Here is a 110406-nt window from a genome sequence, read left to right as displayed (position 1 = left end):
CCGGTGGAGCGCGATCCGGTCCTTCCTCAGCAGGCTGTCATACGCCGCCTCCCGGACGAGGGCGTGGTGGAACGCGAAGCGATCGGGCGCGGACAGGGGCTTGATGAGCCCCGAGGTCTGGAGGAGCGAGATCGCGCGGCGCAGCGCCTGCGGGGGGGCGGCCACGAGGCGCTGCAGCGTTTCGAGGTCGAACTCGTTGCCGATGACCGAGGCGATCTGCGCGATCTTCTTGGCCGAGGCCGTCTGGTCGAGACCGATCAGCACCAGTTCCTGGACGCTTCGCGGCATGCGCGTGAGAACCTGCGCGGGGTCGGCGCAACGCCCCTTGCCGTTCGCCTGCGTCCCGCTCTCCTGATTCACCGCGAGGGCCACCTGCTCGATGAAGAGCGGCAGGCCGCTCGCCCTGGCGCAGATCTCGCGGGTCAGGCTCGGGACGTTCTGGTGTTGGGTGAGCAGGAAGCCCAGCATCCGGGTGGCGTCGTCGTCGCTGAGGCGGTTCAGCGCAAGAACCGTCTCGCGCACGGCCCGGCCCTCCTGCCGCGCCGGATGCCGGCTGGTGATCAGAAGCAGGGTGCGGCTGTCCTGGAGCGAGCCGCCGAGATCGTTCAGGAATTCGCGGGAGCTCGGATCGATCCAGTGCGCGTCCTCCAGCACGATCAGGGTGGGTCCGCGCGCCGCGATGCCGGTCGCGAAGGCAGTCAGCTGATCGAGGATGGCTCGCCGGATCGCCGCAGGATCGTCGGTTTGGGCTCCGGCCAAGGCTGGGCTGCCCCTTGTCGAGGCGGAAGGCAGAGCCGCGCCGTCCTCCCCGGAGATCAGGGCGAGCAGGGCCTGAACGCGTTCGGGCGCATCGGGATGGGCCTCGCGGTCCCGGCGCGGGAGCGCGCGCAGGAACTCCGTGAACGGGTGGAAGGCCGTGCTGGCGTGACGCGGGTCGCAGCGGAGATTGATGATCCGCGGCGCGGGGCTCAGCGCATCGCAGAATTGCCGCACGAGGCGGGACTTGCCGATCCCGGGCTCTCCGGAGACGACGACCCTCTGGCCTTTGCCTTCCAGGCATTGCCGCCAGCATTCCGCGAGGACGCGAAGCTCCGGCTCGCGGCCGATCAGGGCGGTCTGGCCGCGGGCGATCGGCTTGGGCTTGAGGGAATCCTGCACGGGCCGCACGGCACGCCAGATCGGCCGCTTGTCGGACACGCCCTTGATGAATCGTTCGCCGCGATGCTGGGTCTCGATGGCCTCGCCCGCGAGCGCGCGCGTTGGCTCGGAGATCAGGATCTCGCCCGGCCCGGCCATCTTCTGCAGGCGGGCCGCGAGGTTGACGGGTTCCCCGACGAACCGGGGGGTGCCATCCTCCAGGAAGACCGCCGTGACGCCGGTCGCGATGCCGGAATGGACCTTGACGATGCCGGCCTGCGGGAAGCGCTGCGTCTCGAAGCCCTCGTGGATCGCCAGGGCGGCCATGACCGCGCGCGCGGCCTCGTCGCCCCGGATGGCCGGATACCCGAAGAAGGCCAGCACGCAATCGCCGTGAAAGCCTTCGAGATGGCCGTCGAAGCGCCGGAGCGCGCGCCGGCAGAGCTGCTCGAAGGCCCCGATGACCTCGTTCAGATCCTCCGGATCGAGCGACGCCGACAATTTCGTGAAACCCACGAGATCGCTGAAGAGGATCGTCAGTTCCCGGCGTTCGCCCCGAAGCGAGATGCCCGACTCGATCATTCGGCGGCTTTGTCGTTCCAAGACCTTGCCCCCTCGGTCGTCCTGACGCCACACACCGCCGAATCGGCCATCGCGTGGCCGGAAGCGTGCGCAACCTGAGCGCATCCGCCCAAGTGACCCCCAATGTCCGGCGGCAACATAGCGCTGAGCGCCGGTATTAAGAAGCTCATATGTCGGGCGTTGAACAGGCGTGACGCGCCGAATGCATGGACTGCTCTTAGAGGGACTTGGTACGGTCCCGGACAGTCTAGTCATCGCCTGATCTGGAGGGGTTCTTCCGGCGACGAGCCGGCCGGATCGCCGCCGGCGGTTTCGCCCGAGTGTGATCTACCTCACAGAACCCGATGCTGCCCTCTGTGAAGGATGCCGATCCTCCCGATTCGGACGAGGCCGGCATGAGCCTGGCACAGATGCGCCGTCCCGACCTCGCCGAGGTCGACCGTTGTTACGACGAAGCCACGCGATTGCTCCGCGACGCCGAGGCGCGCCTTCTCCAGCTCCACCGGGACGAGCCCTGCGACAGCGTGCGGCAAACCTCGGCCGACCTGATCGCCGCGATGAAGCGGATCCACCGGATGATCGCGGCGTATCGCGATGCGCTGGTCCGGAACGCCGTCGCGCTCCCCTGCGCGAGCCGGGCGCCGGTGAGGCGTCGCGAGTGGTCGTTCCTGCTGTGGCTGCGCGCCCGCAGACGGGCCAAGGCCCGGCGGAGATCCGGACTGCCCGGATAGGGGCGGCGTTCGGGGTTGGTCCGGCGCTTCGGCCGGTGCAGGCCGCGCATCGGAAAGCCGGCCCGGCCGGCCGAGGAGGAGCGGGATGCCAGCCGGACCGGTGTCGGCCTTCGGAGATCGACGACGTCGCGTACCCTCCCGGGATCGGCCCGACTGTGATCAACATCACAGAAGGATTCCGGGAGACCCGCTACCCGCGTCTCCGGGCTGCGCCTGCGCAAGGAAATGCGTCGGATCGTTCGCCGACGGCGCGATCTCGGCAGGGGAAATCGGTGGTCTGGCCGGTGGAGGCGTGCCGAGCCCGGTCCGGTGCTTCGCATGATCCGATCTCGGCGTCATCGGAGCTTTGACGGAGGACGCTGATCGTGAAAGGTGCGGTCGAATCCCTCGATCTTGGCGGTCCGCTTCCGCAATCGGACCCGCCGCCCTCGGAGCCGCGTGACATCGGTTCCGCTTCGGCCGGGCGCGCCCGCCCGAGCGCGCCCGCTCCGCAGCCGGTTCGGATCCCGGCCACCGAGCGGCTCGTCGGCTGGCTGACCCTGCGCGCCAGCCGGATCCAGGCCTGGCACCGCTGGCCGTTCCTGATCGCGGTCCCGATGGTCGTCGGTCATCGCACCCTGATGCGGGTCCGCAATCTCACCGACACCCAGACCGTGCCGCCGCCCGCGCCCGACCCCGCCGGGCTCGATGTTCGCGCGGCGCGGACGGCTGATGGGAGCTTCAACGACCTCGCGAAACCCTGGATGGGCATGGCGGGCGCCCGCTTCGGCCGCAACATGCCGCTCGATCAGACCTTCGGGGAAGCGCCTCCGACGCTGTTCGAGCCGAGCCCGCGCCTGATCAGCAACCGGCTGCTCGCGCGCGGCGCGTTCCAGGAAGTCCCGTACCTGAATGTCCTCGCCGCGGCCTGGATCCAGTTCATGGTGCACGATTGGCTGAGCCACGAATCGGGCGACAAGACCGCCGCGCCGCACGAGATCCCGCTGCCGCCCGGCGATGATTGGCCCGAGGGGCGGATGACCGTTCTGCCGACCAAGCCGGACCGCCGATCCGCCGCGGACCGGGGCCGGCCCGAGGCCTACGCCAATGTCGAGACCAGCTGGTGGGACGGCTCGCAGATCTACGGCTCCTCGCTCGAACGGCAGCGCGCCGTCCGCACCGACCCGGAGACCGGCCGATTTCTGACGGACGGAACCCTCGGCCTCACCCGCGAGGGCTTGTTGCCGCTCGCGCACCGGACCGCCCGGGGCAAGCCGGACGAGAACCTCGAACTCGCCGGCGTCAACGGCAATTGGTGGATTGGCCTGTCCGTGCTGCACACGCTGTTCGCGCGCGAGCACAATGCCATCGTGGATCACCTGCGGGCCGCCTATCCGGACGGCTCCGGGGAGTGGCTGTTCCAGAAGGCGCGGCTCGTGAATGCCGCGCTCACGGCGAAGATCCACACCGTGGAGTGGACGCCGGCGCTGATGAACTCGCCGGAGGGCCGCATGGTGATGCGCGGCAACTTCTGGGGCCTTCTCGGCGAGCAGTACCGCCGCGCCTTCGGGCGGGTCGGGACGGGCGAGATCCTCTCAGGCATCCCGGGCTCTCCGGCCGAGCACCACGCCGCCCCCTACGCGATGACGGAGGAATTCGCCGCCGTCTACCGGATGCACTCGCTGATGCCGGACGCGTTCTCGTTCCGGCGCCACGCCGACGACGTGGAGCTCCTGCGGCGCGATCTCGCCAAGGTGGCGGGCGGACAGGCCAGAGAGGTTCACGACCGCGTCGCCTTCGACGACGTGGTCTACTCGCTCGCCACCGCCAAGCCCGGTGCGCTGGTGCTGCACAATTACCCGAACGGGCTGCGCCGACTCGACCGTTTGGACGCGAGCGGCGTCTACTTCGACATGGCGGCGATCGACATCCTGCGCGACCGGGAGCGCGGCGTGCCGCGCTACTGCGCCTTCCGGCGCCACATCGACGCGCACGTGCCGAGGACCTTCGCCGAACTCACCGACGACCCGGTCTGGCAGGCGCAGCTGCACGAGGTCTATGGCGGCGACATCGAGAAGGTCGACCTCCTGATCGGCACCCTGGCCGAGAGCCGGTCTGCCCGCTACGGCTCGCCGCCGGGCTTCGGCTTCTCCGACACGGCCTTCCGGATCTTCATCCTGATGGCCTCGCGGCGCCTGAAGAGCGACCGCTTCTACACCGAGGATTTCCGGCCCGAGATCTACACGCCGGCCGGCTTCGCCTGGGTGCAGGACAACTCGCTGCGCACGGTGCTGGAGCGGCACTGCCCGGCGCTGCATTCCGCCTTTGCGGACGCCCGCAACGTGTTCTTCCCCTGGCGAAAGGGAGAGGCCGGAACCGGGGCCCCGTCCAACCCGCGCGAAGCCCCGTTTGTCGGAGGATCCCGGTGAACAAGACACTGAGCCTCGCCTGGACGCGCGCGCAAGCCCTGTCCCGCCGATGGGACTTCCAGCGCCTCTTTCTCCTGGTGCTGACGCTCGATGCCCTCTGCGGCGCCGCAGCCCTCGCGGAGCCGGCCTCGACGGCCTCGCTTCTCGGCCTCGAGGCCGGCTCGGCCACGGGCTGGATCCAGGCGTTGGGTGGGCTGCTGCTCCTGGCGGCCGGCCTGCAGCTTCCCGGGCTGTCGGACCCGGTCGGCCGCCGCTGGGGCAACCTCGCCGGCCTCCTCGGTCGCCTCGTCCTCTGCGTGCTCTGCCTTTTCCTGGGCGGCGGGTTTGCGTTGCTCGCCCTGGTCCAGGGGGGACTGAGCCTCGCCCTCGCGGTCTTGTATTTTCAGCTCTTCCGGGCGGAACTGATGAGCTGCCCCTGACCGCCGGTCGGCCTCGACCGGGGCGCGGGGCGAGGCGGATCTCGCCCGGATCACCGTCGCCCGGAGGGTGCTGAGATGCAGTCGGCAGGGTTCGCGCAAGGATTGGCCGCGCTCGCGGCCGGACTGGGGCTCGTCGCGCTCTGGTGGTTTGCCTGGAGCGGGGTGCTGCGCTGGCTCCGGGTGCTGTGGGTCTGCCGCATCCCGGCCCTCAGCGCCGGGCTCGGGATCGCGCTGTTCTCGCTTGCCGAGCCGGCCCGCGACCTCTTCATGGAATCCCAGAGCTACGTCGCCTACTGGGTCGGCCTGTTCGGGCTCGCCCTGCTCTGGGCCATGATCGTCCACTTCGCCGCCCGGAAGGTCCTGGAGCAGCAGGCCTGGGGCGCGCGCGGCGCGCAGCTTCCCTTGAGCGAGATCCGCCTCCTCGACCTGCGCCACCGCTACGCCGTGCCGGCGACCTGGATTCCCCGCCTCCTCGGCCTGCTCTGCCTCGTGGCGCTCGGGATTGGGATCTGGGGCGCGCACCGCGACATCCAGCCGATCCGGGACGCCTTCGGGCTGCGCGACCCGATCGTCCTGCTCTGGCCGACGGCCGCCTGCTGCGCGCTCTATCTCGCCTACGTCCTGCTCCGCCGCCACGTCCTCCGCCGCGTCTCGCGCGGTGCCGGGCAGCCCCTCGGCGAGGATCTGCAGGACGCCATCACGGGACGTTCCACCACGCTCCTGACCGAGCCCACCGCCTTCTGGTTCGCCGCGCTCGCCACGGCGGGCGGACGCGCCGCGCGGGCCGCCGGGCAGCACTGGCGCATCCGCCTGGACGGCGTGGCGCTCGGCCTCCTCGCCGCGCAGGCGCTCGCCTGGATCGTCGCGATCAGCGCGCCGCTGACGCTCGCCGAGTGGGTCTCGCGGGCCCCCTTCGTGGTGATGATGCTGGCCCTTCCCGTCTCGATCCTGTCCTTCCTCTCCGCGCTCTCGCACCAGTGGCGCGTGCCCGTCGTCGCGCTGGTCTTCGCCGGCCTGATCGCCGCGACGGGCCTGTCGCGGCATTTCCACGATCTTCGAACCGAGATCGTCGCGGCCGGCCCGCGGCAGGTCGCGCTCGCAGAGGCCGTGGCGGCCTGGATGGCGGTGAACTGCCCGGCGGCGGCCGGCCCGGCGGCGTGCAACGCCCACCCGGTGATCGTGGCCAGCGCCGGGGGCGCCAGCCGCGCGGCCTTCTTCACCGCGACCATCATGGGCGAACTCCTCGACGCCGGCCCGGCCCCCGTCCGCGACCGGCTCTTCGCCTTCTCGGGCGTGTCCGGCGGGGCGGTCGGCGCCGTGATGATCCGCAGCCTGCTGGCCGAGCCGGGCCCGGCCGGGCGCCCGCCCTGCGCCAGGCTCGATAACCGCTGGTTCGGGCCCGCCGAGGATTACGGCAGCGGGCCGGACAAGCGGGCGCTCACCTGGAAGACCTGCCTGCAGACGCTTGCCGCCGGCGACTTCCTCTCTCCGGCCTTCATCGGCCTCGCCTTCCGGGATCTGTTCGGCTTCGTCGTGGCGCATGACCGTGCCGTGCTGCTCGAACAGGCCCTGGAACGCCGCTACGACCTCATCGCGCGGGGCCAAACGGGCGAGCCCGGCTCGGGTCTCGGCCAGGTCCTCGGTGGGGGTCGGCCCGGCGGGCCGAGCCTGCCTGCTCCCGGCGCCGGCTGGACGCCGCTGCTCCTCCTCAACACCACCTCGGTCGCGGAGGGGCGGCGGTCGATCCTCTCGGATCTGCAGCCCTTTGACTGCCGCGACGGCACGACGAACCGGCACTTTCCGGTGGCCTTCGACCTGTACGAGACGATCGCGCGCCGGAACGGCACCTGCGAGACCGGGCCGGTGGCGGTCGGCACGGGCGTCCGGCTCTCGACCGCCGCGGTCGCGAGCGCGCGCTTTCCCGTCATCTCGCCCCAGGCGGCCATCCGCGACAGCCAGAACCGCGCTTTGCGCGATCTCCTGGTCGATGGCGGCTATTTCGAGAATGACGGTCTGACCACCGCCCGCGAGCTGGCGCAGGCCCTCGCGGCCTTCGCCCTGAAGCCGATCATCCTCCACATCACCAACAACCCGGAGGCGGCGGTGCGGGGCGACGCCCTGGACGCATCCCTGCCGGCCCCGCCGCCGGCCACCTGGCACGATGGCCTGACGGCGCCGCTGGCGGCCCTCGTCCGCACCCGGAACGGCCACGCCGCCGAGGCCGCCTACCGGGCAAGCCACGCCTTCCTGACGCTGACCTTCCGGGTCTACGACCGGGTTCCGATGCTGGGGCCGGGCGAGCCCTGCTCGTTCCGGGGCCCGGCGGGCACGATCGACCCGGCGGCGCAACCGATGGCGAACCTCTCCATGAGCTGGTGGCTGTCCGGCGCCGTCCAGGGCTACCTCGATCGGCAGCTCTGCCACCCCGAGAACATCGCCCGGTTCGAGGCCCTCAAGCTCGTCCTCGACGCGCCGTGATGGCCTTCAGCGCAGGCCGAGCAGCACCAGCGGACCCGTGCTGGCGGCCGAGATGCCCATCAGGAAGAGGTCGTAGGGCCGCGTGCTCAATCCTCGGATGGCCATGAGGCCCGAGCTCAGCAGGGATACGGCGAGCAGCAGGGTTTCGGCAGGCATCACGGCGGCACCTCGATATGGGCGGGCGGCTCAGGGGGCGTTCAGGAGCGCCATCAGCGCATCGGTCGTTCGCTCCAGGCGCTTCTGGATCTCGCCGCCCGGCATCGGGACGTCGCAGAGGCCCGCAAACAGCAATTCCTCACCGAACGCGCACCGGACCAGCACCTCTTCGATGTCACGGCGTGAGGGAACACGGCGGCGATGGCGTTCCGACCAGCCCGCGAGACTGATCACGACACCGCGCGAAGGCGGAGATCCTTGCATCGGCAAACCTCATCGGCAGAGCGTCGACGGGCATGCTCCCGTCCTGACAGTCTCGAACGTCCCCGGCTTGAGTGGCCGCAGCTAAGGCTCATTCGGTTAATGAAATTCGACCGATATTCGCGCCGATACTCGTAAGCTGATCAGCAAGACGCTTCCGTACCGATCGTATTCGTGGAAGCGTCGCGGTCCGTACATTGCCCCGATCTGCACGGGATTGATCTTTCGGGCTTGCCGCGCCGCAGGTCAGCCCCGGCCTGCACGGCTCCCGACGTGGCGCCGATCATGGGGGAGGGAGCGCCCAGGACGGAGCGCGCGAGTATCGTCCAACCCAGCCGCGCCCGGAGCGGCGGGTTGTCCTGCCCTTGCCTAACGGGTTGCCGCCACTTGCAGGCTCCTGGCGAAGTCTTCCGGCGTGTAGCGCTTCCCGTCGGAATCGCGGGTCTGCAGGTTCTGCGTGGTTGCACGCAGCACGCGTGCCCGCCTCAAAACTTCCCCGACGGATTCATACGCCTCGGAGAGCGGACGGCCGTTGATCTCGGCGAGAATGACGAGCGCCACCGGCATGCTCCTTCAGTCCGCGACCCTGAACGCACGACAACGCGGCCGGGCGCCGAATCGATCCGCGGGACCGTGGCCCAAGGGGCGCGGCGTCCACGCCGCCCGGCCGAGGCCGTCCGCGTGAGGCGGCGTCCCGGAAGGCTCCCTGGAGCGGTACGGGATCGCACCGGATCTAGTAATGGTGCTGGTTTATGGAGTATGAATCCGCGCGATTTGCTGGGGCTTGGCAGTGAATGCCTGGATCTATAACTCAAATTAGCCTGGGTTTATCATTGATATTGCTGCAGTTCGTTTTCGCTTTCTTGCTGGCTTGGATTGCTAGTTAGGCGCGAAGTGAGCCGGCGGGATATTTCGGGCTGAGCCGTCCTCCAATCGAAAATCGGACTATCGACTGGTCAAGACACTCAAAGTCGATCGGGAGCGAAACGCTGCATGTCACACCGCGCTATGGCCGGTCATGAATATCCGCCGCAAATCCGAAAAGCTCTTGCCGAATGCGCCGATGGCGCTCGAATCTCGACGATCAAGGCCGAGGAATACCTGAGGCTCGCGACGGGGGAGACGGATGATTCGGTGTACGAGGCTTGCCGCTCCATGCACCGCTTCTACAGCGCCATGCACGCCTTCTTCCTGGAGGAGCAGACGCAGATCGTCAGCGCCCTGGACCCTCGGGCGAGCGTCGGCGCGGCCGCCTGAGCCGCGGCGCCGCGATCCCGGGACGCGCCCTTAGGCAAACACGGCCGGCGCGGGTCAGGCGGCCTTCATGCGCAGTTGCGAAACGCCCTTCCAGGCCGGCACGAGCAGGTAGCTCGTCACCGGGATCAGCAGGCCGCCGACCACGAGGCCGACGAGGCCCGAGCCCGCCGCCGTCACGAGCCACGCGACGAGGCCGCCGGCGGGCGTCAGCGCGCCCGAAGCCCATGTGCCGTTCGCCCATGCGCCCGCATCGTGGATGGCATGGCCGAGCCAGGGCATCCCGTAGGTCTCGAGGCCGTGCACCAGGATGCCGCCGCCGACCCAGATCATCGCCGCCGTCCCGACGACCGCGAGGAGCTTGAGGAAAGCCGGCATGCCCTTCACCAGGGCACGGCCAAACCCGCGAATCAGGCTGCCGAGGGCGGCGGGGGCGGTGCTCCGCGCCATGGCGACGCCGGCATCGTCGGCCTTCACGATCAGGGCCACGCCGCCATAGACCGCGACGGTGATCCCGATCGCCACGACCGCGAGCACGGTCGCCTTGGTCCAGAACCCGCCCTCCGGAACCGCCGCCAGGGTGATGGCCATGATCTCGGCCGAGAGGATGAAGTCGGTCTTGATCGCGCTCGCGACCCTGCGGTCCTCGAGCGCCCGGTCGTTGCCCGCCCCGGCCGCGCCGCTCGCCGCCTGCGCATGAGCCTGATGCGGCACGAGGGCCTCGTAGACCTTCTCGGTGCCCTCGTAGCAGAGATAGGCGCCCCCGAGCATGAGGAGCGGGGTGATGGCCCAGGGCGCCAGGGCTCCAAGCGCGAGGGCGCCCGGCAGCAGGAACAGCAGCTTGTTGCGCAGCGACCCGACCGCGATCCGGCCGACGATCGGCAATTCACGCTCGGCGGCGAAGCCCACCACGTAGCGCGGGGTGACGGCGGCATCGTCGATGACGACACCCGCCGCCTTCGCTCCCGCCCGGGCCGCCTGCCCGGCGACGTCGTCGAGGGAGGCCGCCGCCATCTTGGCGAGGGCCGCGACGTCGTCGAGGAGCGCGATCAATCCGATGCTCACGGGACATCCCTCCTGCGGCCCAGACGTGCCGCCCAACGCTGCCATTCGCGCGGGGCCGGCCTCCCGGCCGGTCCTCGCGCGCAAGCTTTGCCTGGAGGGAAGACGGATGAGCGCGGGATTTGATCCGGGCGCGCCGGAATCCGGATGTGGTTGCGAGGCGCCGCTCAGGCCGCCTCGGTCCGCTCCGCGACGAGCCAATGGGCGGAAAGCTGCAGCGAGGCGGTCATCACGACCTGGTCCGCCTGGTCGCGCACGGCGATCCGCAGATCCTCTCCGAGATAGCGCCGCGGATGGTCCGCGGCGATCTCGCACAAGGCGGCGAGCGCCTTCTCCGAGACCGTGTCCTTGTCGGGGCAGTCCGATCCCTCTCGATCGTAGGCCGTCAATGAAGAGCCGAAGAAGTCAAAGAAGTATCGGGCCATGGGATGACCTCTCACGATTGGTGCGTGCGGGAAGGGGTATTCGGTCTGGCGGCCCTTCGGGCCGGGTGTGGGATTCACTGTATGAGCAACAATGCAGTTGAACGCAATATCCCCAGGAGGTACAAACGAGTACGCTGGCGGTTGGGCGCAGCGCGCTGAAACATTCAGAAATACTCGCCGGCAATGCGAAAATTGTTCCGGCCGCAACATCTTGGACGTAAGTCCTCAACCGGCCCCTCCGCGCCGATCCGTGCCGTTCGGCCACGCGCGTCAGGCCGTTGCACGTGCCGAAAGGCACCGTTGTGCCTTTGCGGCCACGCTTGCGCGGCCGTGCGCCCCCCGCCCGGCGGAGGATGCGTGTTCCCTCAGAGCCAATCGGTCGCCGTGGTGCGGGCGATGATGGGCGCGAAGGCGTGCATCAGCGCCCTGTCGAGCCCGCCGCGCATGCCCGTCATCACCGTGACGGCCTCGGTCACGCCCAGCGGCGCCCGGTAGGCCCGACGCTCGGTCAGGGCCGAGAAGATGTCGCAGATCGTCACGATGCGCACGAGATCGGAGATCGCCGGGCCCGCCAGCGCGTCCGGGTAGCCGCTGCCGTCGAGCTTCTCGTGGTGGTGGCGCACCACGTCGATGATCTCGGGCTCGAAGCCGCCCTGGGCGACGAGCAGGTCGGCCCCGATGGCGGCGTGGTCGCGCATCAGCGCCATCTCGTCCCCGCTGAGGGCGCCCGGCTTGTTCAGGATCGCGGCCGGGATCTTGGACTTGCCGATGTCGTGCAGGAGCGCCGCCTTGGTCAGGCGATGGTGGTCGTCGCGGCTGAGGGCGATCTCGTCGCCGAAGGCCGCCGCGTAGCCGGCGACGCTGAGGGTGTGCTGATAGACCAGCGCATCGTGCTTCCAGATGATGTCGAGCCAGTCCCGGATCCCGGTCTCCGAGATCGCGTCGAGCACCGTCTCGGTCCCGCGATCGACCTCGGCCGGCCGCAGCGGACCGTCCGCGGCGGCAGCGGTGAACAGGTCCGTCACGATGCCGGTGGCCGCGCTCGCCCGCGCCTCGAGGCGCACCCTCTGCGCCGTGCAGGCCTGCGCGGCGATGCCGATCATCTCGAGCACCTTGGCGAGGATCGTGTCGCGCGGGGTCGTGGCGGGCAGCACCCGATGGGTCTCGGGAAGATCCACCGCGGAATCGGCGCGCAGCCAGGCATTGCGCAGAAGGGTCAGGCAGCGCACGCCCCCGTCCCGGGTGCGCTGCATCAGGGCAGCGATCGCGGCGGCATGCTCAGGCCGAGCCTCGTCGAGATCGACGATGACGAGGAGCGGGCGTTCCGCCGGCAGGCCCGCGCCGGGCGGCAGGCAGGTGCAGGTGACCACGCGCTCGACGCCGCTCGCCAGCCCGCGCATCGGCACCGGGCGGTCCGTGACGAGGAGAACGAAGGAATCCTGCATCATCGCAAGCGATCGGGCCCAATCGTGAGCCAAGTGCCAGTGCCCCTTCGCTCGGTAAACGATGTGCCGATAATATCCGAAAAATTGTAAGGCAATCGTTTCCGCTCTGATCATGACGAGTACCGCCCTGCGTTGTCGAGGGCGAAATCATGGTTTCGGGCGCCTCAGAGGCGCATTGCGGAGAAGAGGCGCCCGGCGGAGACAGTCGTTGCCGAGATCTCGCGTCGCCGGCCATCCACCGCGATGAATGCGTAGGTTGCACCCGTACGGCAACGGACGAGGCGTGAGGGCGGAAAATGCCCAGGCGATCCGCTTGCACGCGCAACGATAGGTAGCTATCTATTCGCATCAGAACGGTCCGTCCGGGATGCGCCCGCAGCCGACCATCCAGAGAGCTGCCCGATGTCCCCCGGCCGCCGCCAACTCCGGCAATCCTACACCCTGGCGCTCCTGCAGGCCGGGCGCCTGTGGCGGCGCGCCGCCGACACGGTGGTGGAGCGCCACGGTCTCTCCGACGCCACCGCTTTGCCCCTGCTGCTGATCGGCCGCCTCGCGGGCGAGCCCCGCCAGTCGACCCTGGCGGAGGCCGTCGGCGTCGAGGGTCCGACCCTCGTGCGCCTCCTCGACCAGCTCTGCGCCGCCGGCCTTGTGAACCGCCGCGAGGACCCGACCGACCGCCGCGCCAAGGTGTTGACGCTGACGCCGGCCGGAGAGGCCGCCGTCGCGACGATCGAGGCCGAGCTGACGCAACTCCGCGAGACCGTGTTCGCCGGGGTCAGCGCCGCCGATCTCGAGGCGAGCCTGCGCGTGTTCCAGGCGCTGCAGGATTACAGCCGCCGCGAGCGCGCGGAGGCCGCCCCATGAGGCCGACCGCATCGCTTCGCGCCTGGCTTCCCGGCTGGCCGGCCTGGATCTACTCCGCCAAGACCTTCGCGGCCGCGATGCTGGCGCTCGTCCTGGCCCAGACCTTCGACCTGCCCCGGCCCTACTGGGCCGTCGCGACCGTCTACATCACGAGCCAGATGCTCGCCGGCGCCACCCGCTCCAAGGCGGCCTACCGAGTCGGCGGCACCCTGCTCGGGGCCGTGGCGGCGGTCGTGTTCGTGCCGAACCTCGTGAACGCGCCGGAGCTCCTCTGCCTCGTCATCGCCCTCTGGGTCGGCGGCTGCCTCTATCTCTCCCTGCTCGACCGGACGCCGCGCAGCTACCTGTTCATGCTCGCGGGCTACACCGCCGCGCTGGTCGGCCTGCCCGCGGTCGGCGAGCCCCACGCGATCTTCGAGACCGCCGTCGCCCGGGCCGAGGAGATCACCCTCGGGATCCTGTGCGCGGGCCTCGTCTCCACGCTGGTCCTGCCCCAGCCCGTGGGGCCGGTCGTGGCGGCACGCCTCGCGGCCTGGCTCGACGACGCCCGCCGCCTCGTCCTCGACGCCCTCGCGGGCCGCCACGACGCGGCCTCCCGCGCCGCCGCGCTGCGCCTCGCCTCCGAAGCCGTGGCCCTCGAGGCCTTCGCGACGCACCTCGCCTAGGAGGCCGGCGCCCGGCGTGGCGCCGTCCGGGCCCTCGCGGCCCTGCGCCAGCACATGCTGATGTTCCTGCCGATCCTCTCCGCCATCGCCGACCGGATCGCGGACCTGCAGGCGCGCGGCGGCCTGACCCCGCCGGTCCGCCGCCTGATCGCGGAGATCGCCGCCTGGATCCAGGCGGGCGAGGAGGATCCCGCGATGGCCCGGTGCCTGAAGGCGGCGGCCGCGTCCGCCACGCCCGCGCACCCGACGCACTGGGACGCGCTCCTGCTCGCGAGCCTGACGACGCGCCTCGGCGATCTCGTCGACCTGCGCCAGGACACCCGGGCCCTGCGCGCCGAGATCGTGGCGGAGCGCTCCGCGGCGGAGCCGCTCGCCTTCCGGCATCGCGCCGCGTCGCGCCACGTGCGCCACCGCGACCACGGGATGGCGCTGCGCTCGGCCATCGGGGTGGCCGCCACGATCCTGCTGACCTCGGCGATCTGGATCGCCACCGCCTGGCCCGACGGGTCCGGCGCGCCCATGATGGCGGCCGTCGCCTGCTGCTTCTTCGCCACCCTCGACGACCCGGCCCCCGCCATCATGGGCTTTGCCACCTCGGCGATCATCGGCGCGCTGGTCGGCGGGGTCTATCTCTTCGCGATCCTGCCCTTCGCCACCAATATCGAGACCGTGATCCTCTTCCTCGCGCCGGCCTATCTCGTCTGCGGCACCCTGATGCAGCAGCCGCGCACGGCCGCGCTCGCCGTGGGCACGGCGGTCAACGGCTCGACGCTCCTCGCGCTGCAGACCTCCTACAGCGCGGAGTTCGCGGCCTTCACCAACTCCGCTATCGCGGTCATCCTCGGGATGTGGGTGGCCGCGCTGGTGACGCGGCTCGTGCGCTCGGTCGGCGGCGGCTGGAGCGCCCGGCGCCTCCTGCGGACGAACCGGGCCACGCTCCTCGGCGCGGCCCGGGGGGAGGGCGCGCGCGACGGCGCCGGCCTCTCGGCCCTGATGCTCGACCGCCTCGGCCTGCTCGCCCCGCGCCTCGCCGTCCTGCCGCCGGACGATCTCGCGGGCATCGCCGATCTCGTCGCCGAGGTGCGCGCCGCCATCAACCTCGCGGAATTGCGCCGTGGCCGCGCCGACTTGTCCCCCGAGGAGCGCCGCGCCGTCGACGCGGTCCTGGCCGCGCTGCCGGGACATCTCGCCGGACGGGGCGACGACCTCCTCGCGCGGATCGATGCCGCCCTCGACGCCACGGCGCGCGAGGCGGGCGGCGAGGCGCGCCTCGGCCTCGTGGGCCTGCGGCGCGCGCTCCACCCAGAGGCGCCGCCCTATCGCCCACGGACCTCGCGCCTGGAGGTTGCGGCGTGAACGGTGAACTCGATCTCTACGGGGTGTTCCTGCCCGGCCTCGCGGCGGCGATGCTCGCCGCGTTCCTGGTGAGCCTGCCCCTGCGCCGCCTTCTGGCCTGGAGCGGGTTCTACCGCCTCGTCTGGCACCGCCCCCTCTTCGACCTTGCCCTCTACGTCGTCCTGCTCGGCGGCGTCGTATCCCTCAGCCACGCGTACCTGTCATGACCCGCCTCCTCGCCCAGACCCTGCGCATCCTCGTCACCCTCGGCCTCGTCGCCCTCGCGGTGCCGGTCGGCCTCGGTTTGTGGGATTACTACATGGAGGCGCCCTGGACCCGGGACGGGCGCGTGCGCGCCGACGTGGTCGCGGTCGCTCCCGACGTCTCCGGCCTCGTCACCGAGGTTCTGGTCCAGGACAATCAGGAGGTGCAGCGCGGGGCCGTTCTGTTCCGCATCGACCCGGAGCGCTTCCAGGTGGCCCTGCGGCAGGCGGAGGCGCAGGTTGCCGGCAAGCGCGCCCTCCGAACAGGCCGCGGCCGACGATGCCCGCTACCGCCAGCTCAGCGACAACGCGGTCTCGCAGCAGAAGCTCGAACAGGCGCATGCCGCCGCCCAGCAGGCCAGGGCGGCCTATGACGGGGCGCTCGCCGACCGCGATCTCGCCAAGCTGAATCTCGCCCGCTCCGAGGTGCGCGCCCCGGTCAACGGCCGCATCACCAACCTGGAGCTGCGGCCCGGCGCCTACGTCTCGGTCGGGCGCGGCGTCACCGCCCTCGTCGACAGCGATACCCTGCGGGTCGAGGGCTATTTCGAGGAGACCAAGCTGCCCCGCATCCACGCGGGCGACCGGGTCTCCATCCGGCTGATGGGCGAGGCGACGCCCCTTGCCGGGCATGTGGAGAGCATCGCGGGCGGCATCGAGGACCGGGAGCGCGGAGCCGGGGCGACGCTGCTGGCCAACGTCAACCCGACCTTCGCCTGGGTCCGCCTCGCCCAGCGCATCCCGGTGCGGATCGCCCTCGACGGCGTGCCCGAGGGCCTGCGCCTCGTGGCCGGCCGCACCGCCACGGTCACGGTGGAATCCGGCACGACGCGGCTCGATCCGGCCGGGCTCTGGCGCGCCTTTCGGGCGCGGCTTGTGCGGGATGCGAGCTGAAACCTGATCTTCGGCCGGGAGGACGGCTAGTCCTGCGATGAGGCAGGAGGCTGATATTGGGGTTTACAAGACTTTAGCAAAATCGCGCGAGACTGCGCGACATGACGATCTTGCCTTTGACCATCGACCCCGATCGGGATGTCTTCGAGTTCGCCGCCGCACCGCTGGTGCGGACCCGTGGGAGCCAGTGCGAGGAGTTCCTCGCGCCCCAGGGCCGGGGCGAGCCGGCCTGGAACGGCGCCGCCTTCCGGCGCCGCCTGCTGCAATGGGCCGCCGCCCAGGTCGCGGCGACCGCCTGTCTCACCACCTGCGTCGCCTACGCGATGGCGCCGGCCGCCCTCAAGCCGTTGCCGGAGCCGATGAATTACGCCCTGCGCCTGAGCGGCACCAGCGCACCGCTGGACCCGCTCCCGGCCTCCCTCAATGACGGCTTCCGCCTTCGCCTGAGCTTCCTCGACGCGGGCGAGTGAGGCGCGGGCGGAAAGCCCCGTACGGGCGCGGCGTCGCCGCTCCCGCAACCTGATGCCCTGAGTGCCCCGCGCCGATGCGGCGCGACGAGAAAGGCCCCGCGGATCCTTCGATCCGCGGGGCCTTTCGGCGTTCACGCCGCGTCGTTCACTCCGCGGCGATCTGGGCCGGCATCACGGCGGAGGCGCGGGCGGCGCAGAACTTGAACTCCGGGATCTTGCCCATCGGATCGAGGGCCGGGTTCGTCAGCAGGTTGGCGGCGGCTTCCGCGTAGCAGAACGGCATGAAGATCATGCCGACCGGCACGTCGCGGTCCGAGCGGACCTTCACGTTCACGGCACCGCGGCGGGTTTCGAGGCGCATCGTGCCGCCGGGCTCGAGGCCGAGCCGGTGCAATTCGCGCGGGGCCATGAACGCCATGGCCTCGGGCTCGAGCGCGTCGAGGACGCCGGCACGCCGGGTCATCGAGCCGGTGTGCCAATGCTCCAGCACGCGGCCCGTCGAGAGCACCATCGGGAACTCGGTGTCGGGCACCTCGTCGGGGGGCACGATGTTGGCGGGCACGATCTTGGCGCGCCCGCTCTCGGTCGGGAAGCCGGCGTAGAAGATGATCTCGTTGCCGGGCTTGTCGGGCGCGTCGACCGGGTAGGTGACGGCGCCCTCGCGCTCCAGGCGCTCCCAGGTGATGTTGTTCAGGGACGGCATCACCTGCGCCATCTCGTTGAAGATGTCGGCCGGGCCCTTGTAGGTCCAGGACAGGCCCATCCGGTTGGCGAGTTCCTGGATGATCCACCAATCCTGGCGCGCCTCGCCCGGCGGCGGCACCACGGGCCGGGCGATCTGCACGCGCCGGTCGGTGTTGGTGAAGCTGCCCGCCTTCTCGGCGAAGGCCGAGGCCGGCAGCACCACGTCGGCGTGGAAGGCCGTCTCGGTGAGGAAGAGGTCCTGCACCACGAGGTGGTCGAGCATGGCGAGCGCGTGGCGGGCATGGTTGAGGTCGGGGTCCGACATGGCCGGATTCTCGCCCTCGACGAACATGCCGCGGATCGAGCCGGCATGGATCGCCCGCATGATCTCGACCACCGTCAGCCCCGCCTTGCGGTCGAGGGACTGGCCCCAGAAGTTCTCGAACAGCTCCCGCACCGCCGCCTTCTCGACGGATTGGTAATCCGGGTAGACCATCGGGATCAGGCCGGCATCGGAGGCGCCCTGCACGTTGTTCTGGCCGCGCAGGGGATGCAGGCCGGTGCCGGGCCGCCCGATCTGGCCGGTGGTCAAGGCCAGCGCGATGAGGCAGCGGGCATTGTCGGTGCCGTGGACATGCTGGCTGACGCCCATGCCCCAGAAGATCAGCGAGGCGCGCGAGCGGGCGTAGAGCCGGGCGACGTCCCGCAGGGTCTCGGCGTCGATGCCGCAGACCGGCGCCATCTTCTCGGGCGTGAACTCGTGGATGCGCTCCTTCAGCGCCTCGAAATTCTCCGTGTAGCCGGCGATGTACTGCTCGTCGTAGAGGCCCTCCTCCACGATGACGTTCAGCATCGCGTTCAGCATCGCCACGTCCGAGCCCGGCTTGAAGGCGAGGTGCTTGTGGGCGTGGCGCGACAGGACCTGCCGGCGCGGATCCATGATGATCAGCTTGGCGCCGCGCTCCTTGATCGCGTTCTTGATGAAGGTCGCGGCGACCGGGTGGTTCACGGTCGGGTTGGCGCCGATGACGACGATCACCTCGGCGTCGAGGGCCGCCGCGAACGGGGCCGTCACGGCGCCCGAGTTCAGGCCCTCCATCAGGGCCGCCACCGAGGAGGCGTGGCAGAGGCGCGTGCAATGGTCGACGTTGTTCGAGCCGAAGCCGAGGCGCACGAGCTTCTGGAAGAGGTAGGCCTCCTCGTTCGAGCCCTTGGCCGAGCCGAAGCCGGCGAGCGCGCGGGGCCCGTGCGTGTCGCGGATCTGCTTGAGGCCGCCGGCCGCCCGCTCCAGGGCCTCCTCCCAGGTCGCCTCGCGGAAATGGGTCCAGGGATTGGCCGGATCGACCTGATCGTTGGCATCCTTGGCCACGTTGTCGAGGCGGATCAGCGGCTTCGTTAGGCGGTGGGGGTGATGGATGTAGTCGAAGCCGAAGCGGCCCTTGACGCAGAGCCGGTTATGGTTGGCCGGGCCGTCGCGGCCCTCGGCATAGACGATCCGCTCGTCCTTGACCTTGTAGGAGAGCTGGCAGCCGACGCCGCAATAGGGGCAGAGGCTGTCGACCTCGCGGTCGGGATAGACCGTGCGGGTCTGGTTCTCGTCGAGATAGGCGGAGGGCATCAGGGCGCCGGTCGGGCAGGCCTGGACGCACTCGCCGCAGGCGACGCAGGTCGACTGGCCCATCGGGTCGTCGAAATCGAACACCACCTTGGCGTCGGCCGAGCGGTAGGCCATGCCGATCACGTCGTTGACCTGGACCTCGCGGCAGGCGCGGACGCAGAGATTGCACTGGATGCAGGCGTCGAGATTGACGCTCATGGCCGGGTGGCTGACATCCGCCTCCCAGCGCTCGGCCGCCGGGAAGCGGCTCTCGCTGATGTGGACGTGGTCGGCCTGGTGCCAGAAATGCGAGTCCGGGTCGTGCGAGGTCTCGCGGGCCGGCTGGTCGGAGACGAGGAGCTCCAGCACCATGGCGCGGGCCTTCTCGGCGCGGGCGCTGTCGGTCTTCACCTTCATGCCGACGCCGGGCACGCGCTTGCACGAGGCCGCGAGCACGCGCTCGCCCTCGATCTCGACCATGCAGGCGCGGCAATTGCCGTCCGGCCGGTAGCCGGGATCCGGCTTATGGCAGAGATGCGGGATGTGGTTGCCGAGGCGCTGCGCCACCGCCCAGATCGTCTCGCCGGGACGTGCCTCGACGGTCTCGCCGTTCAATTCGAACATCACGCCCGGGATGCCGGCCGGGATGTTCTTGAGGCCGAGGGTGCCGCTCGCGACCGGTCCGGCCTGCCCGCCGGATTTCGATCCTTGCGAGTAGGAGCCGCCGGACTGGGCGCCCGCGCCTTCACCGCCCGCGTCCTGCGGGCCCGTCGGTCCCTTGATCAGGGGATCGGTGCCGCTCGGATTGCTGTTCTGGGTGCCGCTGCTCATCAGGTTCCGCTCCCACTCCCGGGTTGGCCCCAGGGAGCCGTTTGTCTCATGGGGCCGCCGCGGACGGCGGCCTTGGATCGGGCGAACGCGCGCGTCGCTCCGTCGACGGGGTCCCGCCTACTCGGCCGCCATCGGGCGCGGCGTCGGAAACAGGTCGGGGAAGTACTTGATCACGCTGGTCAGCGGGTTCGAGGCCGCCTGGCCCAAACCGCAGATCGAGGCATCCCGCATGCATTGCGAGAGGTCGCCGAGAAGCTCGGTGTCCCAGACGCCGTTCTCCATCAGCATCCGGGCCTTCTGGGTGCCCGAGCGGCAGGGCGTGCACTGGCCGCAGGATTCGTCCTCGAAGAAGCGCATCAGGTTGAGCGCCGCGCCCTGAACGTCGTCCTTGTCCGACAGGATGACGACGGCGGCCGAGCCGATGAAGCAGCCGTATTTCTCGAGCGTGCCGAAATCGAGGGGGATGTCGCCCATCGCGGCCGGCAGGATGCCGCCCGAGGCCCCGCCGGGCAGGTAGGCCGCGAAGCTGTGCCCCTCGGCCATGCCGCCGCAATGCTCGTCGATCAGCGCCTGCACGGTGATGCCGGCCGGGGCGAGTTTCACGCCCGGCTCCTTCACCCGGCCAGAGACCGAGTAGGAGCGCAGGCCCACGCGGCCATTGGCGCCGTGGCTCTTCCACCATTCGGCCCCGCGCTCGATCAGGTCGCGCACCCAGAACAGGGTCTCGACATTGTTGATCAGGGTCGGGCGGCCGAACAGGCCCACCTGGAACGGGAAGGGCGGCTTGTGGCGCGGCAGGCCGCGCTTGCCCTCGAGGGACTCGATCAGCGAGGATTCCTCGCCGCAGATATAGGCGCCGGCGCCCCGGCGCAGGTGGAGCCGCGGTCCGCCCGGGGGCAGCTTGGCGATCTCGCGGGCCAGGATCTCGCGGGCGATCGGGTACTCGTCGCGGATATAGAGATAGACATCCTCCGCCTCGACCACGTGGGCGCCGATCAGGGTGCCTTCGAGGAAGCGGTGCGGGTCGGTGTTGAGGTAGAGCTGGTCCTTGAAGGTGCCGGGCTCGCCCTCGTCACCGTTCACCGCCATCAGGCGCGGTCCCGGCTCGCCCCGCACCGAGCGCCACTTGCGCCCCGTCGGGAAGCCGGCGCCGCCGAGGCCGCGCAGCGACCCGTCATCGAGCACCTGCAGGACGTCGTCCACCGTGAGGTCGCCCGCGCGCAGGCGCTCCAGGGTCTTGTAGCCGCCGCCCGCCACGTAGGCGTCGTAGGCGACGTAATCGGGGATATGCGCGTGGGTGTCGCCCGCCTCAACCGCCGCCTTGACGCTCGCGACATCCGCCCGGTGCAGGAAGTTGTGGCCGACCTCGACCGCGGGGGCGTGGTCGCAGAGACCGACGCAGGGCGCGCGCACGACCCGCACGCCGGGCCCGAGCTCGGCCTGGAGCGAGGCCAGCAAGGGCTCGGCCCCGTGCATCGCGCAGGTGATGCTGTCGCAGACCCGCACGGTCAGCGCCGGGATCGCGGCATCGCCTTCCTTCACGACGTCGAAATGCGCGTAGAAGGTCGCGGTCTCGAACACTTCCGCGAAAGCCAGATCCATCTCGTCGGCGAGCGCACCGAGATGGGCGGCGCTGATCTGCCCGTAGGTGTCCTGGATCAGGTGCAGATGCTCGATCAGCAGGTCGCGCTGGCGCGACGCCGCGCCGAGCAGCGACTCGATCTCGACCTTGGCGCTGGGATCGACCTGGCGGCCTTTTGGCACCGGCCTTGCCCGCTCGCGCCCGCGTCCCGGATGGTCGAACCGCTGAACGCGGGAGATATCGTGCTGGCTCATCCCGCCACTCTAATCCCTGGCATACAAAATACAAGCATCGGCACGTTTGGTGCCCTCAGGACTGGTGACACTCGGACGTGTCTTTCGATTGTGCAGTGCGAAAAAACCATTCCGCCGTGCCGAGCGTTTTCTGCCCGGGGGCATAGCACGTGTTTCCAGGTCCGAGAAGTTTAGGCTCCGGGCGCGGCGGGGATCTTGGCCCTGCGGACAACAACCGCGCGACATCTTGCGGATTACCGCAAAGATGCATTATTTCCTTTTGCGGCGCCGAAGGGGCGGCATTATCGTGCGGTTTTCGACACTGATCTTGCCAATCTCCGAGTTTAGAAGCGTTGAAACGTCGCGAAAATGAGCCGTGCGGCCGTCGGAATTTTAATTCATCCTCCTCGACAGCCGATATCCTCAGCCCGGAACAGAGGATTTGCCGGCCGAGGCCAGAGTTCCAGGAATGCCTGCCCCCAACGCCGCGCATACGTGCGGCGCCGGGAGATCCACGCTGTGACATTTGGATCGAGACAATGGGCGACCCGCGTACGGACGCCGGTCGCCTTGGAGCTACTGCCCGCCGAAGGAGCGCAACGGATGGCCGGCCTCGGAGCGGTGGGCCATCTGCACCGCTCCCCCCGCCTCCGCGGCGACGAGGCGCGGGCCCGCCACCGCCTCCAGGGCAAGCTCAAACGCATCGAGTGCCCCATTCACCGCCTCGACCCGCGTCCCGTCGAGGGAGCCTCCGGGCAAATCGAGCGCCGCGAGATCGGTCCTGATCCGGCCCGTCAACTCGGCGGTGAGCGGTGGCTTCGTGTCCGCCGCGTAAGCCTCGGCGATGATCGCCGCCCAGGATGTCTCGGTTCGGTCAGGCTGACCCGTCATGGTGGCTCGCTCCCCTCGCAATCCGTCCACTCGCCTCGGTGGATCGGGACCTCGCTTCCGAAGACCCTCAACGCCGGGAGGCGTCACCTTGATCCTCGGCACCCCCGGTGCCCAGCGGCGCACGAGGTCATCGGCGGACATCCATCCCGATCGCCGGTCTTAGGCCTGGCCGATCCGAGGTCATGCGGCGCGGCCAAAGAAAAGCGCGCCCCTGGGGGAGGGCGCGCTGAAAGGTAGTCCCATGTCTCAGGAAGGACGCAGATATGCTAGCACTCTAGTATACCAAATACCAGAGTTCGGAGCCGAGAATTTTCCGGAAATGCCTCGTTTTCGCTCACCTGCCGGCGCGCTGCAGAGGCATCTCCTTGCGAACAGCACGGCCGGTCCGCGATCGGGGCCGGAAACGCGTCCGCGGAGGGCGCCTCAGGCGATGCCGGCGTAGCGGCCCGCGGAGCTGAAATCCGGGTTGCCGCTCGTCGCATGCGACGCGTCGCTGAGACGGTCGGCGAGCTTGACTAGGAGCAGGACCTGCAGGCTGGCGCAGGCGAGGAAAGCAGCGGACATGGTGACGATCATGGTGGCGCTCCGAGGGCATGTTGCAATGCAATAGATCGCATGCTGCTCTGCAGCGTGGTATGCCAAGCTCCACATGCCATTCATGTGTGCGCCGCATGGATGCTGGTCGCACGCGGTCATGGACTGCGCTGAGCGCAGGCGCCCCGTGGGTTCAGGCGACGTCGCTCTCCTGCGTGATCTCCTCGATCCGCAGGCGGTAGGATGACTGGAACAGGGTCTCGGCCCGCTGCCTCCAGGCCGCATCGTGGAAGGAGCGGCAGCAGAACAGGCTCTGCCAGATCGACACGCAGACGAGCTGTCCCTCGACGACGCGCACGTGGCGGCTGATCAGGCCCGGTGCGATCCCGATCGAGGGGCACAGGCTCATGCTCGACATGCCGAGCGCGTTCTCGCCCTCGAACACCATCGGGCAATCGAGGACGGCGAGGCACTTTTCCATCGGGCGGTCCTCCCTGGTCAGCGCATCTTGCCCGAACGCGCGAGGCGCCCGGAGCCATCCTTCCGGCGCTTGGGCCCGCCCGTGCGCGCCAGCGGTGATCGCGGGGACGCGCGGGAGAAGCCCCGAGGCCTAGACGAGGTAGTCGCCGTACTGGTGCACGTGCGCGGCGAGGCCGAGGCCGTGCTCGCGCACGAGGCCTTCGGCGAGCTCGCCCTTGCGGGCCTCCAGCGCCTTGATGATCTGCACATGCTCCTTGATCGACTTCTCCGCCCGCTCGCCCTGGCGCAGGGCGGTGTTGCGGATGCCGCGCACGTGCATGAGCAGATTGCTGGAGAGGTCCTGGATGACCTCGCACTGCCCGAGCGAGATGATGGTCTGGTGGAAGCGGATATTGGCGTCCGAGTACTCGTCGATGTGCTCGGAGGGCCTGCCCTCGTAGAATTCGGGGAATATCTCGCGCAGGGACTTCAGCTGCGCATCGGTCGCCCGCTCGCAGGCGAGGCGGGCCGCCATGCTTTCCAGCGCCGCCCAGGCGTGGATCATGCCGACGATTTCCTTCTTGGTCTTCTTGATCACGAACACGCCACGCCGTGCCTCGGAGCGGACGAAGCCCTCCTGCTCCAGCACCGTCAGCGCCTCGCGCACCGGAGTGCGGCTGACGCCGAGATCCTGCGAGAGCTTGCGCTCGTCGAGGCGCACCTCGTCGGGACGCCCGTAGATGTCCATCTTGGTGATGGCGGCCTTGAGCGCCTCGTAGGCGAGCGTGCGCAGGCTCGAGCTGGCCACGATCGGCGTAATACTGAACTGGTCGCTCTTCACCATCACTGCACCCAAACCCGTTCCGAGCCTCGCTCCGGTCCGTGCCAAGCTTCGATCGTCGAGACGTAGCGCAAAGAGGTCTCGACTCCTAGCCGCCGGGGGCCTCGCGGCTCAACCGGCTGTGGTTGACGGGCCAAGCCGCCCGATCCGGGGTCGCACCGGACCGCACGCACCTCAAGCTTCTGGCAGATTATTGGTATACCAGATACCCGATGTCAAACGCCGCTGCCTTGCGGGCGTCGCATGGCCGCCCCGGCTGCCGTCCTGCGGACGGACATCCGGCTTTGGCCTGAACAGGCCCTCCCTTTTTACGGGGGAGGGCAGGCTGCGGGGCTTCAGCTGCCGAGGATCGTGCCCTGGCTCAAGGCCCCCGATTGCGCGAGCTCGGCGGCCGCGACCTTCTTGCCGCCCTCGAGCTTCAGCTTGAAGATCTCGATCTGCCCGCCCTGCGCGGTGACGCGGATCGATTGCGCGCCGATCTCCGTCACCTCGCCGATCTTGCCCTTCACGGCTCCGATGGTGCGCACGAGATGCTTGCGGGCATCGAAGATCTGCAACTTCTGGCCATTTAGGGTGGTCCAGGCGCCCGGCGCGGGGTTCGCGGCCCGGATGATGTTGTAGACGTGATCGACGTGGCTCGCCCAGTTGATCGCGGATTCGCGGGCCCGGAACCAGCCCTCGTAGCTCGCGGCCTCCTCGTCCTGCGCGATCTCCACGTGGCGGTCGGCCGCGACGAGGTCGGCGGCCTCCAGCATCGCCGCGACACCCAAGGGGAAGAGGCAGTTGAAATAGACCTCGCCGATCGTGTCGTCGGGGCCGATCTCGCAGGTCTTCTGCAGAATCACCGGACCCTCGTCGAGGCCGTCGGTCGGGCGGAAGATCGAGAGGCCGGTCTGGGTGTCGCCCTTGGCGATCGGCCAGTTGATCGAGGAGGGCCCGCGATATTTCGGCAGCAGCGAGGGGTGGTACTGGATGGTGCCGTGCTTGGGGATGTTGACGAAGCTCTGCGGCGCGAATTGCAGCACGTAGGCCATGATGCCGATCTCGGCGTTCAGCCCGCGCATGGCCGCCTCGGCCTCGGTGCTCTTCAGACTCGGAAACTGGAAGACCGGAAGCCCCTTCTCCTCGGCGGCGACCTTCAGGACGTCGGGGCGCGCCCCCTCCTTCTCGGGTGCGCAGAACACGCCCGCGACCTCGTCGCCCCGCGCCAGGAAGGCCTCGAGCACGGCCTTGCCGAAATCCTGCTGACCGATGAATGCGATGCGCATGGGGGCTCCGGATCTGTTCGGGGGTGACTGGCGGACGGTGGAAACGCCGACGGCCCGGGGCGCGCGGCAGGCGAACCCGGAAATCCAGACACTGAGGCGAAGCGGATCGGAGCGCCACCCGTGGTCTCGATTCCGGGCCCGGCCAAGGGGCCCCGGAACGACGGGATCGCGGCGGCACCCGGCCTGACGACCGGATGCCGCGAGGGATCACTCGGCGGCGATCTTCTGCACCACCCCGATGGCGCCGGAGCCGGCGATCTCGAGGACTTCCTCGTCCGTGTATTTGAGGACCTTGCGCAGGATCTCGTCGTTGTGCTCGCCGAGCAGGGGCGAGCGCTCCACCTCGGACGGGCTTGCCGAGAGCTTGATGGGGTTTCCGACGGTGAGGTACTTGCCGCGGGTCGGGTGATCGACCTCGACCACCGTGCCAGTCTGGCGCAGGGCCTCGTCCTCGGCGATCTCCTTCATGGACAGGATCGGGCCGCAGGGAATGTCGAACTCGTTGAGGATGTCCATCGCCTCGAACTTGGTCTTCGTCATCGTCCAGGCTTCGATGCGGGTGAAGATCTCGTTGAGATGCGGCAGGCGCGCCTTCGGGGTGGCGTAGTTCGGGTCCGTCTTCCAGCCCGGCTCGCCGATGATATCGCAGATCGGCTCCCAGACCGCGGCCTGCGTGATGAAGTACAGGTAGGCGTTCGGATCGTTCTCGTGGCCCTTGCACTTCAGGATGCGGCCGGGCTGGCCGCCGCCGGAATCATTGCCCGCGCGCGGGGTCGCCTCGCCAAAGGGCACGCCCTCGCCGAACTGGCTGTATTCCCTGAGCGGGCCGTGGGCCAGGCGCTGCTGGTCGCGCAGCTTCACGCGGCAGAGGTTGAGCACGCTGTCCTGCATGGCGCAGTCGACGCGCTGGCCGAGGCCCGAATGGGTGCGATGATAGAGCGCCGTGACGATGCCCAGCGCGAGGTGGAGGCCCGTGCCGGAATCACCGATCTGGGCGCCCGTCACCATCGGGAGGCCGTCGCGGAAGCCCGTGGTCGAGGCGGAGCCGCCGGCGCATTGGGCGACGTTCTCGTAGACCTTGCAATCCGCGTAGCGCCCCGGGCCGAAGCCCTTCACCGAGGCCAGGATCATGCGCGGGTTGACCTCGTGGATCTTCTCCCAGGTCAGGCCCATGCGGGCGAGCGCGCCGGGCGCGAAGTTCTCGACGAGGACGTCGCATTCCTTCACGAGGCGCCAGAGCACCTCCTTGCCCTTGGGGTTCTTGGAATCGAGCGTGATCGAGCGCTTGTTGTGGTTCAGCATCGTGAAATAGAGGCTGTCCACGTCCGGGAGGTCCTGGAGCTGCTGGCGGGTGGCGTCGCCGGCCCCCGGGCGCTCGACCTTGATCACGTCCGCGCCGAACCACGCCAGGAGCTGGGTGCAGGTCGGGCCGGATTGCACGTGCGTGAAGTCGAGGATCTTCACACCTTCGAGAGCCTTGCTCATGGGGTTACTCTCAGTCCTGTACGAGTGAACGGAATTCCGGCGCCAACCCTTGGTCTGCGGGGCGTCGCACGGCGCGTCGGCGGTGAAGCCGGGCGGAGCCCGGCATGTGGTAGGCGGTATATCCTAGGTCTTATACTGCGTCTGGTTTTCGGTGCCAGACACGGGCCGGGACAAGGCGGTCCGGGAGGGAACACGCCACCGAGCGGTTCCGCGCGGACGCATCCGGCATGTCGCAGCCGAGGCTGTCGCCCGGTCGCGAGGGATCTGATCCATGGCCATTTCCTCCGGTTCGCGCCCGCGCGCTGGCCCCGCGCGGCGTCTCGTTCTGCGCGTCGCGTCCATTCGACGTCGTCCGCGTGGGTCGGATCGGCGCATGCGCGGTCGGGTCCGGTGGACCCGTGCGGACAGCCTCTCCGTCTGCCCGGGCGCGCTCGCTGGGCGCTTGCGATCCTTCCCGGCAGGCCTTGTCGAGAAGCCTTGCCGGCGGACCTTGCCGCCTGATTCGCCGGGCCGCGCCCGGATGGGCCCCGCGAGGGTGCCGGAGGCCGCGATGGCCATACCGCACACCAGCGAAATCTGGCATGCCAGATACCAAGTGTCAAATCTCGAATTTGTCACTCGTGGTGGAAACGTCGCATCGGCCGCCCAGGCCGCACCCGAGATTCCGCCGGGATCCGGGCCTCACGCCACGCCGGCGGAAGGATTTTGGGCGGTCCCGACATGGAAACGGCGGCGGATCCGCTCGGATCCGCCGCCGTTGCGGGGTGGCCGTTCCCGCAAGGGAGCGGCCGAGTCGAGGTCAGGCGGCCCGGATTGGGCGCGGATCGAGCACGATGCCGTCGGGATCGGCCGCGAGGTAGCGCGCGCGCAGGGGCTTCAGCACGAACAAGGCGAGCATCGCCGCCACCGCGTTGAGGCCGATCACCATGGCGAACACCGCTGACCAGCCATAGGCCGTGGAGACGAGGCTCGCGAAGGGCACCAGGAACGAGGCGGTGCCCTTGGCGGTGTAGAGCATGCCCGCATTGGTGGCTGCGTATTTCGACCCGAAGGTGTCGCCGCAGGTCGCCGGGAACAGCGAGTAGATCTCGCCGAACACGCCGAAATACAGGGCCGTGGCCAGGATGAAGACGATCGGGTTGTGACCGTTCGAGAGCAGCAGGATCACCGCGAGCGCCGCGATGCTGAAGGCGATGAACATCGTGTTCTCGCGGCCGATATTGTCGGAGACGTAGCCGAAGAAGGGGCGTCCGAACCCGTCGAAGATGCGGTCGAGGGAAATCGCGAAGGTGAGCGCCGCCATCTGGAAGCCCAGCATGCTGACGGGCACGTCCGCGACCTTGAAGTCGTGGGCGATCGGTCCGATCTGGGCCGCCGCCATCAGGCCGCCGGCGGCCACCATCACGAACATGGCGTACATCACCCAGAAGACCGGGGTGCGCACGGCCTCGCGGGGCGAGCGGTCGAACTGGGCCTGGGGCAGGCGCAGGGTCTTGCGCTGCACCGGTGACGTCGCCGAAGGCTTGCGCAGGAAGAAGGACAGCAGGATCACGACGCCGCCCTGGATCAGCCCGAAGGTCAGGAAGGCCGTCTGGTAGCCGCTCGCGGCGATCATCTTGGCGATCGGCACCACGGTGAGCGCCGCGCCGGCGCCGAAGCCCGCTGCGGTCGCGCCGGCGGCCAACCCGCGGCGATGCGGGAACCATTTCAGCGCGTTGCCGACGCAGGTTCCGTAGACCGAGCCCGCCCCGATGCCGCCGATCACCGCCGCGAGGTAAAGGAGCGGCAGCGACGACGCGTAGGCGTCGAGGACCCAGGCCAGACCGATCATGACGCCGCCGAAGCAGACCACGATGCGCGGACCGTAGCGGTCGACGAACCACGCCTCGATCGGAACGAGCCAGGTTTCGGTGGCGACGAAGAAGGTGAAGGCCAATTGGATGGCCGCGCGGCCCCAATGGTACTGGGCATCGATCGGATCGACGAAGAGCGTCCATCCGTATTGCAGATTGGCGATCATCGCCATGCAGAGCACGCCGAGGGCGAGCTGGCGCCACTTTGCGGACGGTGGATCCTGACGTTCCATCCCTGATTCCTTTTTGGGCGACCCGGGGGCCGTTCCCGCCAGGATGGAACAATCGATTCTGGTATGCAATATTCCAAACACGGATCTGGGGCGTTTTTAATCCCCTGCCTCCGCAAAAAAATTCGTGGCAGGGATTGGCGCCCCTTCGGGCACCCCGCCCCCGCGCCCGTCCAGGCCGCCCACCCCTCGGATCCGGATCCATGAACATTCCCGCCGCCCTGGTCCTGCAGAGTGTGCCTTTCGCCGGTCTCGCCATCGCCCAGACCGAGCGCGGTCGCGACGAGCTCACCCTCCTGCTGATCGTCGCCCTCGGCCTGCTCGGCTCGCTGGCCGTGTTCTATCCCGACGGGTCAGAGGCCTCGCGCCTCGTCCTCGATACGATCAGCCGGGCATACCAGAACTGAGCGCCGCCGGCCGCGCCGGGCATTTGGCTGAGGCGCGATCAGCGAGTCTTGCCGGGAGAACAGGCCTTGGCAGGCCGGCATCTACGGTCCATCCTCCCCGCAAGAGCCGATGAGACCGGCCGAGACTTGGAGGTTCGCCCATGCTGGCCAGCAGTCGTCTGGTAAAATCCGCCTGGATCGCGGTCGAGGTGACCCGGGAACGCGCCGAGCGCGTCCTCGTGGTCGAGACCTATATCGCGGTCAGTCCCCTCGAGCAGAATTACGATGCGGGTCAGTACGAGAAGGTGGTCGCCTGCGTCCGCCATGTCCTCGAGAAGAACCCTGACATCGACCGTGCCTCGATCCTGAGCATGCACCGCAGTTCCGGCTGCGCCAGCCTGTTCCGGGCCGAGCCGGCCGCCGCCTGAGCCGGGCCGCCGCACCTCTCCGGGGCGCGGGGATCGCGGCACGCTTCACGCATGGGTGAGAGCCGATGCCGGTGACGAGCGCGACGACGGAGCGCGAGACCTCCGAACTCGGTCCCTGGCGACCGGGGATCGAATCCGCGCTGCCGCGCGCCTTCATGCCGCTCGCCACGATGTATCGGCCCGAGAACGTCGCGACTCGCCTGGAGGACGCCCTCGAGCTCAGCGGCTTCTCCGGCCTGCCCCTGCAGGAGCTCGTCGCCTTCCGGCCGGAGCGCCTCGTGGTGCACGAGCTCTTGATCCGCGTGATGGCGGATCTCTCGGTGCCGGTCGGCGAGAAATACGCCGATCTCGGCGTCAATTTCCGCCGCATCGTCGCGACGATCCTGTCGGATTTCGTCACCCCGCACGCGGCCGAGATCAGCCGCAACTTCGAGGCCGTGCGGGCTGAGGCGGAGGCGCTCCTCGCGCGCGAGATCGCCGGCATCCTGTCGCCGGACCCGGCCCCGGAGGCCGAGGCGGTCCCGTCCTGGCGTTCCTGGCTCGGCCTGGGCGCCCGGGCCCCGGCGCCCGCCCCGACGCGGCCCGAGAGCCCGGAGGAGCGCGCGCTCCGCCGGATCGCGGCGTGGCGCGCGCGGGAATCCGGCCAGGAGGATAGCCTCGCCGCCGCGGCCTCGTCCGCCCTGCAGCGGGTGGTCTCGACGATCATCCGCCACCGCGGCAAGCTCATCGGCGATGCCGCGCTGCTCCGCTCGCTCGCCTGCACCCTCGCCACCAACGATCACGGCAGCCGGCAGATCGGGCGCCTGATCGAGCCCTGGTTCCACGAGGCCGTCGCCCGCGAGGGCTACCACACGGTGACGGCCCAGGAGCACCCGATCGTCATGAACGTGAAGGGGGCCTCCGCCTCGGGCAAGAGCACGATGCGGCCGCTGCAGCGGGCGCTCGCGGGGCGCATCGGCGTGCAATGGTCGGATTTCGCCGTGATCACTCCCGACATCTGGCGCAAATACCTGCTCGATTACGATTCCCTCGGGCCCGCGCGCCGCTACGCCGGCACCCTGACGGGCCACGAGGTCGAAATCGTCGACAAGAAGCTCGACCGCTACATGGCCCGCAAGGCCCGGGAGGGGCGGATGTCGCACCTTCTCATCGACCGCTTCCGCTTCGACAGCTTCAACGCCGATGCCAGCAGCGAGGATGGCAGCCAGCTCCTCACCCGGTTCGGGCACCTCGTCTTCATGCTGTTCATGATCACGCCCCCGGACGCCACGGTGGAGCGGGCCTGGAAACGCGGCGAGCAGTTCGGCCGTTACAAGGCGGTCGACGACCTGCTGGCGCACAATGTCGAGGCCTATACGGGCATGCCGCGCCTGTTCTTCACCTGGGCGCTGAAGGCGGACAAGCGCGTCCATTACGAGTTCCTGGACAACAGCGTGCCCGAGGGCGAGCGCCCGCGCACCGTGGCCTTCGGGGTCAACGGCGTGATGACGATCCTCGACCTCAAGTTCCTCCTCGATGTCGACCGCTTCCGGAAGATCAACATCGACGCGGACGGTCCCGAGGCGGTCTATCCCGATGCGAACCAGATGGCGCCGGAGCGCAACACCGATTTCCTGCGCCAATGCGCCCGCCGGATGGCGACGATTCGCTTCGCCGAGCATGGCAGCGGCCGGGTCTATGCCAGCCTCGACCGGGGCCGCCTGACCTGCCGCGACGGGACGGCCTATGCGCGGGCGCTGGCGGACCCGGACATGCGGGCGGCCTTCGCGGCGATCGGCGGGGACCGCCTCGGCGAGGAGGCGCTGCCGACCGCGCCCTCCGAGATCATCAACCGCGACGAGACCGAGACCCTGGGCGCCTGGGGCGACCGCGCCTGACGCGCGCAGGATTCGCGACGAGTTCTTACGATCTGGGCCAAGTGCTCATGATTTGCGCCAAGCCTGGAACTGCGCCCACTTGGCCTCGATCCAGCGCGCCGCCTTCTCCATCGGCACCTTCAGGGCGGGCACGTCCTGGGCCAGGAGGGCGAGGCCGAGGGGCAGCATCCACAGGCCGAGCACCGGCAGGATCGAGAAGATGCCGCCGAGGATCAGCAGCACGGCCGCGATGAGGCGGATCCACAGCCGGGACGGCTCGCGCAGCCAGTCGACGGCCTTGCGCAGGCTGTCCGGCATCTTCTTCGACAGGCGCGTGACGCGCGCATCCCAGTCTGCGGCGGTGACGGTCATCGGATCTCCGAAGTCTCAGGCGCGGTGGCTCACAGGCCGGGGAACGCGCGGGACCCCGGGAGGGCTCCGTTTCTCGTCGGAGCGCCCGACCTCGCGAGGCGCGAGACGCCCCTGTCTGGCGTCGGAGCGCCCGACCTCGCGAGGCGCGAGACGCCCCTGTCTGGCGTCGGAGCGCTCGACCTCGTATGAGGCCCCGCGAAGGTCCGCGTCGCCGGACCCCTCGGAGGACCCATGCCTCGCTCGTTCCTACCCCTTGCCGGAGCCGTGCTGATCGCCATGACCGCTAGCGCCAACGCCGCCGACTACGTCACCCTGCCGTCGGGCCTCAAGTACAAGGACGAGGTGGTGGGCACCGGCCCCGAGCCGAAGGCCGGCCAGAAGGTGACCGTGCAATACACGGGCTGGCTCGACGAGAACGGCCAGAAGGGCAAGAAATTCGATTCCTCGCGCGACCGCAACCAGCCCTTCACCTTCACCATCGGGGCGGGCCAGGTGATCCAGGGCTGGGATGTCGGCGTCGCCACCATGAAGACGGGCGGCAAGCGCACCCTCGTGATCCCGGCCGAACTCGGCTACGGTTCGCGCGGGGCCGGCGGCCTGATCCCGCCCGGCGCCACGCTGATCTTCGACGTCGAGCTGCTCGGCGCCAAGTAGGCGCCGAATCCGAGCGCACACGGTCCCGGCGGGGGCGCACCATGCTCTTCACGCACCTCGCCGACGACCTGTTCCGGCCGCTCGCCTCCCCGAGCCGGGCCTTCAACGCGGCGCTCCTCCTCCACCTGCATCGGCGGGTTATGGGCGCCTCGGTGGAGCCGATCCGCAAGGGCGAGCTGCTTGCCGCGATCGGCGATTTCGCCGCCGGCTGGACCCTCGGGCAGATCGCCGACGACGAGGCGATCCCGGTCGATCCGGTCGAGCGGCGCTCCGCCCTCTACCGGCGCTTCACCGAATCCGGCTGGCTCGTCGAGCGGCGCGAGCGCTACGTGCCGGTGGTCGATTTCGACCCGGAGGCGCGCCTCCTCCTCGAGGAATTGTCGCGGATCGAGCGCGGGGAGACCCGCTCCTACGGGGGCGCCGTCCTCGACGTGCTGGGGAGCCTGGAGAGCGCCGTCGCCAATCCGGGTGAGCGCTCGGAAGCGCTCTCGAACGCCGCCAAGGCGGCGCACACCTTCCTGGGTCATGTCCGCTCGCTTGCGGGCTCGATGCGCAAGATCGAGGAGCGCATCCTGCGCGAGGACGACCTGCGCGCGGCCTTCCGCCTCTATTTCGAGGATTTCGTCGAGCGCCACCTGATCAGCGACTACCGGACGCTGCACACCCGGTTCAACCCGTTCCGCTTCCGCTCGGCGATCGTGCGCGAGGCAGGCCAGGCCCTGCGCGATTCCCTGCTGATCCGCGCCCTCGCCGATTCCCTGCTGCGCGAGGGGCGGGCCCCGGACCTCGCCGCCGCCGAGCGGGCGGTGCGCCTCGACCTCGCCGAGATCCTGGCGGTCTTCGAGGGCCTCGACCGGCATCTCGAAGTGGTCGACGACATCGTGGCCCGGATGGAGCGGCGCATCGCGGCGGCGGTGCGCTACATGGACCGGCCGGATTCCCTCGGGATCGAGCGCACTGCCGCCGCACTCCGGGCGGTCGGCGCCGCGCCGGAGCCGCCGGACCTGCCCGCCGGGCTCTCGCTCCTGCGCCCGCCCATCGGGGAGGCGCATCTCTACGGGCCGCGCCAGCGCAGAGCCCCGGTCACCGTCGAGGCGATGCCCGAGCTTGTCCTCGATCCGGCGATCGAGGCCTTCGTCAACGCCAAGGCCGAGTTCCGCCGCCGCACCACCGTGACGCCGGAGACGATCGTGGCCTTCCTCGAAGTCAAGCTCGGGCGCGCGCCCGCGATCCGGGGCTCGGACATCCCCGTGGCCGATGTCGACGAGTTCGTGATCTTCCAGCGCCTGCGCGAGATCGACGTCCTGTTCGACGGGCATCTGATGGAGCGCTACGCCCTGTCGCGCGCCGAGGGCCGGGTCTCGAACGGGTGGCTCGAATGCCCGGATTTCACCGTGGAGCGCCGCGGAACCGGACCCGAGACCAAGACCAAGCCTACGTCTAAGACCAAGACCAAGACCGGTACCCCGGCGGCGCCCCATGCTTGAGGCCTTTCGCGCCATCGTGGACGGTGACGAGCCCGCACCCCCGGGGGCGCGGGCGCCGGACGCGGAGGAGCTTTCCCGCGCGCTTCAGGTCCTGTTGAAGACGCAGGTGGTCTACACCGACACGCCGGGCATCGGCCGGTCCTACGAGCTCGCCCGCCACTACGCGCCGTTCTTCCGCGACTACTTCGCCTGCCTCGGCTACGATTTCGAGGTTTCGCACCGGGACCAGATGGTCTGCCTGCGGCTGCCGCCCGCGGGCGTGCGCCACGACATGGCCTCCGAGCGCCTGCGCAAGGACGAGACCCTGGTGCTGCTGGCGCTCCGCCTCGCCTACGAGGAGGGTTTGCGCGATCATCAGGTCACCACCGACGGCTTCGTCGAGTGCACCACCGACGACGTCGCCGACCGCATCCGCACCGCTGCCCGCAGCGAGCCGCCCGAGGAGGCGCGCCTCCTCGAATGCCTGCGTCTGTTCGCCCGCCGCGGCGCCCTGCGGCTCGGCGAGCGCGACCGCACCGAGCGCATCACCCCGCTCACGATCCTTCCGGGCGTCGCGGTGATCGCCCCCGACGCCTGGATCGAGGCGATCCGGGCCTGGTCGGAGGCGGGGGAGGACGCGGGCAGGTCGGGTCCCGGCGCCGGGGAGGGGTGAGGAATGGCGCTCCACCGTGTCCCCGCCGCCCTTGTGCCGTCGGGAATCTCCGGCCAACTGGGCGCCCGTCCCTCTGCCCGTCCCTCTGCCCGTCCCTCTGCCCGTCCCTCTGCCCGTCCCTCTGCCCGTCCCTCTGCCCGCCCGCGCGGCCGGATCACCCGGTTTGTACCTTCTCACCGACATCGCCCTCTCGAACTGGTACCTCATCCGGCGTGAGCAGATCCGGATCCGGGGCGCGGCGGCGCTCGTCGGGCCGACAGGGGCGGGCAAGTCGACGATCTTCGACGCGGTCGGCACGGTGCTGGCCGGCAACAATGCGAGCCGGCTTGCCCTCAACGCCTCCGCCTCGGGCCGCAGTGCCCGCACGGTGCGCGATTACTGCCTCGGCTGGATCAGCGACCCGGCAGAGGGTGGGCGCCCGACCCGGGAATCCTGCGAGACGGTGATCGGCCTCGTCTTCGAGAACGAGGTGACGGGGCGCATTGTCTCCTTCGGCCTGGCGCTCGCCGCGCGCGCCGACGAGCCGAAGGAGGAGGTGCTGTCGCGCTTCATCGCGACGGGGCACCGCTTCGAGATCGCGGATTACGCCCGCACCACGCCGGACGGCCACTTCACGGCCCCCTGGTCCGAGATCGCCGCGGACCTGCGCGCCCGCTCCGAGCGCTTCGAGGAGTTCCGCACCTCGGGCGAGCGCTTCACCGCCGAGGTTCTGGCCACCCTGCGCGAGGGCGCCCCGGTGCCCGATCCGCGCCATTTCCTGCGCACCTTCTCGAACGCCGTCGCGTTCAAGCCGATCTTCGATTCGAGCGCCTTCGTGCGCTCCTTCGTGCTCGATCCCGAGCCCCTCGATGTCGCCCGGGTGCGCCAATCCGTCGAGAACTGGCGGCGGCTCCTCGAGACCATCGAGGAGCTCGAGACGAAGCTGCAGCGCCTCGGCCGCCTCGTCGGCCGCTACGAATCCTGGGGCGACGGGGTTCTGGCCGCCGCGACCCACGAGGCGCGCGCCGCCTTCGCCGAGCTGCGGCGGCGCACTGTCGATCTCCTGGCGGTCCGGGGCCGCCTGCGCGAGGGCGGCGAGGCCCTGCGCATCGCCCGCGACAGCGTGCGCACCAGCCAGGGCTTCGTGCGCGAGATCGACGGCGAGATTGCCGAGCGCAAGGCCCTGGTGGCGGGCAGCGCCGCGGAGGGGCGCCTCGCCGCCTCGAATGCGGGCCTCGCCATGCTGGAGCGCGACCGGCGCGAGCTCTCCGCCCGCGTGGCCGATTGCGTCGGCCTCGTCCAGCAGATGGGCAGGCTCCACGCGGTCGCCGCCACGCTGCGGCAGGTGGCGCCCCAGGCGGCCCGGCTCGCCGAGGCCTGCGCCCGCGCCGGCCTGCGCAAGGAGGCGCCCCTCGACGAGACCCTGCGCCCGGACGGCGTGCTGGCGGGGCTCCTCGACGGGCTCGCGCGCCTGCCCGAATTCGACGAGGCGCTCGACCGCGCCGCCGAGGACGTGGCCCTGAAGGCCCGGGCCCAGGAGGTCGAGGCCGAGCGCTACGCCCCGGCGCCCGGGGGCGGAACCGCGACGGCGCGGCTCGCCTCCGACACGGTGGCGTTCCGGGCCGAGCTTGCCCGCCGCGGCATCGACGCGCGGCCGATCTGCGAACTCGCCGAGGTGGTCGATCCCCTCTGGGGGCCGGCCCTCGAGGCGCTGCTCGGCCGGGCGCGCGAGGCGCTCGTCGTCTCGCCCGATCGGCTGGAGGAGGCGCTCGGCGTGCTCCAGGCCGGCCGCAACCAGTACCACCGCTGCATCCTGGTGAAGACCACGGACACGGCGCGCCACCGGGCCCGCCGCTACGACGACGGCGCCATGTCGGTGGTCGAGACGCGCGATCCCCATGCCGAGGCCTTCCTGGGCGTGCGCCTCGGCGGCTACGACCTCGCGGCCAACGATGCGCAGCTCACCCAGATGAGCCGCGCCGTGGCGCCGAGCGGGCGCACCACCGCCGGCATGGCCTATTCGGTGACGCGCTCCGTCGACCTCCTGATGACCCGCGGCCAGCGCGGGCCCACCCCCGAGAGCCGGGCCAACCACGAGATCGCGGTGGCGGAGGCGCGCCGCCTACGGCAGGAGGCGGTCGTCCTGCGCGAGGCCGCCCGCGCCGCCGCGCAGATCCGCGCCCGCACCGCCCGGGGCGATCTCGACATCGATGCCCTGCGCGAGGAGGCGGACGGCCTCGAAGGGCGGCGCCGGACCCTGGCGACCGAGCGCGAGGCCATCGAGAAGCGCGACGCGGACGGGATCGCGGCCGAGATCAAGGCGCTCACCGGCGAGCGAACCGCCTATCTGCGCGAGCTCGCCGAGGTGCTGGAGCCGAAGCTCGATGCGCTGCTCAGCGAGGAGGCGCAGCTCCGGGCGCGGCTCGCCTCCGCCCGGGAGGCGGCCCGCGCGGCGCTGGTGGCGCGCCGTGGCGCGCTGCACCGCCTGCGCAGCGGCGACGCGCTCCGCATCCGCCTCGCCCGGGGCCAGGCCCTCGATCCCGGCGAGGTCGCGGGGGTGCGGGCGGACTTGCGGGGGCTCGAGGCCAAGGAGATCAGCGCCTTCGCGAGCGCCGAGCGCGGGGCGGCCCGGGAGGCCGGCGAGAGCGCGCGCTCGCACGGGCGCGCCGCCGAGCGCGACCTCGCCGAGTATTGCGCCCATTGGCGCATCGACAACCCGCTGGCCAAGGGCGACGTGCCGGCGACCTTCGGCTACACCTGGGCCAAGCGCGAGCACGAGGAGGTGGCGGGCCACGAGCTGCGCCGCTACCGCGCCCAGGCCGAGCGGGCCGAGGGCGAGATGCGGCGCCTGATGACCGAGGACCTGCTCACGCGCCTCGCCGACAAGTTCGAGCGGGTGCGCGCCCGCCTCGATGCCCTGAACGAGCGCCTGTCCTCCCAGACCTTCACGGGCCAGACCTACGCCTTCGAGGCGACCGTGGACCGCCGCTACGCCGCCGTGCACGCGCTGGCCACCGAGGTCGCCCGCTCGCCGGACGCGGCCCAGTCGGTGCTGCCCGCCTCCGGCGAGGGACCGATGGCGTCGGCGCTCGAGGAGATCTCGCAGCTCATCGCGGGCAGCGAGGACGCGGCCCGGCTCGCCGATTACCGCAATTACTTCGTCTACGAGATCGGCATGCGCGACCGGGCGGGCAACCGCACCACCATGTCGAGCCGAGCCCTGCGGGGATCGGGCGGCGAGGCGCAGGCGCCGTTCTACGTGGCGATCGCGGCCTCCCTGGCGAGCGCCTACTACCCCGGCGACCGGCCGGGCGACGAGAATCCGGGCCTCGGCCTCTGCCTCCTCGACGAGGCCTTCTCGAAGCTCGACGTGCGCAACTCGCAGGGGCTCGTCGACCTGTATCGGGCCTGGGGCCTGCAACTCCTGATCGCGGCCCCCGAGGACAAGCGCACCACCCTGACCGAGGTGATGGACACCATCGTGACCGTCTACAAGAGCCCGGACCTGTCCTCCGTGCGGATCGAATCCGAGCATCCCCTCGAGGCCGCCAAGCGCGCGCTCGCGGCGATCAACCCGGAGCGCCGGGGCATCGAGGGCTATCGGGGGCGCGACGCGGCCGAGTGACCGCGTGTCGGTCCCGGGCGGGTCGGGAAAATAGGCACCGCCGGCTCAAGCGATCGGGGGAAAGTTCGACCGGCGGTGCCAGCCGGACGAGAGGGGGGTTGGCTCCTCCGGCGCTGTCATGGGTAGGGCGGGGCGGGGCGCTCGACATTCACATACGTGAAGAGGGCGACAGAAACCGGGTTTCCGGTACGCTCCGGCGATGGGGGAGGGGGCCGCGGGGCGGATCGCCCGTCGCGACGATGCCCTGGCGCCACCCTCAATGGAGCGTCGGCAAGCCGGGATTCCCGGTCCGGCGGCTGTCGAGGCTGTGGCCGGCGAGATCGGGATTGTCGAGGGACGCGAAGGAGAGGTGGAGGATCAGGCGGCGCTCGCCATCCTCCACCGCGAAGGCGCTGCGCGTCGTGGCGCCCGCGCGGCTCGTCTCCGCGATAAGGCGGCGGGCGAGGTCGGCGGCGTGCAGAAGCAGGTCGTCGAGGGTGCTGATCTCGACGCCCTCCTCGTCGCGGCAGAACCTGCGGCCGGTCTGGAGATGGAAGAAGTAGCGCGCCATGACGGTCTCCTCTCCGAGCCTCGCCGGAGAGCGACGTTAGGGCCGGCCAGGCGCGACGACCTTCACGTTGGCTAAGGCGGCGCGCCGGGGCAGCCGGACGGTGCGCTTCGCACGGCCGGCGCGTTCCGGCGACGCTTCAAGTATGTGAATGCGATCCGGCGCGGATTTCGAGAGCTTCGTGCCCGTCGGATCCGTTTCCTCGTCCGATAGGCTCCGTCGGCTGTACCTGCCCACACCTGCCGACGGAGCCGCCTTCGGCCCTGGCGCCTCGGGCGGTCCTGTCGGCCCGGGGACGGGCGGATCGCGGGTTCCAGGCGGGCTGCATCGGCTGCCGCGTTATCCCCGCAATCCTCGTCGGGCGCTCAGTTCAGGTAGGTGCGGATCCAGTTCGGGGAGAGGATCTCGCCCTCCTCGGTGATGATCCAGGGCTGCTTGGCGGGGTCCGTCAGCGCGCCGGCGGCGGCCGCGATCGCCTCGCGCAGGGTGTCGTAGCGCGCGGGCTGCGCCAGCGGAGAGCTCGCCGGCACGGTGCGCCAGATCGTCAGATCGGCGGGGCGTTCGAGAGCTTCGGTTTCCATCTCAAAATGTTCCTTCCGAACCATGTTCGTCCGCACGAGGCCGCCCAACCGGCCGAGAAGGCGGGCCAACCAGGGCGGGACGTTGCTTGCCTGTTAATGGAAGCATCACTGGGGCGGCTTTGCGATCATTCCGCGCACATTGCTGTGATTGGCCTGACTATTGACGCAAGTTGAACGCGTCGTGCTTCATGGTTTTGCCACAAAGCGCTCAGCGACCGCCCCGGAATGCTCCCTGTCCACTTGATGAAGATTGTGCACCCGAGGGGTGACCATTTCGTTAGCTTGACTGCCGCGGTGTAACGGTGCGCTGCCACACCTCGGCGTTCAGGCTTGATCAAGCGTTGAAGCCCGCAACCTGAACGCCCAGTTAAGGACGTCAGTCCCGGCTCGGGACGCGGGTGCCCTGTGGCTTGGCCGCCGCAGCGCGAAGGTGAGGAGTGTCCAGCCGTGCCGGATCGCTTCGCGCGCATCGCGCTGGCTGCGGTGCTCGTGCTCCTCGCGCTGTTCGTCGCCCAGCCCTACCTCACCGCCTTCCTGTTCTCCGTCGAGACGCCGCGGGCGATCACGGCGCGGGGCGACCTCGCGCCCGCCGAGGCGACCACGGTCGCGCTGTTCGAGCGGGCGAGCCCCTCGGTGGTCCACGTCTTCGCCCAGGCCGCCGCGCAGGGCCGCGCCCTGATGAGCCTCGACGACGAGGACGAGCAGGGCCAGGGACAGGGCAGCGGCACCCAGACCGGCACCGGCTTCGTCTGGGACGCGGCGGGCCACGTCGTCACGAACAACCACGTCGTCCAGGCCGCGACCCAGTCCGGCGGCTCGATCTCGGTGCGGCTCTCGTCGGGCGAGGTGGTCTCCGCCCGCGTCGTCGGGACGGCGCCCGCCTACGATCTCGCGGTGCTGCAGCTCGGGCGCCTCACCAAGGCACCGCCGCCGCTCGCCATCGGCACCTCCGCCGACCTCAAGGTCGGGCAGGCCGCCTACGCCATCGGCAATCCCTTCGGCCTCGACCACACCCTGACCACTGGGGTGATCAGCGCGCTGCAGCGCCGCCTGCCGACGGGGGAGGGGCGGGAGCTCTCCGGCGTCATCCAGACCGACGCGGCGATCAATCCCGGCAATTCCGGCGGGCCCCTGCTGGATTCCGCCGGGCGCCTGATCGGCGTCAACACCGCGATCTTCTCGCCCTCCGGGGCGAGCGCCGGCATCGGCTTCGCGGTCCCGGCGGACGTGGTGAACCGGGTGGTGCCCGACCTCCTGCGCAACGGGCGCGTCCGCAATCCCGGCATCGGCATCATCGCCGGCCAGGAGGCCACCGCCGCGCGCCTCGGCATCGACGGGGTCGTGGTGCTGCGGGTCCTGCGCGGCTCGCCCGCAGCCCAGGCGGGCCTGCGCGGCGTCGACCTGCAGACAGGCGAGGTCGGGGATGTCATCGTGGGCGTCGGCGATCATCCGGTGCACCGGCTGGCCGACCTGACGGCGGCGATCGAGGCGGCGGGGATCGACAAGCCGATCGACCTCACCGTCGAGCGCGGCGGACGCACCCGCACCGTGCGGGTGACGACGACGGATGTCGCGGAGAACCGCCTGTGAGAGCCCTGAACCCGATGGCGGCGCTCCTCGCATCCGTCCCGGTCCTCGTTCCGATCCTTGCTTCTCCCGCGGCCCGGGCCGGCGAGCGTCCGGCGCCCGCGCGCCTCTGCCCGGAGGATGCGCCGGAGGGCGTGCGCCTGCCGTCCCGGCCGGGCTGCGGACGCTCCGTCCCCGGCGCCGCAGCGGCCGACGGGTTCCGCGACCTCGGCAACGGGGTGAAGCTGCGCATCGGCGGCCGGGTCTCGGCCGATTACGGCGTGCGGCGCTGAGCATGGCCCTCGCGCTCGGCCTGCTCGCCTGCCTCGGCCTGTGGTGGTTCTCCAAGAACCGCGCTCGGTTCGGCCCGGCCCTGACCGCGGGGCTCCTGCGCCGCGTCGCGGCCTGGGGCGTCATCGCCCTCGCGGCCCTGTTCCTGGTGCGCGGGCGCATCGACCTCGCGCTGATCCTCGGGCTCGGCGGCGTCTGGCTCCTCGAAGGGCCGGAGAATCTCGGCCGGCGCCTGCGCGGCGTCGTCCGGGGGCGGGGCCTCGGCGGTCTCACCGGCCTCGGGCCCGGGCTGGGATCGGGCCTGCGCGGCCTGGCCGAGCGGCTGCGCCCGGTCCGCCGGCCGCGGCGCTCCGCCGTGATCGAGCTCGCGATCGGCCCCGATGGCAGCCTCGGCCCGGGCTATGTCCGCGCCGGTCCGCTGGCGGGGCAGCCCCTCGACCAACTCGCGCCGGCGGTGCTGCGGGATCTCCTCGGCCTCTGCCGCCGGAGCGATCCCGAGGGCGCGCGCCTCCTAGAGGCGTATCTCGACGGCCGGCACCCCGGCTGGCGTGTAGACGCTCAGCGCGATGCCGACGCGCGGGCGCGCCGCCCGGCGGATCCAGGGGCGATGACGCAGGATGAGGCTTATGAGGTCCTGGGGCTTCAGCGCGGGGCGTCCCCAGAGGAGATCCGCGCGGCCCATCGGGCGCTGATGAAGCGGCTTCACCCCGACCAGGGCGGAACCGCCGAGCGGGCCGCGCGCGTCAACGCGGCGCGGGACAGACTGACGAACCGACATCGCTGATACTCCACGCGCGTTGCCAGACATTGCGGTGACGCCCGACGCCGCTCCTGGACCCCGCGCGGCATCGTTTCGAGCCGGCGCGAGCGCCGGTCCACGCCGGGGCCGGGTTCTCACCCCGGGCCTGCGGCGATCTCCGCGGGGAACACGGCCGAACGGGCCGCCCCCGAACCCTCTCGAAGGCCGCTCAGCTGCGGGTGGCGAAGCAGTTGAAGCCGCTGCGCTTCAGCGCCTTGCAGGCGTCCTGGGCCGAATCCTGCTCGGAGAAGCCGGAGAAACGGGCCCGGAACAGGGTGGCGCCCCCGTGCTCGACCTTGACGGTGTAGGGCGCCGCCTTGGCGAGGGCGGAGCCGCTGCGGCTGCGGGCCTCGGAGAGCATCGATTTCGCCTTGTCCTCGTCGTCCATGGCGCCGAGCTGGATCACCCAGGGCGTGGGCACGACGCGGGGGCCGGACAGGGCCTTGGGCGTCTCCGCCCGGGCTTGGCCGCCATCGACGGAGGCGAGGCGTGCCTCGGACTTGGCCGAACCCGGGAAGGGCGCCTGGGCGCTGCCCGAGCCCGCATAGGCCTGGGCCGCCTTCGGGAGGGCCTGCGGGCCGGACTTCCAGCCCATGCCGGCGCTGCCCGGCGTGGTGGTGGCGCGGTTCGGGGTGATGTCGAGGGGCTGGTTGCGGTCGGTCGAGGCGGTGGTCTCGATCTCGTCGTCCTCCGCCGAGGCGACCTGCGTGCGGGTCCGGGACACGGCGTCGGCCACGACCGCCGGGCGGGTGCGCTCGGCGATCTCCGTGGCCGGCGGGGCCTGCCGGGCACCCGCATAGGCGCGGGGCAGGCTCGCCCGCACGAGGTCGGCCATGATCCGGTCGCGGCTCGCGCCCGACTTGCCGCCGAGCACGATGGCGACGATCTGCCGGTCGTCCGACCGCGCCGCCGTCATCAGGTTGAAGCCCGAATCGCGGGTGTAGCCGGTCTTGATGCCGTCCACGCCCTCGACCCGCCCGAGCAGGTGGTTGTGATTGCCGATGACCCGGCCGCGGAAGGCGAAGGAGCGGGTCTGGAAATAGCGGTAATAGCGCGGGAACCGGTCCTGGATGGCGCGGGCCAGGATCGTGAGGTCGCGCGCGGTCGTCACCTGATCCGCGTCCGGGAGGCCGGAGGCGTTGGCGTAGTTGGTCCGGCTCATGCCCAGGGCGTGGGCCTTGGCGGTCATGAGCTGCGCGAAGCGCTCCTCGGAACCCGCGATGTTCTCGCCGATGGCGCAGGCCACGTCGTTGGCCGACTTCGTCACGATCGCCTTGATGGCGTCCTCGACCTCGATCGTGGAGCCCGGGCGCAGGCCGAGCTTCGAGGGCGACTGGGCGGCGGCGTGGGCCGAGATGGTCAGCTCGGAATCGAGGGCGAAGCGACCCTTCTCCATCTGCTCGAAGAGCATGTAGAGGGTCATCACCTTCGTGATCGAGGCCGGGTGGCGCAGCGAATCCTCGTTGACGGCGTGCAGGGTCTTGCCGGTCTTCACGTCGACGACCATCGCGGCGTAGGGCGGGTTGTAGCCGCCGCCCCGGGCCGGGCCGTGCGCGTGGCGCCGGCGGGCTTCGGCGGGCGAGGCGAGGGCCGTGAGCACCGCGGCTGCGGCGAGGGCCGCAGGCAACGCACGGGACGTCCCGGAGCGGCTCAAAACGCTACGCATCACGACTGACCGCCCCCGACCTTCCGGCATCGCCGGTTTGCATCGCACCATGTGCGCAAGGGCGGCACCCGACGCCGTGCCCTCGCAACGTCTGTCAATGACCGTAGGTGGATGCGGTTACGGGCAAGTTAATGGATTAAGGCCGTTTCGCGGCCTCATACCGCATTGCAACATAGACTTGACGGTAAATGTTGCAGTGCACATATTTCCCTGGCCGGCAGGTTCGACAGGCTCGGGCCGCAACCGGCGCCCTTGCAACTCCGACGCGGAAGGGGTGCCCCGACGGGGCGCCGGATGACCCTGATGAGCCACACCCTCGAGACCTCCGGGATCGCTCTTAAGACCGGGATGGACGCGCTGATGAAGAGCGTCGGCGCCGCCTCGAAGACGGCCCAGACCATCGGCATCGAGATGGTCGACTTCACCAAGCGCTCCTTCGAGGACAGCGTCGCGACGGCCGAGAAGCTGTCCAAGGCCGGCAGCCCCGGCAAGGCGTTCGAGATTCAGACCGCCTACCTGAAGGGCTCTTACGAGCGCTCCCTCGCCCAGGCCGCGACCTTGCGCGATCTCTACTTGGCCCTCGCCAAGGACCTGGCGCAGCCGTTCCAGAGCTTCGCGTCGCAGCAGGGCTTCGCGTCCAAGGTCGCCTGAGTCCAAGGTCGCCTGGGGCCAAGCCCGCTAGACCGCCCGGCTTTCGCCTGAGCGGCCAGGGGCTTGAACCCGCGCTTGAAGCCGCGGAGGCCGGCCCCCCGGCGGGGCGGCCACGGCCCCGCTCCGCACCGATCGGCGCGGAGTGACGGACAAGTGCGCGCAGCCGACTGGCGAAGTCGCGCCCCGCCCTATAGATTGCCATCGAAGCGAGCGCGCCTCGCCGGCGCGCCCCGCGAGCAGCCATGCCGCCAGATGGGGTCGGTTCGATTCAGATGTCTCACCTCCCGACGATGCGGGGGTCCGCGTTCCTGTCCGCCGGCCCTCGGCTCGGCTCAGAGCGGGTCCCGGTCGTCGCCGCCTCGGATCCGCGCGCACCGGGGGGCGACGACCGCTCGAACACCGCGATCATCACGCGCACGAAGCCGCGCACGAAGCGCCCGAGTCTCTACCGGGTGCTGCTGCTGAACGACGACTACACGCCGATGGAATTCGTGGTCCACGTCGTGGAACGGTTCTTCAACAAGAGCCAAGAGGATGCCTACCAGATCATGATGCACGTCCATCAGAACGGGGTGGGCGAGTGCGGGGTGTTCACCTACGAGGTCGCCGAGACCAAGGTGACGCAGGTCATGGACTTTGCCCGCAAACATCAACATCCTCTCCAGTGCGTTATGGAAAAGAAATAGGCACCCCAGACAGAGGGCAGCGCTTTGCCAAGCTTCTCACGTAGCCTAGAACAAGCCCTCCACCGCGCCCTGGCGCTCGCCGGCGAGCGCCGGCACGAATACGCGACGCTGGAGCACCTGCTCCTCGCCCTCGTGGACGACCAGGACGCGGCCGCCGTGATGCGGGCCTGCAACGTCGAGATCGACGCGCTCAAGCGCAGCCTCGTCGAGTATGTCGACACCGAACTCTCGAACCTCACCGGCGACGGACGCCAGGACGCCAAGCCCACGGCCGGCTTCCAGCGGGTGATCCAGCGCGCGGTCATCCACGTCCAGTCGTCCGGCCGCGAGGAGGTGACCGGGGCGAACGTGCTGGTGGCGATCTTCGCCGAGCGCGAGAGCCACGCCGCCTACTTCCTGCAGGAGCAGGACATGACCCGCTACGACGCGGTCAACTACATCAGCCACGGCATCGCCAAGCGCCCCGGCGCCTCCGAGGCGAAGCCCGTGCGGGGCGCCGACGAGGAAAGCTCCGGCGAGCGCCCGAGCAACGAGGATGGCGAGAGCCGCGCCAAGAAGAAGGGCGACGCCCTCGACGCCTATTGCGTCAACCTCAACAAGAAGGCCCGGGACGGCAAGATCGACCCGCTGATCGGGCGCGAGACGGAGGTGCAGCGCACGATCCAGGTGCTCTGCCGCCGCCAGAAGAACAACCCGCTCCTCGTCGGCGATCCGGGCGTCGGCAAGACCGCGATTGCGGAGGGCCTCGCCCGCAAGATCATCCAGCACGAGGTGCCGGAGGTTCTCGCCGACGCCACCGTCTTCTCCCTCGACATGGGCACGCTGCTCGCCGGAACCCGCTATCGCGGCGACTTCGAGGAGCGCCTCAAGCAGGTGATGAAGGAGATCGAGGCGCACCCGAACGCCATCATGTTCATCGACGAGATCCACACCGTGATCGGTGCGGGCGCCACCTCGGGCGGCGCGATGGACGCCTCGAACCTGCTCAAGCCCGCGCTCGCCTCCGGCACGCTGCGCTGCATCGGCTCGACCACCTACAAGGAGTACCGCCAGTACTTCGAGAAGGACCGGGCCCTGGTGCGCCGCTTCCAGAAGATCGACGTCAACGAGCCCTCGATCCCGGACGCGATCGAGATCGTGAAGGGCCTGCGCCCGTATTTCGAGGAGTTCCACAAGCTCAAATACACGACCGACGCCGTCAAGGCGGCCGTGGAGCTGTCCGCGCGCTACATCAACGACCGCAAGCTCCCCGATAAGGCGATCGACGTCATCGACGAGACCGGCGCCTCGCAGATGCTGGTGCCGGAGGCGCGCCGCAAGCGCACCATCGGCGTCAAGGAGATCGAGGCCACCATCGCCACGATGGCCCGCATCCCCCCGAAGACCGTCTCGAAGGACGACGCGGTGGTGCTCCAGCACCTCACCGAGAACCTGAAGCGGGTGGTCTACGGCCAGACCAACGCCATCGAGGCGCTGACCTCGGCGATCAAGCTCGCCCGGGCCGGGCTCCGCGACCCGGACAAGCCGATCGGCTCCTACCTGTTCGCGGGCCCGACCGGCGTCGGCAAGACCGAGGCCGCCAAGCAGCTCGCCGCATCGCTCGGCGTCGAGATGCTGCGCTTCGACATGTCGGAATACATGGAGCGCCACACGGTGAGCCGCCTGATCGGCGCGCCCCCCGGCTATGTCGGCTTCGACCAGGGCGGCCTGCTGACCGACGGCATCGACCAGCACCCGCATTGCGTGCTCCTCCTCGACGAGATCGAGAAGGCGCATCCGGACCTGTTCAACATCCTGTTGCAGGTGATGGACCACGGCAAGCTGACCGACCACAACGGCAAGCAGGTCGATTTCCGCAACGTCATCATCATCATGACGACGAATGCGGGCGCGTCCGATCTGGCGAAGGCGGCCTACGGCTTCACCCAGGCCAAGCGCACGGGCGACGATGTCGAGGCGATCAACCGGCTGTTCGCGCCGGAATTCCGCAACCGCCTCGACGCGATCATCTCGTTCGGCCACCTGCCGAAGGAGGTCGTCGCCAAGGTGGTCGACAAGTTCGTCCTCCAGCTCGAGGCGCAGCTCGCCGACCGCAACGTCACGATCGAGCTCTCGGACGAGGCCCGCGACTGGCTTGTCGAGCACGGCTACGACGACGCGATGGGCGCCCGCCCGATGGCCCGGCTGATCCAGTCGACCATCAAGACGCCGCTCGCCGACGAGGTCCTGTTCGGGCGCCTCAAGGATGGCGGCGCCGTGAAGGTGGTGGTGCGCAAGCCGGAGGACGCCGAGGCCAAGGCCGGCGAGAAGGACAGCCTCGCCTTCGAGTTCCCGGCAGGGCCCGTCACGCCCAAGCCCGAGAAGGACGTCACCAACGCGACCCGGAAGCACAAGCGCTCGAAGCCCCGCGCGACGACGCGCAAGAAGGCCCAGAAGGACGACAAGGGCGGCGGGTCCGGCGGTTCGGGCGGCGTGCGCACCGTGCCCAAGGTGCCGCTGGTCCGGGCGTAATCCGGTCAGGCGGGCCGCGGAGGCCCGCCGAGGCTTCTGTCTTTCGCGATCAGAGGGTAAGAGCGCGGCGCGCAGGTGCCGCGCGGGACGTTGAGGGGGCGACATGACGAGCGATTTGCATGAGGGCCCCCTCACGCCCGTATCCCGCCCGGCGCCGCCGCCGAAGCTGACGCGGCGGGAGGAGCGCCGCCGCCGCCGCAAGCGCCGTCGCCGCGGCGAGGAGATCCTGGCCTGGATCCTGGTCCCGGTGATCATCCTCGGCATCTACTGGGGCGTCAGCGCGGGCTTCGAGCTCCTGGGCACCTCGCCGGGGCAGGTCTGGGACCAGCTCATGCAGGTCAAGACCATGATGGAGAAGCGGAGCTGAACCCCGAGCCCGGAGCTTTCTTCGGGCGCGGGACTTGATCCTCCGCCCGCAGGCTCCGCGGGCCGAGCCGGTTTCCCCATGGTTCTCACCCGTCGCAGCCTTCTCGCCGGTGCCGCCCTCATGGCGGCGCCCGCCCTGCATGCCGCCCAACGCGACGGTCCGGTCGTGGTGGTCGGCGCCGGAGCGGCCGGTCTCGCGGCGGCCGAGGCCCTCCGGCAGGCGGGGCACGCCTTCACGCTGGTCGAGGCGCGCGGGCGCATCGGCGGACGGGCCTTCACGGATACGAGCCTCGGCGCCGATGCCGCCTTCGATGCGGGCGCGCAGTACATTCACTGGGCCGATCGCAACCCCTGGTCGGCGATCGCCGAGCGCGAGAAGGCCCGGATCGGCGAAGATTCCTCCTGGGCCCGCACCCTCGTCATCGACGGCCGGGCCGCCACCGAGGCCGAGCGCACCGCCCGCCGCGCGGGCTTCGGCACCCTCACGGCCCTGCTCGTCCCGGCGGGGGCCGACCGCTCCATCCGGGCGGCGGCGCAGATCGGCGGCGCGGGGGCCGAAGGGGCGGCCGCCAACCTCACCCGCCTGTCGCTCGGCGAGGAGCCCGAACGCGTCTCGCTGGCCGATTACGACCGGCTCTGGTCGGGCGAGGATCTCTGGGTCGACGGCTACGGGGCCCTCGTGGCGCGCCACCATGCCGGCCTGCCGGTGCAACTCGAGACCCGCGTCACCGGCATCGACTGGTCGGGCGCGGGCGTCACCGTCGAGACCGACCGAGGCCCCCTCGCGGGGGCGGCCGTGATCGTCACGGTGCCGGTGGGCGTGCTGGCGGGGGGCGCGATCCGCGTCACGCCCGGTTGGCCCGCCGAGACCGCGAGCGCTCTCGATGGCCTCGGCATGGGGGCTTACACCAAGATCGCGCTGCGCCTCGATCCGGCCCGCCTCGACCTGCGGTCGACGGGGGATGCCGTCTCGGTGGCGCGGCGGGACGGCCGGGATCTCACCCTGTATTTCGAGATGGCGCCCTTCGGGCGGCCCGTCGCCATCGCCAATCTCGGCGGCGACGGGGCGCGTGCGCTCTGCGAGGCGGGCGAGGCCGCGGCAATTGCCGAGGCGACGGACCGCCTCGCGGCGATCCTCGGCGCCGAGGCGCGCCGTGCCGTCACGGGCGGGCGCCTCGCCGGCTGGTGGACCGACCCGCTCGCCCGCGGCGGCTACGCGATCGCGAAGCCGGGCCGGGCGGAGGCCCGCCTCGCGCTCCGCCGCCCCATCGCCGACCGGGTCTTCCTCGCCGGCGAGGCCCTGGGCGAGGGGAGCGCCATGACGGTCGGCGGCGCCACCCTCGACGGCCAGCGCGCCGCCGCAGCGGTCCTGCGGGTCCTGGCGAGCTGAGGGGATCAGCCGCTCCCGCGCACCACCGCATTCTGAGATGGAGCGCGAGCGAGCGCCGTTGCCGGACCGGAGCGCCCCTCAGCCCGCCCGCGTCAGGGCATGCACCGAGAATAGCGCCTCCGGATCGGTCCACACCGTGCCGGCGCTCCAGCCGGCTTCGGCCGCGAGGCGGCGGAAGCCGTCGATCGTGTATTTGTAGCTGTTCTCGGTGTGGATCGTCTCGCCCTCCGCGAAGGCAAAGGCGCGTCCGCCCACCGTGACGGTCTGGGCGCGGGTGCTGACGAGGTGCATCTCGATGCGCGAGGCGGCGGCGTTGAACAGGGCCCGATGGCGGAAATGGGCGCGCTCGAAGGTCCCGGCGAGCTCGCGGTTGATCCGGGTCAGGAGGTTGAGGTTGAAGGCCGCCGTGATGCCCGCCGCGTCGTCGTAGGCCGCCTCCAGCACGGCCGGATCCTTCACGAGGTCGACGCCGACGATCAGGCTGGCGCCGGCCCCGAGTTCCTGCCCGAACTGCGCCAAGAGGCGCGCCGCCTCGGGCGGCTCGAAATTGCCGATGGTCGAGCCCGGGAAGAAGCCGGCGAAGCCGTCGCCGCCGAGATCCGCCGGCAGGGTGAAGGGCTGGGTGAAATCCGCCGCGACCGGCTCGACCCGCAATGTCGGCAAGTCGGCCCGCAGGGTCTCGGCCTCGCTGCGCAGAAAGCTCTCGGAGACGTCCACCGGCACGTAGGCGGCGAGGGCGGGCATATGGCGCAGCAGGCGCCGGACCTTGACGGTGGAACCGCTGCCGAATTCCACGAGGCTCGCGCGGGGCGGCAGCACCGCCGCGATCTCGGCGCCGCGCGCGTCCAGGATCCCGAGCTCAGTCCGGGTCGGATAATATTCGGGCAGCCGGGTGATGGCCTCGAACAGGTCCGAGCCGGCCGCGTCGTAGAAATACTTGGCGGCAAGCTGCTTCTGGGGCTTGCCGAGGCCCGCGATCACGTCCGCCAGGAAATCCCGATCGTCGGGCAGGCGGGTGAGCGGGGTCGCGTCCTCGAAGACGGGCTTGATGGTCACGGGCTCTCTCCGGGAACGCTGCGGCAGCGCGAGACTGTCGGGCAGGAAGTCGGGACGGGTCAGCCGCGCATCTGCGCGAGGCGCAGGCCGGTGAACTGCCAGCGCTGGTGCGGGTAGAAGAAGTTGCGGTAGGGCACGCGCGCGTGGCCGTCCGGCGTCGCGACGGAGGAGCCGCGCAGCACGAACTGGTTCGACATGAACTTGCCGTTGTACTCGCCGAGCGCCCCGGCCACCGGGCGATAGCCCGGATAGGCCGTGTAGGCGCTGCGGGTCCATTGCCAGACGAGGCCGAAGGCATCGCCGAGCGCCCCGTCGCGGGCGGCGACCTCCCAATCCTGCTCGGTCGGCAGGTCGCGCCCGGCCCAGCGCGCGTAGGCGTCGGCCTCGTAATAGCTGATATGGGTGACGGGCAGGGCCGGGTCGACCGGCCGGATCCCGGCGAGCGTCATGCTCACCCAGCCGCCCCGGTCGTCGCGGCGCCAGTAGCCCGGCGCCTCCCAGCCCTCGGCCTGCGCGGCGAGCCAGCCATCCGAGAGCCAGAGCTCCGGCCGGGCATAGCCCCCGTCCTCCAGGAAGGCGAGCCACTCCGCGTTCGTCACCAGCGCCCGGTCGAGGCCGACGGGCAGGATCAGCACGTCGTGGCGCGGCGATTCGTTGTCGAAGGCGAAGCCCTCGCCCGCATGCCCGATCCGGGTGATGCCGCCGGGCAGCTCCACGGTGCCGGCCTGCGCCTCGGGCCGGGGAAAGCGCCAATCCGGATCGTAGGCCGGACCGAGCGGGTTCTGCGCGAAGGCGTGCAGGATGTCGGTGAGAAGGAGTTCCTGGTGCTGCTGCTCGTGGTAGAGCCCGATCTCCAGGATCGGCAGCACGGCCTCCAGGGTAGCGGGCGTCGCCTCGGCGAGCAGCGTCTCCACGGCGCGGTCCACGTGGGCCCGGTAGGCCGCGACCTCGGAAGCATCCGGCCGCGTGATCAGCCCCCGCATGATGCGGGGCTGGCGCGGGCCGGCGGCCACGTAATACGAGTTGAACAGGTAATGCAGGCGCTCGTCGTAGATGGCGTAGCCCGGCGCGTGCGCGCGCAGCAGGAACTGCTCGAAGAACCAGGTGGTGTGGGCCCGGTGCCACTTCGTCGGGCTCGCATCCGCCATGGACTGGATCTGCTGATCCTCGGGCGAGAGGGGCGCGGCCCGCCGCTCAGTCTCGTCGCGCACCTGCCGGAAGGCGGCGATCCAGGCCTGCCGGTCGGCGGGCTTCTGCGAGACGGCCGGCGGCGGAAAGGCCGCTTGCGTCCGGTACGCACTCATCCCGCGCATTGCCGCCGTCGCTGCCATGACGATCGTCCCGTGTTGCCCGCGCGACGGAGAAACCCGTCCCACGAAGAGGCGTGGCCGAGGGAAATATGTGCTCACGCACAATCGGCAACGCTTGAGGCCGCCGCACCGTTCGTCGCAGCCGCCCGGCTTGTGCCGTCGCGCACCACCGCCCGATCGAGACGGCGCCTGGCACGGCGCGGCCATTTTACGGACTCAGTGAGATGGCCTTAACCCTCGCGCCCGACACTGTATTCCTCGTACGGTGCCGGGGCGCGTGTCGGATGCGGATCGATCTCATGGCCGGGGCCAGCCTGTCCGCCGCCGCCCTCCGGGCGGCGCCGGAACCCACCATCCTGGTCTTCGATTCCGGCCTCGGCGGGCTCACCGTGCTGGAGCAGGTGCGCCGCGCCCGGCCGGATGCCCGCTACGTCTACGCGGCCGATGACGCCGCCTTCCCGTATGGCCGGCTCTCCGAGGCGACCCTCGTGGCCCGGGTGCTCGCCGTGATGGAGCGGCTGATCGCGCGCCACCGACCCGACCTCGTGGTGATCGCCTGCAACACGGCCTCGACCCTCGTGCTGCCGGTGCTGCGCCAGACCTTCCCGACGCCCTTCGTGGGCGTGGTTCCGCCGATCAAGCCCGCCGCCGAGACCACGCGCTCGCGCCTCGTCTCCCTGCTCGCCACCCCCGGCACGGTGGCGCGCGCCTACACGCACGACCTGATCCGGACCTATGCGGGAGCCTGCCGGGTGACCCTGGTCGGCTCGCCGAACCTCGCCAACTACGCCGAGGCCGAGCTTGCGGGCGCCGCTGTCGACGACGCGGCCCTGATGGCCGAGATCGCCCCCTGCTTCGTCGCGGAAGCCGACGGACGGCGCACCGACGTGGTCTGCCTCGCCTGCACGCATTACCCGCTGCTGCTTCCCCGCTTCGAGCGCCTGGCGCCCTGGCCGGTGACCTGGATCGACCCGGCCCCCGCCATCGCGCGCCGGGTGACGCAGCTCCTCGGACCCGGCGACCGCGCGCGGCGCGGCGAGGCCCCGGTCCTCGGCGCCTTCACGGGGGGCTGGGGCTTGAGCGGCCCCTTGCGCGCCTCGCTCGCGGGCCGGGGTCTCGCCGAGGTCAGCGTCGAGGCCATGCCGCTCGCCCTGCAATAGGGCCGGCCTGTCGCGGCGCGGGCGCGAAGGCGCTAAGGATTGACCATTCCGCCCGGCTGCACTAAGGACGCCGGGTTCGCGGGGCTCCGATGAGGGGCCCCGTGGCTTTTTCACACGCACCCGTGAGCGGGCTCGGTCCCGCTCTGTCGTTCCGGCGGCGTCACGCCATCGGGAAGAGGAGGGCGCGTTCCTCCCTAGACTCGGATACCGAGAGGACACGCGATGTCGAAGCGGATTCAGGCCAAGCACAAGCTCGACCGCCGCATGGGCCAGAACATCTGGGGCCGCCCGAAGAGCCCCGTGAACCGCCGTGAATACGGCCCCGGCCAGCACGGCCAGCGCCGCAAGGGCAAGATGAGCGACTTCGGCACGCAGCTGCGCGCCAAGCAGAAGCTCAAGGGCTATTACGGCAACATCACCGAGAAGCAGTTCCGCCGTTACTACGCCGAGGCGATCCGCCTGCGCGGCGATTCCGGCGAGAACCTGATCGGCCTGCTCGAGCGCCGCCTCGACGCCGTGGTGTATCGTGCGAAGTTCGTGGCGACCCCGTTCGCGGCGCGCCAGTTCGTCAACCACGGCCACATCAAGGTCAACGGCCGCCGCGTGAACATCCCGAGCTACCTCGTGAAGCCCGGCGACGTGATCGAGGTGAAGGAAGCCTCCCGCCAGCTCGAGATCGTCGTGGTGGCGAGCCAGCTCGCCGAGCGCGACGTGCCCGACTACATCGAGGTCGACCACCAGAAGATGTCCGCCCGCGTCACCCGCGTGCCGGGCCTCGGCGAGGTGCCGTACGCGGTGCAGATGGAGCCGAACCTCGTGATCGAGTTCTACTCGCGCTGATCCCGGTCAATCCGGACCATCCGGAAAGGGCCGCCCGAGAGGGCGGCCCTTTCCGCGTTCGGGGGCCCTAATCCTCGGCCGTGCGGGCAACGGCCGCCACGGCGCGGATCGCCTCCAGCGTCAGGATCCGGCCCGGAGCCCCCGCGACTTGCAGGCGCGTCGCGCCCCGCGCCAGCATCTCCGAGAGCGCGTCGCGCAACGGCGCCTCGCCCGCGATTTCGGCGGCCTCCGGAGCGTCGCCGGGCTCTGCGGCCTCCGCGACCTTGGTGAGGGCGAGGCGGCGCAGGGCCCGGTCCCGGCCCACGAAGGCGGCCACGAAGGCGTCGGCCGGCCGGGCCAGGATCGCGGCGGGCGCATCCGCCTGGATCAGGCGCCCGGCCCGCATCAGCACCACGCGGTCGCCCATCAGCACGGCCTCGTCGATGTCGTGGGTGACGATGATCACGGTCTTCGACAGGCGCTGCAGGATCGCGCCGATCTCCGCCTGAAGCCGTCCGCGCGCCACGGGATCGACCGCCCCGAAGGGCTCGTCCATCAGCAGCACGGGCGGATCGGCCGCGAGGGCCCGGGCGACGCCGACGCGCTGGCGCTGGCCGCCGGACAGCGCCTCGGGGCGGCGATCGCGGTAGGTTTCGGGATCGAGGCCGACGAGGTCCAGGAGGGCATCGACGCGCTCCGCGATGCGGCGGCGCTTCCAGCCGAGGAGTTCCGGCACCGTCGCGACGTTCTGGGCGACGCTGCGATGGGGGAACAGCCCAATGCCCTGGAGCACGTAGCCGATGCCGCGCCGGAGGGCGATCGGATTGGTCTCCATCACGTCGGTGCCCCCGATGGTGATGCGGCCGGAATCCGGCTCCACCAGCCGGTTGACCATGCGCAGGGTCGTCGACTTGCCGCAGCCGGACGGGCCGATCAGCACGCAGGTGGTGCCCTCGGGAATGGTGAGGTCGAGCCGGTCCACCGCCGGGTCGGCGGCGCCGGGGAAGCGCTTCGAGACGCCCTCGAACCGGATCACGGCCGGCCGCCATCATGGGCGGGGCGAATCGGCCCGGGCGCCACGCTCAGCAGCCCTTGCTCAGCATCCCTTGCAGATCGAGCCCATGGTGGTGCGCATCTTCGAGTCCCAGGCCTTGTCGCGGTCGGCCGCAGCTCTCTGGGCCTTCACCATCTCGGCCTGGGCCGCCGGCGCCATCGGGGCTCCGCCGCCCGGCGGCTTGGTGACGCCGGTCGCGGTGACGTTGCGCGGGGGGGCTCCGCTGCGGCCGGGCGCCTGGGCGAGGGCAGGCGCGGCGCAGAGGGTCGTGAGGAGTGCTGTTGCGGCCAGGATGCGGCGCATGGACTGAGATCCCCGGGAGAAGGCGCCGCGACCTGCCGCGGCGCGGGGGCCGGGGCAGGCCGTCACCGGCTGCAGGCCGCGCGGTAGCGCGCGGAGTGGCGGAAATTATGGCGTGCCGGGTGTCGACAAAGCGTTTCGCCGCGCGCGAAGAGTGCCGGTACAGGAGATGGCCTTGCCGAGACCAGCACCGGGGGCGCCCCCGTCGAACCGCCGCGAGGCCGTTGCCGCGTCCCTGCGCCGCCTCGCCCCGCGCCTCCCGGATTTCGAGGCGGAGGCGGCCCTCGACCGGGCGCTCGCGAGCCCCGGCCTCGCCCGCGCCGCGCCCGACAACGCCGCGCGGCTCGCGCTGATCGCGTATGCCCGCCATGTCTTCACCGAGTACGACGACCTCCTGGCCGACGGCTACGATCGCGACAGCGCCCGCCACTTCGTCCTCGACACCCTCAATGACGTCCTCACGGCGTGGGGGGCTCCGCCGATTCCGGAGGATTCGGCGATAGCGGAACAGGGGGGTGGGGATCCCGAACCATGAGGGGACCCTGGGACGTTGACCGGGCGTGATCGAACCGTCACGCCGGCATGGTGTTAGGGTGAGGCGGCCGCGACCGGCCGGCAGACAGGAGCGAGACGGCCATGAAGATCAGCGCGCGCAACGTCATCAAGGGCACCATCGTGGCGATCGAGAAGGGCGCGACCACCGCCCACGTGAAGATCGAGATCGCCCCCGGCCAGGTCGTCACCGCCGCGATCACCAACGATTCCGTCGATGCTCTCAAGCTCGCCACCGGCGCGCAGGCCTACGCGGTCGTCAAGGCCTCCGACGTGATGGTGGCGGTGGATTGAGGCGGATGCGCCGGTTCGTCCTCGGTCTCGCCCTCGTCCTCGTGGGGGCGGGCGCCCAGGCAGAGCCCGCGCGGGAGGCAGAGCCCGCCCGGCAGGCTCAGGCCTCGCCGCCGCCCACCGGAGCCCCGGCGGCGCCCGTCCCCGCCGCCTGCACGGATTTCGCGTGGCCGCTGATGCGGGAGGAGACCTGGTTCGCCGCGCCCGGCCTCGCGCGGGTCGCCTCGGGCGACACCCTGCGGCCGGAGATGCCCGGGGCCGTGCTGACGCTGAAGCCCGAGGCCGAGGTCGCCTTCCCGGTGGCGCCCTCCAGGGTGCCCCCGCCCGGGAGCTACGGCGGCGTGCTGCGCTTCCCGGCTCCGATCCGGCCCGGGATCCATCAGGTCACCCTCTCGGACGAGGCCTGGATCGACGTGAGCCAGGACGGGCAGACCACCCGGCCGCCGGTGGACCACACCGTCAACCGCGACTGCCCGACCCTGCGCAAGAGCCTGCGCTACCAGTTCGGCACCGCCCCGGTGATCATCGAGATCAGCGGCGCGAAGCGGGACACGATCAAGATCGCGGTCGCCCCCGTCGAGTAGGGGCCCGGGCCATCGGGGCTCCGGCGCCCCACCCATCGACGCCTCGCCCGTCGTTGCTCCCCGGGGGGCTTGCCGGGTAGGGTGCCGGCCATCCCCGGCAGCGGAACGCGACTGAGCGCCATGAACGTCCTCGGCATCGAGACCACCTGCGACGAGACCGCCACCGCCATCGTCGCCCCCGGCGAGGACGGCCGCGGCCTGATCCGCGCGAACGAGGTGCTGAGCCAGATCGCCGAGCACGCGGCCTATGGGGGCGTGGTGCCGGAGATCGCCGCCCGCGCCCATGTGGAGGTGCTCGACCGGCTGATCGCCCGCGCCCTCGACACCGCCGGGATGAGGCTCGCGGATCTCGACGGCATCGCGGTGGCGGCCGGGCCCGGACTGATCGGCGGCGTGCTGATCGGCCTCGTCACGGCCAAGACCCTTTCCCTCGTCGCCCGCAAGCCGCTGGTCGCGGTCAACCACCTGGAGGCGCACGCGCTCACGGCGCGCCTCACCGACGGCCTGTCCTTCCCCTACCTGCTCCTGCTGGCCTCGGGCGGCCACACCCAGCTCGTCGCCGTCAAGGGCGTCGGCGAGTATGTCCGGCTCGGCACCACCATCGACGACGCCATCGGGGAGGCCTTCGACAAGGTCGCCAAGCTCCTCGGCCTCGGCTATCCGGGCGGGCCCGAGGTCGAGCGCATGGCCGAGGCGGGCGATCCCGAGCGCTTCGCCCTGCCGCGCCCGATGCTCGGCCGGCGCGAGGCGAACTTCTCCCTCTCGGGCCTCAAGACCGCTCTGCGCATCGAGGCCGAGCGGATCGCGCCGCTCGCCGAGCGCGACGTCGCCGATCTCTGCGCCAGCTTCCAGGCCGCGGTGGTGGACGTGGTGGTGGACCGCCTGCGCGTGGCCCTGCGCGCCTTCGGGCCCGTGGCCGGGCACCCGACCGCCCTGGTGGCGGCCGGCGGCGTATCGGCCAACGGCGCCATCCGGCGGGCGCTGGCGGCTCAGGCCGGCCAGGCCGGGCTCGCCTTCGTGGCGCCCCCGCTCGCCCTCTGCGGCGACAACGGCGCCATGATCGCCTGGGCCGGGCTGGAGCGCCTGCGCCTCGGCCTCGTCGACGACCTGACGGCGCCCGCCCGCGCCCGCTGGCCCTTCGCGGAGGCCCCCGCCGCGTGAGGCGCCCCGGGCACCTCGTCCTGCCGCGGGTCAATTTCCTGGAGGCGGTCCGCACCCTGGCGGCGCCGGGGCCCGTGCCGCCCGGACTCGGCCCGGACCGCGTCGCCGCGCTCCAGGCCCGCTGGCGCGACCTCGTCGACCGGCGCCTGCCCGACGCCGCGCGGGGGCGCGCCGGCTGGCCGGTGCGCCTCGACCATTGCTTCGCCCGCATCCTCCTGGACAATGCCTGCGGCGGTCCCTGGCGCGAGAGCGTCGCGGCCCCGGCCTGGGCGAACATGCCGCCCGCCCGCCTCGCCGCCGCGATCGAACTCGGCGAGGCGGTGCTGGCGGGCCGGGCCGATCTCGACCTTCTCAACCGCCGCTCCCTGCAATGGCGCGGCAAGGCCCGGGTGCCGGCCGCCCCCGACGCATTGCGGGAGGGTTCGCTCCATCTGCGCCGCTGGCGCCGCGGCGACGACGCTCCCTTCGCGGCCCTCAATGCCGACCCGGCCGTGATGCGCTACTTCCCCGACATCAAGAGCCGCAGCGAGAGCCTGTGGGAGGCCCGCGCCCTCGATCGCCGCTTCCAGGCCGACGGGTTCGGCCCCTGGGCCCTCAGCGATGCGGCGCAGCCCGGGGCCGGCGAGGGTGATGGCTCCGGCCCCGCGGAGGCGTTCCTCGGCTTCGTCGGCGCCATGCGGCTGATGCGGCCGATGCCCTTCGCGGGCGGCGAGCGGCCCGGCGCCCTGGTGGAGGTCGGCTGGCGCCTGGCGCAGGCCGGCTGGGGCCGGGGCCTCGCCACCCGGGCGGCCCGGCTCGCGCTCCGCGACCTCTTCGCCCGCTGCGAAATCGCCGCCGTGGTGGCCTTCACGGCCGCAGGGAACGGGCCCTCGCGGCGGGTGATGGAGCGGCTCGGCATGACCCGCGACCCGGCCGAGGATTTCGACCACCCCGCGCTCGCGGCCGACGACCCGCTGCGGCGGCACGTGCTGTATCGTCTGACCGGGGCGGATTTCGCGGCACGGGACGGAGCGGCAGCATGAGCACCAGCGAGACGGCAGGCGCGAGCGGCGCGGTCGCGGTCGTCGGCGGCGGCGCCTGGGGCACGGCCCTCGCCAACGCCGCCGCCGCCGCGGGCCGGCCCGTCACCCTCTGGCTGCGCGACCCCGAGGCCGCCGCCCGCCTGGAGCGGACCCGCGAGAACGCCCGCTACCTGCCGGGCGTGCCGCTCCATCCGGCCATCCGGGCGACCGCGGACGGCGCGGCCCTGCGGCCGGCCGATTCCGTGCTCCTCGTCACCCCGGCCCAGACCCTGCGGAGCGTGCTGGTGCAGCTCGGGCCCGAATTCAGGCCGGGGGCGCCCGTCATCCTCTGCGCCAAGGGGATCGAGCGGGGGAGCGATGCCTTCATGAGCGCGGTGGCGGCCGAGAGCCTGCCCGCGTCCACGCCGGTGGCGGTCCTGTCCGGTCCGAGCTTCGCGGCGGACGTCGCCCGCAACCTGCCCACCGCCGTCACTCTCGCGGCCGCGGATGCGGGCCTCGCCGCGCGCCTCGCCCGGATGCTCTCCGGCCCGAGCCTGCGGCTCTACCACACCGACGACGTGCGCGGCGTCGAGATCGGCGGCGCGGGCAAGAACGTGCTGGCCATCGCGTCGGGCATCGTCGCGGGGCGGGGGCTCGGCGAGAGCGCCCGCGCCGCCCTCATCGCCCGCGCCTTCGCGGAGCTGATGCGCTTTGCCCGCTCCTATGGCGGGCAGCCCGAGACCCTGATGGGCCTGTCGGGCCTGGGCGACCTCGTGCTCACGGCCTCCTCGCCGCAATCGCGCAACTTCGCCTTCGGCCAGCGCCTCGGCGAGGGCGCCACCCCGGAGGCGGCCTCCGGCGGCAAGCTCGCGGAGGGCGCCTTCACGGCCGCCGCCCTGGTGGACCTCGCCCGCGCCCGCGCGGTCGAGATGCCGGTGGCGGAGGCGGTCGCGGCGATCGTCTCGGGCGAGGCCAGCGTCGAGGCCGTGGTGGCGGGCCTCCTGGCGCGGCCCCTCAAGGCGGAGGTCGGGTAGCCGGCGGGCGGGATGACGCCGCGGACGCCATGGGAGCGGCGCGCAAACTCGGCTAAACGGGCTCCCGCATCCGCGAAGGGGTCCCCGCATGGCGTACTGGCTCTACAAGTCCGAACCTGCGACCTGGTCCTGGGACCAGCAGGTCGCGGCGGGGGCGGCCGGCACCCACTGGAACGGCGTGCGCAACCATCTCGCCAAGAAGCACCTGATGGCGATGGAGGTCGGCGAGCGGGGCTTCTTCTACCACTCGAACGAGGGCAAGGCGGTGGTCGGCATCGTCGAGGTGATCCGGCCCTATTACCCCGACCATACCGACGAGACCGGCCGCTTCGGCATGGTGGACCTGCGCGCCGTGGAGCCGCTGGCGCGCCCCGTCACCCTCGACGCCATCAAGGCGGATTCGGTGCTGGCCGACATGGTGCTCGTCAACAATTCACGCCTCTCGGTCCAGCCCGTGACGGAGGCCGAATGGGTCCGGATCCGGGCACTCGGTGGGTTGGCCTGACCATGCGCGCCTGAACAGGCAAGCCCGTACACGTAAGCGTGAGCGGGTGCCCCCTTTCGCGGAACCGGATGCGGGTGTCTCTGGCGACGCTTGCGCATCCTCACTCCGGAGATGGCCCATGACCCTGCGCGACCCCCTCCTTAAGCCCGTCCCGATCGCGGATCTGCGCCCGACGCAGATGACGGTCGGCTACCGCGAGGTCGAGGAGAAGCGCCGGCGCTGGCGCGAGCACGATGCCGACAAGAAGGCGGCCTTCCTGGGCGCGCACATGATCCCGACGTTGCTCGGGCCGAAGAAGCGCCACTACGTCATCGACCATCACCATCTCGCCCGGGCCCTGCAGATGGAGGGCGTCGAGAACGTGCTGGTCACGGTGGTGGCCGACCTGCACAAGCTCGACAAGGACGCCTTCTGGACGGTCTGCGACCACAAGGCCTGGGCCCATCCCTACGACGCCGAGGGCGTGCGCGTTGGCTTCGGGGACATCCCGAAGGCGATCGCCGACCTCGCCGACGATCCCTACCGGAGCCTGGCGGGGGAATTGCGCCGCGCGGGCGGCTTTGCCAAGGACACGACGCCCTTCAGCGAGTTCCTGTGGGCCGACTTCCTGCGCCGCAACGTCAAGGCGAAGCGGATCGAGTCCGATTTCTCGCAGGCCCTCGAGACGGCGATGAGCCACGCCAAGTCCCCTGACGCCGCCTACCTGCCAGGATGGTGCGGGCCCGCCGAATGACGCTCCGCGCGGGCCCTGAACGCCGGTCCCGATCGCGTAGCCATCGGGACCAGCGTTCAGCCCTTGATGCGATGCGCGCTCCGACGCCGGACCGGTATCCGCTTCGGCGAGAGAGCGCCCTCGCTCAGATGCCCCAGTACGGGGTGGCGTTGTAGTAGCGGTGGACATGCTCCTCCCAGTCCCGGTCCTGGGACGGGTCCGTGCCCTCGGGCGAGCGGGGCGGCGCGTCGCGCAGCTGCGCTTCCGTGATGTCGACCACGTAGGCGTCGAGCTCGGGCTCGAAGCGCAGCACGCTCCAGGGCAGCGTGTGGTAGCCCTCGCCGAGGCCCAGGAAGCCGCCGAAGCTCATCACCGCGTAGGCGACGCGGCCGGATTTCTTGTCGAGCATCAGCCGCTCGATGGTGCCGACGCGCTCGCCATCCGGCCGCCGCACGTCGGTGCCGATCACCCGGTCGCTGGCGATCAGGCTGCGCGGATTCGTATCGCTGGTTGCAGTCTCCATGGCGTAACTCCCGGCAAGAGGCATGACACGATGCGTGAGGCTGCCCGAAAAACGCCGCCCGCGACGGCGACGTTCCGGCGCAGCGCGCAAGGCCGTCGGTCTGCGCCCGGACCCTCGACGCCGCCCCGCCCGACCGGATAGCTTGCCCCGCATGCCGACACAGCCGCGCTTTCCTCCTTCCGCCGCCCCGCTCGCCACCGCTCTCGCCGCCCTCCTGCTCCTCGGCCTCACGGCGGCTCAGGCTCAGGACCGGGGCAGCGTGAACCCGAAGCCCCTGCCGCCGCTCGCCGACCCCGACGCGCCCACCACCCCCGCCAAGGAGCTGTTCGGGCGCGCCGCCACCCCGGCGCCGGGGCCCGCCCGCCCCTACGGCTCCTACGCCAAGGGCTGCTTCTCGGGCGGCGAGGCCCTGCCGGTCGACGGGACGACCTGGCAGGTGATGCGGCTCTCCCGCAACCGGATGTGGGGCACGCCCCAGCTCGTCGATTTCATCGAGCGCCTGGCCGCCAGGGCCCCGAAGGTGGGCTGGCCGGGCCTCCTCGTCGGTGACATGTCCCAGCCCCGCGGCGGCCCGATGCTGACCGGCCACGCCTCGCACCAGCTCGGCCTCGACGCCGACGTCTGGCTGACCCCGATGCCGGGCCGCCGCATGAGCCGGGTGGAGCGCGAGGAGACCTCGGCCACCGACATGGTGCGGGGCGACCGCCTCGACATCGACCCGCGGGTCTGGACCCCCGAGCACCTGCGGCTCATCCGTCTCACCGCCCAGCAGCCCGAGGTGGCGCGCATCTTCGTCAACGCGGCGATCAAGAAGGCGCTCTGCCGCGAGGCCGGGAGCGAGCGCGGCTGGCTCACCAAGGTGCGCCCGATGTACGGGCACAATTACCACTACCATATCCGCCTCGCCTGCCCGGACGGGGCGGGCGATTGCGGCGACCAGGCGCCCCCGCCTCCCGGCGACGGCTGCGGCGAGGCGCTGGATTACTGGTTCAGCGACGCGGTGCTGCACCCCAAGCCCCCGAAGGTGAAGCCGAAGCCCAAACCCCCGATGACCATGGCGGCGCTTCCGGCCGCCTGCCGCGCGGTGCTCAAGGCCCGCTGAGGCCGCCGGTCCGGCCCCGATCACCCTCAGGACCGCGTCAGGACCCCGATGCGCTGGCGGGCCGGCTGGCCGAGCCAGAGCAGGATCGCCCCGAGCCCGAGCCCCAGCAGGGCGGCCGGGGCCAGGGTGAGGGGCAGCACCAAGAGCTGCCAGAGCCAGGGCGCCGCCCCCTCGACGGTGCCCTGCAGGGCGCTCGCCTTGTCCTTGAACAGGGTGAAGATCAGGTCGCTCAGGGAGGTCACCCGCAGGCCGTTATTCGCGATCGAGCGGGCGCCGTCATACACGAGGGCGACGAAGCCGCCGGCGAGGAGAAGAAGGCCGAGGCAGCGGCACAGGAAGCGGAACATCGCGTGTCTTCGATCTCGGGCCCGGGCGCGGTGCCCCCGCGGGGATGCAACCGGTGGAGTAGGGGGCGGGCGCCCCCGGCGCAAGCGACCTCGGGCCCGATTGCCCCGCATGGCTCCCCATGCCAGAGGGAGCCCCGCGCCAGGCTGAGGAGCGGACCCGTTGCGAAGAGCTGATCTGACGGATGCGGGCGCGGCCCGGCCGGCCCCGCGGGCCCCCGGGCCCGGCCAGGGCGAGGCCCCGGCCCTCGTCATCTTCGATTGCGACGGGGTGCTCATCGACAGCGAGCCGATCAGCCTCGCCCGGCTCACCGCCGGCCTCAACCGGATCGGCGTCGACATCGACGTCGAGACGGTGCGGGCGCGCTTCGCCGGCACCGCGATGACCTCGATCATGGGCCACGTCGCGGCGGATTACGGGATCTGCGTGCCGGACGGCTTCGTCGAGGCCGTGAAGGCCGACACCCTGCGGGCCTTCGACCGGGAGCTCCGCGCCATGAGGGGCGTCGCCGAGGCGGTGGCGGCGCTCACGCTGCCGGCCTGCGTCGCCTCCAGCAGCGACCCCGTGCGACTGCGCCACTCCCTCGGCCTGACCGGGCTGCTGCCGCTGTTCGAGGGCCGGGTCTTCTCCTCGGCCGAGGTTGCCCGCGGCAAGCCCTTCCCGGACCTGTTCCTCCACGCGGCGGCCCGGATGGGCGCCGCCCCGGAGGGATGCCTCGTCATCGAGGACAGCGTGCCGGGCGTCACCGCGGCGCGGGCGGCGGGCATGAACGTCGTGGGCTTCACCGGCGGCGGCCATTGGGGCCATGACCGGGCCGGGGCCGACCTCGCGGCGGCGGGCGCGTCCCGGATCTTCCGCGACTATGCCGATCTCGCGGATATCCTGCGCGGCGCCTGAGGGCGGAGAAAGCGCCTGCGCGGGCAGCCGATGGGGCAGGCTTCATCCCACGGCCGAGCTTGCATTTGAAAGAATTCTCCGTTGACGAAAAGAGGTTACGTCACCATCCTTAAGACGTCGAGTGATGCAGCTCTGCATCGCCCGCCGCGGTGATTTGAAATGTGTAGCTTGCGCCGCGTCACCAAACGCTAAAGCACCGCGAAGCGCTCGCGCCTCGTGGTCCTTCGTGGAAAGGATGACTTGCCGTGACTGTTTCCCGTATTCTCCCCAGACTCCTTGATCCACGCGCTCGGCCGTCCCGATCGCGCGGATGCTGTCGATGCTCACGCTCCGGCCTCGGCCGATGACCGCGCGCCATTCGATCGCAGGGCCGGCGCAATCCCGGCCGCAGGAGTCCCGTGTTCCATGTCCCAAGTGCTTGCTGTTGCCCAATCCTTCGCAGATGCCCAATCCTTCGCGGATGCCCAATCCTTCGCGGATGCCAGATCTTTCGCGGATGCCAGATCTTTCGCGGATGCCAAGACCGGCATCCTGACCGAGTCCCTCGCCAACCCCTTCAGCGACCATCGCGAGGCGCGCGCGCAGAACCGCCTCCATCCGGAACGGGCGCCGGAGCCGGCCCCGACGGCGCGGGTCATCGAGGTCGGGGAGGTCACGGCCGGCATCGTCGTGCCGGAGCCCGGCGGGGTGCGATTCTTCTCCTCGTCGCGGGACTTCGATCCCCTCGACGGGGCGATCTTCCGCAGCGTCGAGCAGGCCGCCAAGGCGGCCCGCGAGCGCTTCCGCCAGCGCACCCGGCCCGCGCCGCGGCGCGGGCTGAGCGCGCCCCGCCTCGTCGCCGTCTGATCCCGGGCCGCGCTTCCTACTTGCACTCCTCGCGGGTGCGCTTCATCGCCTCCCCGAACCCGGCCAGCGCGTACTCGTCGCTGGTCGGGCTTCCGCGCATCGAGGTGGTCTTCACGCTGAGCTTCGGGTTGCGTCCGCTCATCTCGGCAACGACGCGGCCTTCCTCGGCCGGGTTCTGCAGCCAGGCATTGCCGTCCTTGACGACGAGGCCGTAGCGGGTGCTGCCGATGGTGAGGGTCGGGTCGGTGGAGGCGGGGCCGGCCCCGGGCTTGGTCTGGCTCGCCGCGGGCCTCGAGGGGAAGCCCAGCATCACCGCCACCTCGTTCTGCACGTTCTCGCCCTTGCGCACGGTGACGAACAGGTAGGCGGTGTCCCGCTTCAGACTGTTGGGCGAGCGCGTCGTCGGCTGGGCGATGGCGTAGCAGAGGCGGGTCCGGCCCTGGCCGCTCGCGAACACGTTCCAGTCGCCGAAGATCGCGACCGGCGTCGCCTGCTGCATGCCGGGCGGCGTCACCGCGGCCTTGGGGCTCGCCTTGGCCCGGCCGCGCCCGCGCCGCCGGCCTTGCGGCGGCTCCTCGACGGCCTCCTGCGCGAGCGCCGGGACCGGTGAGAGCGCGAGCCCGGCCGCGCCCGCCCCCGCCGCGAGCCCGGTCAGGACCGGGGCCGGAGCCGGGAGGGCGGCGAGCAGGAGCGCTGCGAGGCGCAGGGCGCGAACCGTCGGCAGATCGGATTTCGTGTGAGACATCGGCAGGTCCTGAGGGCATCGGTCCCGGGATGAGCGGGCGCGACGGGAGGCACACCGGCCGCCGGGAAATGCGGCTCTGTCCGAGCGCAACCGGGCGCGGGCGCGCCGGACGCAGAACTCAGGGTGCAACTTGTGAAGCTTGAGCGCGGCTTCGGCAAGGGGCGCCGCTTCGACAAGGGGCCCGGGCAAGGGGCGTGGGCAAGCGGCGTGGGCAAGAGGCGCAGGCAAGAGGCGCGGCTTCGCGTCGGCCGGGAGCCCGGCGGCGAAAGACAGGAGCCGCCCGCCCGAAGGGACGCCGGAAGGGGCCTGCGCCTCAGGCGGCCTCGGTGCCGGCCTGCATCGGCGCCGGCACGGGCGCAGGGGTGACGGGCAGGCGCGCTCGGCAGGCCGCGATGACCGCCGACACCGCGAAGGTCCGCTTGCGCGGCGGCGGGTCGTTGTAGGGGGTGTTGTAGCACTTGCGCACGGAGGTCCAGAACGCCTCCCGCTGCGCCTCGCTCAAGGTGCTGAGCGCCGCGTCGATCTCGGCGATGGCCGCGGCCGCAAGGGCCGGTGCCTCCTCCGGCGTGATCCAACTTTCCACGGGCATGCGACGATCTCCGAAACGCTCGGGGCGCTTCCTAGCAAGGATCACCTAGCTGGACCGTGAACGCACGCCCAATCGGGCGTGCGTCCTGCTGCTTTTTCAGGCCGTCTCACGGCCAAGCTGGGCAATCCAGCGTTCGGCCTGGCTCCGGACGTTGGCGGGGGCGGTGCCGCCGTAGCTCGTCCGGCTGTTCACGGAGTTCTCGACGCCGAGCACGGCGTAGACGGCCTCGGTGATGCGCGGCTCCGCCTCCTGCATCTCGGCGAGCGAGAGCGCTTCCAGCCCGACGCCCCGGGCGGAGGCCGCGCCGACGAGGCGGCCGGTGACGTGGTGGGCGTCGCGGAAGGGCAGGCCGAGCTCGCGCACCAGCCAATCGGCGAGGTCGGTGGCCGTGGCGTAGCCGGAGCCCGCGGCCCGGGCCAGCACCTCGGGGACGGGCGCGAGGTCGCGCACCATGCCGGTCATCGCCGCGAGGCAGAGCGAGAGGGCCTGGAGCGCGTCGAAGGTGCCCTCCTTGTCCTCCTGCATGTCCTTCGAATAGGCGAGCGGCAGGCCCTTCATTACGATGAGGAGACCCGTCAGCGCGCCGATCACCCGGCCCGCCTTCGCCCGCACCAGCTCGGCCGCATCGGGATTGCGCTTCTGCGGCATGATCGACGAGCCGGTGGTGAAGCCGTCCGACAGCTTCACGAAGCCGAACTGCGCCGAGGTCCAGACCACCAGCTCCTCGGCGAAGCGCGACAGGTGGACGGCGCAGATCGAGGCGGCCGAGAGGGATTCGAGGGCAAAGTCCCGGTCGGCCACGGAATCGAGGGAATTGGCGGTCGGCCGGTCGAAGCCGAGCGCCGCGGCGGTGGCGTGCCGGTCGATCGGGAAGGAGGTGCCGGCGAGCGCGGCGGCGCCGAGGGGGCACTCGTTGAGGCGCGCGCGGGCATCGCGGAACCGGCCCCGGTCGCGCCCGAGCATCTCCACATAGGCGAGGCAATGGTGGCCGAAGGTGACGGGCTGGGCCGATTGCAGATGGGTGAAGCCCGGCATCACGGTGTCGGCATGCTGGCGCGCCTTGTCGGCCAGCGCCCGCTGCAATTCGGCGGCCTGCGCGTCGAGGCTGTCGAGGGTGTCGCGCACCCACAATTTCATGTCGGTCGCGACCTGGTCGTTGCGCGAGCGGGCGGTGTGCAGGCGCCCGGCCGCCGGGCCGACGATCTCGCGCAGCCGGCTCTCCACACTCATGTGGATGTCCTCGAGCTCCCGCTTGAATTCGAACTGACCGGCCTCGATTTCCGCCTGGACCGCCTTGAGCCCGTCGCGAATCGCGCTCACATCCTCCGGCGGCAGGATCCCGGCGGCGCCCAGCATCGCGACATGCGCCAGCGAGCCGCGGATGTCCTGGGGTGCCAAGCGCTTGTCGAATCCGATGGAGGCGTTGATCTCCTCCATGATCTCGGCGGGGCCGCTCGCGAAGCGCCCGCCCCACATCCGGTTGCTCATGATGCTTCAAACCCTCTCGCCGCCTCACGCCCCGGAGACGCAACGCTGATGCCCGGCCGCCTGACTTCCTTCGTCATCGGGGCCGCGCTGGTCGCGGCGCTCGGCGCCGGGCTTGCCCTATACGGGACGGGCTCCATCGGGGGCAACGGGGGCGCGGCGCCGGCGCCCTGCGCGAGCAGCGAGGCCGCGCTCCGGCGGCTCGCGCCGCTTGCCCGCGGCGAGGTCGCGGCGATGCAGGTCCTCGACGCGCCCAAGCCCGCGCCGGCGCTCGCCTTCAAGGGGGCGGACGGCGCCGAGGTGAGCCTCGCCAGCCTCAAGGGGCGGGTGCTCCTCGTCAACCTGTGGGCGACCTGGTGCGCCCCCTGCAAGGCCGAGATGCCGGCCCTCGACCGGCTCCAGGGCGAACTGGGCGGCGCGGATTTCGCGGTCGTCGCCATCAATGTCGACACCCGCAACCTCGACAGGCCCGCGGCCTGGCTGAAGGAGAACGGCATCGCGCGGCTCGCCTTCTACGCCGACCCGGGCGGGCGGGTGCTGCCGGCAATCCAGCGCGACACCGGCTCGACCGGCCTGCCGACGACGCTCCTGATCGACGTCCAGGGTTGCGAGGTCGGGGTCATGAAGGGCCCGGCCGAGTGGTCGAGCCAGGATGCCAAGCGGTTGATCCGGGGGGCGCTCGGGCCGTCATCCTGAGCGGGCAGGGTTGAATCCGCCTCCAAAGACGGGCACGCGACCCGCATGACCCGGCCGCGCCCGCTCTCCGCCATCCGCACGGCGCTCACCAGCGAAGCCGGCGGCGGCCTCGTCCTGATGGCGGCCGCGCTCCTCGCCCTCGTGGTGGCGAACTCGACCTTCGCGGCCGCCTACGACCGCGCCCTCCATCTCGAACTCGGGCCGCTCAGCCTGCTGCACTGGATCAATGACGGCCTGATGGCCGTGTTCTTCCTGCTCGTCGGTTTGGAGATCAAGCGCGAGGCCCTGGACGGGCAGTTGCGCACCTGGCCCGACCGGGCCCTGCCCGGACTCGCGGCGCTGGGCGGCATGGTGGTGCCGGCCCTCGTCTACGTCGCCCTGAACTGGGGCGGGACCACGCTGCGCGGTTGGGCGATTCCCGCCGCCACCGACATCGCCTTCGCGCTCGGCGTGCTGGCGCTCCTCGGCCGCCGGGCGCCGGTCTCCCTCAAGATCTTCCTCAGCGCGGTCGCGATCGTGGACGATCTCGGCGCGGTCGTCATCATCGCGCTGTTCTATTCGGGTGGCCTCGACCCCGCGATGCTCGCCCTCGCGGCCGGGACCCTCGGGCTCCTCGTCCTGCTGAACCGCTCCGGCGTCATGGCGCTCAGCCCCTACCTGCTGCTCGGCCTCGTGCTCTGGGTCCTCGTGCTGCGCTCCGGCATCCACGCCACCGTGGCGGGCGTGCTCCTGGCGCTGACCATCCCGATCCGCCCGAGCCCGGCCCGGACCGAGGACCCGACCTCGCCGCTCCACCGGCTCGAACACGCCCTCACCCCTTGGGTGACCTACGCCATCGTGCCGGTCTTCGGTTTCGCCAACGCGGGCGTGAGCCTCCTCGGCCTCTCCCCCGCGGCGCTCCTCGACCCGGTCACCCTCGGGGTGGCCCTCGGGCTCTTCCTCGGCAAGCAGGTCGGCATCTTCGCGAGCGTACGGCTCGCCGTCCTGGCGGGGCTCGCCAAGCGGCCGGCCCATGCGAGCTGGAGCCAGGTCTACGGGGTGGCGGTGCTCTGCGGCATCGGTTTCACCATGAGCCTGTTCATCGGCGGCCTCGCCTTCAAGGACGGCCTGCTCGAGACCGAGACGAAGCTCGGCGTCCTCGTCGGCTCCCTCCTGTCGGGCTGCGTCGGCGCCGCCATCCTGGCCCTGGCGACCGGCCGCGAGCGCCGGAAACGGGCGGCGGCGGGGGGCCGTTAGCGGCGGCGCGGGCGTTGCGAGGTCCGGTCGCGCCCTGTAACCCGGCTCCTCCACCGGACGGGCGCCGCCGCAGGGAGACCCGATGCGCTACTATCTCGGCCTCGCGACGACCTTCCACGACCCGGCGCTCGCCCTGGTCGGCCCGGATGGCGCGGTGATCTTCGCCGAGGCCGCCGAGCGCTTCCTGCAATACAAGCGCGCGCCGAACTGCGAGCCCGACGCCGCGACCCGAATGGTCGGCATCCTGGAGCGCCACGTGCCCCGGGGCTCCGAGATCGTCATCGCGTCGACCTGGGGCGCGCAATTCACCGAGTTCCTGCAGGGCCAGGAGCGCGGCGGCGCCTTCACGATCGAGGCCCTGCGCCGGCACGGCACGGCGCTCAACCGCTCCTTCGTGCCCGAGCGCGCCGAGCGCATCTTCATCGCCGAGCTGAACCTCGCGCAGATGCGGGCCGGCTACGGCACGCTCCTGGCGCTGGATCAGGAGACCCGCGGCGCCGGCGGCGCGCCCCGGGCCGAGGTGGCGGCGCAGCGCCGCTACCCGCATCACCTCACCCACGCGGCCTACGGGCTCTGGGGCAGCCCGTTCTCCGAGGCCACGGCGCTGATCGTCGACGGGATGGGGGAGACCGGGGCGGCCGCGATCTACCGGATGCGCGACAACCGGATCGAGGAGGTGCGCCGCCATCGCGGGCGCGGCTCGGTGGGCTTCCTCTACGGCCTGATCACGGACCTCGCGGGCTTCGACCAGATCAAGGGCGAGGAATGGAAGATCATGGGGCTCGCGCCCTACGGCCGGACCGATCCGGAGCTGATGGGCCTGCTGCGCCGCCTGTTCTCGGGCGAGGGCGGGCGCCTGCGATTTGCCGACGACGCCACCGTCCAGGCGGTCGCGGCCGAGATCCTGGCGCGCCGGCCCGCGGACGCGCAGGAGGTCGGCTGGGCCGACCTCGCCCGCTGCGGCCAGGACCTGTTCGGCGAGATGATGGACATCCTGGTGGCCGAGGCCGGGCGGCTCGCCCCCCACGAGAACCTCGTGATCTCGGGGGGCTGCGGCCTCAATTCCTCCTATAACGGCCGGGTCCTCGGCCGCTCGGGATTTGTCCATCTCCACGTCCCCTCGGCGCCGGGCGACGACGGCAACGCCATCGGGGCCGCCTGGCTCGCCTACGCGGAGGACCACCCGGACTGGCGCGGACCGGCGCCGGAATCCCGCCCGCTCTCCCCGTATCTCGGCTCGCGGATCTCCACCGAGCCCTTCGCCCGCATGGCCGCCTGGGAGCCCCGGGCCCGGCATCTCGGCCAGGACGGGGTGACCCGGGAGGCCGCCCGGATCCTCGCCGAGGGCGGTCTCGTCGGCTGGGTCCAGGGGCGAGCGGAGTTCGGCCCTCGGGCGCTCGGCAACCGCTCGATCCTGGCCGATCCGCGCCCGCCTCACGCGAAGGACGCCCTCAACGCAAAGGTGAAGTACCGCGAGGCCTTCCGGCCCTTCGCACCCTCGATCCTGGCCGAGGCCGGGCCGGACTGGTTCGAGGATTACGCCGACAGCCCCTACATGGAGCGGACCCTGGTCTGGCGCGAGGCGGTGCGGGCGCGGGTGCCGGCGGTGGTCCACGCGGACGGGACCGGGCGCCTCCAGAGCGTGACGCCCGCGCGCAACCCGGCCTACGCGGCCCTGATCGGCGCCTTCCGGGACATCACCGGGGTGCCGATCCTGCTCAACACGAGCTTCAACGTGATGGGCAAGCCGATCCTCCACACGGCGGAGGACGCGATCCTGATGTTCTACACCACGGGGCTCGACGCCCTCGTGGTCGAGGATTGGCTCTTGGTGAAGTGAGCGCGGGCGGGCTCCGCGCCGGGGCGGGGCTGATCAGACCAGCGCGTCGAGATTGCCGATCACCGCGTCCGGCGGGAGTTCCGCGTACTCGTCGGGCAGGCCGGTCCGGTTGAGCCAGGCGGTGGCGAAGCCGTAGGACGCGGCCCCCGCCACGTCCCAGCGGTTCGAGGAGCAGAACAGCACGTCGGCGCGCGCGAGCTCGAGATGGTCGAGCACGATGGCGTAGGCGGCCGGCGCCGTCTTGAAGACCCGCGCCGCGTCGACCGAGAGCACCGCGTCGAGGTGGTCGCCGAGCCCCGCCGAGGCCACCGCCCGCGCCAGCATCTCCGCGTTGCCGTTCGACAGGATCGCGGTCCGCAGGCCGGAGGCCCTCAGGCGCCGCAGGGTTTCGGGTACCTCCGGATAGGCCGCGAGGTCGCGATAGGCGTCGAGGAGCCTGTCGCGCAACGCCCGGTCGACCCGAGGATGGCGCGCGAGCGCGTAATCCAGCGCCTCCTCGGTCATCGACCAGAAGCTGCGGTAGCGCCCCATCAGGCTGGTGATCCAGCTGTATTCGAGCTGCTTGTTGCGCCAGATTTCGGAGAGGCGGGGCGCGTCCGGCCCGACCGCGTCGGCGTGCCTCTGCACGGCCGCGTGGACGTCGAACAGGGTGCCGTAGGCGTCGAAGACGACGGCCGCCTTGCCGGCGGTGAGGGGGGACGCGTCCATGGGGCCTCCGGGGTCTCGGGAGCCTGGATCTGGTGCGCGGCGGCCTCGCGGCGAGGCTCGGATGCGCCCCGGACGCGACAGGTTCTCCAGAATTTCAGGCGCGGCGCAGGCGCAATCCGAAGAGGTGGAGCGTCGCGAGGAGCAGGAGCCCGTAGATCGCCGCACCGGCCGCGCCGAGGAGGCTCAGCACCGCGATCTCGCGCAGATGCGGCAGGGCCGGCACCACCCGCTCGGCGAGCGGCAGGCCGAGGATCGCGACCGCGGCGAGCCCCGTGCAGGCGATGACGACGCCGAGTCCGGTGATGAGCAGGCCGCGCCCCGGCGCGGTCCAGCCCCGCCGCCACGCGAGCCCGACGAGGAGGATCAGGTTCACCCACTGGCTCACCGCGGTGGCGAGTGCGAGGCCGGTGACGCCGTAAGGGCCCGTCAGCACCAGTTTCAGCCCGACATTGACCGCGATGGCGCTGAGCGAGGCGTAGAGCGGCGTCGCGGTGTCCTGCCGGGCGTAGAAGCTCGCGACCGCGCTGCGCACCAGCACCACGGCCGGCAAGGCGAGGCCGTAGGCGGCGAGCACCGAGGCGGCGCGGGCGGCATCCTCGGCGCTGAAGGCGCCGCGCTGGAACAGGGCCGCCATGATCAGCCCCGGCAGGGTCAGGAACGCCACCGTGAAGGGGGCCGAGAGCGCCAGCGAGAACCCGGCGGCCCGGTTCTGGGCCGCGTGCGCCCCCGCGACGTCGCCGGCCGCGATGCGCCGGCTCATCTCGGGCAGCAGCACCGTGCCGGCCGCGATGGCGATGACCCCGAAGGGGAGCTGGTAGAGCCGGTCGGCGTAGTAGAGGGCCGAGACGGCGCCGGTCGGCAGCAGGCTCGCGATGATGGTGTCGGCGAAGGTCGCGATCTGGAAGCCGGCCGCGCCGATCACGGCGGGGCCCAGCACCTTGAAGAAGCGGGTCATGGCGGGGTCGCGCAGCCTCGGGGCGGCGAGCCCGGGCATCACCCCGGCCCGGCGGCAGCCCCACCAGAGCAGGCCGAATTGCAGCAGCCCCGCGAGGGCGACGCCCCAGGCGGCGGCGTAGCCGGCATTGGGGAACAGGGCGTTGAGCGCCAGCGCTCCCAGCATGGCGAGGTTGAGGAGCACGGGCGCCCCGGCCGCCACCGCGAAGCGCCGGTGCGCGTTCAGGATCCCGGAGAGCAACGTCACCAGGGTCATGAACAGCAGGTACGGGGCGGTGATCCGGGTCAGCGAGACCGCGAGGGCAAAGCGCTCCGGATCCTCCGAGAAGCCCGGCGCCAGGCCCCGCACCACCCAGGGCATCGCCGGCAGCGCGATTGCCAGCAGCACGATCTGGGTCGCCAGCATCAGGCTGAAGATGCGGTCGGCAAAGACCCGCGCGGCGCCGTCCGCTCCGACCTCCGCGAGGCCCGCATAGGCCGGCACGAAGGCGGTGTTGAAGGCGCCCTCGCCGAAGATCGCCCGGAAATGGTTCGGCAGCCGGAACGCCACCACGAAGGCGTCGGCGATCGGCCCGGCCCCCATCACGGCCGCCATGACCACGTCGCGGGCAAAACCCGTGGCGCGCGAGACCAGGGTCCAGCCGCCGACGGAGAGGATGGAGCGGATCATCGGGCGGGCGCGGGACCGGTGCGGGGCGCAGGGCGGCGGGCCGGCCGAGGTCCCGGCAGCGGGCTTTGGGCTGAGACGGAGATGGCGCGGGCCCCAGGTGATGCCGGGTCTGCCCGGCGCGGCGCATCAAGACCCGGTTTTTCGCGCGGCCTCAAGGGGCGATCGCGGCGCCGCGGGCTGAATCGCCCGCGGCGCTGCTCCGTGGAAAACCCCTACTTCGAGGCCTCGGCGTACATCGCCTCCACGTGCTCCCAGTTCACCAGGTTCTCGATAAAGGCCTTCAGGTAGTCGGGGCGGCGGTTGCGGTAATCGATGTAGTAGGAGTGCTCCCAGACATCGACGCCGAGGATCGGCTTGGCGCCGTGCACCAGCGGGTTCTCGCCGTTCGGGGTCTTCAGGATGGCGAGCTTGCCGTCCTTGACGGCGAGCCAGGCCCAGCCCGAGCCGAACTGGCCGATGCCGGCCTGGATGAAGTCGGCCTTGAACTTCTCGGCCCCGCCGAGGTCCTCGTCGATCTTCTTGGCGAGCGCGCCGGGAATCGCGCCGCCGCCATTCGGCTTCATCCACTGCCAGAAATGGATGTGGTTGTAGTGCTGGCCGGCGTTGTTGAAGAGCGCCTGATTAGTGTTGTAGCTCGCCTTGACGATCTCCTCCACGCTCTTGCCCTGGAGATCCGTGCCCTCGAGCAGCTTGTTGCCCGTGTCGACATAGGCCTTGTGATGCTTGTCGTGGTGGAACTCGAGGGTCTCCTTGGACATGTAGGGCCCGAGCGCGTCGTAGGCGTAGGGGAGTTCCGGCAGGGTGAAGGTCATCGGCATCTCTCCGGGATTGCGGCGGCTTCGGGTGAAGGCACGTCGGGTGAAGATGGGTTCGAGATTCTTGCCGGCGGCCACGCGAGACGCGTGCCGTCCATGAGGCAACGGCCGCTTAGGTAAGTCGGTGCCCGCGCCTCGGCAACGCCGGGGGCCGCATCGGCCTGTGTGAAAGCGCGCCCCGCCGGAGTCGGGCCGGGCGCCGCGCGCTTGACCCTGCGCGGCCCGTGCGCGACATCGGCCGTGGACGACGGGATTTCTGGCCGATTCCCGAGCCGGGATCGGTTTTGCAAAACCCCTCCAAGGCCTTACTGTCCGGGGCCCGGACCCTCCGGCCGTTGCTCAGAGAGTTGCATGATCCTCGCGCTGTTCGCGCTCGCCGCCGTCATGATCATCGGCGGCATCGCCTCCGTGATTCAGGGCTTTCCCTTCGTGCGCCTCGAGAGCGGTCTCGCGATGGTGATCGCGGGTGCCACCGTCGCGGCGGCCGGCGCGGTGATCCTCGCACTCGGCATCGTGGCGAGCGGATTGCGGCGGGTCGAGCGGGCGCTGGCTGGGCGCCGCGAGCCCGAGGCGGCCCGGCCGCCGGCCCGGGATCTCGGCAGCCCGAATGCCGGCGCCGCCCCCGTCTTCCCGCCGCGGGTCGATCCGGTTCTGCCGCAGGGCCCCGCCACCGGCCGCCCCATCCTCGGCACGGTTGCGGGTCTGGCCGGGGGCGCGGCGGCCGGTGCCGCCCTGACGGCCGGACGCGCCGGCAGCGAGCCGACCTTCACGGACACGTTTTTCCCCCGCGCCGACGCCCACGCCGACTCTGCCGCCGCGCCCGCGACGGAGAGCGAGCCCACGGAATCCCACGAGGCGGCGCGCGAGCCTGAGCCGAGCCTGCCGGAACCCGCCGGGTTCATGCCCGCGCCGCCGGCCGCCACGGCTTCGGCCGCCGCGGCTTCGGCCGCCACAATCCCGGCCGCCACGGCGCTAGCCGCCACGATGCCGCCCCTGTCGTCGCAATCTCACACGGCAGAGCCCGCGGGCTCTGCCGAGCCAGATGACGGCATCGCCCCCGAGGACGACCTGTTCGCGGCCCCCGAGCCCGTGACCCCGCCCCATGATGAGCCCGCACCGGTCCTGCGCCCGGCCATGGACACCGCGCCGGACCCCGAGCCGGAGGCGGCGCCGCCCGAGCCCGAGCCGCAACCGGAGCCCAAGCTCGAGGTCGTCGGCACCTACGCGTCGGGCGGCAACACCTACGTGATGTACGCCAACGGCGCGATCGAGGCCGAGACCCCGCGGGGGCGCTTCACCTTCGCGTCCCTCGACGAGCTCAAGGCCTTCGTCGAGGCGGGCGGCGAGTCGGATACGCGCGGCGCCGCCTGAGCCGGTCGGCCCCGCCCTCCAGGCCGGGCCCTTCCTTGGCGATGCGGGGCACCTGAGGTCTGCCGCCCCCGGCCGCGTCCGTCAGATCAGCGGGTTGAGGGCGTCGTTGCGCTTCGGGAGCGGGGCCATCATGGTGAGGCGGAAGCCCTCGGGCGGGTACTCGGTCTCCACCTCGGCCTGAACCTGCGTGGTCAGCACCCGCTGCAGCAGCCGCGAGCCGAAGCCCTGGCGCCGGGGCGGCTGGACGGGGGGGCCGTGGCTCTCCTGCCAGGCGAAGCGCAGCATTCCGGCCGGGCCGCCGGGCAGGAGCTGCCAGGTCACCGCGACGCGGCCGCTGCGGGTCGAGAGCGCGCCGTACTTCGCCGCGTTGGTGGTGAGCTCATGGATCGCCATGCCGATCGGCACCGCGATCTCCGAGGCGAGGTCGATCGGCGGGCCGGACAGGGTGATGCGGTCCTCGCCCCCATCCTCCATCGTGCCCTCCGCGTAGGGCTTCAGCTCGTTGACCAGGAGCGTGCGCAGGCTCGCGGTCTGCCAGGTGTCCTCGGTGAGCACCGAGTGGGTGTGCGCCAGCGACATGATGCGGCCGACGAAGGCCTCGTAGAAGCTCTCGATGCTGGAGGCGGTCCGGGCCGTCGAGCCGACGATGGCCTGCACGGTGGCGAGGGTGTTCTTCACCCGGTGGTGCAATTCGCGGATCAGGAGCGTCTGGCGCTCCTCGGCGTGGCGCCGGTCGGTGACGTCCGCGACGACGCCGATGAGCCGGCGCGGCAGCCGGTTCGGGGCGTCGCGCTCGAAGCGGCCCGCCATGTCGATGGTGCGCCAGGCGCCGTCGCTCTTGCGGCGGATGCGGCCGGTGGCGTGCAGGATCTCGTCGTCGCGCAAAGCCTGCGAGATGGCTTGGCGCACGGCCTTGCGGTCTTCCGGGTGCAGAAGCTCGTTCAGGAACTCGGTCTTGCCGACGGTGCCGTCCTCGGCCGTGCGGCCGAAGATCTCGAACATGCGCTCATTCTCCCAGATCGCGTGGTCCTCGAGCATGTGCCACTCGAAGATGCCGAGGCGCGCGAGTGAGGTGGCGACCCGCAGGCGCTGCTCGCGGCCCAGGAGCGCGTCGCGCGCCTCGACCCGGGTGGTGATGTCCTGCACCACCCCGACCATGCCGGCGAGCGTGCCGTCCGCCCCGAACAGGGGCTGGCCGCGGATGCCGATGATGACCTCGCGCTCGTCGCCCGCCCGGCGCAGGCGGCACTCGAAGGAATAGGGCTCACCCGCCGCCATGGCCTCGCGCACCACGTCCGCGATGCGCGCCGTCTCGGCCTCGTCGATGCGCCGGCTGAGGTCCCCCCAGGTGAGGGAGGGGCCGGGGGGATGCCCGAGGATCTGGCCGGCGCGCCGCGACAGGGTGATGAGGCCCGTGAGCTTGTCGAAGCGCCACTCGCCGAGACCCGCCGCGATCAGGGCCTCGCGGTTCTGCTCGGCCCGCACGGCCTCGTCGGCGTCGATGGCCTCGACCACCAGGGTGGTGCCGCGGCCCACCGAGCGGCGCACCCGCACGTCGATCGGCCGGCCGTCGGCCCGGCGCCAGCGCTGCACTCCCTCCGCGAGGCTCGGGCGGTCGAGGAGGTCGGATAGGGGCATGCCGACGAGATCGCCCGCGCCGTAGCCGAGGAGGTGGCAGAGATGCCGGTTGGCGTCGAGGATGGTGCTCTCGTGGGGGGCGAGGCCGGGCACGGAATGATCGTGCGCCGAGACGACGGCGAGACCGACCGCGGCCTCCTCGAAGGCCGCGCGATGCAGGTCGATCGTGCTCGCAGTGGGGTCGTGATCCACCCTGTCGCCCAATCCGCACCTTCGCCCGCGGGACTGATCCCTCACCGCCGGGAAGCCCCGCATAGGATGAACGTCAAGCTCTGCAGCGGCAAGACCGTCGCGGCGCCGCAGGCGTGCGCGGCCACACCTTCAACGGCTTCTGTCCGCTCACGCGAGGGATCCGGCCGCATCGGGGGCGGCCACGGGATGGGTCTCGCGCACGAATTCCAGGTAAGTGGGGCGCCGTCCCGCCGCAACGGCCTTGGCCTCGTAGCGGGTGCCGGGCCAGTCCGGGTAGGGATTCGTCCAGTCCGCCGCCCGCGCCGCATTCCAGCGCAATGCCCGGCAGCGGGCGGCGCGCACGAGGGTCCAGCCGGCGTAATCGTCGATGTCGCTGGCGAAGCGGAACAGGCCGCCGGGCCGCAGCACCCGGGCGATCTCGGCGAGCGACGCGTCCGAGACGAAGCGGCGCTTGCGCTGGCGGCGCTTCGGCCAGGGATCGGGATAGAGCAGGTAGACCCGGTCGAGGCAGGCATCCGGCAAGGCAGCCAGCAAGGCCGTGACGTCCTCGTCGCGGATGCGCACATTGGCGAGCGCCTGGTCGTCGATCGCGCGCAGGAGCTTGACCACGCCGTTGACGAAGGGCTCGGCCCCGATGAAGCCGATCTCGGGATGGCGGGCGGCCTGGGCGGCGAGGTGCTCGCCGCCGCCGAAGCCGATCTCCAGCCAATAGGCGCGCTTCTGCTCCGGGAACAGGCCCGCGGGGTCGAGGCGCGCCCCGTCCGGCGGCAGGCTCACCCGCAGCTTCGGCAGCAGTTCCGCGAGACGCTGCTCCTGCCCGCCCCGCAGGCGCTTGCCCTTGCGGCGGCCGAAGAAGGCCCGCTCCGGGCCCTCCATCGGCGGATCGCCCTCGCCCGGTCCGGGAGGGCTCTCGTCCCCCCCGGCCATGCTGGGCTCAGGAGAGGGAGGATTTGAGGCTGGCGGCGAGGTCGGTGCGCTCCCAGGAGAAGCCCCCATCCGCCTCCGGCGCCCGGCCGAAATGCCCGTAGGCCGAGGTCCGCGCGTAGATCGGCTTGTTGAGGCCGAGCTTGGTCCGGATGCCGCGGGGCGAGAGGTCGATCGCGTCCATCAGGACGGCTTCGAGCTTGGCCTCGTCGACCTTGCCGGTGCCGTGCAGGTCCACGTAGATCGAGAGGGGCTTGGCCACCCCGATGGCGTAGGCGAGCTGGATCGTGGCCCGGCTGGCGAGGCCCGCCGCCACCACGTTCTTGGCGAGATAGCGCGCCGCGTAGGCCGCCGAGCGGTCCACCTTGGTCGGGTCCTTGCCCGAGAAGGCGCCGCCGCCGTGGGGCGCCGCGCCGCCATAGGTGTCCACGATGATCTTGCGGCCGGTGAGGCCGGCATCGCCGTCGGGACCGCCGATCACGAACTTGCCGGTCGGGTTCACGTGCCAGGCCGTGCCCTCGGTGACCCATCCCTCGGGCAGCGCCTTAAGGATGTAGGGCTCCACGATGGCGCGCACGTCCGCCGAGTCGAGGGATTCGTCGAGGTGCTGCGTCGAGAGCACGATCTGCGTCACCTCGACCGGGCGGCCGTTGGCGTAGCGCACGGTGACCTGGCTCTTGGCGTCGGGGCCGAGCACGGCCGCGTCGCCCTGCTTCGCCTTGCGGGCGTCGGCGAGGTCCTTGAGGATCTTGTGGGCGTAGAAGATCGGGGCCGGCATCAGCTCGGGCGTCTCGTCGGCGGCGTAGCCGAACATGATGCCCTGGTCGCCCGCGCCCTCGTCCTTGTTGCCGGCGGCGTCGACGCCCTGCGCGATGTCGGCCGATTGCGCGTGCAGGTGGATCGCGACGTCGTTGTTCTTCCAGTGGAAGCCGGATTGCTCGTAGCCGATGTCGCGCACGGCCTCGCGGGTCAGGTGCTCGAGGTCCCGGAAGGTCACGGAATCCGGCCCGCGCACCTCGCCCGCGATGACGATGCGGTTCGTGGTGGCCAGGGTCTCGACGCCGAGCCGGGCTTCCGGCATCGCCGCCAGATAGGCGTCCACGACGGTGTCGGAGATCCGGTCGCACACCTTGTCCGGGTGGCCCTCGGAGACGGATTCGCTGGTGAAGAGGTAGTCGGAACGCGGCATGGGATGCACCCCCGGTTGCGGGCGCGCCCTCATGCGTCTGGCGCTGGACCCGGTCTGACGAAGCTGCCTTCTTGCACCGGCCCCGGCACCGGTCAAGATGGTTTGCCGAACGCGTTCTTTATAACGTACGACTTCTCCGTCCGATCAACCGTTGAGCTTGCGGTCGAGGGCGTGGATGGCGGCGGCGAGATCGCGCCGGGAGGCGTCCGAGAAATGCTCGTCGACATGGCGCGCCACGACCTCGACGAGGCCCTGCCACTCGCTCTCGCCGGAATAGGGCTGCTGCCGGTCCTCGCCGAAGCCTTCGAGGGGAATGTCGTCGAGGCGCTTCATGCCCTGGAAGAAGTGGTCGAGCGGCACGCCGGTCATCCGCGCCAGGATCTCGAGATGCACGGCGCTGATGCGGTTCGTGCCCTTCTCGTATTTCTGGAGCTGGGCCGCCGACATGCCGAAGCTCTGGGCGACGCGCCGCTGCGTCAGCGAGGCCCGGCGGCGCTCCTCGGCGATGCGCTGCCCGATATAGGCGTCCCGCTGATCGGTCTTCTGTCCAGCCATGGAGTGTCTCGTACGCTCACCTCAGCCGCCGGTCGCGCGAGTCCGCGGTTCCGCGGGCTTACGCTTAAGGTTCCGTTGCGGCTTTGTCACGATGGCGACGTCCGAATACGTACTCAACCTGCCGGACTATAGCACGGAACGCGGTCGGCGGCCGCTGCCGGCCGCCGATCCACGCATGGCCAAGTCACGCAATGACGCGAAGGTTGGCGTCCCCGGCAGGGCTCGAACCTGCGACCCCAGGTTTCATACCACTTCGGCTTTCGCCGCCGCCCGGCATGCCGGGCGTTCGTGGCCTGGACTATCCCTTCACCGTGGGTCCCGCGCCAGCGCGGGGCCGTTAGGTGCCGCCCGTCTAGTCTCTACACCTTCCTGGAGACCTCGCGGTCCAGGCTTGGCTCGGGATCGGCAGGGCGCGACGGGCGCGCCGGAAGCTTTCCCCGAATTTGAGCGGATCCGCCGCGTGGTTTCCCGGCGCGGCGCCCAATTCCTGTCTTTAGGAAACCTGTGCTCTGTCCAGCTGAGCTACGGAGACTGAACCGTCCCGTCCTTACCATCATCCCCGGGCGAGGCCAACCGGATCGGGAGCGTGTCCCCCGGCGCCGGCACGGGGGCGTCCGACGCCGGATCCGCCGGCCGGTCGAGCCGGCGCAGGTCGAGTTCCAGGGCCTTCACGCGATGGAGGATGCCGATGCCGCGCACGCTCGCCGCCATGGCGCGCTGTCCGACATCCTCGAGGCAGGCCGCCGCCTTCTCCAGCTCGTCGGCGCACCAGGCGTCGAGCTGGCCCGGCCCCGGGGGAAGGGCCGGCACGAGATCACCGGAGGAGAGGTCGGCGTCGTTGGGCATCGGGAGGTGATGTGTCCCATTGTGTAGAAAGACACAATAGCCGGGCGCGGGTGAAACCGCACCAAAGGCCCGGGGCGGGGCCGTCCGGCAGCCGCCGGCCCCGATTTCGCGCCAATCGCGCGGCAGACCGGGCGTAGGCCGGACGCGCTGCCGAGGATGCACCGCGGACGATCGTCGAAGGGTTTGCCTGGCGAGATGCGCCGGCGTGGTGCCTGGGTGGTGTGACGCGCCTGCCGCAGGCGGCGCAAAACGGCGGCGTCGGCCGGGCCGCCGACGCGGTTTTGCGTCAGAGTGCGATTGTCGGGGACAACGCATTCCTGCGGGCGAGGGCTCGGGGCGCGCGCGGCAGGCAGGGGATCGATGGCGGGGCAGGGGGCAATCCGGTTCGCCGCGGCGGCAACGGCCCTGGCGGCCGCTTGGGGCCCCGTCCCGGGCCCGGCGCGCGCGGCGCCGCGGGCCGGGCCGGCGGAATGCCGTGCGGCGGCCTCCCGCACCGATTCGCTCGACCGCCTCGGCCCCCGCGGCGAGATCGCGCTGGCCTCCGGCGCCCGCGTGCTCCTCGGCTCGCTGCATTGGCCGGAGGATCCGGCCGCCGCCGCGAGCGCCGCCGCTTGGCTCGATCGGCATCGCGGCCGGTCCCTGACGGTGACGGCCCGGGGCGAGCCCGACCGCTGGGGCCGGAGCCGCATCGACGCGATCCTGGACCCGGAGGATGCGGGCGGCGAGCCGACCGATCTCGCCGGCGGCCTGATTCGCGCCGGTCTCGCGCAGGTCGATGCGGGGGAGGGGGACGTGCTCTGCCGCCCCGGCCTCCTTGCCCTGGAGGAGGGCGCGCGCCGGGCCGGGCTCGGCCTCTGGGGCGCGCCCGGGCCCGGCGCGCAAGACGGCGCGGCGCTCCGCGCGGCGGCCGGGCGCTTCGTGGTGGCGCGGGGGCGCATCGTCGGGGTCGGCGAGCGCTCGGCACGGACTTATCTCGACTTCGTGCGCCGGGGCGAGGACGGCTTGACCGTGATCGTGTCGAAGCGCACTTGGCGCCGGCTGCAGGAACATGGTTTGAGTGCGGCGGGGCTGAAGGGTCGGGTCGTGCGGGTTCGCGGCATCATCGAGATCGGGCGCGGACCGGTCATGGATGTCGCCAGCGCCGAGATGATCGAGGTTCTGGGCGACGACGACGAACGAGGCGAGGACCCGCAGGCGGGTCCGGAGAGGGAGCGGGCGCTGCGGCGCTGATCGGCATGGGCGGGGTTGAGACGCGAGCCTGGGGATCGAACCGGGGGCCGGCCGGCCCGCGCGGGCTTGCGGCGCCTGCGCGCGGGCTTGCGGCGCCTGCGCGCGGGCTTGCGGCGCCTGCGCGCGGGCTTGCGGCGCCTGCGCGCGGGCTTGCGGCGCCTGCGAGCGGGCTTGCGGCGCCTGCGCGCCGCCTGGGCCTCATCGCCCTCAGCCTGGCGCTCTCGGCCTGCGCCGGCGATCACACCGGCGCGGTCCTGACGCCGGTCGCCGTCACGGTGCCGGCGGAGGCGCCGCGCACCACCGGCCGGGCCCGCACCGTCTCGGATGCCGACCACGCCAAGCTCGTCGCCTCCTTCGGGGGCGAGTACAGGGCGCCGGCCACGCTGCGCCTCGTCTCGGAGGTCACGGACCGGCTCGTGAAGGCGAGCGACCGGCCGGACCAGGCCTACATCGTCACCCTGCTCGATTCCCCGGTGGTCAACGCCTTCGCGCTGCCGAACGGCCGGCTCTACGCCACCCGCGGCCTCGTCGCGCTGGCGAGCGACACCTCGGAGATCGCCGCGGTGCTGGCCCACGAGATCGCGCATGTCACCCTCAGCCACGCCAATGCCCGGACCGAGCTGGAGCTGCGCTCGCAGCTCGTCAGCCGGGTCGTGGCCGACGTCCTGAACGATCCCGCCACCGGCGCGCAGCTGCAGAACCAGTCGCGCTTTGCCCTGGCGCGCTTCTCCCGCGAGCAGGAGCTCGAGGCCGACGGCGTCGGCGTGCGCACCCTCGCGGGCGCGGGCTACGATCCCTTCGGGGCAGGCCGCTTCCTCACCGCGCTCAACCGCACCATCGCGCTCAAGACCGGCGCCGGCAGCGCCGGCGAGCCCGACATGCTGGCGACCCATCCGGGCACGGCCGAGCGCATCGCCCTCGTCACCCGGGCGGCGCGCCGCATCGGTGCGCCGGGCGTCGGCACCGACGACCGGGCCCGCTACCTCGCGGCCATCGACGGGATCGCCTACGGCGACAATCCGGGTGAGGGCGTGGTGCGCGGGCGCCGCTTCCTGCATCCGAGCCTCGGCATCGCCTTCGAGGTGCCCGACGGCTTCACCATCGAGAACACCAAGAATGCGGTGCTCGGCACCACCAACGAGGGCAGCCGCCGCCTGCTGTTCGATCAGGTCGAGGCCAAGCCCGACCAGGGCCTCGACGAGGTGCTGAAGGCGACCTGGAACGACGCGATCGAGGCGGGCTCGGTGGAGAGCCGCACCATCGCGGGCCACCCGGCCGTCGTGGCGGTCTCGCGCGGCAAGGATTGGACCTTCCGCCTCGCGGCGATCCGGGTCGGCGAGGCCACCTTCCGGATGATCATGGCCGCCAAGGGCGCCACCGACCCCGATCCCGCTTTCCGGCGCTGGACCGGGAGCCTCTCGGCCGTCTCCCCGGACGAGACCCGCTCCCTCAAGCCCCTGCGCATCCAGATCGTCCCGGCGGCCTCCACGAATCCGGAGGAGCTCGCCCAGCGCATGGCGGTGTCCGACCGCGCCCTCGACCGCTTCCTCGTCCTCAACGGCCTGGAGCGCGGCGCGGTGCTGCGGGTCGGGCAGAGCTACAAGCTGGTGGTGGAGTAGCCTGGCCTCGGCCGAGCCCCGCGCCCGACGCCCCGAGAGAGATCGCGAGCCGATGATCCGCTTCCATTACAATCTCAGCCCCAATCCGATGAAGGTCGCGCTCTTCCTCGAGGAGGCGGGGCTGCCCTACGAGCCGATCCCGGTCGACACCCGGGCGGGCGACCAGTTCGACCCCGCCTTCCTGGGCATCAACCCGAACGCCAAGGTGCCGGCCATCGTCGATGGCGACGTCACGGTCTTCGACAGCAACGCCATCCTGCTCTACCTCGCCGAGAAGACCGGCACCTTCCTGCCGCCGGATTCCCAGCGCGGCGAGATGCTGTCCTGGCTGATGTTCGTGGCCACCGGCATCGGCCCGTTCTCGGGCCAATGCGTGCATTTCCGCCACTTCGCCCCGAAGGGCCAGGATTACGCCCTGGAGCGCTACGTCTACGAGGCACGCCGGCACTGGACCCTCGCGGATGCGCGCCTGCGCGCGCGCCCGTTCCTGCTCGGCGAGACCTACACGCTCGTCGACATGGCGCTCTGGGGCTGGGCCCGGATGGTGCCGTTCATCCTCGGCGAGACCGCCTTCGAGGGATTGCCCAATCTCCGCCGCTTCCTCGACAGCGTGAACGCCCGCCCGGCGGCCCAGCGCGCCGAAGCCCTCAAGGGCCGCCACGCCTTCAAGGCCGTGATGGACGAGGAAGCCCGCCGCTTCATGTTCCGCGCCATCGGCTCGGGCGCGGCGGCCTGAACGCGTCCCTGGATCCGGGGTTCGGCGGCGCGCCCGGGATTCGCGACGGCTGTCAGAACCAGCCTTGACCGCGCAACCGGCCCCCTCTCCCGTGCGGGAGAGGGTCGGGGTGAGGGGACGCGCTATCCGGAAAGGTCGCATCCCTCACCCGGTCGGCTCTCGCCGACTCGACCTCTCCCGGACGGGAGAGGTGGGGCGCGCGCGCGACTGGCAGCGCGGGTGTCAGAACCAGCCCGGATACCGCGACCGGCCCCCTCTCCCGTTCGGGAGAGGGTTGGGGTGAGGGGACGCGCTGTCCGGAAAAGTCGCATCCCCCACCGTTCCGCTATCGCGGATTCGACCACTTCCGCAGGCGCGAAGGCGATGCACAGCGCAATTTCCTTCCCGCCGTTGGTCGGGGGCCCTGTCGGCGATCTCCGATCCTGAGCTGCGCCTCCGTCCCGCCAGGGTGGATCACCGCCACGGCGAGGTCCGGCGGCGAGCCATGAAAAAAGCCGGCGCGGGTGGCCCCGCGCCGGCGTCAACCCATGTCGGCCCGGCCGCCTCAGGCGGCGGCGAGGGCGGCCATCGACATCGATTCCTTCTTCATCAGCTCGCGGTAGAAGCCGTCGAGATGGGTGAGCTTGTCCGGCGAGCCGTCCTGGATGATGCGGCCGCCCTCGAGCACCACGATCCGGTCGAAATCCTTGAGGGTCGAGAGCCGGTGCGCGATGGCGATGACGGTGCGGCCCTTCATCAGGTTGGCGAGCGCGTGGCGGATCGCCTCCTCGGACTCGGCGTCGAGGGCGGAGGTCGCCTCGTCGAGGAGCAGGATCGGCGAATCCTTCAGGATCGCGCGCGCGATGGCGATGCGCTGGCGCTGGCCGCCCGAGAGCTTGACGCCGCGGTCGCCCACGATGGTGTCGAAGCCCTCCGGCAGCGCGTTGATGAAGTCCGTGCAATGGGCCGCTTCCGCCGCCTTCCAGACATCCTCGTCGGTGGCGTCGGGCCGGCCGTAGCGGATGTTCTCGCGCAGGGAGCGGTGGAACATCGAGACGTCCTGGGGCACCACCGTGATGGCCTCGCGCAGGGATTCCTGCGTGACCCGGTCGATGTCCTGGCCGTTGATCAGGATGCGGCCGCCCTTCACGTCGTAGAAGCGCTGCAGCAGCGAGAACAGGGTCGACTTGCCGCCGCCCGACTTGCCGACGAGGCCGATGCGCTGGCCGGGCTCGATGGCGAGGTCGAAATCCGTGAAGACGCCGCGGCCGTCGGGATAGTCGAAGGCGACGTGCTGGAAGTCGATCTTGGCGCCGTGGCCGGTCAGCGGCACGGCCTCGGGGTGGTCGATCAGGTCGTGGGGCTGCAGCAGGGTGTGGAGCGCCTCCGACAGGCGGGCGGTGTGCTGGGTGGCGTCGACCAGCGCCACCGCGAGGTCGCGCGTGGCGGCGAGGATGCGGATGCCGAGCGTGCAGACGAGGACCACCTGGCCGTTCGTCGCCTGGCCCGCCTCCCACATGGTGATGGCCCAGTAGAGCAGGCCGAGCACCGCCAGCACGGTCAGGATCGCGTGCACGATGCGCAGCTTCTCGAGGTAGAGGAGCGAGGAGCGGCGCGAGCGCATCTCGACCCCGATCGTGCCGTCGAAGCGCTTGTACTCGCGCTTAAAGGCCGAGAAGGCCCGCACCAGCGGCATGTTGCCGACGAGATCGACCATCTCGCCGTCGACGCTCGCGGCCTTGGCGGCGAAGTCGTGGTGGAGCGGCTTGCCGGCGGCGGCCATCTTGAACATCAGCACCACGACGGCGCCGAAGATGCCGGCGAGCACGCCCGCCATGGTGAGGTTGACGGTGGCGATGTAGGCGATCGAGCCGAAGGCCGCGACGCAGGGGGGCATCACGTTGAACACGAACATGTTCTCGACCGTGAAGATCGCGTTCGAGGTCGCGGTGATGCGCGAGGCGAGCGTCCCGGGCTGGCGGTCGGCGAAGAAGGAGGGCGAGTGGCCGGTCATGTGCCGGAACAGGTCGCGGCGGATGTCGCCGGTGACGCCCACGAAGGTGAAGGAGCCGACGAGGCTCGCCACGCGCCAGAGCATGTTGTCGGCGGCGATGAAGGCGACGAGCACCGCGAGGGCACCCCAGATCAATCCGGCCTGCGGCCCCTTGCTGAGGGCGTCGACGACGCCCTTGAGGGCGTAATCGGTGCTGACGGAGAAGCCGACCGCGCCCAGAACGGCGACGAGAATCACGGCATGCGGCAGCGCGCGGCGCTTCAGGTAGCGCGCCACGAAGGCCCACGGCCGGTCGGCATATTGGCAGAGGTCTTCCATCGCGATGGCCATCTCGATTTCAGCGAACCTGACGGGCGAAGAGGGACGCGCTTGCACGCATGCGAAAACGTGATCCCTGAGGCGGCAACGCGAAAGCGTCACCATACGTTGCAAGGGCCCGCCCCTTCGGATCGCTTTTATCCATCGAAGCTGAACGCCAGTTGAGCGGGATGCGATTTCGGTGCCGCGGCGGCCGAAAATCGCCTCCGTCCGGTATCAAGCGCCCGCGCGGCGCCGGGTTTCCGGCATGATCAGGGCAAGGAGACCGAAGGCGGCGAGGCCCACCAATGCGAGGCCCAGGAAGGCGGTGTGGCTGCCGAGGCGGTCGGCCATGAGGCCGGCGAGCGAGGTGGAGAGCGCCGCCCCGATGCCCATGGCAGTGCCCACCGCCCCGAGGGCGAGGTTGAAGCGGCCGGTGCTGCGGGTCACGTCCGAGACCACGAGGGGCACCATCACGCCGAGCACCGCCGCCGAGATGCCGTCGAAGACCTGGATCGCCACGAGGAGCGTCGGGCTGTCGGTATAGGCGAAGAGCAGCGCCCGGATCGGCAGGGCCGCGAAGCCGACGAGCAGCATCGGGCGCCGGCCCCAACGCTCGGCGGCCCGGCCGAAGGCGGGGGCGCAGACCGCCAGCACCCCCTGAGGCACCATGATGCAGGCGGCGATGAGGGCCGTGGCGGTCTCGCTGGCCCGCAAAGTCAGCACGCTGCCGACGAGGGGGAGCAGGGCCGCGTTCGCCAGGAAGAACAGGACCATGCAGGCCGCAAAGCACAGGAGCGCCCGGTTCGTCGCGAGCGCCCGCAGGCCCGAGCCGCCGGAGGGGGCGGCCCCCGCCGGGTCCAATGACGGCGCGCTCACCTCCCGGATCTCGCCGGGGCGGATCGAGGAGAGCGCCATCAGGGTCGGCACCACCAGGGCCGCCGTCAGGTAGAACACCGCGTCGTTCGAGAGATAGTAGCCGCAGGCGCCCATGCCGGCGGCCGCCAGCGCGTTGCCCAGCGCCTGGAAGCTCGCGTTGCGGCCGAGGCGCTCGCCGGCCCGGGCATGCCCGACGAGGCCGATGCTGATCGCCGCGATGGCGGGCGTCAGCACGCAGCTCGCCGCCGAATGGGCCGCCATGGCCAGGAGCACGATGAGGAAGTTCGGCCAGACCGCGAGCGCGAAGGCGCTGCCCGAGATCGCCGCCACGGCGACGCCCGCCGCGAAGCGCTTCGAGCGCACCGCGTCCACGAAGGCGCCGCCCGGCACCTGGCCGAGCAGGCTGACGAGGCTGCCCACCGTGAGGGCGAAGCCGATATCGGATTGGGTCCACTTGGCCTGGGTGAAGTAGACCGCCAGGAACGGCCCGAACCCGGTCTGGAGGTTCGCCACGAAGAACGCGAAGGCATCGAGCCCCCGGCGGCTCGCCCGCGAGATCGTCGGCACGTCGGGGGGCGGCTGGGGACTCACGTCGGGCGCGGCCTCCGTGGCCTCCGGATTCGTGTCGCTCAGCCGCGACGGGCGCGTGCGGTGCTCCAGGCGCGGCGCGGCACGCTCGCGCGGGGACACGGCGCGCCGCTCCTTGGGTCTCGGCGCCGTCATTTATCGGGCGCCTTCTCGGGGGGCTTGTCCACCGTCGCGGGGGCGGGCGAAGGCGCCGAGGTCGGGGCCGGGATGGGCGCGGCCGCCGGCGCGGCGGCGGGCGGCGCGGCGGCCTGGTCGGGGGCGTCCGGCGCGGCGGGGCTTGCCGGGCCCAGGACCACGATCGGCTCGCCGGCCTTGTATTCGGGGGAGACGCGGACCTGGTTGCGGCTCAGCTGCAGCACGAGGCGGCCGGGCTTGCCGTCGGTGGTGAAGCGCAGGGAGCGCCAATCCACCGCGATCTTGCGCGAGCCGACGCCGAGGAAGCCGCCGAAATCGATGATGGCGGCGCGCGGGCGCCCGTCCTTGTCGATGATCACGTCGATGATGCGGCCGAGCTCGTCGCCATTGGCGCTGCGCACGCCCTTTCCGAGCACGCTCTCGTAATCCTGCGTGTCGAGAACGGTCGCGGGGGTGCCCTGCGTCTGGACGGGTGCGGGACTCGCGCCCGGCGCGGGCTGGGGCGCGGCTTGCTGAGGCACGGCCTGCGGCGCTGTCGGCACGGCCTGCGGCGCTGCTGCCGGCGGGGGTGCGACGGGCTGGGCCGGTGCGGCGGCCCCCGGCGGGGCCTCGGAGCCGGCGGGGGCCGAGGGAGCGTTGTCGGCGGCGGCGGCGGCGGCCCACAGGGTGATCGTCGTGGTCGCGATCATCCGGACGGTTCTGAACACGCGGGTTCCTCGATGAAGTGTCGCGCCGGCTCCGGGGCACAACCGCGGCCGTTCCGGTGGGTTCCGAGGCGGACGGACGTGACCCTTGTGCGCGTGGACCAAGGCGAAGTTATGGATCCGGAATCGCGCGGATGCGGCCGGATCCGGGCGGGAGGGTGGCCGCGCGGGAGCGCCCTGTCCAGAGGCGGGCTCGCCATCCCCGCCTCCCGCGTCCGTCCAAGCCCGCCCGAGAGCCTGCGCGGATCGCCCAGCCCGCGCGAATCGGTGCATGGCCGCCCGGTCCTGGCCGGGGCGTGACTGGTTTTCGCCTAAGCCTCGTCGTAGAGAGGCGCCGAATGATAAAACGAGCCGTGACGTCAGACACGGCCACGGAGAGGATCAGGCCCCCATGTCGATCAAGGCCACGATGTCTACTTCTGCTCCCATGTCTCAGGCGGCTCCCATGTCTCAGGCGGCTTTCATGTCTCAGGCTGATCATCCGCCCGCCGCCTCCCGGTTGAAGGCGCGCCCGTCCGGGCTGGTGCGGTCCGGCCTGCTCGCCCTCCTGGCAACGGCCGCGCTCGGCGGCTGTCAGGCCTTCGGCGGCGGCGGCGGCGTGATGCCGGCCTCCGATCTCGGGCCGCCGCCCTCCCTGCGCGGCAGCCTGTCGAACCGTGAGGTGCGCACCGCCACGACCGATCCCGACGGGCAGCCCCTGCAGACGGCGCCCACCCGGCGCCTCGACCTGCCGAAGAACGCCCGCGGCGAGGCCCGCGCGGCGGAGGCGGGCCCGCGCCGCATCCAGCGCGAGGAGATCGAGGGGGCAGCCGCGGCCGGCTCCTCGTCCGGCGGCCTCGCCCCCTCGCTCAGCGCCAGCGGCGGCGTCGGCGTGGGCGGCAAGTTCTGAGCGAGCTCCCGTACTAAACGACGCGGCCGGGCGATCCGGCGCGTCGCTCAGGCCACCTTGGCGACCGCCAGGGTGGCCCCCTCGACGATCGTGAAGGCGACGCCGGCCTGGCGCAGCGCGTGGACGGCCGCGTGGCGGCTGCGCGCCAGGGGCCCGTCCGCATCCTCCTCCAGGCGCCGGATGGTCGAGAGCGAGAGCTTGCTGGCCTGGGCGAGGTCCGAGAAGGTCCAGTCGAGGAGGCCGCGCGCGGCCCGCAGGTGCAACCCGCGCACCTGGTCCTCGTTGCCCGAGGCGAGGGCTTCGCGCTGCGGCTCCAACGCGGCCGAGGTCGCCGGAAAGGTCAGGCCGGTCCATTCCCGGATCGGGCTGGCCCCGGCGGAGACCGGCACCATCAGGACCCGGAAGCCGACCCGGGCGCCGCTCGCCACCTTGGCGTTGAACTCGAGCGAGTAGCCCTTCCCCCGCTCGCGGGCCTCCGCGAGCTTTCGCAGGACCGCCTCCCGGTCCTCGATCGGGGCGTACCAGTTGCGCTGGAGATCCTCCGGCGCGAGCCCGGTCAACTCGCACCAGCCCGGGGCGTGCAGGGCCTGCCCGTCGCTCGCCCAGACCCAGGGCACGATCATGCCGTGCTCGAACACCGCCCGCTGCCGGTCGTTATGCGCCCGGACCGCGAGGGCCGCGCGCTGCTGGTTCGTGATGTCGAGGATGACGCCCGCCGCGCCCGCCGGGGCTCCGTCGGGGGTGAAGTAGACATCCCCGCGGCTCAGGACCATCCGCATCGTCCCATCCGGACGAATGATGCGGAAGCTGTGGCTTCCGAGAATGCCCTCATTGAGGATCTGGCCCGCATCCTCGAGCTTCATCCGGTCCTCCGGATGGACCATACTGCGGAACAGCTCGTAATCCGGCTGGATCGCGCCGTCGTCGAGGCCGAAGATCTTGTACAATCCGGACGACCAGACGTACTCGTTGCGCGAGAAATGCCAGCCCCAATTGCCGGAGATGCCGAACGACTCGATCATGCGCAAGAACTCGCGCGACGAGAAGGCAAGGTTTGGAACATTGTACGTCATGTTTGTTCGCAGCTTTTTCTCAAAGACCGGTCCGTCCAGTTTCTTTTCGACCGAAGATTTGCCTCCGATCTGAGATTTCGCGCCGACCGATGGCTCGACGCCGATCGCCGCGAGGCCATGCGCGCCGAATCCCGGGCGATGCCCGCATCGGCCACGACGCCGCTCTCCCTCGGCCGGCGTCTCGCATGGAAGCTTTCCGCAGGCCGTACTGCGGATGAGCAATTTTAGATCATTTGAGAAAATGAGCGTTCAGAAAGATCATATTTTGCCATCTAGTTGATCCTATGTACTCTTTAGGGCCAAGCGTGGCCGGACAATACAGGTAGAGACTACCTCCTCAAGCAAGATCCTCCCATCTATTCGGGTTTGATTATCATATGTTGCGCCATTTAAAAAAATCGCGGAAACGTGATCAAGAAGTTGAAACCATTACCAATGGTTTATTCTTCAAATGGCATCGCAACCACTGATTGATAAAGTATTCGTAGGAGCAAAAGTGCGCAGTTGCAGGGCAGCCGGAGCCTGGGCATGCCGCGATGCGAGGCACGGTTCGGCGAGGCGCCGCCGGCCTGGAGCGTTGCCGGGCCCGCCGGTCTGTCTGCCGCCCGCGCGCCGGGGCCCGGCCGGAACGGACCGCGCCGCGCAGACCCTGCGGTCGCGCGGCGCGCATGTTCGGAACGTGCTGGCTGCGGGGAACCGGATCCCCGCGCGGCGAGGGGCCGCTTCAGCCGGCGCTCACCGCCGGATGATCGGCCTGGCCCCGCGACGGTTCAGGCGGTCGGCACGAGGCGGCCGCCGTAGTAATCGTCGAGGCGCCCGCCATAGCTCGGATCCGCGAAGGCATCCTCGCCGGGCCCGTGGTTCGGGGCGCCCGCCAGGGTATCCTGGTCGAGATCGACCACGTAGCCGCCGAGCGCGACGCTGTAGGTCAAGGCCCGCCAGGGCAGCGGGTGGTGGTTCTCGCCGAGGCCGAGAAAGCCCCCAAAGGCCAGCACCGCGTAGGCCACTTGGCCCGAGACCTTGTCGACCATGAAATTGTGGACGGCGCCGAGATGCTCGCCCTGCCGATTGTAGACGGCGGTGCCCTCGACCTTGTTCGAGGCGATCAGGCGCCGGGTCTCGTCGATGGCCACGCCCTCGCCGGAGGGGTCGAGTTCCATCGAGCCGGGGGCCCGGAGGTTGCGCTCGTTGGGCAAATCGTTCGGGAGGTCCGTGGGCATATCGCTCTCGCATCGCTCGAAGGGCCGAGACGGCCCGGGGCGCCAGGCCCTGCGGCCCGGCAGGCCGTGCGCCCGGACGGGCGCGTGAGCGAAGGTAAGCGTCGGCGCGGGAGCGGGTTCCGGGGCGACCTTGGCGGTCCGGCGCCGGCGAACGCCGATCGTGACGCGTCAGACGAGGCCGGCGTCCCGGGCCGGCGCGTCGAGGCCGCGCGCCTCCGCCCCGATGGCGGCGCCGAGCCCAAGCAGGAGGGCGCAGGCGGAGCAGAGCGCGAGGGCTGCGGCGGTGATGAACATGCGCGCACATTGGCGCCCGACCCTTAAGCGGAGGTTTCGCGCGCGAAAATTCCTTCGTCCGCGATCGGGCCATTCTGCGCCTTGCCCGGCGCGTCCCCCGGCGCGTCCCCGGGCGGGTCCGTCCCCCCGGCGCGCCCCGCCCCGCCGGGCCGCCGCCTCGGCGCGGCTCCAAGGGGGGCTCCGCTAACACGCTGCGCCGGAACGCTTTTCTTCGGGGGCCCCGGGGCGCTCCGGGCCGGGGCCGGTTGGAAGTAGTATCGCGGTTCGGGCAAGTCATCGGCGGTTTTGAGCCGGTGCTCGGCGCGCTGGATCGCGCTGGAAACCGATCAGAGCCCACCAGACCTGTGGATGAGAGCGGGGACAACGACAGTTTCCCCTTGGAACGCTCGCGGCACCGCTTAGTTGTTGCAGCTATGCGCTCCGTCCTGCGGAGCCGCCACGCGTCCGCGTTCCAAATCGCGAGCACCGGAGGAAATCATGGCAACCAAGACGACGGAGACCAAGGCCGCCCCGAAGGCGAAGGCTGCCCCGAAGGCGAAGGCCGAGGGTGGCGCTGCCAAGCCGAACGCCCTGCAGCAGCCCCTGAAGCCTTCGGCCGAGCTCGGCGCCATCGTGGGCACCAGCCCGCTGCCGCGCGGCGAAGTGGTCAGCAAGGTGTGGGACTACATCAAGAAGCACAACCTTCAGAACCCGGCGAACAAGCGCGAGATCCTGGCCGACGACAAGCTCAAGAAGGTCTTCGGCAAGGACAAGTGCACCATGTTCGAGATGAACAAGCATCTCGCGGCCCACCTGAAGTCCTGAGACCGACCGACGCGCCCCGACCCCGCTCGCGCGGCGGGGCAGCGCGGCGCCGGTGAGCGCTCAAGCCGAGCGCTCATGCCGGGTTCTCATGCCGGGTTCTCCCGCCGGAGCACCTTGACGGGGCGGCCGAGGCCGCCTCGCCTCGTTCGAACAGCCCCTCGCCTGCCTGACCCTCGGCCGAGGCGTGAGGCCGGAAAACGGCCCGAGCGCGGGTCGGAAGTTCGACGGGCGTCCCTCCGACCCATTCCGCCCCGAAGGCGACCCCGGCATCGGGCGCGCGGACCGGCCTCATCCTGGCTTCCTGGCCGGCGCAATCCGTCCCGGGGGACCACGTGCTGCGGCTCCCGCAGGTTCCCGACGAGCCCCGCTCTCCGCGGCGCCACGAGCACTCACCAGCCCGGATCGGCGTGCCCGCGCTCCACCCCCAGCCGCGCCGATCGCGGCCACGCATAGTGCGTGCGAGGCCTCGCCGAATGTGACCAGCGCCGCCGCCGGCAGGTCCTAGCCCTGCACCGCGACGCCATCGACCGCCCAACCCTGCGGCCCGCGCCGATGCGTTGCGTGGCCCACCGCCCAATGCCCGATCACGCGGGCCGCGACCCGCACCGCGACGCCGCAGTCCAGCCACGGCATGCCGCCGACGAGGAAGAAGCCCGCTCCGAGCGGCACCTGTTCGCGGAGGTCGCGTCAGCACGGCTCGCGGCGCGGCGATCACCGGACCTTGTCAGCCGCCCGGCTGGCGCCGCAGCACGCTGGCCAGCGCGCCGGTTCCGGCAAGCGCCACCGCGCACCAGAGCGAGAGGGCGATGGGTTGGCCTGCGCCCGATCCGTGGGTGAGCCCGAACAGGACGGCGACCAGGGCGGCGCCGAGGGACTGGCCGGTGAGCCGGGCGGTGGATTGCATGCCGCTCGCGCCGCCGCTGCGCTCGCGCGGCGCGCTCGTGATGATCACCTTGTTGTTGGGCGACTGGAACAGGCCGAAGCCTAGGCCGCACAGGGTCAGGCGCCAGATGATGTCGAGGGTCGAGGGCTCCGCCGGCAGCAGCGCCATCCCGGCAAGGCCCGCCGCCATCGCGGCGAGGCCGATGCCGCCGAGGAGCCCCGGCGCGTAGCGGTCGGCGAGGCGCCCCGAGATCGGCGCCATCGCGGCGATGGCGAGCGGCCAGGGCGTCAGCAGGAAGCCCGTCTGCGTCTCCGAGAGGTGGAGCACGTCCTGGAAGTAGAAGGGCAGGGCGATGTAGGCCATCATCTGGCTCGCGAAGGACGCGATCGAGGTCGCCATCGAGAGGGCGAAGGCGGGGATCCGCAGGAGATCGACGGGGAGCAGCGGGTTCGGCAGCCGGAGCTGGTACCAGACGAACACCGCCCCCACCACGACGGCTCCGGCGATCTCGGCGAGCGCCAGCCCGCGCCCTCCGGCGGTGCCGACCCCGTCGATGCCGATGATCAATAGGCCGAAGGTCAGGGCGTTGAGCCCCGCGCTCAGGGCATCGAAGCGGGCTCCGCTGCGGGGCGTCGCCGGGAGGGTGCGCGAGCCCACGAGCAGCGCGAGCAGCCCGACCGGCAGGTTGACGAGGAACAGCCAGGGCCAGGTCGCCACCGTCAGGATCGCGGCCGCCACCGTCGGGCCCGCCGCCGACGCGATGGCGACCACGAGGGCGACGTTGCCGACGCCCCGCCCGATCATCCGGTGGGGATAGATGAAGCGCACCAGCGCGATGTTCACGCTCATGATGCCGGCCGCCCCGAGCCCCTGGGCCAGCCGCGCCGCGATCAGCAGGTCGAGGCTCGGCGAGAGCGCGCAGGCGACCGAGGCGAGGGTGAAGACCCCGAGCCCCCCGAGATAGACCCGCCGGTAGCCCAGGATGTCGCCGAGGGTGGCGAGCGGCAGCAGGGCCGCCGTCACGGCGATCTGGTAGCCGTTGACCACGAAGATCGCCGCCCCCGGGCTCACCGCGAGGTCCTTGGCCATCACCGGCAGGGCGACGTTGACGATCGCCCCGTCGAGGATCGCCATGGTGATGGCCAGCCCGATGGCCAGCAGCGCCAGCATCCGCTCCCGCGGCGGCAGGCCGTCGGCTGGCGTCCCCGCGGCCGGGGCGGCGCCGTGGCCGCCCGGTCCCTGGCTCTGTGCCGGCCCCGCGGTTCCGGTCATCCCTCGCGTGCTCCCGGTGCTGTTTGCCGACGACCCCTGCGCGGCAGGACCGCGCGCGCCCTATGTGACCCCGCGTGCACGGATGTGTTCAAGGCTTATGTGCGGAATCGTTCATGAAGTGTTCCAGCTGGATCCTCGCCTTCGGGCTCGCCATCGCCCCCCTCGCGGCGCGCGCGCAGGAGCCCGCGCCTCTCGGAATCGGGCTCGAGGGCTTCGCCTATCCGTATCCCGTGCGCTTCCTCCCGCTCACCCGGGACAACGAGGCCCAGCGCCTCGCCTACATGGACGTCGCGCCGACCGGCACCCCCAACGGGCGGGCCGCCATCCTGTTGCACGGACGTAACTTTCCGGCGAGCTACTGGCAGCCCGTGATCGTCGCGCTGGCCCAGGCGGGCTACCGCGTGGTGGTGCCCGACCAGCTTGGGTTCGGCAAATCCTCGAAGCCCGTCGGCCCCTTCACCTTCGACCGGATGGCCGCCGACACCGTGGCCCTCCTCGACGCGCTCGGCCTGCCCCGCGTCGAAGTCGTCGCCCATTCCATGGGCGGCATGCTCGCCATCCGCCTCGCCCGCAACGCCCCGGACCGTGTCAACAGCCTCGTCCTCGAAGCCCCGATCGGTCTCGAGGATTATCGCTTCGCCGTGCCGCCGGTCTCCAACGAGACCCTGCTGAAGCGCGAGGGCGACCTGACGGCCGACGCCTACCGGCGCCAGCTCATGACGAGCTACGCGCTCTCCCTGCCGGCCGCGGCGATCGAGCCCTTCGTGGAGGTCCGCGAGCGGGTGAAGGGCTCGGGCGAGTATCCCCGCTGGCTCCAATCCTTCGTGAATTCCTATCAGGCGATCTGGGGCCAGCCGGTGGTGCATGAGATCCCCCTGGTGCGGGTCCCGACGCTCTTCATCATGGGCGCCAACGACCACAACGCGCCGGGCAAGCCCTTCGCGCCGCCGGCGCTGCAGGCCGGGATGGGCCAGAATGCGGCCCATGCCCGTGCGCTTGCCGCGCAGATGGCCGAGGGGCGCGCCGAGGTGATCGAGGGCGTCGGGCACCTCGTCCACATGGAGGCGACCGAGCGCTTCAACGAGCTGACGCTCGATTTCCTCAACAGTCACTGACCTCAACGATTTTCGAGGAGTTCACGCATGGATGTGGGATTCATCGGCCTCGGGCGCATGGGCCGGGGCATGGCCGCTAGCCTGATCCGGGCCGGCCATACGGTCCGGGTCTGGAACCGCTCGCCCGAGGCCGCGAAGGCGCTCACGGGGGCGGTGCCGGTCGCGAGCGCGGCGGACGCCTTCCGGGGCGATGCGGCCATCACGATGCTGGCCGACGATGCGGCCCTGCGCGCCGTGATCGTCGAGGGCGGCCTCCTCGACTCCCCGGAGCGTCCTGGCCTGCATCTCAGCATGAGCACGATCTCGGTCGCTCTCGCGGCGGAACTCGCGGCGATCCATGGGCGGGCCGGCATCCCCTACATCGCCGCCCCGGTCTTCGGTCGTCCGGACGTGGCTGAGGCGGGCGCGCTCAACATCGTGGCGGCGGGCGAGGCCACGCTGATCGATCGCGCCGCGCCCCTCCTCGATGCGATGGGCACCAAGACCTGGCGCTTCGGAGACGAGCCGCAGCGTGCGAATGCGGTGAAACTCGCCGGCAACTTCATGCTGGTCTCGGCCATCGAAGCCATGGGCGAGGCCGCGGCCTTCGCGGAAGCGCACGGTGTCGCGGGCGCCGACCTCCTCGATCTTCTCACCAACACGCTGTTCGCCTCACCCGTCTACAAGGGCTACGGCGCCTCGATCGCGGCCAACCGCTACGAGCCGCCGGGCTTCAATCTGAAGCTCGGAGCCAAGGATGTGCGCCTCGCCCTGGCGGCGGCCGATGCGGTCGGCGTGCCGATGCCCTTCGCCAGCGTCCTGCGCGACAACCTGATCGACGCGATGGCGCATGGCGACGGCGACAAGGACCTCGCCGCCTTGGCCCGCGTGGCATCCCGGCGCAGCGGCCGGGCATGAACCCAGGGCGTGCCGGGAGCGCTTGAGGCCGGCGATCGTCTACGCGATCGTCGGCACGATGCCGCCCTCGACCCGCAGGGCCGCGCCGTTCGTGGCTGCGGAGAGGGGGCTCGCCAGATAGGCGACGAGAGCGGCGATCTCCTCCGGCTCGATCATGCGCTGGATCAGCGACAGGGGGCGATGAAGGCGGAAGAACTCCGCTTCGAGCACGTCCGGTGCGGCCTCGGGATCGGAGGCTACGCTTCTGAGGAACTCGACGATGCCCTCCGAGCGGGTCGGCCCCGGCAGCACCGAGTTCACCGTCACGCCGGTGCCCTTGGTGAGCTGTGCGAGGCCCCGCGCGATGGTGAGCTGAGCCGATTTCGTGACCGCGTAGTGGATCATGTCCGGGGGCACCACGAGGCCCGACTCGCTCGACACGAAGATGATCCGCCCCCAGTTCCGATCGAGCATCGGCTGGAAGTAGCGTTGGGCGAGGCGTGCGCCGCTGACCACATTGGTCTCGAACAGCCCGTGCCAATCCGCGTCCGTGATCTCTGCAAACGGCTTTGACTCGTAGATGCCGAGATTGTTGACCAGCACGTCCACCTGCGGGACCTCGCGAGCCAAGGTCTCGGCACCTTCGGCCGTTGCGGCATCGGCGGTCACGCCCCGTACGATCCCGGCACCGACCTCCGCCGAGATCGACGCGACGGCCTGATCGAGCTTCGCCCGGGAGCGCCCTGCCATCACGACCGATGCGCCCTCGACGGCAAGCTTTCGGGCGATCTCCAGTCCGATCCCGGCCGTCGAGCCGGTCACCAGCGCGGTTCTATTCTTGAGTTTCAGATCCATGGGGGGATTCCTCCGGGGAAGGCAGCGGGCGAAGGCGCCCGCCGATCACGCTCCGGGAGAGATGCCCACCTCCGCGATTGCTGAAAAGACGGCGAGCCTGCACGATCATCGTGAATTCAATGCACGAATGGAGCGGGACATGGACAATCGGCTCGGCGAGATGGAGGCCTTTGTCCAAGTCGCACGCCGCGGCAGTTTCGCGGCAGCCGGCAAGGCTTTGCGCCAGACGCCGTCCGCGGTGAGCCGTGCGGTTGGGCGGATCGAGGCCCGTCTCGGGGCGCGTTTGATCGAGCGCACCACCCGCTCGCTTCGTCTGACGAACGAAGGGGAAACCTACCTGCTGCGCGCGACCGACCTCCTGGCCGAACTCGACGCGATGGAGACCAGCCTTAACCGGGATGCCGCCGAGCCGAGTGGGCGGCTTCGGGTGAATGCTTCGGTGCCGTTCGGCTTGACGGCGATCCTGCCCGTGCTGCCGACCTTCCTGGCGACCTATCCGCTGCTGACCGTGGAGCTTTCGCTGACCGACGATGTCATCGACCTGATCGAGGCACGCGCGGACGTGGCCATCCGGATCGGGCCGCTGCGCGACACCCGCCTTCGTGCAAAGCGCCTCGGTCGCAGCCGCATGATCGTGGTCGCGAGCGCGGCGTATCTGCGCCTCAACAGAGTGCCCGAGCACCCGGATGTCCTTCAGCGGCACAATTGCCTGAATTTCAGCTTTCGGCGCTCCCTCGACACCTGGCCCTTTCGCATCGGCGACGCCGTGGTGCAGCGCCCCGTTCAGGGCTATTTCTTCGGGAATTCAGGGGAGGTGGTGCGCCGGATGGCGCTGGGCGGCGCGGGGATCGCGCGGCTCGCCCATTATCATGTGGCCGAAGATGTGGAGGCTGGTCGACTCGTTCCGATCCTCGAGGCTTTCAGCCCGGGCGACACCGAGGAGATCCACGCGCTCTTTGCGGGGGATGAGCGGCTGGCCCTGCGCATTCGCTGCTTCGTCGATTTCCTCGCACAGGCTGTCTCGATCCGCGCCTGATCTCAGCGGTCGGTCTTCACCGCTCCGGGATCGGGAGCCGCGTCTCCGATCCGGACAGGCTGCGATGCTCGCGAGCCTCTGACCGGCGCAAACTTGGAACCAATGCGTTTCCATAGTTTCTATTTTCTCACCAGCCGACAAGGACCAGATTGCATCCAACGACCCACCACCGGGTCCACGGGAGACAATCACCATGTCCGAGAGCGGCCTCCACCATGTCACGGCCTTCTCCGGCGCAGCCCTGCGCAACGTCGATTTCTACACCCGCGTGCTCGGCCTGAGGCTCGTCAAGAAGACCGTCAATTTCGACGATCCGGGGACCTACCATCTCTATTACGGCGATGAGACGGGCCGGCCCGGCACCATCCTGACCTTCTTTCCCTGGGAGCATGCCGCGCCGGGCCGAGCCGGGATCGGCGAGACGCAGGAAACCGCGTTCCGCGTGCCGCGCGCGGCCATCGGCTACTGGACGCATCGCTTCATTGCGCAGGGCGTAGCGCACGAGGCACCCGCTCAGGTCTTCGGCGAGACGGTGCTGCCCTTCCGCGATCCGGACGGGATGGCGCTCGCCCTCGTGGGGACGGACGGCGCGGAGACCGAGCCGGCCTGGACGGGCAGCGATGTTCCGGCCGAGCATGCGGTCCGGGGCTTCCACGGCGTCACCCTCCTGTTGCGCGAGGCGGGCCCGACGGCAGCGATCCTGACCGAGGTGCTCGGCTTCCGGGAGGTCGGCCGCGAGGGCGCGCAGACGCGCTTCCGCAGCGGCAGTGATCTCGGTGGATCCGTGACGCTGCGGGCGGTGGGCGACTTCCTGCGGGGCCGCCAGGGCGCCGGCTCGGTGCATCATATCGCCTTCCGGGCGGCGGACGATGCGGCGCAGGCCGAGATGGTCCGCAAGCTCACCCAAGAGCACGGATTGGCGGTCACCGAGCAGCGCGACCGCAACTACTTCCGCTCGGTCTACTTCCGCGAGCCGGGCGGCGTGCTGTTCGAGATCGCCACCGACGTGCCGGGCTTTGCCGTCGACGAACCCGTCACGGCCTTGGGCGAGGCGCTGAAGCTGCCGGCCTTCCTCGAACCGCACCGGGCGGAGATCGAGGCCGTCCTGCCGAAGGTCGCTTGAGACGAGGGAGAACTGTCATGACGACCACGCTCGCCTTCCATCACCGCTTCGAGCCGGCCTCCGGCCCGGGGCGGCCCCCGCTCCTGCTCCTGCACGGGACCGGCGGGGACGAGAACGACCTGATCCCCCTCGGGCGGGCGCTGGCGCCCGGCGCGGCGCTGCTGTCGCCGCGCGGCCCGGTCCTGGAGAACGGCATGCCGCGGTTCTTCAGGCGCCTGTCCGAGGGCGTGTTCGACGAGGCGGATTTGCGGCGTCGCACCGGAGAACTCGCGGATTTCATTGAAGAATCGCGTACCGCCTACGGGCTTGCGGCGCCCATCGCGGTCGGCTTCTCGAACGGCGCCAACATCGCGGCCGCGCTGCTGCAGCTGCGGCCGGAGGTGCTGGCCGGCGCCATCCTGATCCGCGCGATGGTGCCGCTGGCCGAGCCCCCCGGCGCCGATCTGGCGGGCAAGCCGGTCCTGATCCTGTCAGGCTCGCTCGATCCGATCGTGCCGGGGGAGAATTCCGGGCGGCTCGCCGCGCAGCTGGAGCGGGCCGGTGCCCGGGTCGAGCACCGGTCGCTGCCGACCGGGCACGGCCTGAGCCAGGGGGATCTCACTCTGGCGCGCGATTGGATCGCCGCGCATGCGGCCTGATCCCGGGACGGGGCGCAGCCTCCTGGTTGGTCGATAAGCTGAGTTTCATCAATGGCTTGGGACCGGCTTCGCTGCCGCGGAGCCGGTCCTCAGAGCACGCCTTCGCGGATGGCGCCCGGGTCGGCCAGCGTGTGGAGCAGGCTGGCGGCGCTGTGGGCGAAGCGCAGGGTGACGGCCTTGCGGCGGGCGCCGCTGAGGGGGTGGTCGGCGGGGTCCCGCAGGATCGCGCCCCCGAAGGCATCGGCCACGATGAGGCCGGCCTCCTCCGGGATCAGGCTCTCGGGCAGGTTTTCGGGAATGGCGAAGTAGAAGCGATCGCAGTAATCGCGATAATCCGGCCACTTCTTGTCGGCTCGGAAATCGGCAACGCTCGACTTGATCTCGACGATGGTCAGTTTCCCGCAAGCAGAGAGCGCAATCACATCGGCGCGGCGTCCGTTCGCCAGCGAGAATTCCGGGATCGTGACGTGCCCAAGATCGGCGAAAAGCCTGCGCACGCCGCGCTGCACGCTGGCGGCCGTCGGCGATTGGCGGCGGTCGGGAGGGAGAATCGCGAGGGAGAGCGCTGCGGACACGGGCGGAATCAGCTGATCGGGCAGGGGATGGCGGCGTCCCGAATCGGGACGGGTGCTATCGAACCAGTTCGCTCCCGCCTTGTCACCTGCGGCACCGGCACCGCACGGACGCGGAACAAATCATGCACGAAGATGCAGAAATCCGCATGAACCGTGCATGTCGGCCGAACGCGCCGTGTGCGGCGCGGCGTGATGCGTCGGGCAAGCGATGCTATAGGCCGATCGAACGGCCGCCGACGGTTCCGGGAGCGTCCGATTCGGGGAGGGTCATGGAAGCCGAGCCCGGCGTCGCCACCCTGCCGGCCGCGCTCAGGAAGCGCCTTCGCTACGCCGGCGACGATCTCGAGATCGGCCTGTCCTCCTGGGCGGGGCTGTTCGGCGCGGCCCGGGATGCGGAGCCCGGCTGGCTCCGGCTCGGCCGCCCCGAGAACGGGGTGGCCTTCACGGCGGCCGGGATCGCGGCGCTGGCGGGGCTTGCCGCGGAGCAGGATGCCGTCGGCCGGGCGATCGTGGCCGCGGTGGCGCTGGCGATGCCGCGCATCGGCGACGTGCTCGGCCTGGTCGAGGGCGACGAGACGATCCTGCTGCCGGAGCCGGACGAGATCGGGCCGGCGCTGGTGCCGCTGCGGGTGCGGGTCCACGATCCCGGGCCGCAGGGCGGCCACGCCGCGCTCCTGGGCATCGCCTTCGCCTGCCCGTGGGATCCGGAGCACGGCCTCGGGGTGCTGCTCCGAACGAGCGAGGTGCTCGGCGTCGACACCGCGGAGGCGGTGCTCTCGCGGCCGGTGGCGGAGGCCGCCGCGCAAGGGCGCCACGCCTTCTTCCTCTCCTGCCGCCCGGTCGCGCCGGCCAGGCGGCGGCGCTGAGGCTGCGCGCGCCCAGGCCGAACCGGTCCGGCGGAGAGCGCGCTAACCCTGGAAATACGTGAGGAGGCCGGCGCCGGGGGCCAGCAGCACGAAGGCCCAGACCAGGGCCGACAGGATGTTGGCGATCTGGAAGGGCAGGCGGTCGACCCCGAACATGCCGGCGATCAGCGGCACCACCGCCCGGGCAGGCCCGAAGAAGCGCCCGATGGCCACCGCCGCCGCGCCCCAGCGGTGCAGGAAGGCCTCGCCCTTGGCCACCATCTCGGGGTAGCGCCGCATCGGCCACATCCGCTTGGCGCCGTCCTTGTAGTAGTGGCCGAACTCGTAGGAGATCCAGTCGCCGAGCGCTGCGCCGAGAGCGGCGGCGAGCACGACGGGCCAGAACGGGATGTCGGCCGCCCCCACCAGGGCGCCGATGCCGAGCAGGATCACGGTGGCGGGTACGAGGAGCGACAGGAAGGCGAGCGACTCGCAGAAGGCGAGCCCCCCGGCGATCAGGGGCGTCCAGGTCTTGTGGTTCTCGACGAAGCCGAGGATCGTGGTGCGCAGGGCGTCGAAATCCATGGAGATCCTCGGCACGCCGTCGCCGCGCCCGCGGCGGGTGGATGGCGGCCTCTGTGCCGGGCTTGGCCTCGCCCCGCAAGCGCAACCCTAACGGCGCGACCCCGCTTCGGGATGCGCGCGGCCCGGAACGGCGCTAACAGGCGGGCTCCGGTCCGCGTCGCGAGAGGAAGGCCGCCGTGAAGGTTCTGTCGATCCAGTCCCATGTCGCCTACGGGCATGTCGGGAACGCCTCGGCGGTGTTCCCGATGCAGCGTCTCGGCGTCGAGGTCTGGCCGATCCACACGGTGCAGTTCTCGAACCATACCGGCTACGGCGCCTGGCGCGGCCGGGTCTTCGACGGGCCGGCGATCGAGGAACTGGTCCTCGGCATCGGCGAGCGCGGCGTGCTCGGCCAATGCGACGGCGTGCTCTCGGGCTATATGGGCTCGGCCGATATCGGCACGGCGATCCTCGGGGCGGTCCGGGCGGTGCGCGACGCGAACCCGCGGGCGCTCTATGCCTGCGACCCCGTGATGGGCGACACCGACCGCGGCGTCTACGTGCGCCCCGGCATCCCGGACTTCATGCGCGACCAGGCGGTGCCCGCCGCCGACATCGTGACGCCGAACCAGTTCGAGCTCGACGTCCTGACGGGCCTGCCGACCGCCACCCTCGACGAGGCCAAGCGCGCGGTGGCGGCCCTGCAGGCGCTGGGGCCCCGGGTGGTGCTCGTCACCTCGCTCATCACCGACGCGACGCCCGCGGGTTTCATCGACCTCCTGGCAGGGGAGGGGGGCGGGTACTGGTGCGTGCGCACGCCGCGCCTCGCCCTCGACGTCAACGGGGCGGGGGATGCCATCGCGGCCCTGTTCTTCGTCCACTACGCCCGCACCGGCTCGGCGGCCCTGGCACTCGGCATGGCGGCGGCCTCCGTCTACGGCCTCCTGCGCCGCACCGCCGAGGCCGGCTCCCGGGAGATCCTGACGGTCGCCGCCCAGGACGAGTTCGTCGCCCCGAGCGAGACCTTCCCGGTCGAGGCGGTGTGAGGGCCGGGCCGCGGGAGGCGGGGAGATTCGCAGGGCCGCCCCTCGGCGGCCGCCATTGCGAATCGTCCGCCCAGCCGACAGCTTGAGCCGCGCGGCGCGCCGGCGCCCGCCGAGCCGCCCGCATCCTTCCCGCCCCGAAGGTGTTTTGCCCCGATGACCCGACGCCGCTTCGCCACCCTCGACGTGTTCACCGATGAGCCCTATGCCGGCAACCCGCTGGCGGTGGTCCTCGACAGCGAGGGCCTCGACGGGGCCGCGATGCAGCGCATCGCCCGGGAATTCAACCTGTCCGAGACGGTGTTCGTGCGGCCTCCCGCCGAGCCGCGCCACCGGGCCGCCCTGCGCATCTTCACCCCCGCCCGCGAGCTGCCCTTCGCCGGGCACCCGACCGTCGGCACGGCCGTGCTCCTGGGGCTGCAGGACCAGGACCGCGCGGACGGCGCGGCCCGGGCCGACGCCCTCGCGTTCGGCCTCGAGGAACAGATCGGCATCGTGCCCTGCGTGGTCGAGGCCGGGGCCGGGCGGGGGCGTGCCCGCTTCAAGATCCCGGCCCTGCCGACCTTCCTGGGGGAGGGCCCCGATCCCGCCGCCCTCGCGGCCGCCCTCTCGCTCGCGCCGGAGGATATCGGAGCGGGGCTCCACGTCCCGAGCCGGCACGGGGCCGGCGTCGCGTTCACCTTCGTGCCGGTGGCCTCCCGCGACCGCCTCGACGCGGCGCGGATCGATCCGGCCGGCCTCGCGGCCCTCGGCGCAGGATCCGGCGGAGAGGTCGGCGAGCTCGGTCCGCTCTACCTCTACACCCCCGACCCGGAGGGCCTCGGGCCCCGCTACCAGGCCCGGATGTTCGCGCCCCATCTCGGCGTGCCCGAGGACCCGGCCACCGGCTCGGCGGCCGCGGCCTTCGCGGGGGTGCTGATGCAATTCGCGCCGCTCGGCAACGGCGAGCACGACGTCGTGATCCGGCAGGGCCTCGCCATGGGGCGCCCGAGCGAGATCGCCCTGCAACTCGTGATCGCGGAAGGCGCCCTGCGCTCGGTCGAGATCGGGGGCGAGGCCGTCCTCGTCAGCGAGGGCCATCTCGTTGCCTGAGAGTCGCGCGGCCGGCTTCACGCTCCATCCGCTCCATCGCCTCTCGGCCCGCCTCGTTTCCCACCGCTGGGACTGGGCTGAGGCGAATGCCGAGGTCATCGCCGAGAACTGGGCGCGGCGGCTGGCCGAGCGGCCGGGCCTGTTCGACGGGCCGGTGCTCCTCGCCTGCGGCCTCGCCCTCGACGACGGCGCCTGCGAGGCCCGCTTCTTCGAGACGACCTATTCGCGCTTCATCGCCTTCCGGGATGCCGGCTCCCCGATCGGTCCCGTCGCCAACGCCTTCGCGGCGATCGTGCCGCGTGCCCGCGACGGGGCGGTTCTGCTCGGCGAGATGGGCCTCCACACCGCCAATGCCGGGCAGATCTACTTTCCCTGCGGCACCCCCGACCGGGACGATGTTCGCGGCGCGCAGGTCGACCTCGCCGGGAGCGCCGCCCGGGAACTGCGCGAGGAGACGGGCCTTCGGCTCCCCGAGGGCGCGCCGGAGGCGTGGATGCTGCTGGAGGGCGAGGGGCAGCTCGCCTTCCTGCGCCCGGTCGCCTTCCCGGAGGCGGCGGAGGCGCTCCGGGCCCGGATGGAGGCCCACCGGAGCCGGGAGGCCGAGCCGGAGCTCGCCCGCATCGTCGTCGCCCGGACCCCGCGCGATCTCGACCCGGCGCGTATGCCCGGCTTCGTGCGCGCCTACCTGGCGGAGGCGTTCGCGCCGGCCGCCCTGTAGCGCGGCCGGCTCACGGGTAGCCGTAGCGGGACTTGGCGGCGGCCAGCAGGTGCAGCGCCTCGCCCTCGCGGCCGGCGGCGCAGGCCGTGGAGGCGCGGGCGAGGTCGGCGCTGAAGCGGGCGCCCACGGGCTGGTTCAGGTTGCCGGTGGCGACGTCGCTGTCGACCACGGCCTGGGTCCGGGCGATGGCGGGGCCGCAGCCCGCGCCCTGGGGCAGCGGCGCGATGGCGGGGGGCGTCGCCGCGGCCGTCGCCACCGGCGGGGCGGCGGCCTTCGGCTGGCAGGCCCCGAGGAGGCCGGCGTACAGGAGGGCGGCGAGGGCGAGGCTCAGGCGTTGTGGTCTCAAGGGAGGCATCCCGGGTTCACGGCGCGGCGTGGATACGGCGCGGCTCGGCGCCGGAGCACGCACGGCAAAGCTCGGCGCCGCCGGGTTCTTGCCGCTCCGCCGCCGGCCGGTCAACCGCCGCCGCGGGATGCCCCGCGGCGGTTCCGCGCCGCCCCTGATCGGGCCCGCGCCTCGGAACTCGTCCGGGCCTCTCGCCGGTCCGGGCTCTTTACTTGGCCGGGTCCTTTTACTTGGCCAAGCCGCTTACTTAGTCAGGCCGCTTACTTGGCCAGGCCGCTTACTTGGCCAGGCCGCTTACTTGGCCAAGCTGCTTACCTGGCCTTGTCCGCGATCGCCTTCAGGCCGGAGGTGTAGATGCCCTCGATGGCGTCCTTCGCCACGGTGTCCGGCGCGCCCTTGGCGTTGAACGTGCCCTCCCACGTCACCTTCGAGCCGCTGCCCTCGGGCGCCACTGCGATCGTCGACTTGTAGTCGCTGACGGGGAGCGGGCCCTCCAGGATCGTGTAGGTGTAGGACATCACCTTGTCGTCGCGGGTGACCTGCTCCTCCACCAGGGTGCCGCCGCCCTTGAGGGCGAGCGTGCGGATCTTCTTGCCGTCCTTCTCGGAGGGCGTGCATTTCTCGACCGCCGGATGCCAGGTGCCGATGCCGCAGAAATCCCCGATGGTCTGCCACACCTTGGCCGGGGGCGCGGCGACCTCGAGGGATTTCTGTACGTCGAGGGCGAGGCCCGGCGCCGTGCCGGCGAGCAGGGCGAGGCCGGCAAGGGTCAGAATGCGTGACATGGTGGGGGTCTCCATCCGGTTTCTTGTGCGGCACCGGGATGATCCCCGGCGCGGGCCACTTCTGGGGCTGTCCGAAAGCTAGGCGGGATCGCCGCCGCGGCAATGGAGAAGACCTGAGGCGGGGCCGAAGATGCGCGCCCGGGGCCGAATTCCCGGAGCCGGGACCCAGGATCGAACCCGGCTCGCGCGGCCGGTCCGTGCCGCGATTCCCGTTCTGGCTGTGTCACTTGTCGCGTCGCGGCGGCGTCGGGCGCCGTGTTGGCGCCTTGTGTTTCCGGCGCGCGAGGGCTAGGTACGGTCCCCTGTCCGGGACCCGGCGCGCGCGCCGCCGTCTCCGATTCGTGACTGCCGATCGTTGCCTCCGAGGAGAGACGAGCATTGGCCAGAGCCGGCTCCGCGCCCATCGCCGCCCACGCTGCCCCGGCAGCGTCGCGGTCGCGCGCGCGCCTCGCCAGCCTTCTCCTTACCCGCCCCTGAGGGCCGTCCGGGCGCGTGCGCCTGGGCTCTCAGGGGATCGCATCGCCACGAAGACAGGCTTCAGGGTGCCGCCGACCGCGATCCGCGGGGCGCGCGCCGCGACAGGGTAGCTCAACCGCCATGACCAGCCAGACCACGACCCAGCCCGGCAGCCAGCCGCAGGATACGCAGTCACGGGGCACCAAGGACCGGGTCCTCATCTTCGACACCACCCTGCGCGACGGCGAGCAATGCCCCGGCGCGACCATGACCCTCGACGAGAAGCTCGCGGTGGCCGAACTCCTCGACATGATGGGGGTGGACATCATCGAGGCCGGCTTCCCGATCGCCTCGAACGGCGATTTCGAGGCGGTGGCGGAGATCGCCCGCCGGGCGAAGCGGGCCGTGATCGCCGGGCTCGCCCGGGCGATCCCGGCCGACATCGCCCGGGCCGGCGAGGCGGTGCGGCACGCGCGCCGCGGACGCATCCACACCTTCGTGTCGACCTCCCCGATCCACCTCGCGCACCAGATGCGCAAGACCGAGGACGAGGTCGTCGAGATCATCCTGAAGACCGTGGCCCAGGCCCGCGACCTCGTCGAGGACGTGGAATGGTCGGCCATGGACGCGACCCGCACGCCGATCGACTATCTCTGCCGCTGCGTCGAGGCGGCGATCCGCTCGGGCGCGACCACCATCAACCTGCCCGACACGGTGGGCTACGCCACGCCCGCCGAGTACCGCACCATGTTCGAGCAGGTGCGCGCCCGCGTGCCGAATTCCGACAAGGCGGTGTTCTCGGTGCATTGCCACGACGATCTCGGCCTCGCCATCGCGAACTCGCTGGCGGGCGTCGAGGGCGGGGCGCGCCAGGTCGAATGCACCATCAACGGCATCGGCGAGCGGGCCGGCAACGCGGCGCTCGAGGAGATCGTCATGGCGATCCGCACCCGCGGCGACGTGATGCCCTACGAGACCGGCATCGAATCGACGATGCTGACCCGCGCCTCGAAGCTGGTCTCGCACGCGACGAACTTTCCGGTGCAGTTCAACAAAGCGATCGTCGGCCGGAACGCCTTCGCGCATGAGAGCGGCATCCACCAGGACGGGATGCTGAAGCACACCGAGACCTACGAGATCATGACTCCGGCCTCGGTCGGCGTCAGCAAGACCTCGCTCGTCATGGGCAAGCATTCGGGCCGGGCCGCCTTCCGGACGAAGCTCGACGAACTCGGCCTGCACCTGTCCGACAACCAGTTCCAGGACGTGTTCGACCGCTTCAAGGCGCTCGCGGACCGCAAGAAGCATGTCTACGACGAGGATATCGAGGCGCTGGTGGACGAGAACCTCGCCACCGCCCATGACCGCATCCGCCTCGTCTCCCTCTCGGTGATCGCGGGCACCCGCGGGCCGCAGCGCGCCACCATGAAGATCGCCATGGACGGGCGCACGCTGACCGAGGAGGCGGACGGCAACGGGCCGGTCGACGCGGTCTTCAACTGCATCAAGGCCCTGGTCCCGCACGAGGCCGAGCTCGAGCTCTACCAGGTCCACGCGGTGACCGAGGGCACGGACGCGCAGGCGGAGGTCTCGGTGCGCCTCAAGGCGGGCGAGCGCACGATGACGGCCCGCGGCGCCGACCCGGACACCCTGGTCGCCTCGGCCAAGGCCTATCTCTCGGCCCTCAACAAGCTCTCGGCCACGGCCGTGCGCCTGCACGCCCAGCACGCCGCGGCGGAATAGGCCAAAAAAACGCGGGCCGGGGGTGGACAGCCCCCGGTCGCCTTGGTATCAGCCCCCACCTCGCCGACGGACTTGGTGGCCGCGGCGGATCGCTGAAAAGCGATAAGGGCGCATAGCTCAGTTGGTAGAGCAGCTGACTCTTAATCAGCGGGTCCTAGGTTCGAACCCTAGTGCGCCCACCAAATATCTCAAGCACATAGCTCCTGTTTTGTAGCATTCTAGACCGCTCTCGCGGTCTAGAAGTAACGACTGACGTAACAGCGCACGAAATCGTTCGGCCTTAGCGGCGAGCTGGTTCATGGCGCTATGCTGTGAGCGGTCCACCTAGCTCGTGTACCTCATCGGCAGATCGACCGGCTGAGATCGATTGGGCATAAAATGGAGTTGCCCCCATCAAACCGGACACGGGGCTGGTTGGATCTGAGCACGAATGAACTCGCGAGGC

General features: G+C 71.1%; 105 protein-coding genes, 1 tRNA gene and 2 pseudogenes (1 of these 108 only partly in view). 58 read left to right on the top strand and 50 right to left on the bottom strand.

What is annotated here, in order from left to right; translation table 11 throughout:
- Window positions 1–1719, bottom strand: the 5' portion of a protein-coding gene (locus F6X53_RS15840; protein ID WP_191970856.1) for an ATP-binding protein. The gene continues 1329 nt to the left of window position 1, outside the view; the window shows 1719 of its 3048 coding nt (coding positions 1–1719); the start codon lies at window positions 1717–1719; its stop codon lies beyond the left edge, outside the window.
- 395 nt (window positions 1720–2114) lie between these two features.
- Here F6X53_RS15840 and F6X53_RS15835 point away from each other — a divergent pair, with 395 nt between their 5' ends.
- The 4 genes from F6X53_RS15835 to F6X53_RS15820 all read left to right on the top strand — a co-directional run bounded on the left by F6X53_RS15835 (window position 2115) and on the right by F6X53_RS15820 (window position 7755).
- The gene (locus F6X53_RS15835; RefSeq protein WP_191970855.1) at window positions 2115–2450 is read left to right on the top strand and encodes a hypothetical protein; all 336 of its coding nucleotides are present in this window, start codon (window positions 2115–2117) and stop codon (window positions 2448–2450) included.
- Window positions 2451–2815: 365 nt separating this feature from the next.
- On the top strand, window positions 2816–4858 hold the full coding sequence (locus tag F6X53_RS15830) for a peroxidase family protein (RefSeq protein WP_210386385.1): 2043 nt from the start codon (window positions 2816–2818) through the stop codon (window positions 4856–4858).
- The gene (locus F6X53_RS15825) at window positions 4855–5277 is read left to right on the top strand and encodes a hypothetical protein (RefSeq protein ID WP_151001160.1); all 423 of its coding nucleotides are present in this window, start codon (window positions 4855–4857) and stop codon (window positions 5275–5277) included. Before F6X53_RS15830 ends, F6X53_RS15825 begins: the two co-directional genes overlap by 4 nt.
- A 75-nt stretch (window positions 5278–5352) precedes the next feature.
- Window positions 5353–7755, top strand: a complete 2403-nt coding sequence (locus F6X53_RS15820) for a hypothetical protein (protein ID WP_238295931.1) — start codon at window positions 5353–5355, stop codon at window positions 7753–7755.
- A 6-nt stretch (window positions 7756–7761) separates the two neighbouring features.
- Here F6X53_RS15820 and F6X53_RS32410 read toward each other — a convergent pair whose 3' ends face one another.
- From F6X53_RS32410 to F6X53_RS15810, 3 genes are all read right to left on the bottom strand, one after another.
- Window positions 7762–7911 (bottom strand): hypothetical protein, encoded by a 150-nt coding sequence (locus F6X53_RS32410; protein ID WP_191970854.1) that lies wholly within the window; start codon window positions 7909–7911, stop codon window positions 7762–7764.
- A 30-nt stretch (window positions 7912–7941) separates the two neighbouring features.
- A complete protein-coding gene (locus tag F6X53_RS15815) occupies window positions 7942–8145 on the bottom strand; it encodes a hypothetical protein (RefSeq protein WP_151001159.1) in 204 nt (67 codons plus the stop codon).
- A gap of 396 nt (window positions 8146–8541) precedes the next feature.
- Window positions 8542–8733 carry a hypothetical protein gene (locus F6X53_RS15810; RefSeq protein WP_151001158.1) on the bottom strand — a complete coding sequence of 64 codons (192 nt, stop codon included), beginning with the start codon at window positions 8731–8733 and terminating at the stop codon, window positions 8542–8544.
- Window positions 8734–9180: 447 nt separating this feature from the next.
- Here F6X53_RS15810 and F6X53_RS15805 point away from each other — a divergent pair, with 447 nt between their 5' ends.
- On the top strand, window positions 9181–9429 hold the full coding sequence (locus tag F6X53_RS15805) for a hypothetical protein (protein WP_151001157.1): 249 nt from the start codon (window positions 9181–9183) through the stop codon (window positions 9427–9429).
- A gap of 54 nt (window positions 9430–9483) precedes the next feature.
- Here the strand turns inward: F6X53_RS15805 and F6X53_RS15800 are convergent, their stop codons facing one another.
- The 3 genes from F6X53_RS15800 to F6X53_RS15790 form a co-directional block, all read right to left on the bottom strand.
- The gene (locus F6X53_RS15800) at window positions 9484–10491 is read right to left on the bottom strand and encodes a DUF808 domain-containing protein (protein WP_151001156.1); all 1008 of its coding nucleotides are present in this window, start codon (window positions 10489–10491) and stop codon (window positions 9484–9486) included.
- A gap of 164 nt (window positions 10492–10655) precedes the next feature.
- Window positions 10656–10913 carry a DUF6894 family protein gene (locus F6X53_RS15795; RefSeq protein ID WP_151001155.1) on the bottom strand — a complete coding sequence of 86 codons (258 nt, stop codon included), beginning with the start codon at window positions 10911–10913 and terminating at the stop codon, window positions 10656–10658.
- Window positions 10914–11278: 365 nt separating this feature from the next.
- On the bottom strand, window positions 11279–12361 hold the full coding sequence (locus F6X53_RS15790) for an HD-GYP domain-containing protein (RefSeq protein ID WP_244965581.1): 1083 nt from the start codon (window positions 12359–12361) through the stop codon (window positions 11279–11281).
- Between the two features lie 399 nt (window positions 12362–12760).
- Here F6X53_RS15790 and F6X53_RS15785 point away from each other — a divergent pair, with 399 nt between their 5' ends.
- The 5 genes and pseudogenes from F6X53_RS15785 (at window position 12761) to F6X53_RS15765 (ending at window position 16849) form a co-directional block, all read left to right on the top strand.
- Entirely contained in the window at window positions 12761–13222 is a 462-nt protein-coding gene (locus F6X53_RS15785) for a MarR family winged helix-turn-helix transcriptional regulator (protein ID WP_151001154.1), read from the top strand.
- Window positions 13219–15243, top strand: a pseudogene (locus F6X53_RS15780) (FUSC family protein). The gene F6X53_RS15785 and the pseudogene F6X53_RS15780 overlap by 4 nt, the downstream one beginning before the upstream one ends.
- Window positions 15240–15449, top strand: a complete 210-nt coding sequence (locus F6X53_RS15775; protein ID WP_151001153.1) for a DUF1656 domain-containing protein — start codon at window positions 15240–15242, stop codon at window positions 15447–15449. Before F6X53_RS15780 ends, F6X53_RS15775 begins: the two are co-directional and overlap by 4 nt.
- A pseudogene (locus F6X53_RS15770) lies at window positions 15446–16379 on the top strand (efflux RND transporter periplasmic adaptor subunit). The gene F6X53_RS15775 and the pseudogene F6X53_RS15770 overlap by 4 nt, the downstream one beginning before the upstream one ends.
- 101 nt (window positions 16380–16480) lie before the next feature.
- Window positions 16481–16849 (top strand): hypothetical protein, encoded by a 369-nt coding sequence (locus tag F6X53_RS15765; protein ID WP_151001152.1) that lies wholly within the window; start codon window positions 16481–16483, stop codon window positions 16847–16849.
- A gap of 145 nt (window positions 16850–16994) precedes the next feature.
- Here F6X53_RS15765 and fdhF read toward each other — a convergent pair whose 3' ends face one another.
- The 9 genes from fdhF to oxlT form a co-directional block, all read right to left on the bottom strand.
- Entirely contained in the window at window positions 16995–19754 is a 2760-nt protein-coding gene (gene fdhF / locus F6X53_RS15760) for a formate dehydrogenase subunit alpha (RefSeq protein ID WP_373875832.1), read from the bottom strand.
- A gap of 324 nt (window positions 19755–20078) precedes the next feature.
- Complete coding sequence (locus F6X53_RS15755; RefSeq protein ID WP_151001151.1) at window positions 20079–21797, bottom strand: NAD(P)H-dependent oxidoreductase subunit E; 1719 nt, start codon at window positions 21795–21797, stop codon at window positions 20079–20081.
- 555 nt (window positions 21798–22352) lie between these two features.
- Complete coding sequence (locus F6X53_RS15750; protein ID WP_151001150.1) at window positions 22353–22667, bottom strand: hypothetical protein; 315 nt, start codon at window positions 22665–22667, stop codon at window positions 22353–22355.
- Between the two features lie 423 nt (window positions 22668–23090).
- A complete protein-coding gene (locus F6X53_RS32405; protein WP_191970853.1) occupies window positions 23091–23231 on the bottom strand; it encodes a hypothetical protein in 141 nt (46 codons plus the stop codon).
- Between the two features lie 163 nt (window positions 23232–23394).
- Window positions 23395–23682, bottom strand: coding sequence for a hypothetical protein (locus F6X53_RS15745; protein WP_151001149.1), 288 nt, complete (start codon window positions 23680–23682; stop codon window positions 23395–23397).
- Window positions 23683–23811: 129 nt separating this feature from the next.
- Window positions 23812–24504, bottom strand: a complete 693-nt coding sequence (locus F6X53_RS15740; RefSeq protein ID WP_151001202.1) for a GntR family transcriptional regulator — start codon at window positions 24502–24504, stop codon at window positions 23812–23814.
- 332 nt (window positions 24505–24836) lie between these two features.
- Complete coding sequence (locus F6X53_RS15735; RefSeq protein WP_151001148.1) at window positions 24837–25769, bottom strand: methionyl-tRNA formyltransferase; 933 nt, start codon at window positions 25767–25769, stop codon at window positions 24837–24839.
- A 207-nt stretch (window positions 25770–25976) separates the two neighbouring features.
- Entirely contained in the window at window positions 25977–27254 is a 1278-nt protein-coding gene (gene frc, locus F6X53_RS15730) for a formyl-CoA transferase (RefSeq protein ID WP_151001147.1), read from the bottom strand.
- 799 nt (window positions 27255–28053) lie between these two features.
- Complete coding sequence (gene oxlT, locus F6X53_RS15725; RefSeq protein WP_151001146.1) at window positions 28054–29340, bottom strand: oxalate/formate MFS antiporter; 1287 nt, start codon at window positions 29338–29340, stop codon at window positions 28054–28056.
- Window positions 29341–29540: 200 nt separating this feature from the next.
- Here oxlT and F6X53_RS15720 point away from each other — a divergent pair, with 200 nt between their 5' ends.
- The 3 genes from F6X53_RS15720 to F6X53_RS15710 all read left to right on the top strand — a co-directional run bounded on the left by F6X53_RS15720 (window position 29541) and on the right by F6X53_RS15710 (window position 32028).
- On the top strand, window positions 29541–29744 hold the full coding sequence (locus F6X53_RS15720; protein ID WP_151001145.1) for a hypothetical protein: 204 nt from the start codon (window positions 29541–29543) through the stop codon (window positions 29742–29744).
- Between the two features lie 140 nt (window positions 29745–29884).
- A complete protein-coding gene (locus F6X53_RS15715; protein WP_151001144.1) occupies window positions 29885–30151 on the top strand; it encodes a hypothetical protein in 267 nt (88 codons plus the stop codon).
- Window positions 30152–30216: 65 nt separating this feature from the next.
- On the top strand, window positions 30217–32028 hold the full coding sequence (locus F6X53_RS15710; RefSeq protein ID WP_151001143.1) for a DEAD/DEAH box helicase family protein: 1812 nt from the start codon (window positions 30217–30219) through the stop codon (window positions 32026–32028).
- Between the two features lie 45 nt (window positions 32029–32073).
- Here F6X53_RS15710 and F6X53_RS15705 read toward each other — a convergent pair whose 3' ends face one another.
- Complete coding sequence (locus F6X53_RS15705; RefSeq protein WP_151001142.1) at window positions 32074–32379, bottom strand: hypothetical protein; 306 nt, start codon at window positions 32377–32379, stop codon at window positions 32074–32076.
- 231 nt (window positions 32380–32610) lie between these two features.
- Between F6X53_RS15705 and F6X53_RS15700 the strand changes: the two genes are divergently transcribed.
- From F6X53_RS15700 to F6X53_RS15685, 4 genes are all read left to right on the top strand, one after another.
- The gene (locus F6X53_RS15700; protein WP_151001141.1) at window positions 32611–33033 is read left to right on the top strand and encodes an FKBP-type peptidyl-prolyl cis-trans isomerase; all 423 of its coding nucleotides are present in this window, start codon (window positions 32611–32613) and stop codon (window positions 33031–33033) included.
- Between the two features lie 41 nt (window positions 33034–33074).
- Entirely contained in the window at window positions 33075–34520 is a 1446-nt protein-coding gene (locus tag F6X53_RS15695) for a Wadjet anti-phage system protein JetA family protein (RefSeq protein WP_238296518.1), read from the top strand.
- Window positions 34513–35172 (top strand): DUF4194 domain-containing protein, encoded by a 660-nt coding sequence (locus F6X53_RS15690; RefSeq protein ID WP_151001140.1) that lies wholly within the window; start codon window positions 34513–34515, stop codon window positions 35170–35172. Before F6X53_RS15695 ends, F6X53_RS15690 begins: the two co-directional genes overlap by 8 nt.
- A gap of 163 nt (window positions 35173–35335) precedes the next feature.
- Entirely contained in the window at window positions 35336–38776 is a 3441-nt protein-coding gene (locus F6X53_RS15685) for an SbcC/MukB-like Walker B domain-containing protein (RefSeq protein WP_151001139.1), read from the top strand.
- A 256-nt stretch (window positions 38777–39032) separates the two neighbouring features.
- Here the strand turns inward: F6X53_RS15685 and F6X53_RS15680 are convergent, their stop codons facing one another.
- Window positions 39033–39326, bottom strand: a complete 294-nt coding sequence (locus F6X53_RS15680; RefSeq protein ID WP_151001138.1) for a DUF6894 family protein — start codon at window positions 39324–39326, stop codon at window positions 39033–39035.
- Window positions 39327–39688: 362 nt separating this feature from the next.
- On the bottom strand, window positions 39689–39904 hold the full coding sequence (locus F6X53_RS15675; RefSeq protein ID WP_151001137.1) for a hypothetical protein: 216 nt from the start codon (window positions 39902–39904) through the stop codon (window positions 39689–39691).
- Window positions 39905–40351: 447 nt separating this feature from the next.
- Between F6X53_RS15675 and F6X53_RS15670 the strand changes: the two genes are divergently transcribed.
- From F6X53_RS15670 to F6X53_RS15660, 3 genes are read left to right on the top strand one after another with little or no spacing between them, the layout of a single operon-like run.
- Window positions 40352–41494, top strand: coding sequence for a S1C family serine protease (locus F6X53_RS15670; protein WP_151001136.1), 1143 nt, complete (start codon window positions 40352–40354; stop codon window positions 41492–41494).
- A complete protein-coding gene (locus F6X53_RS15665) occupies window positions 41491–41763 on the top strand; it encodes a hypothetical protein (protein WP_238296516.1) in 273 nt (90 codons plus the stop codon). Before F6X53_RS15670 ends, F6X53_RS15665 begins: the two co-directional genes overlap by 4 nt.
- 2 nt (window positions 41764–41765) lie before the next feature.
- Window positions 41766–42545, top strand: coding sequence for a J domain-containing protein (locus F6X53_RS15660; protein ID WP_151001135.1), 780 nt, complete (start codon window positions 41766–41768; stop codon window positions 42543–42545).
- A gap of 184 nt (window positions 42546–42729) precedes the next feature.
- Here the strand turns inward: F6X53_RS15660 and F6X53_RS15655 are convergent, their stop codons facing one another.
- Window positions 42730–44226 (bottom strand): D-alanyl-D-alanine carboxypeptidase, encoded by a 1497-nt coding sequence (locus tag F6X53_RS15655; RefSeq protein ID WP_151001134.1) that lies wholly within the window; start codon window positions 44224–44226, stop codon window positions 42730–42732.
- Window positions 44227–44529: 303 nt separating this feature from the next.
- Between F6X53_RS15655 and F6X53_RS15650 the strand changes: the two genes are divergently transcribed.
- From F6X53_RS15650 to F6X53_RS15630, 5 genes are all read left to right on the top strand, one after another.
- Window positions 44530–44877, top strand: a complete 348-nt coding sequence (locus F6X53_RS15650) for a phasin family protein (RefSeq protein WP_151001133.1) — start codon at window positions 44530–44532, stop codon at window positions 44875–44877.
- 290 nt (window positions 44878–45167) lie between these two features.
- The gene (gene clpS, locus F6X53_RS15645) at window positions 45168–45563 is read left to right on the top strand and encodes an ATP-dependent Clp protease adapter ClpS (protein WP_151001200.1); all 396 of its coding nucleotides are present in this window, start codon (window positions 45168–45170) and stop codon (window positions 45561–45563) included.
- Between the two features lie 24 nt (window positions 45564–45587).
- A complete protein-coding gene (clpA, locus tag F6X53_RS15640; RefSeq protein WP_151001132.1) occupies window positions 45588–48074 on the top strand; it encodes an ATP-dependent Clp protease ATP-binding subunit ClpA in 2487 nt (828 codons plus the stop codon).
- A gap of 103 nt (window positions 48075–48177) precedes the next feature.
- Entirely contained in the window at window positions 48178–48441 is a 264-nt protein-coding gene (locus F6X53_RS15635) for a hypothetical protein (RefSeq protein ID WP_151001131.1), read from the top strand.
- A 78-nt stretch (window positions 48442–48519) separates the two neighbouring features.
- Complete coding sequence (locus tag F6X53_RS15630; RefSeq protein ID WP_151001130.1) at window positions 48520–49830, top strand: flavin monoamine oxidase family protein; 1311 nt, start codon at window positions 48520–48522, stop codon at window positions 49828–49830.
- A 78-nt stretch (window positions 49831–49908) separates the two neighbouring features.
- Here F6X53_RS15630 and egtD read toward each other — a convergent pair whose 3' ends face one another.
- Together egtD and egtB are read right to left on the bottom strand one after the other, a co-directional pair.
- Entirely contained in the window at window positions 49909–50886 is a 978-nt protein-coding gene (egtD, locus tag F6X53_RS15625) for an L-histidine N(alpha)-methyltransferase (RefSeq protein ID WP_151001129.1), read from the bottom strand.
- A gap of 59 nt (window positions 50887–50945) precedes the next feature.
- Window positions 50946–52217, bottom strand: a complete 1272-nt coding sequence (egtB, locus tag F6X53_RS15620; protein WP_151001128.1) for an ergothioneine biosynthesis protein EgtB — start codon at window positions 52215–52217, stop codon at window positions 50946–50948.
- 263 nt (window positions 52218–52480) lie between these two features.
- On the opposite strand from egtB, the gene murI reads away from it, so the two are divergent.
- Together murI and rpsD are read left to right on the top strand one after the other, a co-directional pair.
- The gene (gene murI / locus F6X53_RS15615) at window positions 52481–53356 is read left to right on the top strand and encodes a glutamate racemase (RefSeq protein WP_151001127.1); all 876 of its coding nucleotides are present in this window, start codon (window positions 52481–52483) and stop codon (window positions 53354–53356) included.
- 222 nt (window positions 53357–53578) lie between these two features.
- Window positions 53579–54196 (top strand): 30S ribosomal protein S4, encoded by a 618-nt coding sequence (rpsD, locus tag F6X53_RS15610; protein ID WP_151001126.1) that lies wholly within the window; start codon window positions 53579–53581, stop codon window positions 54194–54196.
- A gap of 67 nt (window positions 54197–54263) precedes the next feature.
- On the opposite strand, the gene F6X53_RS15605 is transcribed toward rpsD, so the two are convergent.
- Together F6X53_RS15605 and F6X53_RS15600 are read right to left on the bottom strand one after the other, a co-directional pair.
- Window positions 54264–55211 carry an ABC transporter ATP-binding protein gene (locus tag F6X53_RS15605; protein ID WP_151001125.1) on the bottom strand — a complete coding sequence of 316 codons (948 nt, stop codon included), beginning with the start codon at window positions 55209–55211 and terminating at the stop codon, window positions 54264–54266.
- A 60-nt stretch (window positions 55212–55271) separates the two neighbouring features.
- Entirely contained in the window at window positions 55272–55532 is a 261-nt protein-coding gene (locus F6X53_RS15600; protein ID WP_151001124.1) for a hypothetical protein, read from the bottom strand.
- Window positions 55533–55704: 172 nt separating this feature from the next.
- Between F6X53_RS15600 and F6X53_RS15595 the strand changes: the two genes are divergently transcribed.
- The 8 genes from F6X53_RS15595 to F6X53_RS15560 all read left to right on the top strand — a co-directional run bounded on the left by F6X53_RS15595 (window position 55705) and on the right by F6X53_RS15560 (window position 61390).
- The gene (locus F6X53_RS15595; protein ID WP_425324694.1) at window positions 55705–56064 is read left to right on the top strand and encodes a DUF2293 domain-containing protein; all 360 of its coding nucleotides are present in this window, start codon (window positions 55705–55707) and stop codon (window positions 56062–56064) included.
- Window positions 56065–56165: 101 nt separating this feature from the next.
- Window positions 56166–56375 (top strand): TOBE domain-containing protein, encoded by a 210-nt coding sequence (locus F6X53_RS15590; RefSeq protein ID WP_151001122.1) that lies wholly within the window; start codon window positions 56166–56168, stop codon window positions 56373–56375.
- 5 nt (window positions 56376–56380) lie between these two features.
- Window positions 56381–56956 carry a hypothetical protein gene (locus F6X53_RS15585; protein WP_151001121.1) on the top strand — a complete coding sequence of 192 codons (576 nt, stop codon included), beginning with the start codon at window positions 56381–56383 and terminating at the stop codon, window positions 56954–56956.
- 120 nt (window positions 56957–57076) lie between these two features.
- Window positions 57077–58117 (top strand): tRNA (adenosine(37)-N6)-threonylcarbamoyltransferase complex transferase subunit TsaD, encoded by a 1041-nt coding sequence (gene tsaD, locus F6X53_RS15580; protein ID WP_151001120.1) that lies wholly within the window; start codon window positions 57077–57079, stop codon window positions 58115–58117.
- Between the two features lie 74 nt (window positions 58118–58191).
- The gene (locus F6X53_RS15575; protein ID WP_151001199.1) at window positions 58192–59139 is read left to right on the top strand and encodes a GNAT family N-acetyltransferase; all 948 of its coding nucleotides are present in this window, start codon (window positions 58192–58194) and stop codon (window positions 59137–59139) included.
- The gene (locus F6X53_RS15570) at window positions 59136–60152 is read left to right on the top strand and encodes an NAD(P)H-dependent glycerol-3-phosphate dehydrogenase (RefSeq protein ID WP_151001119.1); all 1017 of its coding nucleotides are present in this window, start codon (window positions 59136–59138) and stop codon (window positions 60150–60152) included. Before F6X53_RS15575 ends, F6X53_RS15570 begins: the two co-directional genes overlap by 4 nt.
- A gap of 88 nt (window positions 60153–60240) precedes the next feature.
- Window positions 60241–60657, top strand: coding sequence for an EVE domain-containing protein (locus F6X53_RS15565; RefSeq protein WP_151001118.1), 417 nt, complete (start codon window positions 60241–60243; stop codon window positions 60655–60657).
- 118 nt (window positions 60658–60775) lie between these two features.
- Window positions 60776–61390, top strand: coding sequence for a ParB-like protein (locus F6X53_RS15560; RefSeq protein WP_151001117.1), 615 nt, complete (start codon window positions 60776–60778; stop codon window positions 61388–61390).
- A gap of 124 nt (window positions 61391–61514) precedes the next feature.
- On the opposite strand, the gene F6X53_RS15555 is transcribed toward F6X53_RS15560, so the two are convergent.
- A complete protein-coding gene (locus tag F6X53_RS15555) occupies window positions 61515–61892 on the bottom strand; it encodes a PRC-barrel domain-containing protein (RefSeq protein ID WP_151001116.1) in 378 nt (125 codons plus the stop codon).
- 151 nt (window positions 61893–62043) lie between these two features.
- On the opposite strand from F6X53_RS15555, the gene mepA reads away from it, so the two are divergent.
- Window positions 62044–62994 (top strand): penicillin-insensitive murein endopeptidase, encoded by a 951-nt coding sequence (mepA, locus tag F6X53_RS15550; RefSeq protein WP_151001115.1) that lies wholly within the window; start codon window positions 62044–62046, stop codon window positions 62992–62994.
- Between the two features lie 26 nt (window positions 62995–63020).
- Here mepA and F6X53_RS15545 read toward each other — a convergent pair whose 3' ends face one another.
- On the bottom strand, window positions 63021–63341 hold the full coding sequence (locus tag F6X53_RS15545; RefSeq protein ID WP_151001114.1) for a PetM family of cytochrome b6f complex subunit 7: 321 nt from the start codon (window positions 63339–63341) through the stop codon (window positions 63021–63023).
- A gap of 250 nt (window positions 63342–63591) precedes the next feature.
- Between F6X53_RS15545 and F6X53_RS15540 the strand changes: the two genes are divergently transcribed.
- Together F6X53_RS15540 and F6X53_RS15535 are read left to right on the top strand one after the other, a co-directional pair.
- Window positions 63592–64236 carry an HAD family hydrolase gene (locus F6X53_RS15540; protein ID WP_244965582.1) on the top strand — a complete coding sequence of 215 codons (645 nt, stop codon included), beginning with the start codon at window positions 63592–63594 and terminating at the stop codon, window positions 64234–64236.
- Window positions 64237–64767: 531 nt separating this feature from the next.
- Window positions 64768–65082 (top strand): hypothetical protein, encoded by a 315-nt coding sequence (locus tag F6X53_RS15535; protein ID WP_151001197.1) that lies wholly within the window; start codon window positions 64768–64770, stop codon window positions 65080–65082.
- 16 nt (window positions 65083–65098) lie between these two features.
- Here the strand turns inward: F6X53_RS15535 and F6X53_RS15530 are convergent, their stop codons facing one another.
- From F6X53_RS15530 to argH, 3 genes are all read right to left on the bottom strand, one after another.
- Window positions 65099–65827, bottom strand: coding sequence for an invasion associated locus b family protein (locus F6X53_RS15530; protein ID WP_151001113.1), 729 nt, complete (start codon window positions 65825–65827; stop codon window positions 65099–65101).
- 313 nt (window positions 65828–66140) lie between these two features.
- A complete protein-coding gene (locus F6X53_RS15525; protein WP_151001112.1) occupies window positions 66141–66416 on the bottom strand; it encodes a hypothetical protein in 276 nt (91 codons plus the stop codon).
- Between the two features lie 96 nt (window positions 66417–66512).
- Window positions 66513–67904 (bottom strand): argininosuccinate lyase, encoded by a 1392-nt coding sequence (gene argH / locus F6X53_RS15520; protein ID WP_151001111.1) that lies wholly within the window; start codon window positions 67902–67904, stop codon window positions 66513–66515.
- 48 nt (window positions 67905–67952) lie between these two features.
- Between argH and tlpA the strand changes: the two genes are divergently transcribed.
- From tlpA to F6X53_RS15505, 3 genes are all read left to right on the top strand, one after another.
- Complete coding sequence (tlpA, locus tag F6X53_RS15515) at window positions 67953–68597, top strand: thiol:disulfide interchange protein TlpA (protein ID WP_151001110.1); 645 nt, start codon at window positions 67953–67955, stop codon at window positions 68595–68597.
- A gap of 45 nt (window positions 68598–68642) precedes the next feature.
- Window positions 68643–69833, top strand: a complete 1191-nt coding sequence (nhaA, locus tag F6X53_RS15510) for a Na+/H+ antiporter NhaA (RefSeq protein ID WP_151001109.1) — start codon at window positions 68643–68645, stop codon at window positions 69831–69833.
- Window positions 69834–69915: 82 nt separating this feature from the next.
- Window positions 69916–71673: a carbamoyltransferase family protein gene (locus tag F6X53_RS15505; protein WP_151001108.1), complete on the top strand. Its 1758-nt coding sequence runs from the start codon at window positions 69916–69918 to the stop codon at window positions 71671–71673.
- A 33-nt stretch (window positions 71674–71706) separates the two neighbouring features.
- Here F6X53_RS15505 and F6X53_RS15500 read toward each other — a convergent pair whose 3' ends face one another.
- From F6X53_RS15500 to F6X53_RS15490, 3 genes are all read right to left on the bottom strand, one after another.
- Window positions 71707–72381, bottom strand: a complete 675-nt coding sequence (locus F6X53_RS15500; RefSeq protein ID WP_151001107.1) for a haloacid dehalogenase type II — start codon at window positions 72379–72381, stop codon at window positions 71707–71709.
- 94 nt (window positions 72382–72475) lie between these two features.
- A complete protein-coding gene (murJ, locus tag F6X53_RS15495; protein WP_151001106.1) occupies window positions 72476–74005 on the bottom strand; it encodes a murein biosynthesis integral membrane protein MurJ in 1530 nt (509 codons plus the stop codon).
- 212 nt (window positions 74006–74217) lie between these two features.
- Window positions 74218–74817, bottom strand: a complete 600-nt coding sequence (locus F6X53_RS15490; RefSeq protein WP_151001105.1) for a superoxide dismutase — start codon at window positions 74815–74817, stop codon at window positions 74218–74220.
- 354 nt (window positions 74818–75171) lie between these two features.
- Between F6X53_RS15490 and F6X53_RS15485 the strand changes: the two genes are divergently transcribed.
- The gene (locus F6X53_RS15485) at window positions 75172–76191 is read left to right on the top strand and encodes a hypothetical protein (RefSeq protein WP_151001104.1); all 1020 of its coding nucleotides are present in this window, start codon (window positions 75172–75174) and stop codon (window positions 76189–76191) included.
- Between the two features lie 81 nt (window positions 76192–76272).
- On the opposite strand, the gene F6X53_RS15480 is transcribed toward F6X53_RS15485, so the two are convergent.
- From F6X53_RS15480 to F6X53_RS15460, 5 genes are all read right to left on the bottom strand, one after another.
- Window positions 76273–78021: a sensor histidine kinase gene (locus F6X53_RS15480; RefSeq protein WP_373875888.1), complete on the bottom strand. Its 1749-nt coding sequence runs from the start codon at window positions 78019–78021 to the stop codon at window positions 76273–76275.
- A gap of 147 nt (window positions 78022–78168) precedes the next feature.
- A complete protein-coding gene (gene trmB, locus F6X53_RS15475) occupies window positions 78169–78948 on the bottom strand; it encodes a tRNA (guanine(46)-N(7))-methyltransferase TrmB (RefSeq protein WP_191970852.1) in 780 nt (259 codons plus the stop codon).
- A 7-nt stretch (window positions 78949–78955) separates the two neighbouring features.
- The gene (gene metK, locus F6X53_RS15470; RefSeq protein ID WP_151001102.1) at window positions 78956–80134 is read right to left on the bottom strand and encodes a methionine adenosyltransferase; all 1179 of its coding nucleotides are present in this window, start codon (window positions 80132–80134) and stop codon (window positions 78956–78958) included.
- A gap of 144 nt (window positions 80135–80278) precedes the next feature.
- On the bottom strand, window positions 80279–80689 hold the full coding sequence (locus F6X53_RS15465) for a helix-turn-helix domain-containing protein (protein ID WP_151001101.1): 411 nt from the start codon (window positions 80687–80689) through the stop codon (window positions 80279–80281).
- A 522-nt stretch (window positions 80690–81211) separates the two neighbouring features.
- Window positions 81212–81535 (bottom strand): hypothetical protein, encoded by a 324-nt coding sequence (locus F6X53_RS15460; protein ID WP_151001100.1) that lies wholly within the window; start codon window positions 81533–81535, stop codon window positions 81212–81214.
- A 360-nt stretch (window positions 81536–81895) separates the two neighbouring features.
- Here F6X53_RS15460 and F6X53_RS15455 point away from each other — a divergent pair, with 360 nt between their 5' ends.
- Genes F6X53_RS15455 through F6X53_RS15445 form a run of 3 tightly spaced genes read left to right on the top strand, consistent with a single transcriptional unit; the run spans window position 81896 to window position 85120 of the window.
- Complete coding sequence (locus tag F6X53_RS15455; protein ID WP_244965580.1) at window positions 81896–82765, top strand: thermonuclease family protein; 870 nt, start codon at window positions 81896–81898, stop codon at window positions 82763–82765.
- Between the two features lie 5 nt (window positions 82766–82770).
- Window positions 82771–84384, top strand: a complete 1614-nt coding sequence (locus tag F6X53_RS15450; RefSeq protein ID WP_244965579.1) for a M48 family metalloprotease — start codon at window positions 82771–82773, stop codon at window positions 84382–84384.
- 52 nt (window positions 84385–84436) lie between these two features.
- On the top strand, window positions 84437–85120 hold the full coding sequence (locus F6X53_RS15445) for a glutathione S-transferase family protein (RefSeq protein ID WP_151001099.1): 684 nt from the start codon (window positions 84437–84439) through the stop codon (window positions 85118–85120).
- A gap of 544 nt (window positions 85121–85664) precedes the next feature.
- On the opposite strand, the gene F6X53_RS15440 is transcribed toward F6X53_RS15445, so the two are convergent.
- The 3 genes from F6X53_RS15440 to F6X53_RS15430 form a co-directional block, all read right to left on the bottom strand.
- Complete coding sequence (locus F6X53_RS15440; RefSeq protein ID WP_151001193.1) at window positions 85665–87431, bottom strand: ABC transporter ATP-binding protein; 1767 nt, start codon at window positions 87429–87431, stop codon at window positions 85665–85667.
- A gap of 216 nt (window positions 87432–87647) precedes the next feature.
- The gene (locus F6X53_RS15435; RefSeq protein WP_151001098.1) at window positions 87648–89012 is read right to left on the bottom strand and encodes an MFS transporter; all 1365 of its coding nucleotides are present in this window, start codon (window positions 89010–89012) and stop codon (window positions 87648–87650) included.
- Window positions 89009–89719 carry a PRC-barrel domain-containing protein gene (locus tag F6X53_RS15430; RefSeq protein WP_425324693.1) on the bottom strand — a complete coding sequence of 237 codons (711 nt, stop codon included), beginning with the start codon at window positions 89717–89719 and terminating at the stop codon, window positions 89009–89011. Before F6X53_RS15430 ends, F6X53_RS15435 begins: the two co-directional genes overlap by 4 nt.
- A gap of 460 nt (window positions 89720–90179) precedes the next feature.
- Here F6X53_RS15430 and F6X53_RS15425 point away from each other — a divergent pair, with 460 nt between their 5' ends.
- On the top strand, window positions 90180–90605 hold the full coding sequence (locus tag F6X53_RS15425; protein ID WP_244965578.1) for a hypothetical protein: 426 nt from the start codon (window positions 90180–90182) through the stop codon (window positions 90603–90605).
- Window positions 90606–90652: 47 nt separating this feature from the next.
- Here the strand turns inward: F6X53_RS15425 and F6X53_RS15420 are convergent, their stop codons facing one another.
- From F6X53_RS15420 to F6X53_RS33695, 3 genes are all read right to left on the bottom strand, one after another.
- On the bottom strand, window positions 90653–91627 hold the full coding sequence (locus F6X53_RS15420) for a PAS domain-containing protein (protein WP_191970851.1): 975 nt from the start codon (window positions 91625–91627) through the stop codon (window positions 90653–90655).
- An 821-nt stretch (window positions 91628–92448) separates the two neighbouring features.
- A complete protein-coding gene (locus tag F6X53_RS15415; protein ID WP_151001096.1) occupies window positions 92449–92898 on the bottom strand; it encodes a PRC-barrel domain-containing protein in 450 nt (149 codons plus the stop codon).
- A 168-nt stretch (window positions 92899–93066) separates the two neighbouring features.
- A complete protein-coding gene (locus tag F6X53_RS33695; RefSeq protein ID WP_280526030.1) occupies window positions 93067–93192 on the bottom strand; it encodes a hypothetical protein in 126 nt (41 codons plus the stop codon).
- A 477-nt stretch (window positions 93193–93669) separates the two neighbouring features.
- Here F6X53_RS33695 and F6X53_RS15410 point away from each other — a divergent pair, with 477 nt between their 5' ends.
- A complete protein-coding gene (locus F6X53_RS15410; RefSeq protein WP_150963798.1) occupies window positions 93670–93996 on the top strand; it encodes an SWIB/MDM2 domain-containing protein in 327 nt (108 codons plus the stop codon).
- Between the two features lie 501 nt (window positions 93997–94497).
- On the opposite strand, the gene F6X53_RS32400 is transcribed toward F6X53_RS15410, so the two are convergent.
- Together F6X53_RS32400 and F6X53_RS15400 are read right to left on the bottom strand one after the other, a co-directional pair.
- Entirely contained in the window at window positions 94498–94665 is a 168-nt protein-coding gene (locus F6X53_RS32400) for a hypothetical protein (RefSeq protein WP_191970850.1), read from the bottom strand.
- A gap of 55 nt (window positions 94666–94720) precedes the next feature.
- On the bottom strand, window positions 94721–96151 hold the full coding sequence (locus tag F6X53_RS15400) for an MFS transporter (protein WP_151001095.1): 1431 nt from the start codon (window positions 96149–96151) through the stop codon (window positions 94721–94723).
- A 113-nt stretch (window positions 96152–96264) separates the two neighbouring features.
- Between F6X53_RS15400 and F6X53_RS15395 the strand changes: the two genes are divergently transcribed.
- Both F6X53_RS15395 and F6X53_RS15390 read left to right on the top strand, forming a co-directional pair.
- Window positions 96265–97266 carry an alpha/beta fold hydrolase gene (locus F6X53_RS15395; protein ID WP_151001094.1) on the top strand — a complete coding sequence of 334 codons (1002 nt, stop codon included), beginning with the start codon at window positions 96265–96267 and terminating at the stop codon, window positions 97264–97266.
- Window positions 97267–97293: 27 nt separating this feature from the next.
- Entirely contained in the window at window positions 97294–98163 is an 870-nt protein-coding gene (locus F6X53_RS15390; RefSeq protein WP_151001093.1) for an NAD(P)-dependent oxidoreductase, read from the top strand.
- Window positions 98164–98202: 39 nt separating this feature from the next.
- Here F6X53_RS15390 and F6X53_RS15385 read toward each other — a convergent pair whose 3' ends face one another.
- A complete protein-coding gene (locus tag F6X53_RS15385) occupies window positions 98203–98997 on the bottom strand; it encodes an SDR family NAD(P)-dependent oxidoreductase (RefSeq protein ID WP_151001092.1) in 795 nt (264 codons plus the stop codon).
- Window positions 98998–99058: 61 nt separating this feature from the next.
- On the opposite strand from F6X53_RS15385, the gene F6X53_RS15380 reads away from it, so the two are divergent.
- From F6X53_RS15380 to F6X53_RS15370, 3 genes are all read left to right on the top strand, one after another.
- Window positions 99059–100033 carry a LysR family transcriptional regulator gene (locus F6X53_RS15380; protein ID WP_306426578.1) on the top strand — a complete coding sequence of 325 codons (975 nt, stop codon included), beginning with the start codon at window positions 99059–99061 and terminating at the stop codon, window positions 100031–100033.
- A 193-nt stretch (window positions 100034–100226) separates the two neighbouring features.
- A complete protein-coding gene (locus tag F6X53_RS15375; protein ID WP_151001091.1) occupies window positions 100227–101156 on the top strand; it encodes a ring-cleaving dioxygenase in 930 nt (309 codons plus the stop codon).
- Between the two features lie 17 nt (window positions 101157–101173).
- A complete protein-coding gene (locus tag F6X53_RS15370) occupies window positions 101174–101794 on the top strand; it encodes an alpha/beta hydrolase (RefSeq protein ID WP_151001090.1) in 621 nt (206 codons plus the stop codon).
- An 89-nt stretch (window positions 101795–101883) separates the two neighbouring features.
- Here the strand turns inward: F6X53_RS15370 and F6X53_RS15365 are convergent, their stop codons facing one another.
- Entirely contained in the window at window positions 101884–102369 is a 486-nt protein-coding gene (locus tag F6X53_RS15365; RefSeq protein WP_151001089.1) for an MmcB family DNA repair protein, read from the bottom strand.
- A gap of 269 nt (window positions 102370–102638) precedes the next feature.
- Here F6X53_RS15365 and F6X53_RS15360 point away from each other — a divergent pair, with 269 nt between their 5' ends.
- Window positions 102639–103235: a DUF6985 domain-containing protein gene (locus F6X53_RS15360; protein ID WP_151001088.1), complete on the top strand. Its 597-nt coding sequence runs from the start codon at window positions 102639–102641 to the stop codon at window positions 103233–103235.
- 42 nt (window positions 103236–103277) lie between these two features.
- On the opposite strand, the gene F6X53_RS15355 is transcribed toward F6X53_RS15360, so the two are convergent.
- Window positions 103278–103799, bottom strand: a complete 522-nt coding sequence (locus tag F6X53_RS15355; protein WP_151001087.1) for a DedA family protein — start codon at window positions 103797–103799, stop codon at window positions 103278–103280.
- A 176-nt stretch (window positions 103800–103975) separates the two neighbouring features.
- Here F6X53_RS15355 and pdxY point away from each other — a divergent pair, with 176 nt between their 5' ends.
- From pdxY to F6X53_RS15340, 3 genes are all read left to right on the top strand, one after another.
- On the top strand, window positions 103976–104824 hold the full coding sequence (pdxY, locus tag F6X53_RS15350; RefSeq protein ID WP_151001086.1) for a pyridoxal kinase PdxY: 849 nt from the start codon (window positions 103976–103978) through the stop codon (window positions 104822–104824).
- A 153-nt stretch (window positions 104825–104977) separates the two neighbouring features.
- Entirely contained in the window at window positions 104978–105913 is a 936-nt protein-coding gene (locus F6X53_RS15345) for a PhzF family phenazine biosynthesis protein (RefSeq protein WP_151001085.1), read from the top strand.
- Window positions 105906–106631, top strand: coding sequence for an NUDIX hydrolase (locus tag F6X53_RS15340; RefSeq protein WP_244965577.1), 726 nt, complete (start codon window positions 105906–105908; stop codon window positions 106629–106631). Before F6X53_RS15345 ends, F6X53_RS15340 begins: the two co-directional genes overlap by 8 nt.
- A 10-nt stretch (window positions 106632–106641) precedes the next feature.
- On the opposite strand, the gene F6X53_RS15335 is transcribed toward F6X53_RS15340, so the two are convergent.
- Both F6X53_RS15335 and F6X53_RS15330 read right to left on the bottom strand, forming a co-directional pair.
- The gene (locus tag F6X53_RS15335) at window positions 106642–106986 is read right to left on the bottom strand and encodes a hypothetical protein (protein ID WP_151001083.1); all 345 of its coding nucleotides are present in this window, start codon (window positions 106984–106986) and stop codon (window positions 106642–106644) included.
- Between the two features lie 302 nt (window positions 106987–107288).
- On the bottom strand, window positions 107289–107762 hold the full coding sequence (locus F6X53_RS15330; protein WP_151001082.1) for an SRPBCC family protein: 474 nt from the start codon (window positions 107760–107762) through the stop codon (window positions 107289–107291).
- Window positions 107763–108359: 597 nt separating this feature from the next.
- Between F6X53_RS15330 and F6X53_RS15325 the strand changes: the two genes are divergently transcribed.
- Both F6X53_RS15325 and F6X53_RS15320 read left to right on the top strand, forming a co-directional pair.
- The gene (locus F6X53_RS15325; RefSeq protein ID WP_151001081.1) at window positions 108360–109961 is read left to right on the top strand and encodes a 2-isopropylmalate synthase; all 1602 of its coding nucleotides are present in this window, start codon (window positions 108360–108362) and stop codon (window positions 109959–109961) included.
- Window positions 109962–110067: 106 nt separating this feature from the next.
- Window positions 110068–110143, top strand: a tRNA-Lys gene (locus F6X53_RS15320).
- Window positions 110144–110406 lie beyond the last annotated feature (263 nt).

Origin of the sequence: Methylobacterium soli (assembly GCF_008806385.1) — a bacterium.
Classification (GTDB): Bacteria; Pseudomonadota; Alphaproteobacteria; order Rhizobiales; family Beijerinckiaceae; genus Methylobacterium; species Methylobacterium soli.
The sequence above is the reverse complement of the archived record's forward strand: the minus strand, read 5'-3'. Positions and strand labels throughout refer to the sequence as shown.

What these genes read in the sequence shown, in the direction of transcription:
- murJ (WP_151001106.1), bottom strand. Translation starts at nt 74,005, where the DNA reads ATGATCCGCTCCATCCTCTCCGTCGGCGGCTGGACCCTGGTCTCGCGC.
- F6X53_RS15740 (WP_151001202.1), bottom strand. Translation starts at nt 24,504, where the DNA reads ATGGTGAAGAGCGACCAGTTCAGTATTACGCCGATCGTGGCCAGCTCG.
- F6X53_RS15590 (WP_151001122.1), top strand. Translation starts at nt 56,166, where the DNA reads ATGAAGATCAGCGCGCGCAACGTCATCAAGGGCACCATCGTGGCGATC.
- F6X53_RS15375 (WP_151001091.1), top strand. Translation starts at nt 100,227, where the DNA reads ATGTCCGAGAGCGGCCTCCACCATGTCACGGCCTTCTCCGGCGCAGCC.
- F6X53_RS15460 (WP_151001100.1), bottom strand. Translation starts at nt 81,535, where the DNA reads ATGCCCAACGACGCCGACCTCTCCTCCGGTGATCTCGTGCCGGCCCTT.
- rpsD (WP_151001126.1), top strand. Translation starts at nt 53,579, where the DNA reads ATGTCGAAGCGGATTCAGGCCAAGCACAAGCTCGACCGCCGCATGGGC.
- F6X53_RS15565 (WP_151001118.1), top strand. Translation starts at nt 60,241, where the DNA reads ATGGCGTACTGGCTCTACAAGTCCGAACCTGCGACCTGGTCCTGGGAC.
- F6X53_RS15555 (WP_151001116.1), bottom strand. Translation starts at nt 61,892, where the DNA reads ATGGAGACTGCAACCAGCGATACGAATCCGCGCAGCCTGATCGCCAGC.
- F6X53_RS15385 (WP_151001092.1), bottom strand. Translation starts at nt 98,997, where the DNA reads ATGGATCTGAAACTCAAGAATAGAACCGCGCTGGTGACCGGCTCGACG.
- trmB (WP_191970852.1), bottom strand. Translation starts at nt 78,948, where the DNA reads ATGGCCGGGGGGGACGAGAGCCCTCCCGGACCGGGCGAGGGCGATCCG.
- egtB (WP_151001128.1), bottom strand. Translation starts at nt 52,217, where the DNA reads ATGGCAGCGACGGCGGCAATGCGCGGGATGAGTGCGTACCGGACGCAA.
- F6X53_RS15440 (WP_151001193.1), bottom strand. Translation starts at nt 87,431, where the DNA reads ATGGAAGACCTCTGCCAATATGCCGACCGGCCGTGGGCCTTCGTGGCG.
- F6X53_RS15410 (WP_150963798.1), top strand. Translation starts at nt 93,670, where the DNA reads ATGGCAACCAAGACGACGGAGACCAAGGCCGCCCCGAAGGCGAAGGCT.
- F6X53_RS15745 (WP_151001149.1), bottom strand. Translation starts at nt 23,682, where the DNA reads ATGGAAAAGTGCCTCGCCGTCCTCGATTGCCCGATGGTGTTCGAGGGC.
- F6X53_RS15790 (WP_244965581.1), bottom strand. Translation starts at nt 12,361, where the DNA reads ATGATGCAGGATTCCTTCGTTCTCCTCGTCACGGACCGCCCGGTGCCG.
- F6X53_RS15765 (WP_151001152.1), top strand. Translation starts at nt 16,481, where the DNA reads ATGACGATCTTGCCTTTGACCATCGACCCCGATCGGGATGTCTTCGAG.
- F6X53_RS15545 (WP_151001114.1), bottom strand. Translation starts at nt 63,341, where the DNA reads ATGTTCCGCTTCCTGTGCCGCTGCCTCGGCCTTCTTCTCCTCGCCGGC.
- F6X53_RS15530 (WP_151001113.1), bottom strand. Translation starts at nt 65,827, where the DNA reads ATGTCTCACACGAAATCCGATCTGCCGACGGTTCGCGCCCTGCGCCTC.
- F6X53_RS15635 (WP_151001131.1), top strand. Translation starts at nt 48,178, where the DNA reads ATGACGAGCGATTTGCATGAGGGCCCCCTCACGCCCGTATCCCGCCCG.
- F6X53_RS15600 (WP_151001124.1), bottom strand. Translation starts at nt 55,532, where the DNA reads ATGCGCCGCATCCTGGCCGCAACAGCACTCCTCACGACCCTCTGCGCC.
- F6X53_RS15500 (WP_151001107.1), bottom strand. Translation starts at nt 72,381, where the DNA reads ATGGACGCGTCCCCCCTCACCGCCGGCAAGGCGGCCGTCGTCTTCGAC.
- F6X53_RS15435 (WP_151001098.1), bottom strand. Translation starts at nt 89,012, where the DNA reads ATGACGGCGCCGAGACCCAAGGAGCGGCGCGCCGTGTCCCCGCGCGAG.
- F6X53_RS15450 (WP_244965579.1), top strand. Translation starts at nt 82,771, where the DNA reads ATGGGCGGGGTTGAGACGCGAGCCTGGGGATCGAACCGGGGGCCGGCC.
- F6X53_RS15755 (WP_151001151.1), bottom strand. Translation starts at nt 21,797, where the DNA reads ATGAGCCAGCACGATATCTCCCGCGTTCAGCGGTTCGACCATCCGGGA.
- oxlT (WP_151001146.1), bottom strand. Translation starts at nt 29,340, where the DNA reads ATGGAACGTCAGGATCCACCGTCCGCAAAGTGGCGCCAGCTCGCCCTC.
- F6X53_RS15370 (WP_151001090.1), top strand. Translation starts at nt 101,174, where the DNA reads ATGACGACCACGCTCGCCTTCCATCACCGCTTCGAGCCGGCCTCCGGC.
- F6X53_RS15750 (WP_151001150.1), bottom strand. Translation starts at nt 22,667, where the DNA reads ATGACGGGTCAGCCTGACCGAACCGAGACATCCTGGGCGGCGATCATC.
- F6X53_RS15420 (WP_191970851.1), bottom strand. Translation starts at nt 91,627, where the DNA reads ATGATCGAGTCGTTCGGCATCTCCGGCAATTGGGGCTGGCATTTCTCG.
- F6X53_RS15690 (WP_151001140.1), top strand. Translation starts at nt 34,513, where the DNA reads ATGCTTGAGGCCTTTCGCGCCATCGTGGACGGTGACGAGCCCGCACCC.
- F6X53_RS15330 (WP_151001082.1), bottom strand. Translation starts at nt 107,762, where the DNA reads ATGTCACGCATTCTGACCCTTGCCGGCCTCGCCCTGCTCGCCGGCACG.
- F6X53_RS15835 (WP_191970855.1), top strand. Translation starts at nt 2,115, where the DNA reads ATGAGCCTGGCACAGATGCGCCGTCCCGACCTCGCCGAGGTCGACCGT.
- F6X53_RS15650 (WP_151001133.1), top strand. Translation starts at nt 44,530, where the DNA reads ATGAGCCACACCCTCGAGACCTCCGGGATCGCTCTTAAGACCGGGATG.
- F6X53_RS15795 (WP_151001155.1), bottom strand. Translation starts at nt 10,913, where the DNA reads ATGGCCCGATACTTCTTTGACTTCTTCGGCTCTTCATTGACGGCCTAC.
- F6X53_RS15490 (WP_151001105.1), bottom strand. Translation starts at nt 74,817, where the DNA reads ATGACCTTCACCCTGCCGGAACTCCCCTACGCCTACGACGCGCTCGGG.
- F6X53_RS15710 (WP_151001143.1), top strand. Translation starts at nt 30,217, where the DNA reads ATGCCGGTGACGAGCGCGACGACGGAGCGCGAGACCTCCGAACTCGGT.
- F6X53_RS15675 (WP_151001137.1), bottom strand. Translation starts at nt 39,904, where the DNA reads ATGGAAACCGAAGCTCTCGAACGCCCCGCCGATCTGACGATCTGGCGC.
- F6X53_RS15390 (WP_151001093.1), top strand. Translation starts at nt 97,294, where the DNA reads ATGGATGTGGGATTCATCGGCCTCGGGCGCATGGGCCGGGGCATGGCC.
- F6X53_RS15380 (WP_306426578.1), top strand. Translation starts at nt 99,059, where the DNA reads ATGCCCACCTCCGCGATTGCTGAAAAGACGGCGAGCCTGCACGATCAT.
- F6X53_RS15715 (WP_151001144.1), top strand. Translation starts at nt 29,885, where the DNA reads ATGCTGGCCAGCAGTCGTCTGGTAAAATCCGCCTGGATCGCGGTCGAG.
- F6X53_RS15700 (WP_151001141.1), top strand. Translation starts at nt 32,611, where the DNA reads ATGCCTCGCTCGTTCCTACCCCTTGCCGGAGCCGTGCTGATCGCCATG.
- F6X53_RS15525 (WP_151001112.1), bottom strand. Translation starts at nt 66,416, where the DNA reads ATGCCCGTGGAAAGTTGGATCACGCCGGAGGAGGCACCGGCCCTTGCG.
- F6X53_RS15415 (WP_151001096.1), bottom strand. Translation starts at nt 92,898, where the DNA reads ATGCCCACGGACCTCCCGAACGATTTGCCCAACGAGCGCAACCTCCGG.
- F6X53_RS15400 (WP_151001095.1), bottom strand. Translation starts at nt 96,151, where the DNA reads ATGACCGGAACCGCGGGGCCGGCACAGAGCCAGGGACCGGGCGGCCAC.
- frc (WP_151001147.1), bottom strand. Translation starts at nt 27,254, where the DNA reads ATGAGCAAGGCTCTCGAAGGTGTGAAGATCCTCGACTTCACGCACGTG.
- mepA (WP_151001115.1), top strand. Translation starts at nt 62,044, where the DNA reads ATGCCGACACAGCCGCGCTTTCCTCCTTCCGCCGCCCCGCTCGCCACC.
- F6X53_RS15395 (WP_151001094.1), top strand. Translation starts at nt 96,265, where the DNA reads ATGAAGTGTTCCAGCTGGATCCTCGCCTTCGGGCTCGCCATCGCCCCC.
- F6X53_RS15735 (WP_151001148.1), bottom strand. Translation starts at nt 25,769, where the DNA reads ATGCGCATCGCATTCATCGGTCAGCAGGATTTCGGCAAGGCCGTGCTC.
- F6X53_RS15660 (WP_151001135.1), top strand. Translation starts at nt 41,766, where the DNA reads ATGGCCCTCGCGCTCGGCCTGCTCGCCTGCCTCGGCCTGTGGTGGTTC.
- F6X53_RS15360 (WP_151001088.1), top strand. Translation starts at nt 102,639, where the DNA reads ATGGAAGCCGAGCCCGGCGTCGCCACCCTGCCGGCCGCGCTCAGGAAG.
- F6X53_RS15680 (WP_151001138.1), bottom strand. Translation starts at nt 39,326, where the DNA reads ATGGCGCGCTACTTCTTCCATCTCCAGACCGGCCGCAGGTTCTGCCGC.
- F6X53_RS15335 (WP_151001083.1), bottom strand. Translation starts at nt 106,986, where the DNA reads ATGCCTCCCTTGAGACCACAACGCCTGAGCCTCGCCCTCGCCGCCCTC.
- F6X53_RS15455 (WP_244965580.1), top strand. Translation starts at nt 81,896, where the DNA reads ATGGCGGGGCAGGGGGCAATCCGGTTCGCCGCGGCGGCAACGGCCCTG.
- F6X53_RS33695 (WP_280526030.1), bottom strand. Translation starts at nt 93,192, where the DNA reads ATGTTCATCACCGCCGCAGCCCTCGCGCTCTGCTCCGCCTGCGCCCTC.
- F6X53_RS15445 (WP_151001099.1), top strand. Translation starts at nt 84,437, where the DNA reads ATGATCCGCTTCCATTACAATCTCAGCCCCAATCCGATGAAGGTCGCG.
- F6X53_RS15345 (WP_151001085.1), top strand. Translation starts at nt 104,978, where the DNA reads ATGACCCGACGCCGCTTCGCCACCCTCGACGTGTTCACCGATGAGCCC.
- F6X53_RS15805 (WP_151001157.1), top strand. Translation starts at nt 9,181, where the DNA reads ATGGCCGGTCATGAATATCCGCCGCAAATCCGAAAAGCTCTTGCCGAA.
- F6X53_RS15655 (WP_151001134.1), bottom strand. Translation starts at nt 44,226, where the DNA reads ATGCGTAGCGTTTTGAGCCGCTCCGGGACGTCCCGTGCGTTGCCTGCG.
- F6X53_RS15705 (WP_151001142.1), bottom strand. Translation starts at nt 32,379, where the DNA reads ATGACCGTCACCGCCGCAGACTGGGATGCGCGCGTCACGCGCCTGTCG.
- F6X53_RS15505 (WP_151001108.1), top strand. Translation starts at nt 69,916, where the DNA reads ATGCGCTACTATCTCGGCCTCGCGACGACCTTCCACGACCCGGCGCTC.
- F6X53_RS15630 (WP_151001130.1), top strand. Translation starts at nt 48,520, where the DNA reads ATGGTTCTCACCCGTCGCAGCCTTCTCGCCGGTGCCGCCCTCATGGCG.
- argH (WP_151001111.1), bottom strand. Translation starts at nt 67,904, where the DNA reads ATGAGCAACCGGATGTGGGGCGGGCGCTTCGCGAGCGGCCCCGCCGAG.
- F6X53_RS15485 (WP_151001104.1), top strand. Translation starts at nt 75,172, where the DNA reads ATGATCCTCGCGCTGTTCGCGCTCGCCGCCGTCATGATCATCGGCGGC.
- F6X53_RS15325 (WP_151001081.1), top strand. Translation starts at nt 108,360, where the DNA reads ATGACCAGCCAGACCACGACCCAGCCCGGCAGCCAGCCGCAGGATACG.
- tlpA (WP_151001110.1), top strand. Translation starts at nt 67,953, where the DNA reads ATGCCCGGCCGCCTGACTTCCTTCGTCATCGGGGCCGCGCTGGTCGCG.
- F6X53_RS15695 (WP_238296518.1), top strand. Translation starts at nt 33,075, where the DNA reads ATGCTCTTCACGCACCTCGCCGACGACCTGTTCCGGCCGCTCGCCTCC.
- F6X53_RS15425 (WP_244965578.1), top strand. Translation starts at nt 90,180, where the DNA reads ATGTCTCAGGCTGATCATCCGCCCGCCGCCTCCCGGTTGAAGGCGCGC.
- F6X53_RS15785 (WP_151001154.1), top strand. Translation starts at nt 12,761, where the DNA reads ATGTCCCCCGGCCGCCGCCAACTCCGGCAATCCTACACCCTGGCGCTC.
- F6X53_RS15465 (WP_151001101.1), bottom strand. Translation starts at nt 80,689, where the DNA reads ATGGCTGGACAGAAGACCGATCAGCGGGACGCCTATATCGGGCAGCGC.
- F6X53_RS32410 (WP_191970854.1), bottom strand. Translation starts at nt 7,911, where the DNA reads ATGCCTGCCGAAACCCTGCTGCTCGCCGTATCCCTGCTGAGCTCGGGC.
- F6X53_RS15355 (WP_151001087.1), bottom strand. Translation starts at nt 103,799, where the DNA reads ATGGATTTCGACGCCCTGCGCACCACGATCCTCGGCTTCGTCGAGAAC.
- fdhF (WP_373875832.1), bottom strand. Translation starts at nt 19,754, where the DNA reads ATGTTCGAATTGAACGGCGAGACCGTCGAGGCACGTCCCGGCGAGACG.
- nhaA (WP_151001109.1), top strand. Translation starts at nt 68,643, where the DNA reads ATGACCCGGCCGCGCCCGCTCTCCGCCATCCGCACGGCGCTCACCAGC.
- metK (WP_151001102.1), bottom strand. Translation starts at nt 80,134, where the DNA reads ATGCCGCGTTCCGACTACCTCTTCACCAGCGAATCCGTCTCCGAGGGC.
- F6X53_RS15585 (WP_151001121.1), top strand. Translation starts at nt 56,381, where the DNA reads ATGCGCCGGTTCGTCCTCGGTCTCGCCCTCGTCCTCGTGGGGGCGGGC.
- F6X53_RS32405 (WP_191970853.1), bottom strand. Translation starts at nt 23,231, where the DNA reads ATGTCCGCTGCTTTCCTCGCCTGCGCCAGCCTGCAGGTCCTGCTCCTA.
- murI (WP_151001127.1), top strand. Translation starts at nt 52,481, where the DNA reads ATGCGGATCGATCTCATGGCCGGGGCCAGCCTGTCCGCCGCCGCCCTC.
- F6X53_RS15560 (WP_151001117.1), top strand. Translation starts at nt 60,776, where the DNA reads ATGACCCTGCGCGACCCCCTCCTTAAGCCCGTCCCGATCGCGGATCTG.
- tsaD (WP_151001120.1), top strand. Translation starts at nt 57,077, where the DNA reads ATGAACGTCCTCGGCATCGAGACCACCTGCGACGAGACCGCCACCGCC.
- F6X53_RS15570 (WP_151001119.1), top strand. Translation starts at nt 59,136, where the DNA reads ATGAGCACCAGCGAGACGGCAGGCGCGAGCGGCGCGGTCGCGGTCGTC.
- F6X53_RS15720 (WP_151001145.1), top strand. Translation starts at nt 29,541, where the DNA reads ATGAACATTCCCGCCGCCCTGGTCCTGCAGAGTGTGCCTTTCGCCGGT.
- F6X53_RS15820 (WP_238295931.1), top strand. Translation starts at nt 5,353, where the DNA reads ATGCAGTCGGCAGGGTTCGCGCAAGGATTGGCCGCGCTCGCGGCCGGA.
- clpS (WP_151001200.1), top strand. Translation starts at nt 45,168, where the DNA reads ATGCGGGGGTCCGCGTTCCTGTCCGCCGGCCCTCGGCTCGGCTCAGAG.